The organism is Aquimarina sp. KJ22-3, from assembly GCF_055808215.1.
In genome coordinates this window covers 807400-922742 of the sequence record NZ_CM147859.1, presented here as the reverse complement: position 1 = coordinate 922742, position 115343 = coordinate 807400, and the positions used below count along the sequence as shown (strand labels likewise).

General features: G+C 36.2%; 97 protein-coding genes, 2 tRNA genes and 3 pseudogenes (2 of these 102 only partly in view). 59 read left to right on the top strand and 43 right to left on the bottom strand.

The window, feature by feature from the left end:
* On the bottom strand, positions 1 to 921 hold the 5' portion of the coding sequence (nusA, locus tag AC0L3Q_RS03860) for a transcription termination factor NusA (RefSeq protein WP_473285294.1). The gene continues 312 nt to the left of window position 1, outside the view; the window shows 921 of its 1233 coding nt (coding positions 1-921); the start codon lies at positions 919 to 921; the stop codon falls past the left edge of the window.
* A gap of 13 nt (positions 922 to 934) precedes the next feature.
* On the bottom strand, positions 935 to 1399 hold the full coding sequence (gene rimP, locus AC0L3Q_RS03855; RefSeq protein WP_473285292.1) for a ribosome assembly cofactor RimP: 465 nt from the start codon (positions 1397 to 1399) through the stop codon (positions 935 to 937).
* A gap of 263 nt (positions 1400 to 1662) precedes the next feature.
* Here rimP and AC0L3Q_RS03850 point away from each other — a divergent pair, with 263 nt between their 5' ends.
* Complete coding sequence (locus tag AC0L3Q_RS03850; protein WP_473285290.1) at positions 1663 to 2502, top strand: universal stress protein; 840 nt, start codon at positions 1663 to 1665, stop codon at positions 2500 to 2502.
* A gap of 85 nt (positions 2503 to 2587) precedes the next feature.
* Here the strand turns inward: AC0L3Q_RS03850 and AC0L3Q_RS03845 are convergent, their stop codons facing one another.
* Entirely contained in the window at positions 2588 to 3535 is a 948-nt protein-coding gene (locus AC0L3Q_RS03845; RefSeq protein ID WP_473285288.1) for a hypothetical protein, read from the bottom strand.
* Between the two features lie 196 nt (positions 3536 to 3731).
* On the opposite strand from AC0L3Q_RS03845, the gene AC0L3Q_RS03840 reads away from it, so the two are divergent.
* Positions 3732 to 4721 carry a hypothetical protein gene (locus AC0L3Q_RS03840; protein ID WP_473285286.1) on the top strand — a complete coding sequence of 330 codons (990 nt, stop codon included), beginning with the start codon at positions 3732 to 3734 and terminating at the stop codon, positions 4719 to 4721.
* A 223-nt stretch (positions 4722 to 4944) separates the two neighbouring features.
* On the opposite strand, the gene AC0L3Q_RS03835 is transcribed toward AC0L3Q_RS03840, so the two are convergent.
* Positions 4945 to 5017: transfer RNA gene (locus tag AC0L3Q_RS03835), tRNA-Gln, on the bottom strand.
* Positions 5018 to 5217: 200 nt separating this feature from the next.
* Between AC0L3Q_RS03835 and AC0L3Q_RS03830 the strand changes: the two genes are divergently transcribed.
* Positions 5218 to 8526 carry a glycosyltransferase family 117 protein gene (locus tag AC0L3Q_RS03830; protein ID WP_473285284.1) on the top strand — a complete coding sequence of 1103 codons (3309 nt, stop codon included), beginning with the start codon at positions 5218 to 5220 and terminating at the stop codon, positions 8524 to 8526.
* Positions 8527 to 8594: 68 nt separating this feature from the next.
* Positions 8595 to 9251: a polysaccharide deacetylase family protein gene (locus tag AC0L3Q_RS03825; RefSeq protein WP_473285282.1), complete on the top strand. Its 657-nt coding sequence runs from the start codon at positions 8595 to 8597 to the stop codon at positions 9249 to 9251.
* Here AC0L3Q_RS03825 and AC0L3Q_RS03820 read toward each other — a convergent pair.
* Both AC0L3Q_RS03820 and AC0L3Q_RS03815 read right to left on the bottom strand, forming a co-directional pair.
* The gene (locus tag AC0L3Q_RS03820) at positions 9248 to 9550 is read right to left on the bottom strand and encodes a thioredoxin family protein (RefSeq protein ID WP_342039425.1); all 303 of its coding nucleotides are present in this window, start codon (positions 9548 to 9550) and stop codon (positions 9248 to 9250) included. The genes AC0L3Q_RS03825 and AC0L3Q_RS03820 overlap by 4 nt on opposite strands.
* Positions 9551 to 9620: 70 nt before the next feature.
* On the bottom strand, positions 9621 to 10859 hold the full coding sequence (locus tag AC0L3Q_RS03815) for a metallophosphoesterase (RefSeq protein WP_473285280.1): 1239 nt from the start codon (positions 10857 to 10859) through the stop codon (positions 9621 to 9623).
* A gap of 398 nt (positions 10860 to 11257) precedes the next feature.
* Here AC0L3Q_RS03815 and polA point away from each other — a divergent pair, with 398 nt between their 5' ends.
* Positions 11258 to 14086, top strand: coding sequence for a DNA polymerase I (polA, locus tag AC0L3Q_RS03810; RefSeq protein WP_473287047.1), 2829 nt, complete (start codon positions 11258 to 11260; stop codon positions 14084 to 14086).
* Positions 14087 to 14143: 57 nt separating this feature from the next.
* Here polA and AC0L3Q_RS03805 read toward each other — a convergent pair whose 3' ends face one another.
* The 4 genes from AC0L3Q_RS03805 to AC0L3Q_RS03790 all read right to left on the bottom strand — a co-directional run bounded on the left by AC0L3Q_RS03805 (position 14144) and on the right by AC0L3Q_RS03790 (position 17350).
* Positions 14144 to 15226: a KAP family P-loop NTPase fold protein gene (locus tag AC0L3Q_RS03805; protein ID WP_473285278.1), complete on the bottom strand. Its 1083-nt coding sequence runs from the start codon at positions 15224 to 15226 to the stop codon at positions 14144 to 14146.
* Positions 15227 to 15240: 14 nt separating this feature from the next.
* Positions 15241 to 15573 carry a P-loop NTPase fold protein gene (locus tag AC0L3Q_RS03800; protein ID WP_473285276.1) on the bottom strand — a complete coding sequence of 111 codons (333 nt, stop codon included), beginning with the start codon at positions 15571 to 15573 and terminating at the stop codon, positions 15241 to 15243.
* 190 nt (positions 15574 to 15763) lie between these two features.
* Positions 15764 to 16228: a hypothetical protein gene (locus AC0L3Q_RS03795; RefSeq protein ID WP_473285274.1), complete on the bottom strand. Its 465-nt coding sequence runs from the start codon at positions 16226 to 16228 to the stop codon at positions 15764 to 15766.
* Positions 16229 to 16558: 330 nt separating this feature from the next.
* Positions 16559 to 17350, bottom strand: a complete 792-nt coding sequence (locus tag AC0L3Q_RS03790; protein ID WP_473285272.1) for a hypothetical protein — start codon at positions 17348 to 17350, stop codon at positions 16559 to 16561.
* A 181-nt stretch (positions 17351 to 17531) separates the two neighbouring features.
* On the opposite strand from AC0L3Q_RS03790, the gene AC0L3Q_RS03785 reads away from it, so the two are divergent.
* The 4 genes from AC0L3Q_RS03785 to AC0L3Q_RS03770 all read left to right on the top strand — a co-directional run bounded on the left by AC0L3Q_RS03785 (position 17532) and on the right by AC0L3Q_RS03770 (position 21009).
* Entirely contained in the window at positions 17532 to 18353 is an 822-nt protein-coding gene (locus tag AC0L3Q_RS03785) for a TerC family protein (RefSeq protein WP_473285270.1), read from the top strand.
* A gap of 350 nt (positions 18354 to 18703) precedes the next feature.
* Positions 18704 to 19408 carry a hypothetical protein gene (locus AC0L3Q_RS03780; RefSeq protein WP_473285268.1) on the top strand — a complete coding sequence of 235 codons (705 nt, stop codon included), beginning with the start codon at positions 18704 to 18706 and terminating at the stop codon, positions 19406 to 19408.
* A gap of 24 nt (positions 19409 to 19432) precedes the next feature.
* Positions 19433 to 20155, top strand: a complete 723-nt coding sequence (locus AC0L3Q_RS03775; RefSeq protein WP_473285266.1) for a hypothetical protein — start codon at positions 19433 to 19435, stop codon at positions 20153 to 20155.
* Positions 20156 to 20265: 110 nt separating this feature from the next.
* Positions 20266 to 21009 carry a hypothetical protein gene (locus AC0L3Q_RS03770; RefSeq protein ID WP_473285264.1) on the top strand — a complete coding sequence of 248 codons (744 nt, stop codon included), beginning with the start codon at positions 20266 to 20268 and terminating at the stop codon, positions 21007 to 21009.
* Positions 21010 to 21090: 81 nt separating this feature from the next.
* Here AC0L3Q_RS03770 and AC0L3Q_RS03765 read toward each other — a convergent pair whose 3' ends face one another.
* Both AC0L3Q_RS03765 and AC0L3Q_RS03760 read right to left on the bottom strand, forming a co-directional pair.
* Entirely contained in the window at positions 21091 to 22281 is a 1191-nt protein-coding gene (locus AC0L3Q_RS03765; RefSeq protein ID WP_473285262.1) for a serine hydrolase domain-containing protein, read from the bottom strand.
* Between the two features lie 55 nt (positions 22282 to 22336).
* The gene (locus AC0L3Q_RS03760; protein ID WP_473285260.1) at positions 22337 to 25033 is read right to left on the bottom strand and encodes a DUF5916 domain-containing protein; all 2697 of its coding nucleotides are present in this window, start codon (positions 25031 to 25033) and stop codon (positions 22337 to 22339) included.
* A 281-nt stretch (positions 25034 to 25314) separates the two neighbouring features.
* On the opposite strand from AC0L3Q_RS03760, the gene rplM reads away from it, so the two are divergent.
* From rplM to AC0L3Q_RS03710, 10 genes are all read left to right on the top strand, one after another.
* A complete protein-coding gene (gene rplM, locus AC0L3Q_RS03755; protein ID WP_473285258.1) occupies positions 25315 to 25770 on the top strand; it encodes a 50S ribosomal protein L13 in 456 nt (151 codons plus the stop codon).
* On the top strand, positions 25770 to 26156 hold the full coding sequence (gene rpsI / locus AC0L3Q_RS03750; protein WP_473285256.1) for a 30S ribosomal protein S9: 387 nt from the start codon (positions 25770 to 25772) through the stop codon (positions 26154 to 26156). The genes rplM and rpsI overlap by 1 nt, the downstream gene beginning before the upstream one ends.
* 130 nt (positions 26157 to 26286) lie before the next feature.
* Positions 26287 to 27066 (top strand): 30S ribosomal protein S2, encoded by a 780-nt coding sequence (gene rpsB / locus AC0L3Q_RS03745; RefSeq protein ID WP_473285255.1) that lies wholly within the window; start codon positions 26287 to 26289, stop codon positions 27064 to 27066.
* Between the two features lie 162 nt (positions 27067 to 27228).
* Positions 27229 to 28050: a translation elongation factor Ts gene (gene tsf / locus AC0L3Q_RS03740; RefSeq protein WP_473285253.1), complete on the top strand. Its 822-nt coding sequence runs from the start codon at positions 27229 to 27231 to the stop codon at positions 28048 to 28050.
* Positions 28051 to 28442: 392 nt separating this feature from the next.
* Positions 28443 to 29150, top strand: a complete 708-nt coding sequence (gene pyrH / locus AC0L3Q_RS03735; protein ID WP_073315671.1) for a UMP kinase — start codon at positions 28443 to 28445, stop codon at positions 29148 to 29150.
* A gap of 70 nt (positions 29151 to 29220) precedes the next feature.
* Positions 29221 to 29784, top strand: a complete 564-nt coding sequence (gene frr, locus AC0L3Q_RS03730; protein ID WP_073315672.1) for a ribosome recycling factor — start codon at positions 29221 to 29223, stop codon at positions 29782 to 29784.
* A gap of 90 nt (positions 29785 to 29874) precedes the next feature.
* Complete coding sequence (locus AC0L3Q_RS03725; RefSeq protein WP_473285251.1) at positions 29875 to 32319, top strand: DUF5686 family protein; 2445 nt, start codon at positions 29875 to 29877, stop codon at positions 32317 to 32319.
* 87 nt (positions 32320 to 32406) lie between these two features.
* The gene (locus AC0L3Q_RS03720; RefSeq protein ID WP_473285249.1) at positions 32407 to 34809 is read left to right on the top strand and encodes an efflux RND transporter permease subunit; all 2403 of its coding nucleotides are present in this window, start codon (positions 32407 to 32409) and stop codon (positions 34807 to 34809) included.
* 588 nt (positions 34810 to 35397) lie between these two features.
* Complete coding sequence (gene asnS, locus AC0L3Q_RS03715; RefSeq protein WP_073315674.1) at positions 35398 to 36840, top strand: asparagine--tRNA ligase; 1443 nt, start codon at positions 35398 to 35400, stop codon at positions 36838 to 36840.
* Between the two features lie 173 nt (positions 36841 to 37013).
* Positions 37014 to 38861, top strand: a complete 1848-nt coding sequence (locus tag AC0L3Q_RS03710) for a heparin lyase I family protein (protein WP_473285247.1) — start codon at positions 37014 to 37016, stop codon at positions 38859 to 38861.
* A gap of 131 nt (positions 38862 to 38992) precedes the next feature.
* Here AC0L3Q_RS03710 and AC0L3Q_RS03705 read toward each other — a convergent pair whose 3' ends face one another.
* From AC0L3Q_RS03705 to AC0L3Q_RS03685, 5 genes are all read right to left on the bottom strand, one after another.
* Entirely contained in the window at positions 38993 to 39733 is a 741-nt protein-coding gene (locus AC0L3Q_RS03705; protein ID WP_473285245.1) for a matrixin family metalloprotease, read from the bottom strand.
* 467 nt (positions 39734 to 40200) lie between these two features.
* Positions 40201 to 40782 carry a hypothetical protein gene (locus AC0L3Q_RS03700; RefSeq protein ID WP_473285243.1) on the bottom strand — a complete coding sequence of 194 codons (582 nt, stop codon included), beginning with the start codon at positions 40780 to 40782 and terminating at the stop codon, positions 40201 to 40203.
* A 4-nt stretch (positions 40783 to 40786) separates the two neighbouring features.
* Positions 40787 to 41245, bottom strand: a complete 459-nt coding sequence (locus AC0L3Q_RS03695; RefSeq protein ID WP_473285241.1) for an ankyrin repeat domain-containing protein — start codon at positions 41243 to 41245, stop codon at positions 40787 to 40789.
* 93 nt (positions 41246 to 41338) lie between these two features.
* Entirely contained in the window at positions 41339 to 43585 is a 2247-nt protein-coding gene (katG, locus tag AC0L3Q_RS03690; protein ID WP_473285239.1) for a catalase/peroxidase HPI, read from the bottom strand.
* Between the two features lie 438 nt (positions 43586 to 44023).
* The gene (locus tag AC0L3Q_RS03685) at positions 44024 to 44734 is read right to left on the bottom strand and encodes a helix-turn-helix domain-containing protein (protein WP_473285237.1); all 711 of its coding nucleotides are present in this window, start codon (positions 44732 to 44734) and stop codon (positions 44024 to 44026) included.
* Positions 44735 to 45104: 370 nt separating this feature from the next.
* On the opposite strand from AC0L3Q_RS03685, the gene AC0L3Q_RS03680 reads away from it, so the two are divergent.
* The 11 genes and pseudogenes from AC0L3Q_RS03680 (at position 45105) to AC0L3Q_RS03630 (ending at position 56674) form a co-directional block, all read left to right on the top strand.
* Positions 45105 to 45500, top strand: coding sequence for a molecular chaperone Tir (locus AC0L3Q_RS03680; RefSeq protein ID WP_473285235.1), 396 nt, complete (start codon positions 45105 to 45107; stop codon positions 45498 to 45500).
* Positions 45484 to 46218 carry a PspA/IM30 family protein gene (locus AC0L3Q_RS03675; protein WP_473287045.1) on the top strand — a complete coding sequence of 245 codons (735 nt, stop codon included), beginning with the start codon at positions 45484 to 45486 and terminating at the stop codon, positions 46216 to 46218. Before AC0L3Q_RS03680 ends, AC0L3Q_RS03675 begins: the two co-directional genes overlap by 17 nt.
* Positions 46219 to 46251: 33 nt before the next feature.
* The gene (locus AC0L3Q_RS03670) at positions 46252 to 46566 is read left to right on the top strand and encodes a YbjQ family protein (RefSeq protein WP_473285233.1); all 315 of its coding nucleotides are present in this window, start codon (positions 46252 to 46254) and stop codon (positions 46564 to 46566) included.
* An 8-nt stretch (positions 46567 to 46574) separates the two neighbouring features.
* Positions 46575 to 46697: a hypothetical protein gene (locus AC0L3Q_RS03665; RefSeq protein WP_473285231.1), complete on the top strand. Its 123-nt coding sequence runs from the start codon at positions 46575 to 46577 to the stop codon at positions 46695 to 46697.
* 28 nt (positions 46698 to 46725) lie between these two features.
* Entirely contained in the window at positions 46726 to 47451 is a 726-nt protein-coding gene (locus tag AC0L3Q_RS03660) for a hypothetical protein (RefSeq protein WP_473285229.1), read from the top strand.
* A 7-nt stretch (positions 47452 to 47458) separates the two neighbouring features.
* On the top strand, positions 47459 to 49525 hold the full coding sequence (locus tag AC0L3Q_RS03655; RefSeq protein ID WP_473285227.1) for a flotillin family protein: 2067 nt from the start codon (positions 47459 to 47461) through the stop codon (positions 49523 to 49525).
* Positions 49526 to 49666: 141 nt separating this feature from the next.
* Positions 49667 to 49975, top strand: coding sequence for a hypothetical protein (locus tag AC0L3Q_RS03650; RefSeq protein WP_473285225.1), 309 nt, complete (start codon positions 49667 to 49669; stop codon positions 49973 to 49975).
* Between the two features lie 45 nt (positions 49976 to 50020).
* Positions 50021 to 50332: a GIY-YIG nuclease family protein gene (locus tag AC0L3Q_RS03645; RefSeq protein ID WP_473285223.1), complete on the top strand. Its 312-nt coding sequence runs from the start codon at positions 50021 to 50023 to the stop codon at positions 50330 to 50332.
* A 129-nt stretch (positions 50333 to 50461) separates the two neighbouring features.
* Positions 50462 to 55350 (top strand): annotated as a pseudogene (locus AC0L3Q_RS03640) (DNA repair ATPase).
* Positions 55351 to 55724: 374 nt separating this feature from the next.
* Positions 55725 to 56201 carry a MarR family winged helix-turn-helix transcriptional regulator gene (locus tag AC0L3Q_RS03635; RefSeq protein WP_473285221.1) on the top strand — a complete coding sequence of 159 codons (477 nt, stop codon included), beginning with the start codon at positions 55725 to 55727 and terminating at the stop codon, positions 56199 to 56201.
* A complete protein-coding gene (locus tag AC0L3Q_RS03630; protein ID WP_473285219.1) occupies positions 56198 to 56674 on the top strand; it encodes a GNAT family N-acetyltransferase in 477 nt (158 codons plus the stop codon). The genes AC0L3Q_RS03635 and AC0L3Q_RS03630 overlap by 4 nt, the downstream gene beginning before the upstream one ends.
* A 57-nt stretch (positions 56675 to 56731) precedes the next feature.
* Here the strand turns inward: AC0L3Q_RS03630 and AC0L3Q_RS03625 are convergent, their stop codons facing one another.
* The gene (locus AC0L3Q_RS03625) at positions 56732 to 57565 is read right to left on the bottom strand and encodes a hypothetical protein (RefSeq protein ID WP_473285217.1); all 834 of its coding nucleotides are present in this window, start codon (positions 57563 to 57565) and stop codon (positions 56732 to 56734) included.
* A 96-nt stretch (positions 57566 to 57661) separates the two neighbouring features.
* The gene (locus tag AC0L3Q_RS03620) at positions 57662 to 58477 is read right to left on the bottom strand and encodes a hypothetical protein (RefSeq protein ID WP_473285215.1); all 816 of its coding nucleotides are present in this window, start codon (positions 58475 to 58477) and stop codon (positions 57662 to 57664) included.
* 620 nt (positions 58478 to 59097) lie between these two features.
* Here AC0L3Q_RS03620 and AC0L3Q_RS03615 point away from each other — a divergent pair.
* The 6 genes from AC0L3Q_RS03615 to AC0L3Q_RS03590 all read left to right on the top strand — a co-directional run bounded on the left by AC0L3Q_RS03615 (position 59098) and on the right by AC0L3Q_RS03590 (position 64224).
* Positions 59098 to 59796, top strand: coding sequence for a hypothetical protein (locus tag AC0L3Q_RS03615; RefSeq protein ID WP_473285213.1), 699 nt, complete (start codon positions 59098 to 59100; stop codon positions 59794 to 59796).
* A 775-nt stretch (positions 59797 to 60571) separates the two neighbouring features.
* Positions 60572 to 61258, top strand: a complete 687-nt coding sequence (locus tag AC0L3Q_RS03610; RefSeq protein ID WP_473285211.1) for a sensor histidine kinase — start codon at positions 60572 to 60574, stop codon at positions 61256 to 61258.
* Between the two features lie 47 nt (positions 61259 to 61305).
* Positions 61306 to 61944 carry a response regulator gene (locus AC0L3Q_RS03605; RefSeq protein ID WP_473285209.1) on the top strand — a complete coding sequence of 213 codons (639 nt, stop codon included), beginning with the start codon at positions 61306 to 61308 and terminating at the stop codon, positions 61942 to 61944.
* A gap of 220 nt (positions 61945 to 62164) precedes the next feature.
* Complete coding sequence (rpoN, locus tag AC0L3Q_RS03600) at positions 62165 to 63622, top strand: RNA polymerase factor sigma-54 (protein ID WP_473285207.1); 1458 nt, start codon at positions 62165 to 62167, stop codon at positions 63620 to 63622.
* A gap of 45 nt (positions 63623 to 63667) precedes the next feature.
* Positions 63668 to 63946: a hypothetical protein gene (locus AC0L3Q_RS03595; protein WP_473285205.1), complete on the top strand. Its 279-nt coding sequence runs from the start codon at positions 63668 to 63670 to the stop codon at positions 63944 to 63946.
* Positions 63947 to 64011: 65 nt separating this feature from the next.
* Positions 64012 to 64224, top strand: a complete 213-nt coding sequence (locus AC0L3Q_RS03590) for a hypothetical protein (protein WP_473285203.1) — start codon at positions 64012 to 64014, stop codon at positions 64222 to 64224.
* On the opposite strand, the gene AC0L3Q_RS03585 is transcribed toward AC0L3Q_RS03590, so the two are convergent.
* The 14 genes from AC0L3Q_RS03585 to AC0L3Q_RS03520 form a co-directional block, all read right to left on the bottom strand.
* Entirely contained in the window at positions 64219 to 64884 is a 666-nt protein-coding gene (locus tag AC0L3Q_RS03585; RefSeq protein ID WP_473285201.1) for a porin family protein, read from the bottom strand. The two genes, AC0L3Q_RS03590 and AC0L3Q_RS03585, sit on opposite strands and share 6 nt — an antisense overlap.
* Positions 64885 to 65063: 179 nt before the next feature.
* Positions 65064 to 65543, bottom strand: coding sequence for an ExbD/TolR family protein (locus AC0L3Q_RS03580; RefSeq protein WP_473285199.1), 480 nt, complete (start codon positions 65541 to 65543; stop codon positions 65064 to 65066).
* A gap of 24 nt (positions 65544 to 65567) precedes the next feature.
* Positions 65568 to 66179, bottom strand: coding sequence for an ExbD/TolR family protein (locus tag AC0L3Q_RS03575; protein WP_473285197.1), 612 nt, complete (start codon positions 66177 to 66179; stop codon positions 65568 to 65570).
* Between the two features lie 306 nt (positions 66180 to 66485).
* Positions 66486 to 66968, bottom strand: coding sequence for an ExbD/TolR family protein (locus tag AC0L3Q_RS03570; protein ID WP_473285195.1), 483 nt, complete (start codon positions 66966 to 66968; stop codon positions 66486 to 66488).
* Positions 66969 to 66991: 23 nt separating this feature from the next.
* Positions 66992 to 67600 carry an ExbD/TolR family protein gene (locus AC0L3Q_RS03565; protein ID WP_073315701.1) on the bottom strand — a complete coding sequence of 203 codons (609 nt, stop codon included), beginning with the start codon at positions 67598 to 67600 and terminating at the stop codon, positions 66992 to 66994.
* 5 nt (positions 67601 to 67605) lie between these two features.
* A complete protein-coding gene (locus tag AC0L3Q_RS03560) occupies positions 67606 to 68079 on the bottom strand; it encodes a hypothetical protein (RefSeq protein ID WP_473285192.1) in 474 nt (157 codons plus the stop codon).
* Between the two features lie 122 nt (positions 68080 to 68201).
* Positions 68202 to 69002, bottom strand: coding sequence for a MotA/TolQ/ExbB proton channel family protein (locus AC0L3Q_RS03555; RefSeq protein ID WP_073315703.1), 801 nt, complete (start codon positions 69000 to 69002; stop codon positions 68202 to 68204).
* Between the two features lie 82 nt (positions 69003 to 69084).
* Positions 69085 to 69172: transfer RNA gene (locus AC0L3Q_RS03550), tRNA-Ser, on the bottom strand.
* 63 nt (positions 69173 to 69235) lie between these two features.
* Positions 69236 to 70270, bottom strand: coding sequence for an asparaginase (locus AC0L3Q_RS03545; protein ID WP_473285189.1), 1035 nt, complete (start codon positions 70268 to 70270; stop codon positions 69236 to 69238).
* Between the two features lie 33 nt (positions 70271 to 70303).
* Positions 70304 to 71092 (bottom strand): TatD family hydrolase, encoded by a 789-nt coding sequence (locus AC0L3Q_RS03540; protein WP_473285187.1) that lies wholly within the window; start codon positions 71090 to 71092, stop codon positions 70304 to 70306.
* Positions 71093 to 71161: 69 nt separating this feature from the next.
* On the bottom strand, positions 71162 to 71449 hold the full coding sequence (locus AC0L3Q_RS03535; RefSeq protein WP_473285184.1) for a hypothetical protein: 288 nt from the start codon (positions 71447 to 71449) through the stop codon (positions 71162 to 71164).
* A gap of 130 nt (positions 71450 to 71579) precedes the next feature.
* The gene (locus AC0L3Q_RS03530; protein ID WP_473285182.1) at positions 71580 to 72320 is read right to left on the bottom strand and encodes a tetratricopeptide repeat protein; all 741 of its coding nucleotides are present in this window, start codon (positions 72318 to 72320) and stop codon (positions 71580 to 71582) included.
* A complete protein-coding gene (locus AC0L3Q_RS03525; protein WP_473285179.1) occupies positions 72317 to 72634 on the bottom strand; it encodes a hypothetical protein in 318 nt (105 codons plus the stop codon). The genes AC0L3Q_RS03530 and AC0L3Q_RS03525 overlap by 4 nt, the downstream gene beginning before the upstream one ends.
* Positions 72631 to 72903 carry an RNA polymerase sigma factor gene (locus AC0L3Q_RS03520; RefSeq protein WP_473285177.1) on the bottom strand — a complete coding sequence of 91 codons (273 nt, stop codon included), beginning with the start codon at positions 72901 to 72903 and terminating at the stop codon, positions 72631 to 72633. Before AC0L3Q_RS03520 ends, AC0L3Q_RS03525 begins: the two co-directional genes overlap by 4 nt.
* A gap of 105 nt (positions 72904 to 73008) precedes the next feature.
* Between AC0L3Q_RS03520 and AC0L3Q_RS03515 the strand changes: the two genes are divergently transcribed.
* From AC0L3Q_RS03515 to AC0L3Q_RS03495, 5 genes are all read left to right on the top strand, one after another.
* Positions 73009 to 74046, top strand: a complete 1038-nt coding sequence (locus tag AC0L3Q_RS03515; protein WP_473285174.1) for a hypothetical protein — start codon at positions 73009 to 73011, stop codon at positions 74044 to 74046.
* Positions 74047 to 74237: 191 nt separating this feature from the next.
* On the top strand, positions 74238 to 75458 hold the full coding sequence (locus AC0L3Q_RS03510; protein ID WP_473285172.1) for a serine hydrolase domain-containing protein: 1221 nt from the start codon (positions 74238 to 74240) through the stop codon (positions 75456 to 75458).
* Between the two features lie 98 nt (positions 75459 to 75556).
* Positions 75557 to 77542 (top strand): PKD domain-containing protein, encoded by a 1986-nt coding sequence (locus AC0L3Q_RS03505; protein ID WP_473285169.1) that lies wholly within the window; start codon positions 75557 to 75559, stop codon positions 77540 to 77542.
* Between the two features lie 204 nt (positions 77543 to 77746).
* Entirely contained in the window at positions 77747 to 80131 is a 2385-nt protein-coding gene (locus tag AC0L3Q_RS03500; RefSeq protein ID WP_473285167.1) for a CHAT domain-containing protein, read from the top strand.
* A complete protein-coding gene (locus AC0L3Q_RS03495; protein ID WP_473285164.1) occupies positions 80128 to 80565 on the top strand; it encodes a retropepsin-like aspartic protease family protein in 438 nt (145 codons plus the stop codon). Before AC0L3Q_RS03500 ends, AC0L3Q_RS03495 begins: the two co-directional genes overlap by 4 nt.
* 10 nt (positions 80566 to 80575) lie before the next feature.
* Here AC0L3Q_RS03495 and AC0L3Q_RS03490 read toward each other — a convergent pair whose 3' ends face one another.
* Positions 80576 to 81829, bottom strand: coding sequence for an ABC transporter permease (locus AC0L3Q_RS03490; protein WP_473285162.1), 1254 nt, complete (start codon positions 81827 to 81829; stop codon positions 80576 to 80578).
* Positions 81830 to 81979: 150 nt separating this feature from the next.
* Between AC0L3Q_RS03490 and purH the strand changes: the two genes are divergently transcribed.
* The 6 genes from purH (at position 81980) to rodA (ending at position 89149) form a co-directional block, all read left to right on the top strand.
* Positions 81980 to 83512, top strand: a complete 1533-nt coding sequence (gene purH, locus AC0L3Q_RS03485; protein ID WP_473285160.1) for a bifunctional phosphoribosylaminoimidazolecarboxamide formyltransferase/IMP cyclohydrolase — start codon at positions 81980 to 81982, stop codon at positions 83510 to 83512.
* Positions 83513 to 83555: 43 nt separating this feature from the next.
* Positions 83556 to 84584 carry a rod shape-determining protein gene (locus tag AC0L3Q_RS03480; protein WP_073315716.1) on the top strand — a complete coding sequence of 343 codons (1029 nt, stop codon included), beginning with the start codon at positions 83556 to 83558 and terminating at the stop codon, positions 84582 to 84584.
* A 129-nt stretch (positions 84585 to 84713) separates the two neighbouring features.
* Positions 84714 to 85529: a rod shape-determining protein MreC gene (mreC, locus tag AC0L3Q_RS03475; protein WP_473285158.1), complete on the top strand. Its 816-nt coding sequence runs from the start codon at positions 84714 to 84716 to the stop codon at positions 85527 to 85529.
* The gene (locus tag AC0L3Q_RS03470) at positions 85522 to 86028 is read left to right on the top strand and encodes a rod shape-determining protein MreD (protein ID WP_473285156.1); all 507 of its coding nucleotides are present in this window, start codon (positions 85522 to 85524) and stop codon (positions 86026 to 86028) included. Before mreC ends, AC0L3Q_RS03470 begins: the two co-directional genes overlap by 8 nt.
* On the top strand, positions 86025 to 87896 hold the full coding sequence (gene mrdA / locus AC0L3Q_RS03465) for a penicillin-binding protein 2 (protein WP_473285154.1): 1872 nt from the start codon (positions 86025 to 86027) through the stop codon (positions 87894 to 87896). Before AC0L3Q_RS03470 ends, mrdA begins: the two co-directional genes overlap by 4 nt.
* The gene (rodA, locus tag AC0L3Q_RS03460; RefSeq protein ID WP_473285152.1) at positions 87896 to 89149 is read left to right on the top strand and encodes a rod shape-determining protein RodA; all 1254 of its coding nucleotides are present in this window, start codon (positions 87896 to 87898) and stop codon (positions 89147 to 89149) included. Before mrdA ends, rodA begins: the two co-directional genes overlap by 1 nt.
* A 5-nt stretch (positions 89150 to 89154) precedes the next feature.
* Here the strand turns inward: rodA and AC0L3Q_RS03455 are convergent, their stop codons facing one another.
* Positions 89155 to 89955, bottom strand: a complete 801-nt coding sequence (locus AC0L3Q_RS03455; RefSeq protein WP_473285150.1) for a DNA/RNA non-specific endonuclease — start codon at positions 89953 to 89955, stop codon at positions 89155 to 89157.
* Between the two features lie 241 nt (positions 89956 to 90196).
* Between AC0L3Q_RS03455 and AC0L3Q_RS03450 the strand changes: the two genes are divergently transcribed.
* Positions 90197 to 90547 (top strand): hypothetical protein, encoded by a 351-nt coding sequence (locus AC0L3Q_RS03450; RefSeq protein WP_473285147.1) that lies wholly within the window; start codon positions 90197 to 90199, stop codon positions 90545 to 90547.
* Between the two features lie 50 nt (positions 90548 to 90597).
* Entirely contained in the window at positions 90598 to 91785 is a 1188-nt protein-coding gene (locus tag AC0L3Q_RS03445) for a vitamin K epoxide reductase family protein (RefSeq protein ID WP_473285144.1), read from the top strand.
* 167 nt (positions 91786 to 91952) lie between these two features.
* Here AC0L3Q_RS03445 and AC0L3Q_RS03440 read toward each other — a convergent pair whose 3' ends face one another.
* Positions 91953 to 93065: an ABC transporter permease gene (locus tag AC0L3Q_RS03440; protein WP_473285142.1), complete on the bottom strand. Its 1113-nt coding sequence runs from the start codon at positions 93063 to 93065 to the stop codon at positions 91953 to 91955.
* A 5-nt stretch (positions 93066 to 93070) separates the two neighbouring features.
* Positions 93071 to 95206, bottom strand: a complete 2136-nt coding sequence (locus tag AC0L3Q_RS03435; RefSeq protein ID WP_473285140.1) for a carboxy terminal-processing peptidase — start codon at positions 95204 to 95206, stop codon at positions 93071 to 93073.
* A 175-nt stretch (positions 95207 to 95381) separates the two neighbouring features.
* Here AC0L3Q_RS03435 and surE point away from each other — a divergent pair, with 175 nt between their 5' ends.
* The 6 genes from surE to AC0L3Q_RS03405 all read left to right on the top strand — a co-directional run bounded on the left by surE (position 95382) and on the right by AC0L3Q_RS03405 (position 101691).
* Entirely contained in the window at positions 95382 to 96164 is a 783-nt protein-coding gene (gene surE / locus AC0L3Q_RS03430; protein ID WP_073315730.1) for a 5'/3'-nucleotidase SurE, read from the top strand.
* Positions 96157 to 96453 carry a hypothetical protein gene (locus tag AC0L3Q_RS03425; RefSeq protein ID WP_473285138.1) on the top strand — a complete coding sequence of 99 codons (297 nt, stop codon included), beginning with the start codon at positions 96157 to 96159 and terminating at the stop codon, positions 96451 to 96453. The genes surE and AC0L3Q_RS03425 overlap by 8 nt, the downstream gene beginning before the upstream one ends.
* Positions 96454 to 96585: 132 nt before the next feature.
* Entirely contained in the window at positions 96586 to 97695 is a 1110-nt protein-coding gene (lpxB, locus tag AC0L3Q_RS03420; protein WP_473285136.1) for a lipid-A-disaccharide synthase, read from the top strand.
* Between the two features lie 17 nt (positions 97696 to 97712).
* Positions 97713 to 98237 carry a C40 family peptidase gene (locus AC0L3Q_RS03415; RefSeq protein ID WP_473285134.1) on the top strand — a complete coding sequence of 175 codons (525 nt, stop codon included), beginning with the start codon at positions 97713 to 97715 and terminating at the stop codon, positions 98235 to 98237.
* A 108-nt stretch (positions 98238 to 98345) separates the two neighbouring features.
* The gene (locus tag AC0L3Q_RS03410) at positions 98346 to 100400 is read left to right on the top strand and encodes a ComEC/Rec2 family competence protein (protein ID WP_473285132.1); all 2055 of its coding nucleotides are present in this window, start codon (positions 98346 to 98348) and stop codon (positions 100398 to 100400) included.
* A gap of 451 nt (positions 100401 to 100851) precedes the next feature.
* Positions 100852 to 101691 carry a M57 family metalloprotease gene (locus tag AC0L3Q_RS03405; protein ID WP_473285130.1) on the top strand — a complete coding sequence of 280 codons (840 nt, stop codon included), beginning with the start codon at positions 100852 to 100854 and terminating at the stop codon, positions 101689 to 101691.
* Between the two features lie 76 nt (positions 101692 to 101767).
* On the opposite strand, the gene AC0L3Q_RS03400 is transcribed toward AC0L3Q_RS03405, so the two are convergent.
* The 6 genes and pseudogenes from AC0L3Q_RS03400 to AC0L3Q_RS03375 form a co-directional block, all read right to left on the bottom strand.
* Positions 101768 to 103054, bottom strand: a complete 1287-nt coding sequence (locus tag AC0L3Q_RS03400; protein ID WP_473285128.1) for a serine hydrolase domain-containing protein — start codon at positions 103052 to 103054, stop codon at positions 101768 to 101770.
* A gap of 208 nt (positions 103055 to 103262) precedes the next feature.
* Positions 103263 to 104704, bottom strand: a pseudogene (locus tag AC0L3Q_RS03395) (amidohydrolase).
* Positions 104705 to 104835: 131 nt separating this feature from the next.
* On the bottom strand, positions 104836 to 105375 hold the full coding sequence (locus tag AC0L3Q_RS03390) for a thioredoxin family protein (protein WP_473285127.1): 540 nt from the start codon (positions 105373 to 105375) through the stop codon (positions 104836 to 104838).
* Positions 105376 to 105556: 181 nt separating this feature from the next.
* Positions 105557 to 107218 (bottom strand): peptide MFS transporter, encoded by a 1662-nt coding sequence (locus AC0L3Q_RS03385; protein ID WP_473285126.1) that lies wholly within the window; start codon positions 107216 to 107218, stop codon positions 105557 to 105559.
* Between the two features lie 15 nt (positions 107219 to 107233).
* Positions 107234 to 108628, bottom strand: coding sequence for a peptide MFS transporter (locus tag AC0L3Q_RS03380; RefSeq protein WP_473285124.1), 1395 nt, complete (start codon positions 108626 to 108628; stop codon positions 107234 to 107236).
* 39 nt (positions 108629 to 108667) lie between these two features.
* Positions 108668 to 110838, bottom strand: a pseudogene (locus AC0L3Q_RS03375) (S9 family peptidase).
* 251 nt (positions 110839 to 111089) lie between these two features.
* On the opposite strand from AC0L3Q_RS03375, the gene AC0L3Q_RS03370 reads away from it, so the two are divergent.
* The 4 genes from AC0L3Q_RS03370 to AC0L3Q_RS03355 all read left to right on the top strand — a co-directional run.
* The gene (locus AC0L3Q_RS03370; protein ID WP_473285122.1) at positions 111090 to 112439 is read left to right on the top strand and encodes a hydroxymethylglutaryl-CoA reductase, degradative; all 1350 of its coding nucleotides are present in this window, start codon (positions 111090 to 111092) and stop codon (positions 112437 to 112439) included.
* Positions 112411 to 113334 carry a GYDIA family GHMP kinase gene (locus AC0L3Q_RS03365; RefSeq protein WP_473285120.1) on the top strand — a complete coding sequence of 308 codons (924 nt, stop codon included), beginning with the start codon at positions 112411 to 112413 and terminating at the stop codon, positions 113332 to 113334. Before AC0L3Q_RS03370 ends, AC0L3Q_RS03365 begins: the two co-directional genes overlap by 29 nt.
* A 151-nt stretch (positions 113335 to 113485) precedes the next feature.
* The gene (locus AC0L3Q_RS03360) at positions 113486 to 115339 is read left to right on the top strand and encodes a 2-oxoacid:acceptor oxidoreductase subunit alpha (RefSeq protein ID WP_473285118.1); all 1854 of its coding nucleotides are present in this window, start codon (positions 113486 to 113488) and stop codon (positions 115337 to 115339) included.
* 3 nt (positions 115340 to 115342) lie between these two features.
* Position 115343: a 1-nt sliver of a 2-oxoacid:ferredoxin oxidoreductase subunit beta gene (locus AC0L3Q_RS03355; RefSeq protein WP_473285116.1), read on the top strand. It continues 1013 nt past the right edge of the window; only 1 of the gene's 1014 nt is visible here; the start codon is cut by the window's right edge — 1 of its three bases falls inside, at position 115343; the stop codon falls past the right edge of the window.

Here is a 115343-nt window from a genome sequence, read left to right as displayed (position 1 = left end):
TCTATTCGTTTCTTCATCAATTTTGATCGAAGTAACTCTTGCCGGACTTAATGCTCTTGTAATAAATAGTTGTAAGTTATTTGTATAATTAATTACATCTATATTCTCATTCCCTAGTTCTCTTACAATCCCGTGTATTCTTGATCCTTTCATCCCCACACATGCTCCAACAGGATCAATTCTATCATCATAAGAATCTACAGCAACTTTTGCTTTTTCTCCTGGGATTCTTACCACTTTCTTTACCGTAATCAAACCATCAAATACTTCTGGAATTTCTGATTCGAAAAGTTTTTCAAGAAACAAAGGAGATGTTCTTGACATGATGATCGCAGGCTTATTTCCTTTCAGCTCTACAGATTCTATTACTCCTCTTACATTTTCTCCTTTTCTGAAAAAATCAGAAGGAATCTGTCTGTCTTTTGGTAAAATAATTTCATTTCCTTCGTCGTCCAACATAATAATTGCTCTATGACGAATATGATGAACCTCTGCAGTATAAATCTCTCCTTCTAATTCTTTGAACTGCTTATATACATTTGTATTATCGTGCTCATGGATTTTGGAAATCAAATTTTGACGCAATGCCAAAATAGAACGCCTTCCTAAATCGATTAACTTCACTTCTTCAGACACATCTTCACCCACCTCAAAATCCGGCTCAATCTTTCTCGCCTCAGTTAGAGATATTTCCTGATTACTATCTTCTACTTCTCCATCTCCAACCACGATTCGGTTTCTCCAAATCTCTAAATCCCCTTTATCGGGATTAATAATGATATCGAAATTGTCATCACTACCAAACTTCTTCTTTAAGGCATTTCTAAACACATCTTCTAAGATCGCCATTAGCGTAACACGATCTATAAGTTTATCATCTTTAAATTCTGAAAATGATTCTATTAATGCGATATTTTCCATATCAATATTATAATTAAAATGTTATCATAACTTTTGCTTCTACAATCTCTTGGTAGGCTATATCAGCCTCTTTGGTTACCGTTACTTTACCCTTACCCACAGGTTTAGGCTCCCTGGTTTTCCAGGTAAGCTTTATAGCATTCTCGGTAGCTGAAATCAATTCTCCCTCTACGGTTTGATTTTCGGTTTTAACTTTGAGCTTTCTCCCCACATTCTTTTTGTACTGGCGAATGTGTTTCAAGGATTCTGAAACTCCGGCAGACATTACCTGAAGAGAAAAATCTTCTTCTTCTCTATCCAGATTATGTTCGATTGCACGGCTTATGGCAATACAATCTTCTACCTTCACCCCTTGATCTCCATCAATAATAATTTCAATACTATTATCAGGATGAATTTTGCAATCAATCAAAAACAGAGACGTATGTTCTTTCAACGCCTCTTCTAACAAACTATGAACCTTGTCTTTTAATGACATAAATAGATAAAAAGAGGGGACTTTTCGTCCCCTCAACCTGGTTTTTTAATTTCAACGGTGCAAAGATAACAATAATATCTTAGATACAAAATATGTCAAACAATGAATTTATTCGTAAATTTAAGATATCCAATTACCTATATCGTGCCCCAAGGTTTAATCAATTAAATCCTATCTACCCCACAAAAGGAGTATCAAAAGAATGGTTCATCATTTCTGATGTTTAGAAAGTAACAATAACACATTTCAAAAAACGCTGTATTATGATTAAAAATATACTTGTACCCACGGATTTTTCGAGCCAAGCGGAGAGCGCGCTCAAAGTAGCTGCTCAAATTGCAAAAAAGAACAACGCTTCTATTTACCTACTACATATACTGGAGCTCCCAATGCATCTAACAGACCTTATGTCTACAGGTGCACCGGCCGCTGCTCCTGAGGCAGTTTTTTTCATGAAACAGGCACATAGCAAGTTTGAAGAGCTAATGGAAAAAGAGTACCTAAAAGACATAGAAGTAATCGAAACGGTAAGTTTTGAAGATATCCATACTGGCATTAATGAAGCTAGCGAGAAAAATAATGTAGACATCATCGTTATGGGATCTCACGGATCTACCGGCTTTGAAGAATTGTTTATCGGTTCTAATGCCGAAAAAGTAGTTAGAACTTCAAAAAAACCTGTTTTGGTCATCAAAGAAGAGTGTCAATTATTTGAAATTAATGATTTTGTATACGCCACAAACTTTGACGACGAGGATAGAGATTGCTTGGTTGCGGCCAACGATTTTGCAAAATCCATAGCTGCTAATTTACATTTGGTATGGGTAAATACTGCCAACGGTTTTAAAACCACCTACGAAACCGAAGAGAAAATGAATAAAATGATCGCTGGTCTTGGGATCGAAAATTACACGCTCAATATATACAATGATATCACCGTAGAAAAAGGGATATTCAATTTTGCTGGCTCTGTTAATGCAGGTATGATTGGTATTAGCACGCATGGCCGAAAAGGACTATCTCACTTTATTAATGGTAGTCTAGGTGAAGATGTAGTGAATCATGCCAAAAGACCTGTCATTACCTTTAAAATTCTACCGTAAAACATATCATTTTTCAACAGAAAACGAAAGGGACTATCTAATTAAGATAGTTCTTTTTATTCTTAGATAATTTAAGCTCCTTGATTTAAAGTGAGAAAGGCAAAATAAGAGGGTTTTTTAACCAGTTGAAGTAATCATTCAGAAGCACAGAAGTGTTACTCCTACCTTTTTCCCATTCATATACAAAATGATCCCTGCCAACATGCTCAATGCTTTCGGCTACATTGCCATTTTCGTCATAAGCAAAAGTATATCTAAATAAAGGTAACGCCTTAATTTCTACAAGTTGATTTGCCGAGTTATAAGTATATTTCACTTTAACATCTTTGGCCATATTTGAAGTGTTTCCTGATTTTTGAGACCTTACTTTTTTAATAATAACATCCTCCAGCCTGTTATTATTCCAGTTAAAGGTGTACTCGTATTTTAGGTATACATTCTCAGGGCCAACTATAGGAACTATCATTGTTGCGCTAATTACTCTTTTCCCATCATATTTTATCTCAAATCGCTGCTCACTATTTTTATCTTGAAAGCCAATCCATCTCCCTTCTAAAAACTGCATTTTTATATCGTAGTTCTTAAAGTTCTTTCTAAAGCCAATACTAGACGGTAGTCCTTCTTCGAATAAGATCTTTTTCATGGACGATTTGAGCTCTCCATTTTTTTTGACAAAATGAGAAGTAACCTTATTCTTAGTATTGTCATAGACATAACGAAGAACTGCTGATCCTGATGTATAAGTCTCTAAATACTCCCCTTCATAATCATAAGAATACGTATGCATTGTCCTCCCACTCGAATACAGTTTCTTTTTTTGCTTTAATCGCCAATTCTTGTTGTTAGTGTTAATCGTATTAAAAGCTATACCAAATTCGATTTGTCCATAATTTAAATTCAAACATAGACACATCAAAATAAGTAGCGTGATACTATTTCTTTTGTTCTGCATTTCAGATTTGTAAGTAACTATTACTTTGTCATTTGGAATACTCAAATATAAGTGAATTTCTAATTGAAGGAATATTTTCATTCCACCTTTGACATCAACTTATCGTAGCACACTTTTGTTGTCAACCAGGACTCCCTTCAGCTGACGTTCAGCGTAAATCTCTCTTTCAACTAAGCTTGTTAAGCTATCGTAAAGGTTATATTACCAAGCAATTTTAACAGGTAATTTTTCGTAATTTTTAATACTCTAAAAGTTTAATTCTTAAAACCTTATCTCAATGAAAAAGTCATTTTTTATTACCTGGAACATTCTTGCAATCCTTTTCCTTTTCGCAAGCTGTAACAAAGACTTAGAAAACGAAATTAACCCCAACGAAACTATCTCTATTATTAGCAAGACTTCTAGTTTAACCTGGCAATCCAACGCACCTTCAGGAATAACTAACTCTGGCAGGAATTTATACGGCGTTAATATTGCAGGAAGAGATCCTTTAGCTGTTTTTACTAATAATGAAGTTAATGCTGGAGTTAATGGAGATCCAATATCCTTATCTTTTAATTACGACATTACCCAAAATGTAACTACACCAACAGGCTTCCCTATTTCTGAACTCATTGCATTTAATTTGCATACGCCTGGTAGTGGAGCCGGAGGATATCCAAACAATGTCCCTAGCATATTCGTAAACATTCAAAAAACCTCTACTAATGTTGTAGAAATAACGTGTCAGCTGGTCGCAGCCAATAATTACAGTAATACTGTGCGAATTGAGAGAACTATTCCTGATTCTGGCACTATACAAATCACTCCATCAGACATAACTCTAAACGGAAGCTCTATTGCTCCATCTCCTATACACATTCCCTTGACTAGCTTAAAAGTAACATTAACACAAGATGCTGGCGTTAGCAATATAGATTTGAGAGGTTTCGGATCTAACGACTTAGGAAACTATAATTGTAATGGCACCAATGAAGTCTGTGCCGTTTATGAGAGTGTAGGTTACAACTTTACCGACTTGGTAGAGCGAAATAGATTTAGGGCAGAATGGGATGACACTGCTATTTCTTCTTCTACGGTTACCATTCAATTAAAAAAAGGATCGAGAGTGTATGATTCTGTTACGAACACACCTAATGACGGAGTATTTGATGAATTTGGTCTTAATTTCCCAAGAGTATCTTCAAACTCAAGTGGTTTTTATGTACAAGTCTTCGGAGGTGGTGTCACCTTAACTTCAAGAACTTTTACTGTTGAAAACGATTAAGAATAGATATTGTCAGTATGATGCTTTACTCCTGCTGCAGGAGTAGAACGTCTTTTTGTTGTTACAAAAAAAGAAGGAATTAGATTAAATCTAATGCCTTCAAATTTTAGTTGGTCTACTAGGGCTCACCTCAATTCGTTCCTCATTCGGCATAAACTTCTCGCAGTATATTTTTAGCATAAAATAAAAAAAGAACTACTTGATCAAGTAGTTCTTTTTGTTGTTGGTCTACTAGGGCTCGAACCTAGACTCTTCTGAACCAAAATCAGACGTGTTGCCAGTTACACCATAGACCAATACCGTGATTGCGGGTGCAAATTTAATACATTCTTTTTCCTCTGCAAATATTTTTATCAAAAAAATTAAAGTAATGTCACTTTTTATTTCCATCCACGTCTTTAAAAATATAAACTTCTGTTAAGCGTTTACTAAAAAAAACAAGGGGAAAGTATTTTTATTACTAAATTCGCCACACGTTACATAACCATACAATCATATGAACAAATTCAACTTTAAAAAGTGGAATAAAATAGTGGGATGGGCCATTTTTGCCATTGCTCTATGCGTCTATTCGCTAACTGTAGAGCCAACCGCTAGTTTTTGGGATGCAGGAGAATACATTGCGACCTCTTCAAAATTACAAGTTGGGCACCCGCCAGGAGCACCTTTATTTCAGATGATTGGAGCTTTTGCAAGTATTTTTGCTTCTGATGTAACGCAAATCGCCCTAATGGTAAACCTTACCTCTGCTTTTGCAAGTGCCTTTACCATTTTATTTATGTTTTGGTCAATTACTATCCTTGTTAAAAAGATTATTGTAAAAGACGAAGAATTCACCAAAAGCAAGGCCATTGCTGTATTAGGTAGTGGTATTGTAGGATCTCTAGCATTTACATTTACTGATAGTTTTTGGTTTAATGCTGTTGAGGCCGAGGTATATGCCATGGCCACCTGTATATTAGCTGTTCTTTTTTACCTCGGATTATTATGGGAACGAGATATGCACCAACCTCGAGGCGACAAATGGTTGATTCTTATCTCTTTTATCGTTGGATTATCCTTTGGAGTGCACTTTATGGGACTTTTATCTATTCCAGCCATAGGTTTGTTGTACTATTTCAAAAACTACAAAGAAATTACGATCAAAAACTTTGTGATTGCCAATATAGTGGTAGTTGCTATTCTTTTATTCATATTTAAATTATTACTTCCTTCGACACTAAAATTCTTTGGTGCAGCAGAAGTATTCTTTGTAAACTCAATTGGTTTACCCTTTAACTCTGGAACAATTATAGCTGGACTAGTTATTATTGCAGCATTCTACTACGGCATTCGATATACCCGTAAAAAAGCATATACACAATTAAATACCTTATTACTGTGTGTAGTATTTATTTTGGTTGGATTCTCAAGTTGGATCATGCTACCTATTCGTGCCAATGCAGGAACGGTAATCAACGAAAACAACCCTAATAATGCCAGAGAGCTTCTGGCATACTATAATCTGGAACAATATCCCGAAACGCATCTCTTTTACGGACCACAGTTTTCTGAAATCTATGCGCAACTGGACGAAGATAATCCATACGAAGACGACAAACCAAAGTATGAGAAAGACCTAAAGTCAGGAAAATATATTATCGTAAACGACTGGAAAAATGCCAAGCAAAATCTTGATGACGCCCATAAGTCCATCCTACCGCGAATGTGGAGTACCGAGCATATTGCAAATTATATGGACTTTACCGGACCCTTACGATTTACGATAAAACCCGAATATCAAGACGAAGATGAATTATTAAATCATGTTACTAAATTCAGAAGGGATTATGCCCAGGGGAAATTAGACAACGAAGACTATAATAAGTTTTTACAATCGTTTGGTAACTATATTGATGTAGAAAAACCAGGCTTTTGGGATAATGTATATTATATGTTTGATTACCAAATGGGATATATGTACTGGCGATATTTTATGTGGAATTTTGTTGGAAGGCAAGATGACAATCAAGGTAATCTTACCAATTTGGAAGGAAACTGGCTTAGTGGTATCAAATTTATAGACGAGATGCACCTGGGATCACAGGACAACCTACCAACAGATGCGTTAAAAAACAAAGCCCGTAACACCTATTATTTCTTACCACTACTTTTGGGACTTATAGGATTTGTATTTATGGCGCAACGTGACAAAAAGTATTTCTGGGTATTGCTGATTTTCTTCCTCTTTACAGGATTAGCATTAAAAGTATACCTCAACGAAAGACCTTTTGAACCTAGAGAAAGAGATTATGCCCTTGTTGGATCTTTTTACGTATTTGCGATTTGGATTGGATTTGGAGTATACGCCTTATTTGATCTTTTGAAAAAATATATCACTCCAAAAATTGTAGCTCCAGTAATTACAGCAGTTTGTTTACTTGCTGTTCCTGTAGTTTTGGCATCCCAAAACTGGGATGATCACGATCGTTCTAATCGATACACCGCGCAAGCAATGGCCAAGATGTATTTACAATCTTGCCAGGAAGACGCTATTCTATTTACCATTGGAGATAATGACACTTTTGCCTTGTGGTACGCACAAGATATCGAAGGATATCGTACCGACGTACGAACAGTAAACACTAGCTTATTTGCCACAGACTGGTATATTGATCAGATGAAAAAAGCAGCATATGATAGTAAACCAATCCCTTCTCAATTAGAACATGATTTTTATGCATGGGGAAACAATGATGCCATCTACTACAAACCAGTGACTAATGACACCATGCTTATTAAAAATTGGATGCGTTGGATTGAGACTGATGACCCAAGAACTAAGGGAGATTTACAAAGTGGTAAAAAGGTAAACACTTTCCCTACCAAACATATTAGAATCCCTGTAGACAAAGAAGCTGTGTTGCGTAGCGGTATTGTTGCTCAAAAAGATGCCGATCTTATCGTTCCATATATCGATATTCATTTAAAAGGTGATCTGCTGTTCAAAAACAGATTGTTAATGCTTGACATCATCGCTAATAACAATTGGGAACGTCCTATATATTTTACCGGCGGAAGCTATGGGGACGATGACTTCTTATGGATGAAGGATTATCTTCAGTTGGATGGGGTTACCTTTAAATTGGTACCAATACGCACTAAGGTGGATCGTCGAAACCCATTTGACATGGGTAGAATCGACACTGATCTGATGTATAAAAATGTAATGAGCTGGGATTGGGGGAATAGCAATGACCCTAATATTTATCACGATCCAGAAACCAGAAAAAATGCAATCACGTATAGAAGTAATTTAGCCAGGTTGGTAGAAGCTTTGATTACCGAAGGTAAAAAAGACAAAGCAAAAGAAGTGATGGATCTGGCTATGGATAAAATGCCTATCGAATACTACGAGTATTACACATTACTTGAGGCATATATAACTGGATATTACGAGGTAGGAGAAAAAGAAAAAGCTCGTGAACTTTGGCATAAAGTTGCCAAAAAATACCAGGAACAACTCACTTATTTTGGTAGTTTGACGCTGAAAGAACAATACCAATATGCAGAGGATATTGTCACTAGTGTAGAACGCTACCGCAGTGTGGTAGATTTACTGCTAATTAACCAAGATCGTGAGTTAATCGAAGAAAAGGCTGAAGAATTTAATAACTATTTAAGGTTGTTTACCAGACTATACTCTTCAGATGAAGAATATGATGATCCTGATGAACTACTTAGAAAGCAAGAAGAGGATCTGAGAAAAGAACTTCCAAATCAAGATAGCACAACGATAGATTCGTTGGAGGCTACACAAGAATAACAACATAATGACAGGCTCTCTACGGAGAGCCTTTTTTATTTAGTATGTACCAGAGATTTGAGTAGAATATGTCTTTAACCCCCATCCCTTATAAAACTCCACGAATACTTAAAAAACTATTCCCCTCCTATACCTGGGATTTAAAACATAAAGATAAACACACGCTTTATCTCACTTTTGACGACGGACCCATTCCAGAAGTTACCGAATTTGTTTTGTCCTGTTTAAAAGAGTACCATGCTAAAGCAACATTTTTCTGTATTGGTGATAATGTAAAAAAACATCCCAACATAGCTCGCCAAATCATTTCTGAAGGTCATGTTATTGGCAATCATACCATGAATCACCTAAAAGCATGGAAAACCAATACCAAAGAATATCTCTCAAACACACATGACTGCAAGAACATTATAGAAAAAACCCTGAATCAGTCTATCTCTAAGCAATTATTCAGACCACCATATGGACAGATTAGCCCCATCAAATACAAAGCCTTACAGAAATTGGGATATCAGATTGTAATGTGGGATGTTTTATCCAAAGACTGGGAACAAAAAATAGCTCCTGAAATTTGCTTACAAAACATCATTAAGCATACAGAGGAAGGAAGTATCCTAGTATTTCATGATAGTATAAAAGCTTCAAAAAACTTATATGAAGTATTACCGAAGGTACTCGATCATTTTTCAGAAAAAGGATATTCTTTTAAAAGTATCCAGCCTTAGACGTACTCTTTCATCAGGCCGATTAAAGTGTTTGCATCCTGCTCACCACTTTGTCTCCAAACCATTTCACCTCCTTTATAAATCATCAAGGTAGGTAGTCCTTTAATTCGCAAAGCAGTTGCAAGCTCTTCGTTTTTATCAACATCGATTTTGATTACTTTCCCTTTATCCCCCATTGCTGCAGCTACATCCTTAAGCACAGGGTGCATGGCAATAGAAGGTTCATTCCATTCGGTATAGAAATCCAATAGAACCGGAACATCAATATCAATTATTTCTCCAAACTTTGACATGTTCAATACTTTTATTTGCTATGGCATGGTAAATAACCACTCGCTAAACTATCGTAAATATACTATTTTCTCAGAATTAAGCGGTTTCTTTACCTTTTCTTAATTCTATGATAGTAATCTCTGGCCAAATCCCTACTCTTCCTGGGAATGCATGGAAACCAAAACCTCTGTTTACATTCAAATAACGTCCTGTTTCATTATACATCCCAGCCCATTGCTTATACACATACTGCACCGGACTCCATCTCATAAAACCAGGGATTTCAATCCCAAACTGAAAACCATGAGTATGCCCACTTAAGGTTAAGTGATAATGATCATCGTGTTTTTTGACCTCATGCTCCCAATGTGAAGGATCATGACTCAACAACACCTTAAAATCATCCTTAGACACCTTTTCTGATGCCTTGGTCAAATCTCCAGCTTTTTTAAAATTATGCCCCCAGTTCTCAACACCAATTACCGCTATTCGTTCCCCATCTTTTTCGATAAAGGCACTATCATTAAGTAACAGATTAAAATCGATTTTAGTATGTATATCTTTTATCGCCTGAAAATTAGCAGCTTTTTCAGCCTCACTATCCCAGGTCACATATTCTCCATAATCATGATTTCCCAAAACAGAATACTTTCCATATTTAGGATTCTTGATTCTTTTAAAAGTATCGATCCAATCATCCATCTCTTTGGCCATAGTATTCACAATATCCCCTGTAAAGAGCAAAACATCAGATTCTTGTTCATTAATTAAGTCTACCGCGTATTCTATTTTGGCCGGATCATCAAAGCTCCCCGAGTGAATATCTGAAATTTGCGCAATTCGAAAGCCATCAAAGGCTGAAGGCAAATCGTCAAAATGCAATACATGACGTATTACTTTAAAATTGTACTTTCCCTTAAAAATCCCATGAAGCAGCCCCGCAAAAGGGATTGCAGCAGCACCCAACGCGATTTGACTTATAAATTTTCTTCTATCCGGCATGTATTGAGCTACATTACCATCAAAAAAAGTATTGGTAAGGTAATTATAACCCGCCACGCACACTCTTATGATATCCTCCCCGAACATAAAAAGCACCAATATCATTTTTGGGACCAATGTTAGCAACAACAAGCCACTTGCTCTCAAGGAATATTTAGTAGGACCAACACTACGGTCATAGTTTGCAAAAGTATATATCACATAGGCCAAAATTCCTAAAGAAATGACCACATAGATAATTTGAACAATTTGATTTTTCGAAAGTGTCTTAACTGCCTGAAAAGCATAAGTTTCGACCAAAAGAAATATCGTAATAAGGATTAACCAGCGCATATATTATTCTAAATTCATTAACAAGACAAAACTATCTCTCCTTTTTCATATGTCGTCATTTTTAAGTAAAAATTAACGCAATACAATTTTATTATCGTTTATACGTTATAAATTATGTAAATTCATGAGATAAATCTTAATAAATTGTTTCGGAAGTAAAATATTTATTTGTAAATTCGAACAATATTTCCTTTTGGGGCATAAAAATTTAAAAATCTTAAACATATAGTAAAAAAACTACTATCGTATTTATAGCAGTTGATACATTGTTATCAATTTTATTTTGGGGCGAAATGCCGTCAGCTCTTGACGGCATTTCTTATTTATATTTATTACCTATTTCGTCTCGTTTTGATTAATCTTCTTTTTATATTGCGTAACTAAAATTTCAACTCGTTATCATGTCACAAAAACGTCTTTTCCTGCTCGATGCCTATGCCCTTATCTTTAGAGGATACTATGCTCTTATCAAAAATCCAAGAGTGAACTCCAAGGGTCAGGACACATCGGCCATTATGGGATTTGTGAATTCGTTGTTTGATGTGATCAAAAGAGAAAGACCGGATCATCTGGCTGTTGCTTTTGATAAAGAAGGAAGTAGAGATCGTTTAGAAATATTCCCGGAGTACAAGGCAAATCGGGATGAAACCCCTGAGGCAATTAAAATTGCCGTTCCTTATATCCAAAACATCCTAAAAGCGATGCATATTCCAATTATTGAGCAAGCGGGAGTTGAAGCGGATGATTTGATTGGAACCATTGCCAAGCAAGCCGAAAAAGAAGGTTATCAAACCTATATGGTGACCCCCGATAAAGATTATGCACAATTGGTATCTGAAAATATCTTTATGTATCGTCCGGCTCGAATGGGTAATGGTATTGAAATATGGGGTATCCCAGAGGTGCAGAAGAAATTTGAAGTAGAACGCCCAGAACAGGTGATTGACTATCTAGGAATGATGGGTGATGCTGTAGATAATATCCCAGGTTTACCGGGTGTGGGTGACAAAACAGCCAAAAAGTTTATCGCTGCCTATGGTTCTATGGAAGGTTTATTGGCTAATACCCATGAACTAAAAGGAAAAATGAAAGAAAAAGTAGAAGCCAACGCAGAACTAGGCCTACTTTCTAAAAAATTAGCCACGATTATTATTGATTGCGACGTAACATTCAATGCTGATGACTACGAACTTTCGGAACCAGACAGTTCAAAAGTCCATGAGATCTTTGAAGAGTTAGAATTCCGAAGACTGAAAGATCAGTTTACAAAGATATTTTCAGGAGAAGCAACTGCAACTACCCAAGGCACTTCAACTCCAGCTACAAAAAAATCAAGCAAACAAGCCGGAGCTGGACAATTTTCATTATTTGGAGAAACTGAAGATAGCTCAGAAGCTACTTCGTCGTCTAGCCGTAAAACTATTACCAACACAGAACATTTCTATCAAAGTATTGCTCCTGGGATGGCAATGAAATTATTTTTAAAAAATCTGCTACAACAAGAGCATGTATGTTTTGATACCGAAACCACTGGTTTGGATCCCTTAGTCGCAGAACTGGTAGGAATTGCTTTTTCTTGGGAAGCAACCAAAGGATTCTACATCCCTTTCCCAGAAGATCGTGACGAAGCACAAGTACTAATTGAAGAGTTACGACCATTTTTTGAAGCCGAGCATATTTCAAAAATTGGACAGAACTTAAAATATGACATCAAAGTACTGGCAAAGTACAATATCGAGGTAAAAGGAAAGTTATTCGACACCATGTTGGCGCATTATCTAATCAATCCAGATATGCGACACAATATGGACGTACTTTCTGAAACGTACCTCAACTACACTCCGGTTTCTATAACCGAGTTGATTGGAAAGAAAGGAAAAAATCAGCTTTCCTTTAGACAGGTTCCTGTAGATCAACAAACCGAATATGCTGTTGAAGATGCTGACATCACTTTTCAATTAAAAGAACACTTCGCTCCAGAATTAAGCGAAGCCAAGACTGTTTCTTTGTTTGAAGATATTGAGATTCCTTTACTACGCGTGTTGGCTGATATGGAAATCGAAGGAATCAATCTGGATAAGAAATTCCTGGAATCCCTTTCTAACGAGTTAGACAACGACATCAAAGCTTTGGAAAGTAAAATTTATACAGCTGCTGGTGAAGAGTTTAATATTGCTTCTCCCAAACAGCTAGGGGTGATTCTTTTTGAAAAAATGAAGTTGGTAGATAAACCAAAGAAGACCAAAACAGGGCAATACTCTACTGCAGAAGATGTTTTATCCTATTTAGCCAAGGATCACGAGATCATCCAAAGTGTGTTAGATTATAGAGGGCTTACCAAACTAAAAAGCACTTATGTTGACGCCTTACCTAATCAGGTTAATGAAACTACAGGTCGAGTTCATACTGACTACATGCAAACCGTTGCTGCCACTGGGCGATTAAGTTCTAACAATCCTAACTTGCAAAACATACCTATTCGAACAGAGAGAGGTCGACAAGTACGAAAAGCATTTGTTCCCAGAAATGATGACTACACCTTACTTGCTGCCGATTACTCTCAGATAGAATTGCGAATTATTGCCGCGTTGAGTGAAGAAGAAACGATGATTGAAGCTTTCCGAAATGGAGAAGATATCCACGCCTCTACCGCTGCTCGAGTATTTAACGTACCGATTAGCGAAGTGAGCAGAGAGCAACGTAGCAACGCCAAAACAGTAAATTTCGGGATCATCTATGGGGTTTCAGCTTTTGGGCTGAGTAATCAAACCAGTCTTTCTCGTGGTGAAGCCAAAGAATTGATTGATACGTATTACAAAACCTACCCTAAACTTCGCAATTACATGAGCGAGCAAGTTGATTTTGCTCGAGAAAATGGATATGTACAAACGGTATTGGGTAGACGTCGCTATTTGAAAGATATCAATTCTGCCAATGCAGTTGTGCGTGGAGCAGCAGAACGAAACGCTGTAAATGCGCCTATACAAGGTAGTGCTGCTGATATCATTAAAATTGCGATGATCAACATTCATAAAAAGTTGAAAGAAGGCAATTACAAAACCAAAATGCTATTACAAGTACATGATGAATTGGTTTTTGATGTATTCAAACCAGAGTTAGAAGACATCAAATCACTGATCAAAACCGAAATGGAAAGCGCTTATCAACTTGCAGTACCCTTGGATGTAGATTTGGGATTGGGTAATGACTGGCTGGAAGCGCATTAAAGAAATTTTAATACTGAATTTTTAATTTGCAACAAGGAAAGATCACTTAATAAATCGTCACTGATGATTTTTTTGCGTTGCTAAGAAAGAATCGAAAAAAAGGTAATCAATGGTTTCGGATTTAGTTATTAGAAATCTAATACTTCCTATTTCTAAAGGAAAGTTTTCCATAGCCTCTAATTGACTAGGCGCTAAACAAATGAAAAAATTCCCCATAAATTCATTACGTCTAGATTCACTATTTATTTTCTCTGTTATTTTATTTAGTGGTAATTGAACATAGTTGTTATCAAAATAGTTTTTGACAGATGTTTCCATTGAAGAGTTTTTTAAGTCACTTTTTCTAATATATTCTAAGTATTTACCTCTTTTCACATTCATATTCAATATTTCACTTGACTTTTCAGGATAAAATTCCTCCAACACAATGAAATAAATAACCAAAATTGTTTCAAAAAAACTACTCTTATCATTCTCTATCTTAAAAATGTTTGGCAGCTCTTCCAAGTAACGTCCACTTTCTTTTGAGGTTTTAATATGCCTTAAGAGATGATACTTATTCAGCACTTTCTTAATTCTTCTTGGGTTAAGAAATTTTATTTCAGTAAAAAAGTCCGCAATTAACTTATCCCAATTATCTTCAATTTCTTGCTGTTTTGGCTTAGAACTTGGAAAATAATTTCTAACTAATTTTAAAACTTCATTTTCTTTAGGCATTGAAAAAGAAATATCAAAAATCTTTTCTAAGTACTCATTTGACTTCACCACTTCACCATACTTAGTTTTAACGGCCTCTTCAACTGCTTTTTTATCTATACCACAAAAGAAAATCGTTTTTTTACCATAAGTAAAAAAGAGTTTTAAGGCTGACAATAAGTTCAAAACATTTTCAGGTTCGCAACGATCTAAGTCATCAATAAAAATTATATTGTAATCTGGTTGATCATCTCCTTTTGTCGTAAGGTCTTCCCATCTTACAAATTCTGTTTTAAACTCTTCCTTTAATTCTATAAATGTTTTTTCTCTTTTATTCTCATAACTCTCAACAAGTTCTTTTGCTTTAATGCTAATTCCTGATTCTGGGCTCAGAAAGGGCAATGGAACAGTAACTTTAATAGATTTCGTAAGCCCTTTTAACAATCTACCTCCAATATCTAATATTTCCCTAGCAAATTCCTCAGAAATTGATTCGCTTTTTTTGTCAAAAACTCTAGGAGGGATAAAGAAAGATTGGAATCACTTTCAAACTCCCAAGCTTCAAAGAAAAAAGGGTTGAAAGTATTTTTCAATTCTTTTTTAAGATACTTCATCAAAGTACTTTTCCCACTACCCCATTCACCGTATAATACAAACATTTTAATTTCAGCAAATTCGTCCATATTAGACTCTAAAAGAGTCCGGATAAGATTTCCTTTATCAATAATATTTAAATAATCTTTTTCAGTAGTAAGATCTTCAATAGGTAGGTTTGGTAAGAGTTTTGACATTAAAAAGAGTTTGTTCTTAAAATTAAAGAAAAACCTATGTTTAATGAGGGTTCAAATCCAAGATTTTGTATTAAAGTTATTAACCTTAAAATCATATCGATACTCTAAAATAAAAATCAAAAGACCGTCTTAACAAAATTAAGACGGTCTTGATCTATATCAATAGTATCTCAGGATAGTATTCGCCCCACTATTGTCTCTGATATACCAATTCTACTTTTTTAGTTAAATCTCCATCAAAAAGGGTCCATTCATCTGAAACCAGTAATTTATCCCCATCTACCTGAAAAGTTTGGCTGCTCCCATCTTCATAAATTATCACCAAAGTGGTATCAGATAATTGGTAAGAACCATTTTCAGTTTCACCCCCACAGGTAGTTCTCAACTCAGATGCAGTATCCAAATACCCAAATTCGCTAGTGAAATTGTATCCACCTGTAAGACTTTCTAATACAATACGAGAGTTACCATAACAATCGGTTTGTAGCAGTTCGTTTCTGTTGGCAACATTGTCTCCGTTAACGTCGATCGGGTTATCTGTATTTACTTCGACTAACTGATAAGTAACCGCTGCAAAACCACCAGAATCATCGTCATTAGAACATGATGCTAATAGCGCCCCTAAACACATAATGTAAAAAAATAAGTTTTTCATAGTTTATAAAATTGATTTGTTTGTTTACCCCCGAACATTACCAACTACCATGCCAACACACCTAAGAAACCGGCATTTTGAATTTTGTTATAAGCTACAATGGGAATATTTCTTATAAGCAATCACCATGGGCATAGATGCTAATAACTTTAATTGTAAAAACCTTTAAATCCAGAAACTAAACACACCTTAAACAGATTGCAAAAGCCCTATCTATTTTTTTAGACAGGGCTTGTATATTGAATTTAGATCTGGCTCTAAACAATAACTAAGAAAGCTTACTAAACCAAAAAACTTCGTTATAAAAATCAAAAATAGGATTTTACCTCCCTATTTCGCATACAAAACATACTCATCGGCATAGTCATGAAACTCCAATAGTCTACCATTAGTTTCAGGCCTTACTGTTATACGTGGCTCAATATTTAAAGCAATGGTGCTTTCAGCAACTTGAATGTAAGGGTATCCTTCTTCAGATGGTAATGTTTCACTATACACCAAAGAACACTGACCCCCATCATTAACAGTAGATGAACCAAAAAGACGAATAACATCATAATTAACGGTAAAAGTTCTATCCCCAAAAGTCTCGGTAGAAACCGCTGTAAAATCTCTACGAATAACAAGAGATGTCCTCTCGGTTCTATCATGAGGTCCGTAACTATTAAACTGTTCATCATAGCCCACAAACTGCCATTCTCCCAGAAATATTTTCGTATTCACACTCAAATAAACTTCTGCAGGGATTGCAGATAATTCATTACTTAAATATCGCACATCACTAAATCGATCATTAACCGAATTACCAAAATCCCAATTACTCAATACATTATCTTCTGTATATATATCTACAAAATAAGGCACTTCTCTTTCAAGCCCTTGAGTAATTTCTATTACACCAGCATTGTCAAATCTCCCGACAAATACAGGATTTGCTTCATTAACAAAATCCTCTTGTGTACGATATAACTTGATGTTAATATCTGTAAAACTATAGTTACCCGCCACATCCAAAGGGATTTCAGGAATCTGAATCCACAATCTGGGATCTTCATTAAGGGCATCAGAATCGCACCCATATACCAAGGCCGCAAGCAAAAATAATCCAATAATTTTTCTCATACTTTTATCAATTTTGGGCGAAATTAACAAAAATTTAAGATTTTCCAAAAATAGGAAGTTTGTACTTCTTCGATAAAACAAAACACCTAAACCAAAATCAAACAAATAATTAAATGCATCTTAACCAGATACAATTTTTATATTTATAATTGCGTGAGCAAAATAACCAATACATACTTTTATGGAACAACTTTTCACACTTGATAGCCTTTTTACACTTTTGATGCTTGTATTATTGCAGGCGGTTCTCGGTTTTGATAATTTATTGTACATCTCTTTAGAATCAAAAAAGGCACCTGCAGAAAAACAAAGCTTTGTTCGAAGAATAGGTGTAGGATTAGCCATTGTACTTCGTATTGTATTACTTTTTGCTTTAATGTCTTTGATCCAATACTTCCAGAATCCTTTTGCCAGTTTGCGGGATAATGGCATTTTTGAGTTCGAGCTTAATGTTCATGGACTTATTGTACTTGGTGGTGGTATTTTTATCATCTACACAGCGGTTAAAGAGATTTGGCATATGATGTTACTGAATGAACATGAAGTTGCACAAAAAGATGTACGTAAAGGTTCTATCAATACGGTAATCTTTTGGATTGTAATCATGAATTTGGTTTTTTCATTCGATTCTATCCTAAGTGCTATGGCGTTAACCAGCCATATGGAATATGTACCCCAATTGATACTAATGTCGATTGCCATCATATTAGGAGGTATCCTAATGATCGTATTGGCTGATAAAGTTTCGAATTTCCTTCAGAAAAACAGAATGTATGAAGTACTAGGGCTTTTTATTCTTTTGATTGTAGGAATCATGCTATTGTCCGAAGGTGGCCACCTGGCGCATCTATATTTGTTTGGCAATCCTATTACACCAATGAGTAAAACAACCTTCTACTTTGTAATTGTTGTCCTTGTACTAATCGATATTGTACAAGGGAGATATCAGAAAAAGCTACTAGCGCAAAAAGATGCTGGATCCAAAATAGAAGACCCAAAATAAAGAAGCTTATTGTTTCACGAACACACACTCTTTAAAAAATAGCAACTGGAAGTTCTTATCGGTTGCTATTTTTTTGTTCTTACTAACATGGTTTAAACGAGTAACTGAAAGTTGAAAACAACTGAGTACCTCAAATTAGGAGTAATAATACTTCTTTTTTCAAGCTCAATGTAACACTCAAATTTGTTTCATGTTGCTGTTATTTTTTCTATCCAGATTTACTCTCATCTTTATCCCTTTTTTTCCCTTTCAATCCTATTTTTTCCTCTTTACAAATCTTTATAGCTATTAAAACCTCTGGTAGTCTGTTATTTGAAGCCATCAAAAACAAACATTTTAAAAACAAAAAAATGAAAAATTTATTTTTTAGAATAGCACTACTATTCGTATTGGGGCTAGTATTAGTAAACTGTGAAGATGGTGAGATCGGTCCTCCAGGGGCAGATGGTATCGACGGTATTGATGGGCAAAATGGCATTGATGGCCAGGACGGCCAGAATGGTCAAGATGGCGAAGACGGTGAAAACGGCGTAGGCTTTGATGAGCTCGCAAGATTTGGAAGCCTTACACTTACTATAGAAGGAATCCTACCTAATGACACCCCTTTTACAGACACTGAAGTTTTCAAATTTATTGACCCTGAAGAAATCCCTGTCGCAAATTCGGTAATACCTCTAGCGACTGGTTTACGTTTTAACACAAAACGATTCTTAAGCACAACAGATGAATTTGCACAAAAGTCTTCTGTGAGAATCATAATGGATGTTATAGATCCCGATGCAACGATTCCAAACTTCGAGAATTTTCAGATCAAAGTAGATGATATTGCCATCTTTTTTGACGATGCTACTTTTTTGGGGATCGTGTTTGACAGCAATGAATCTGAAATATTCAACCTAAACATTTCTGACTTTAATTTTAATTCTGAAACCAATCATTTGATTTTCTCATTCTCATTCACTGTCAACGAAGAGGACAATTTTACTAACAATCCTCTTGTAGTTTCTGGAACTGCAGATGTATTTGTTTTGGAAGAAATAAGACCTATTAGATAAAATAATTATTAAAGAAAAATAACAATGAAAAAAATTAAATATATATTCAAAGGCTTTTTAATCTGCTCTTTTGGACTATTAATTACCAGTTGCGAAGTTGAAGATGGAGCACAAGGGCCTGCAGGGCAAAATGGCATTGACGGGGTCGATGGTATTGACGGAGTTGACGGAGTTGATGGAATTGATGGAGTTGATGGAACCGATGGTCAAGGGTTTGAAGAGTTGACCCAATTTGGGGCTATCAGTCTTTTTCTAGAAGGCACTCGACCCGACAATATTCCTTTTACCGATAACAATCTGTTTAAATTCACTCCTATATCTCCAAATATTTTACCCAATGCCAGTTCGGTTTTTGAGACAGATACAGGTTTTCGATTTGTATTGGGACGATCACTAAGTGCTCCTAATATCGATCAGCCAATAATAAGTATGATACTAGATGTAAACGCTCCAGGAACACCAAATCAGGAATTTGAATTAAAAATACTAATTCAAAATTATGCAGTAATTTCTGCAGATCTAACCATTTTTGAAGTAGAAAATTTTAACATTTTTACTGAAACTGCATTTTCCAATATTAGTGTCACAAATTTTGACTTTAATCTCGAAACAAAAAACCTGAAATTTTCTTACAATTTAGATATATCAGGAGAATTTAACACCACTCAAAATGATCTTTCTATTTCGGGAGAAGTGGATGTAAATGTACTACAAGTTACCGAAGACCCGCTTAATGATCTAAGATAAACTAATTATTAAAAAAAAGAACAGCATCCCAAGTGTACAACAACGTTTCAAACTTAATAGATAGGATGCTCCAACAAAATGAACGTTCTTTAAAAATCACAATAAACATAATGAAAAATACAAATCATATTTTCAAGCTATTTTTAATACTAAGTGTAGGATTCTTCTTTACCAACTGCGAAGGGGAAGATGGACTACCCGGACCTGATGGAATTGATGGAATCGACGGTATTGATGGAATCGACGGACAAAATGGACAAGATGGACAAAATGGACAGGATGGACAGAATGGACAGGATGGACAGAATGGTGTTGGTTTCGATGAATTATTAGCATTTGGAGACATTACTATCAATTATACCGGGATAAGGCCAGATAATAATGCTGCATTTACAGACACTAACATTTTCAAATTTACAGCAGTCGACGCTAATTCATTAAGAGAATTTAATTCATTTACGACAAATCCAAGTGAACCTAGCATAGCCTTTTCCATAATTAGATTTTTGGGACCTCCAGAAAGTAATCTCCAAGGTTCTTCTGTTAGTTTTAAACTAAAAGCTATCAATTCTGGAAGCCAAAATGAATCCTTTGATTTTTTACTAAATTTTGATAATTACAATATCATCTTTGATGACAACAGAATACTACAGCTAAATGATAATTTTGAAGGAGGGGCAATAGAAAATTTAAGTATCGAGAACTTTAATTTTAATGATGAAACAAATCAACTTACATTCTCCTTCTCATTTGATGTGTCGGGAGAAAACAATGAAACCGGCAATGATATCAAAATTTCTGGAGAAGTAGATATTATCGTTTTAGAAAACATTGGAAATGCAGATCCCAATTAATACTATTTTAAATTGTAAAATCTTTGTCTAAAGCAATATCATTATGAAATCCTTATGAGGGTAATTGGCTCTCATAAGGATTTACTTATTTCTCAGATCAAGATAGAACTCATAGTAATTTAGAAAAGTAGGAATCACCGGACCGTTAAATGGATTTGGTCCATTAAACAACACACAGATTCCTATGTTGTTTTCGGGATCTACCATTATTTGGGTTTTGTACTGATTCACATTACCCCCATGATAGATGACTCTCCTGTTGTGATAATCCAGAATCCTCCAACCCATAGCATAATACGAATCGGTAACTCCTTCCCATAGGTTTACATAGGTGTCTTTATCGCTAGTACAGATCACAGGATTAAAAATCTCTGTAAGCTTGTCTTTTGAAATCACATCCGGACGATACCCCAACAAGACCTTTAGATACTCCCCCATATCAGATATCGAGGCATTTATCCCTCCTGCCGCGGCTACGTTGTAGTAGTTCTTATGTAGATTATCTAATCGATATTTTTTTGAATAATGATTGTAACTATGCGGTAAAGCTACATCGGGATTGTTTTTGATAGCCGCAAAACTGCTTGATGCCGTATTCATTCCCGCTGGATTAAAAATACGATCTTTCATCAGTGTCTCAAATTGCACCCCTGTGTTTTGCTCCATTACCTTCTCGATAACAGAAAACATCGCATTTTGATATTCATATTCTACACCTTCGCGAGCAACCACTCCTTTTCTCTTGAAATTTTTAATGATTTGATCCAGATTCATTCCTTGCTGAATCAACCTGGTATAGGTATATGGATACAAACCTGTAGTATGTGACAACACATGGTTTACATTTAATCTTTTGGCCTGTTCCCGATCTCTAAGATCAAATGACACAACTGTTTCTTTGATGTTTTGATCCCAGGAAATTTCATTACGATCTGCTAGGTTACCGGCAAGAACTGCAGTTACTCCTTTGGAAAGACTTGCTATTCTAAAAACAGTATTGACCCCAACGGAATCTTGCGTATGAATCTCTTTTACACCAAATCCTTTCTTATAGATTACTGTAGAGTCTTTAACTATAACAACCGCTGCCCCTGGACATTCTGAAACATTAAAGTTGGTAGCAAAGAACTTTTCATAATGCTCCAAAAAAAATGATAATGATTCCTTTTCTGAAATTTGAGGTTTGGGATCGGGTATTATTTTTTCTTCTGTTGGCTTTGAAGTATTACAAGACATGATACCAACCAACAGAAGAATGTAAAAGTATTTCATATTGCAACAATCTAGAGTGCCGCAATATATGTTTTAAAAATGCTTTTTAAAAAACTTAAAGCACAAACCTATACGTCGCTTTAATCAAAAATGTATTTTCAGGTTGTTTATCTAGAATTTGATTGTTTAAATTACGAAAAAGATGCTCCCCCGGGTCTCCACTTCCTGTTACTCCCTGAGACCAAACCAAAAATATTTCAGACCCCGGTATATACTCCCATCTTAGCACCAAGTTAGAACGAAACTGTACAAAAGCAAAATCAGGATTACCAAAAGTATAATCCACATCACCATCTCTGTTTTCGTCTATCGAATATTCATCATCGGCAAAAGAGATCTGATCCTGATCATACAATGTAACTCGTTCAGCAAGGTCTTTGGCAACAGGATTATTAACAAAGTTAAAGTCTGTATACTTTCCTCTCGAAATAAAAGGCTCACCATAATATTGTATCGTTAAATTTGGATTGATGTTATAATTTACCCGAATACTGGCGCTTAAGGTTTGTTGATCAATATTTGCCGTGATATATCTAGGAGTTCCACCAAAATCGACCTCGGTCACATACTGCGTTTTATTAGGGTTTTGCCTGAACTGTGGATTAAGAGATAAGCTCAACGCATTAAACGGTTGATAATTGAGTCGCACAACATATCGATTAAAAGAGAAGTTGTTCTGTTTAGCTCTCGACCCATCATACCCCAACGTGAAGCTAAACTTTTTCCTTCTATCCGAGCCAAAAAACAGAAAAGCGAAGTTTTCTTCAGAGAAGCGCCATCTTGGCCCTCCTTGTAAAATAGTATTTGAAAAAATCCTTGGTTTATGTCCAAATCCAGCTTCGGTCCACCAGTTATTAATGTAATTTATTTCACCTCGAATAAAATATTGGATACGATTGTAGTTTCCATCAAAATCAAAAGTTGAAAACTGTTCGGCAAAAATATTTGCCCTTCGATACAACTTTGTAGGTTTCAAAAACAAATATCGAACATTCGCAAACTGACGAATTTCGTCTGCCTGTCTCAAAAATCCAATATCATTAAGTTCTAATTCTGGTGATCTCCAAAAAATCCCCGCATTATATCTCCAACGTCCACCACCAGATTTCCCTCCTACTAGTTTACCTCCAGTACCTGTTAACGAAGTTCTATTTGGATCAACCTCTACATGCCCCGCATCTGGTCGTTGAAAGTTATGCGTAAGCTCTTGCTGTGTTGCTTCAATTGCCTCTTTAGATCCTTCAACATGACTAAGCACCATATTTCCTTCTATATAATATTTTCTATCTTTCCAGTTATGCCTAAAATCTACACCCCCGGAGTAAGCAGATTTTCGAAGGGCGTTCAGATTATTTTCTCTTGTACCCACCAACTCAGAAGTCTCATCTGTATTAGGATCATCACTATCTATTTCGAAAGGATCTCCCAAATCCCGATTCGTAGCCGTAAAAATTCCACCGATAAATGTATTGCGTTCATTGAAATCTTTTTGAACCCGTCCTACAAAATAATTGGTAAGAGGTTCCACTACAGCTTCTCTTCTATTTCCATCCTCATCTTGGATGGTGGCAATCTCTCTTTCGGTGATACTTTCTAATACCCCAATAGACCATCCATTTTTAGTTTTCCCACTAAACTTAGCTGCACCAAGAATAGTGGTATTAGTAGGCCTATCTATAAATTCACCATCCAGTTGGTTTATAGATCCCTGAGGATTTCTTCCGATTCTTCGGGAATAAAAGACGTTATCAAATCCATTGGCAAAACGATAGTCAAATATATTTTTGTTCTCCACAAAAAAGGGGCGTTGTTCTCTGAAGAAGATCTGAAATCCATCGAGCGCAATAGCTGCAGGATCCGCTTCTACTTGTCCGAAATCAGGATTTACAGTCAAGTCCAAGGTAAGATCATTGGTGATTCCAATTTTGGCATCAAGCCCGCCATTTAATTTAAATTCTTCTCCATCCCTAAACGGATTTCCCTCTTCTGCCGGAAAGGTATCAAACTGTGTTACGGCAAAAGGCTGAATTTCTAATTGTTTTTGCGGTTCGATATCGATCAGCCCATGTAGTTCTCCAAACTCACTTACCCAACCCGGAGCATCTTGCGGAATTCGTTGCCAAACCGAACGCTCCTCGTTTCTAAAAAAACGACGATTAACTTGAAGTCCCCAGATTTGCTCTTTACTCTTACCAAACTTTACCTGACTTAGTGGGATTTTTACTTCGGCAGTCCATCCTTCGTCATCGATTTGCGTAGCCGTATACCAAATGGGATTCCAACTGCCATCCCAATTATTCCCGTTTTGAGAAATAAACTCATCTCCTTTTACACCTGATGCCGTAATGGTGAATGAAAAACCAGTTCGTTTATCATGGTAGGTATCCAAATTGATTTCTACCCAATCTCCTGCAAAACCATCTCGTCGAGATAGTCGTTTTTCAATTTTATCAGGCTCGGTATCAAAACACCGATATGCTACATAAAGGTATTTTTGATCATACACTATTTTAAATTTGGTCTGTTGAGAAGGCGGCGTATTTTCATCGGGTTGATTTTCGATAAAATCTCCTGTCCATTCTACAATGTCCCAACTGGCGTCATCTATTTGACCGTCTATTGTAGGAGGCTCACGGTCCTTGAGTGGTTTAGTAATGTAAATTCTTTTCTTAACTGTACTTGTCGAATCTTGTGAATAAGAGGTAAAATGTACCAATACGAAAAGTACTAAAATATGGGTCACATATTTCATGATGATTAGATGTTTATTGATTGATGTACTTAAAAATGACAGAAATAATTGAGCTTTGTCACACCTGCTGTTGTTTTTTAGTAAAAAATTAACACCAAAACAGTAGTATTCCCTCCCGAAACAACTCCATTAATAGCATTCTTACTCACATCTCTGATTACCAATGTATCATCTAATAAAAATAATCTGAATCTGAGGTTTGCTATATAAATATATAATCGTACATTTGCACCCCTATTTTATATAGGAAAAGGAATGTTTAATAAGTAAAATTAATTAGTGTGGACACATTAAGTTACAAAACAGTATCTGCTAATCAAGGCACCGTTAATAAAGAATGGTTGCACATAGATGCTGAAGGACAGACTTTAGGACGTCTATCTTCTGTAGTTGCAATATTACTAAGAGGAAAGCACAAGCCTAGCTTTACCCCACACGTTGATTGCGGTGATAATGTTATCATTACCAATGCCGAGAAAATCAACTTAACAGGAAAAAAGTGGACTGATAAATCTTATATCCGTCACACAGGATATCCTGGAGGGCAAAGAAGTCTTACTGCTCAGGAGTTATACGAAAAGAACCCAGAGCGTTTAATCGAAAAAGCGGTAAAAGGAATGCTACCTAAAAACAAATTAGGAGCTGCTTTATTCCGTAATTTAAAGGTATATGCTGGAGCAGAACACAACCAGGAAGCTCAGCAGCCTAAAACTGTTAACTTAAACGAATTTAAGTAATGGAAGTTATTCACAAAATTGGTCGTAGAAAAACGGCTGTAGCTAGAGTATATCTTAAAGATGGCTCTGGAAAAATTACGGTTAACAAAAAAGATCTTAACGACTACTTTACTACCGCTCCTTTACAGTACAAAGTAAACCAACCTCTTACGCTAACTAGCAACGAGGACAAGTACGATGTAAATGTAAATGTTTACGGTGGTGGAATTACAGGTCAAGCTGAAGCAGTTCGTTTAGCTATCTCTAGAGCGGTATGCGAACTAGACGAAGAAAACAGATCAATCCTTAAACCAGAAGGATTGTTAACCAGAGATCCTAGAATGGTAGAGCGTAAGAAATTCGGTCAGAAGAAAGCGCGTAAGAAATTCCAGTTCTCTAAACGTTAATTTAATAAAACTGTATTTGTTGTTACCTCGTTTTTGTCGAGGGTTAGTTTAGCATCTAAATGCACGAGGCCATATCAAAAGATAGCCACTTGAGCATTGCTAATTCAACAGAACGTAAACTATTACAAAAATGGCAAACAATATCGAAGTAAAAGAGTTACTTGATGCAGGTGTACACTTTGGACACCTAACAAGAAGATGGGATCCTAACATGGCACCATATATCTATATGGAGCGTAACGGGATTCACATCATTAATCTATATAAAACTGCTGCAAAAATCGAAGAAGCTTCTGAAGCTTTAAAGAAAATCGCAGCGTCCGGCAGAAAAATTCTTTTTGTTGCGACAAAGAAACAAGCTAAAGAAATCGTTGCGGAAAAAGCAAGTAAAGCAAACCAGCCATACATTACTGAAAGATGGCCAGGTGGAATGCTTACCAACTTTGTAACTATCCGTAAAGCTGTTAAGAAAATGGCTGCAATCGATAGAATGAAGAAAGATGGTACTTTCAACACACTATCCAAAAAAGAGCGTTTACAGGTAGATCGTTTAAGAGCAAAATTAGAAAAGAACCTTGGTTCTATCTCTGATATGACTCGTTTACCTGGAGCCTTATTTGTTGTAGATATTACTCGCGAGCACATCGCAGTAAAAGAAGCTCAGAAATTAAACATTCCTATTTTTGCAATGGTGGATACAAATTCTGACCCACGTCAGGTAGATTTTGTAATCCCTGCAAATGATGATGCTTCTAAGTCTATCAACAAAGTAATGGACTACGTTACGGATGCTATTGTTGAAGGTTTGAGCGAAAGAAAAGCTTCAAAAGACGCGCCTAAAAAAGAAGCTCCTGCTAAAAAAGAAGAAGCTGCAGTAGTAGCTGAAGCTGCAAAACAAGAAGAAGAATAAACGAAAATATCGTTTAGCAATCTTTACAGTTACAGGTTAAGCATATATTATTCTTAACCATAACATAAAATTGACGAGTCGTTTGGTTCTTTACTTTTGCAGTAATAACTAAACGACTTGTTGTTTATTTAAAAAACACATTACACATTAAATTTTAAAGGTATGGCAAAGATTACAGCCGCAGAAGTAAATAAATTAAGAAAAGCGACAGGTGCTGGAATGATGGATTGCAAAAAAGCACTTGTAGAAGCTGATGGTGATTTTGACAAAGCAATTGAAATCCTTAGAAAAAAAGGACAAAAAGTTGCTGCAAACAGAGCTGACAGAGAATCTACTGAAGGTGCTGTTATTGCAAAAGTAAACGACTCTAAGAATAAAGGAGTAATCGTTTCTCTAAACTGCGAAACTGACTTCGTAGGGAAAAACGAAACTTTCGTTTCTTTGGCTCACGAACTTGCAGAATTAGCATTAACTGCTTCTTCAAAAGAAGATTTACTTGCAAAAGACTTTAATGGTATCACTGTTCAGGACAAATTAACTGAGCAAACAGGTGTGATTGGAGAGAAAATAGAAATCGGTGATTTCAGAATATTAGAAGCTCCATTTGTAGGATCATATATCCATGCAGGTAACAAAATTGGTGTATTAACTGGTTTATCTCAAAGTGCTGATGGTGCTGATGCCGTTGCAAAAGACGTTGCTATGCAAGCTGCTGCAATGAACCCCGTAGCATTAAACGAGGACGGTGTTGATCAAACTGTAATCGACAAAGAAATCGAGATTGCAAAAGATCAATTACGTCAGGAAGGAAAGCCAGAAGAAATGCTTGACAACATTGCAAAGGGTAAAATCAAACGTTTCTTTAAAGATAACACACTAGTAAACCAAGCGTTTATCAAAGACGGTAAGCAAAGCGTTGCAGACTATGTAAAAACATTAGGAGATGTAAGCGTTGTTGGTTTTGAAAGAGTAGCTTTAGGATAGTCATTAGTTTTTGACTTCATAAAAATAAAAACCGCTTCAAATCTGAAGCGGTTTTTTTCTTCTTCATTATTGAAATATCTTTTCCGTCTTTTAACTCATAAGATCCTGAGATCTTATCCCCCATTATTAAGACTAACCCCCATTAGCCTAAAAAAGCTTAAAGACTACATCAAAATATTTCTCATCCCTACACTTTTTTGTTTTCCTTACCGCAAACCTATAACATAAATCAGCACAGATCAATACCCATTGCAGGGGAAAAACACCCTTTTTTTATAGAAACCAGCAAACTTTAACATTTCAGAATTATTTTAGAAAGCTTTACCTTTATTAATCAAAGTATTTTCTAAATTGATAATATCATTATATTTGCAGCACAGTTCAAAACAGCAATGAAATACAAAAGAATATTACTTAAGTTATCTGGCGAGGCCCTTATGGGTGAACGCCAATATGGTATTGATCCCAAACGATTGGCAGAATACGCTGATGAAATCAAAAAAATTATAGACAGAGGAGTTCAGGTAGCCATCGTAATTGGTGGAGGTAATATTTTTAGAGGTGTAGCAGGAGCCAGTAAAGGAATGGACAGAGTGCAGGCAGATCATATGGGAATGTTAGCCACTGTTATTAACGGTTTAGCTTTACAAAGTGCCTTAGAAGATGCCGAAATCCCGACAAGACTACAATCTGCAGTAAAGATCAATGAAGTAGCAGAACCTTTTATTAGACGAAGAGCATTACGTCACCTAGAAAAAGGAAGAGTTGTTATTTTTGGTGGAGGAACCGGTAACCCTTATTTTACAACAGACTCTGCTGCGGTATTAAGAGCAATAGAAATCAATGCAGATGTGATCCTAAAAGGAACACGTGTAGATGGAATATACACCTCGGATCCTGAGAAAAATGCAGACGCCACAAAATTCGATTTTATCACTTTTGATGACGTATTAAGCAAAGGGCTAAAAGTAATGGACACCACTGCATTTACACTAAGTCAAGAAAACGAATTACCAATTATTGTTTTTGATATGAACAAATCCGGAAATTTATTAAAGGTTGTTTCTGGAGAAGCAGTTGGTACTCAAGTAAATCTTTAAAATCACAAACCATCTTATCAAAGTTGTTTTTGGTAAGACTTTTGATTGGTTAATAGAAAAGCATCGAACTATGAACGAAGAAATAGATTTTATTCTGGATTCAACAAAAGAATCTATGCAAGCAGCAATAGCGCATCTAGAAAAAAAACTACTTAATATTAGAGCTGGAAAAGCTTCTCCTGCAATGCTGGGTGGAGTTTTGGTAGAATATTACGGTTCTCCTACTCCTCTTAATCAGGTAGGAAATGTTACCACTCCGGATGCACGAACTATTACTATCCAACCTTTTGAAAAATCTTTGATACCAGAGATAGAAAAAGGGATTATGATGGCCAATCTTGGGTTTAACCCAATGAATAACGGGGAAAGTGTGATTATCAATGTTCCGCCGCTTACTGAGGAGCGTCGTAGAGAACTAGTAAAGCAAGCCAAATCTGAAGCTGAAGATTCTAAAGTTGGTGTTCGTAATGATCGAAAAAACGCCAATAACGAAATCAAAAAGCTCGAAAAAGAAGGGCTTTCAGAAGATATGGCCAAGAACACCGAAGTGGATGTTCAGGAACTTACTGACGCCTATATCAAGAAGATAGACGAGATGCTATCTCACAAAGAGAAAGAAATCATGACCGTATAACTCTTATGATATACGATAATAATATCTTAATGCGTTTTCTATATGGAAACGCTTTTTTGTATATTCGTTTTTTTGAACCTCGTCCTTATAATGCGAAGTAAATTATTTTGTTTTTTATTTTTTACGCACTTTGTCGTCATATCCCAAGTTAGCATTAGAGGAATTGTAATTGACGAAGTATCTAAGCAACCCCTTCCTTTTGCCACTGTAAAAACTGAAAGAGCCTCTTACGCCCTGACCTCGGTGAATGGTGAGTTTGTGATACGTTGTAAAACTACCCCGGTTAAGCTAACCGTAAGCTATTTGGGATATCAACCCAAAACCATACAAGTTACTGCAGAAGACAAAGAAAATGTAAGGGTAAGCCTGGTAGCTGCAGAAGAAGATCTGGGTACGGTAAATGTCAAAGATCAAGAAAATGTAGCCGCCAAAATCATCAAAGAAGCAATCCAAAGAAAAAAGCAAAACGATCCCAAAAAATCACTTCAAAATTACTCCTACAAAAGCTACAATAAGTTTAAGATTACCGAAGACAATCAAGCCTTATTGAAAACCCAGGATACCGCCCGAAGTGATATAGAACGTATTTTTAATGAAGCCCATTCCTTTTTATCCGAAAAAGTAAGTAACCATCATTTCAGAAAAGGGTTAGAAGAAAAAGAAACCGTTCTAGCTACACGAATGACCGGCTTTGAAGAACCAGTTTATAATGTTCTTGGAATCAAAGTACAATCCAATTCGTTATACAACGAAGATTACACTATTTTCAACAATAAATTTATTGGTCCTTTATCCAATAGAGCGCTGCGTAATTATTACTACAAAGTGCTCGACACCACCCAGGATGAACATCCTGCCTTCGTGATTTTGTTTCAGCCTAGAAAATCAAAAAACTATGCCAGCCTGGAAGGAGTATTATACCTGGATGTAAAAACCTTAGCCGTTCAAAAAGCAATTATTGAACTTCGCGGAGAGCTTAATGTAATGGCCAGGCATGATTTCAATTATTTTAAGGAACAGGAAAGCTGGTTTCCTACTAGCAAAGAAATTACAATTCGACCAGGCAACGGAAGGCAAAAAGTAACGCTTTTTGGAGGAAGAATTTCGGTGGGACGCCTTGGTATCGACAAAAAGAGTTTTACCGGAAATAATGATTTCTTAGTCTCAAAGACAGACATTTTTAATATCAAGCTAAATACCAGTGATAACGACGTTACTTCAAATTTACCAGCAATAAAAATTGACCCAGAGGCTAATCATCGATCTGAAGAATTTTGGAATCAATATAGAACCAGTGCTATAACTGACAAAGACCTTAATTCTTTCCCCGTAGTAGACAGTATCGTCAAGGCTCAGAATATTAAACGTAGGATCAACGTTATTCAGAGTTTTAATGTAGGGTATTATCCTGTAGGTTTTTTTGATTTTGATCTTACCTACCCTATCAAATACAACAATTTTGAAGGATTGCGTCTAGGAGTAGGTGGATTAACAAATAATAAATTGTCTGATCGATTCAGACTAGAAGGCTATCTGGTATATGGATTTAGAGATTCAAAATCCAAATTTGGAGTTGGTGGTGGAGTATTGGTAAACAAAAAAACCACTTCCTGGTTGAATGTCAATTACACAGACGACATCAGAGAGGTAGGAAGTTTTATGTACCTTACCGATCGCAGGGTATATTCGCTATTCGAACCTCGATTGGTCAATATCGATTTCTACTACAAACACCGAACCTGGAGCACCAGTTTGCAACATCAAATATCCCCCAAACTGCTTTCTGAAACTCAACTCTCGGTAAGCAACATTAATCAAACAGGAGGTTATCAATTTATAAACGATGGAACGGCTTTTTCTGGGTATAAAACCGCAGAAGCTACTCTTGCATTGCGATGGAGCCCTTTCAGTCGTTTTTTGAAAACCCCAACGGGCCTTAAAGAAATTCAGGATGGGTATCCCAAGATTACTGCTCAATATACCCAAGGGTTTAAAGGCATATTTGATAGTAATTTCAGCTATAGCAAAATAGGAATCAAGGCAGAATACATTATCAACCGTATCAACCAATCCAGCACCAGTATTTTACTGGAAGGAGATTTAGCCACTGGCGATGTCCCGTTAACACATCTGTATCATGCGTATCCCAATGCGCCAACAAAAGAAACAGTTTTACAACGTTTTTCGGTGGCAGGAAGAAGAACATTTGAGACCATGTTTTTTGGTGAATTTTTTAGCGACAGACTTGCCACTTTGCAGATCAAACACAGAATTGAACCTGTTAAAATTACAAGTTGGTTTAAACCAGAGGTTGTTTTTATTACCCGATATGCCTTGGGTGATGTGAGCAATATTCAAAACCATCAGGGAGTTGAGTTTACTTCTTTAAAGGATCTATATCAGGAATCCGGTTTTGAAATCAATAAATTATTCGCCGGTTTTGGTTTGAGTTTTGCCTATCGATATGGAGCCTACCACTTACCGGATGTTGCAGATAATATTTCGTTTAAGTTCACATTCTATTTGAAACTATAATTATTTTCGAAATTAACCATTTTCTTTACACGAATTCGTAAACAATAACTATCCAAATCATTACATTTGCATCTGGAAAATAAAGGAATGGCAAAATTATTCAGTTTTGGTTTTTGGAATGCGCTAGCTGGAATCATCCTCCGTAACAGAGCCGCAATTTTTATTGTAATAATAGGGATCACCGTTTTTCTTGGATTTCAATGGAAAAACATGAGATTTTCTTATACCGAAGCCAATCTCTTACCCGATGATCACGAAGTAAACATACAATACAAACAATTTCTTGATAAGTTTGGTGAAGAAGGGAATCTGATCGTTTTAGCCGTAAAAGACAGTACACTTTTTACTCCAGAAAAATTAAAAGCCTGGAATGCATTTAATGAATCCTTTAAGACTTTCCCGGAAATTGATTTGGTAGTTTCTATTGGGGATCTCAAAAAATTAAAGAAAGAAGACAATCCTCCAAGATTCGAGCTAATTCCTTTTATAAAAGATTCTACTTACTCTGAAGAGCAAGTTTCTAAATACGAATATGAGCTTTTTAATAAGCTACCTTTTTATGAAGGCTTAGTGTTTAGCAAAAATTCACATACGATCCAAAGTGCTTTATATCTCGATAAAGAAATAGTAAACACTCCGGTAAGAAAGGATTTCATTATGAATACCCTGCAACCCATGGTTCAGGATTTTGAAGCAAAATACGACCTGGATATTAAGGTCTCTGGTATGCCTTACATACGCACCTTGAATTCGCAAAACATTATGGATGAAATTTTAATTTTCATCATTGCGGCCTTGCTGGTAACTTCTCTTATCTTTTTCTTTTTCTTTAGATCATTTAGAGCAACGTTCATATCGATGACAGCAGTAATCATTGGAGTGATGTGGGCATTTGGTCTTTTGGGTCTTTTGGAGTATGAAATTACAGTGCTTACTGCTATTATTCCACCCTTGGTGATTGTAATCGGTATCCCCAATTGTATTTTCTTAATCAACAAGTATCAACAAGAGATAAAAAAACACGGGAATAAGGCCAAATCGCTACAACGTGTCATTACCAAAGTAGGAAATGCTACTCTAATGACCAATGTAACTACAGCAGCTGGTTTTGCCACTTTTGCATTGACAGAAAGTAAACTTTTAAAGGAGTTCGGAATCGTTGCATCACTCAACATTGTAGCCCTATTTATTCTTTGTCTTTTGGTTATTACTATAATTTACAGCTACATGCCTCAACCCAAAGAACGACACCTAAAGCACTTAGGTAAGCGGTGGATAGAAAGGCTTGTAGACTGGATGGAGAATATGGTAAAAAACAGAAGAGTTACCATTTATTTTTCTTCGGTTATTATTTTGATCGCTAGTATTATCGGGATTTATACGATCAAAGTATCGGGTAGTTTGCTCGAAGACATGCCAAAGGGTGCAGGTTTTTTTCAGGATATTCTGTTTTTTGAACAAGAGTTTGATGGCATCATGCCTTTGGAAATATTGGTAGACACCAAAAGAAAACAAGGAGTTTTAAAACTTCCTACACTCAAGCGAATGGAGAAGCTACAGGTACTATTGGAAGAGACTCCAGAGTTATCCAAACCGATCTCTATTGTTAGCTTAGTAAAATACTCCAAACAGGCTTTTTACAACGGTAATCCAAAGTACTATCAATTACCTACCAGCCAAGAACGAAATTTTATCCTTCCCTATGCAAAAAGCTTCGAATCTGAAGCCGGAGTCATGCAAAGCTATGTAGATTCTACAGGGCAGTATGCGAGAATCACTACTTTTATGAAGGATGTGGGTACCGAAGAAATGGAACGGATCGAAGCCGCTCTTTTACCCCAAATAGCAAAAATATTTCCTGAAGATCGATATACCATCACATTCACAGGAAAGGCCTTAGTTTTCCAGAAAGGAACAAAATACCTGGTGTATAATCTGATATTCTCTCTAGGTCTTGCTATATTTTTGATTGCGCTATTTATGGCGTGGATGTTTAGATCTTTTAAAATGATTATCATCTCATTAATCCCCAACTTGCTTCCGTTGTTGATGACTGCTGGACTTATGGGATTTATAGGGGTACCGATAAAACCTTCTACTATTCTTGTATTTAGTATAGCATTTGGAATATCTGTAGATGACACCATACATTTTCTTGCCAAATATCGTCAAGAATTAAAATCCAATCATTGGAGAATACGAAAATCCGTTTTAGCATCCTTAAGAGAAACCGGGGTAAGTATGTTTTATACCTCAACGGTTCTGTTTTTTGGATTTTCGGTGTTCTTGATCTCCAGTTTTGGAGGCACTAAAGCTTTGGGAGGTTTGGTATCTACCACCTTGCTTTTTGCGATGCTTGCCAATTTGTTGCTACTTCCATCATTACTCCTTTCGTTAGAGCGAAGTATTGCCAACAAGAAAACGCTAAAAGAGCCTAAACTAAAAATTATCCCCAACGAGGAAGAAATTGCCAATTCTGAAGAAGAATAAAAAATAAAATGACTTCATAAAAAAAGCCCCGTTAGTAAACTAACGGGACTTCTGTAAGATAGATTACCCCAAAACCTATCGAACTAAACTTAACGTAAACACAATCGTCATAATTGCATATGCAAGATACTGCCCCTTTTCGTATTTTAAAATAGCCTCTAGGGGGAAAAATCCCCTTTTTTGTCAATATGCATAAATTTTAACATTATTTAAACAAGTAAAAACTATCAAAATCTCAAAAAATCGCTGATTTTCAATAGTTTGAAATCTCACTCAAGAATACCAAAACTCCTCTTCTATCATTTAAAAGACCGGATTATTTCTTTTTTTCACCTCAAATCATGGCTTTTTATGATTTTTAGGTATCATCACAGTATCAAAAAAACGACAATATCTATCGTATGTGACAACATCTTTGATAGCTTCAAAAAGAACACCCAAAGAATTTACGCCCAAAAATGATTTTTTGAATTCATTTGATGATGCTTCAATCCGATTAAAAATTTATCTTTGCTACCTTAATTTTCTAAAGAATACTTTTTTAAAAGAGTATTCAAAGAGCATTTAATTACAAGAAATTAGATTACAATGAAACATACTAAAGTAATAGAGGTACTACAAAGTGATAAACTATTACAGCCGGTAATGGTAAAAGGCTGGGTTCGTTCTTTTCGTAACGATCGTTTTATAGCGATCAATGATGGATCAACTATTAATAATATTCAGTGTGTTTTAGAAGACAATACGGTTGAAGCTGCAATCCAAAACAGAATAACTATTGGTGCTGCAGTATCGATCACAGGAACTTTGGTAGAAAGTCAGGGTAAAGGACAGCGTGTAGAGATTCAGGTTTCAGAATTGGAAATTGAAGGTGATGCAGATCCAGAAGAATTAAAACTTACGATTCTTTCACCAAAACGTCACTCTCTGGAAAAACTAAGAGAACAAGCACACTTAAGAGTACGTACCAATACTTTTGGTGCAATTATGCGTATGCGCTCTAAGTTATCTTTTGCAGTGCACGAGTATTTTCAGAAAAATGATTTTTATTATGTACATACTCCGGTAATTACAGGAAGTGATGCTGAAGGAGCTGGTGAAGCTTTTAAGGTAACCAACTTTGATCTTAAAAACGTTCCGCAAACAGAAGATGGCGAAATAGATTACAAACAAGACTTTTTTGGACGCGAAACCAACCTTACCGTTTCTGGTCAGCTAGAGGCAGAAACCTATGCCATGGGATTGGGACAAGTGTATACTTTTGGCCCAACTTTTAGAGCAGAAAACTCGAATACATCAAGACACCTTGCTGAGTTTTGGATGATCGAGCCAGAAGTAGCTTTTTGTGATCTAGACGGAAACATGGATTTGGCGGAAGATTTTATCAAATATATCATTCAATATGTATTGGATAACTGTCAGGATGATTTGGCGTTCTTAGAGAATCGATTGGTTCAGGAAGACAAACAAAAGCCTCAGGCAGAACGTGCAGAAATGTTACTTAGAGATAAACTAAAGTTTGTTTTGGAGAACAACTTCAAAAGAGTGAGTTATACCGAAGCAATCGAAATACTTCAAAACTCTAAACCCAACAAAAAGAAGAAATTCAAATTTCCGATTGATGGATGGGGAGCAGATTTGCAGAGTGAACATGAGAGATACTTGGTTGAAAAGCATTTTAAATGTCCCGTGATTTTGTTTGATTATCCAGCTGACATCAAAGCATTTTACATGCGTTTGAACGAAGATGGAAAGACAGTACGAGCCATGGACATTTTATTCCCGGGTATCGGTGAGATGGTTGGAGGATCTCAACGAGAAGAACGTTTGGATGTCTTAAAAGAAAAAATGGCTGCTCTGGATATTCCTGAAGAAGAATTATGGTGGTATCTAGATACTCGTCGATTTGGCACCTGTGTACATAGCGGATTTGGACTTGGTTTTGAACGTATGGTTCAGTTTGTTACAGGTATGGGTAATATTAGAGACGTTATCCCTTACCCAAGAACTCCACTTAACGCGGAGTTTTAATATCCAGATCACATTCTTTAAGAAAGTTCTTATAGAGAAATCCTTTCCCTATGAGCAATACCCTTATTTGCTCATATCAAACCGTTAACAGCAAGTTAAAAACTACAAAACTTGAATTTATAAGGTAACACTAGATCATGTAATAACATATACTAGTAATAAATCAATAAATCATGAAAGCCCTTAAAAAAATTACTCTTTTTTCAGTAGCATTATTTTGCATAAATGTATGTGCTCAAGTAGAAGTACCATTTTTTGAAGAATTCCAAGATGAGAATTTCTTCATGAAGTATTATGAAGAGTCTAGTATGCAAATCTCAACACTAACTGACTCATTAGGAACTGGAAACATCACTTCACCCCCTGGAGGAGGGTACAGAGAAGGGTATCGAAATAAGGTCAATGAGGCTAGAGGCTATAGCTGGGACCTTACAGACAAACACCAGCAAACAGGAAAGTCGTCTCTAAAACTTACTGTTCATTTAAATGACCACTCTTTAGGAGCTAATACACCATTATCAAGATCAGAATTTGGATACCATGTACCCACCGACAAAACCTACTACTACACCTGGAAGGTTTTTATACCAAATGACGAAGAGTTTGAAGAACCAGGAAATGATAAATACTTTCATACTTTGTTTCAATTAAAACCAGGAGGTGATAATGAACAAAATATCACTGCCGGAACTATTGGCGCCATGAATTATCTATATCCTGATATAACGACTCCCAAATATGCAACCAAAGGTAGAAGACTTTATTTTTGGATCGATTCCCCAAAGGACACTAAATTACAGCTAACCGGACAGATAACGAATGACGAAAAACTCCGTAGAAGAAAAAGACTTTTTATAGATACTTTTAACAAAGGGCAGTGGAATGAATTCATTATGAAAATAAAACACTCAAGTAATGAAGACGGTTTTATACAATTTTGGCTTAACAGAAAACCTGTGGTAATTGACAATAATGGTTCTTTAGCTACCTTACATCCTATTGGAGAAGAACCTTCAAAAGTAATTTCTTCCAATGTAATTTTAACCGATGATACAAACGAACCCATCCAAACATTACTAAAATTTGGACACTACAGATCATCAGACATTTCTTCTAGTATTGCTGCCACACAATCTATGTATATTGATAATTTTAGAATCACAGAAGAGTTTCCTCCTTTGGAAAATAAAACAAAATTAATTTTAAAACATTGTGGCGCTACTTTGACCGCAGATGATACTAAAATCAGTTGTTATGAAATTCCAAATACTACCACTTATAAATTCAGATTCACTGATGAAAATGGTACACATAACTGGATTAATAGTAACTCTTCAACCATCGATATTTCAGATTATTATTCGTCAAGCTATTTTCTCCCAAACAAGAGGTACAATGTAGAAGTAAGAGGAAATGATTCTTATAGTGAAGTTTGCTCTATTAGAACCCCTTACAAAACCCAATTAGTTCTTGAATCATGTGTGACTAACTTAACAAGTGAAAACATGAAAATCAGTTGTTATCCTCTACCAAACGCTACGAATTACAAATTTAGATTTACAGATGAAAGCGGGGTTCAGAAATGGATCAATAGCCCAACTCCAACCCTAGATCTCACAAGTCATTTTTCTTCCAACTATCTACTTCCTAATACAAGATATGATGTTGTCGTTAGAACTGATGGCCCTTATAGTGAAAAATGTTCGATTATTATGTATGCTACATCAATTCCAAATCCAAATCCAAATAAGTCAAATGACCTAAAACAAATAGAAAATAACTCCTTAATTCACCCTAATCCTTTTACCGATTTAATAAAATTCTCAAATCCTGAAAAGATAAATAATGTTCAGGTTTATGGTATTAACGGGAAACTGGTATATGAGAATAATGATCTTTTATCAAAAGATCGTTTGGATACCATTAACCTTGATTTTTTAAAGAATGGAATTTACTTTTTAAGAGTAAGACTTAATAATGGGTCTCAGAAAACAATCAAAATTATTAAAAAGAATAAGTAGAGAGCTCAATTGAACATATCTTCTAATTGTTAACTAAATAGTTAATCATAAATATTAAAAAAACAAAGAACTCCGCATTAAGTGGAGTTCTTTGCTAGGGAAAGCTACAACATTAACATAAACACCAGTAATTATAGCGCATTATTGGTGTTTATCATATCTATTCTCTTTTTCATTTTCTCCTCTTGTACGTGGTTGAAGTGTTTTCTTGATTGTTTATCCAAAGTTGTGCTCATAATGTTTATCGTTTCATCATCATGAAACAATCCAAGAGCATGACCAATTTCGTGTGGGCTTGTAGAAGTAAATAGGTTCTCATAGGTTAACAATACTCTCTGGCTTCTTCCCATTCCAGCTATTCCAATAATATTTGATCTTTTGATGATGTAAATATTCAATTTGTCTTTTTCATAAGAATCTGCACATTGCATAAAAAATGTACTTGGTTCACCACCTCTATTATCTCTTAAATCATATAACTCATCATTTACCAAGGATTGTGATTGTGCCAATTCTAAACCAATACCATATTTGTGAAAGTAATATCCATTTAGATATTCAAAAAACTCTGCTTCATCCAGGTGATAATCTGATTGATGAATGGAAGTCTCTGATTCTACGTAGAACAAATTAACTTTGATTACTTTTTCAGGATTTTCTATCAACATAAAGTTAGAAATATCCTCTGGGTGTGTATCTTCTTCATTAGCTTCGCAGGAAGACATTATAAGTATATAAAAAGAAAGTAACATCCATTTAAAAAATAAAGGCAATATTTTTTCTGAAATGATGTACTTATTTAATTCTAAAAAACTTAATCTAATTGTTGTAAAAAAATTCTTAGGGTAACCGATTTTTCTTGTAGCTTTCATTCGTAATGTATTTGGGACGCTTCAATCTTTGAAGCTTTTTGTTAAACTATTCTTCCAGGGGCGCAGAAGATTTTTTTAACATTTTGACGAAAAGCTTATCTACTTGAGTACGATGATTTTATGTGTGTTAAATCGATTTATTTAAAATTAGAAATTCCCTTTCAAAAACGGATACGGAAAAACCGTAATATATTTATGCTATTGTTTCAAAACCTTTCCATTCACCGATAGATATTGGTATTTCGGCGAAATGTTAATTTTTTTAAAGAAAGAAAATACGTACGAAAATTGAGGATTTCCATACTATTTTGTAAGAAATTATTGCAAAACAAGGGGAAAATCCCCCCTTATTGATAGATTACAGTCATCACGAAAATCGATGAATAGTAGGCACTTAAACGCTAAAAACGTCAATTCTAAAGAATTAGCTCAAAAAAATTGATCAAAAACAACACTTAATCGAAGTTTTAATTGTAATGTTTTTTCATCAAAATTTCTGAGATCAGATCTTTTATAATAAGATCATCGGGATCTGGTTTCTTGATTTGATTTTTTGCTCTCCTTATCTTTTCGTAGTGAGGCATTTTTCCGGTTTCTGTCAAAAACTTAAGAACTTCTTCAAAAAAACCGTTCAAAATAGGAAAGACGTATTTACTAGTTTCATTCCTCTCTTTGAGATGAATAAACTTTTTGGTGTATGCCAAAAAAACCTGAGGATACTGTGCAAAAGTCATCAATGCTTCACAAAAGCTTTGATATACTTCTTCGCGAGTAAGGTGATTTTTAAATTTTAATTTCGACTGATCAATATATTTAATGGTATATAGTAGAATACTTTCTCGTATAAAGGTGCTATAATCATTTTTGGAGTAATAATATACCTCCATACCGATATTGGTGTTTACTACCAATACTTCTTCTCCTATACTTTCTTTGAGAAAAGCTTCAAAAATGGCTACCGCAGAAGAAGACATTAGCAATCTTCTACGCAAATCTGTAGTGCGAATATTTACAGATTTAATGCTATATGTACTATTAGTAGTATTCAAAAAACTAAGTATTTAGCTCGGCAATTTCTAAGCCTTGATCTTTTGCATGCATAGCGGCAGTATATCCTTTATTATCTTTTGCATTGATATCGGCACCATTATCTATCAATAATTTTACGATATCCTTGTGACCAAAGGTAGCCGCATAAATAAGTGCTGTAGCTTCGTTATAATTTTTGGCATTTACATCTCCTCCAGCTTCAATTAACAACTTGGCTATTGCATAATACCCTTTAAAACACACCCCCATTAGAGCAGTATTTCCTGAGGCATCCTGAGTATTGATATTTGGTTGATGACTCAACACAATTTTGGTAACATCCTCATTACCGTAATATGTAGCAAGTAGTAAAGGTGTAGATCCTCTTTGATCCTTTGTATTTACCAAATTTGGATCTTGATCTAAAATTGATTGTACAGTATTTGTATTTCCTGAACGGATTGCGTTAAAAATATCTTCCATGTAGTATCGCTATAATTTAGTACTCATTTCTAAAAGCAGGTGGTAACTCAAAAAGTCCCACCTGCTAAATTTACTACTTTATATCATTAAAACTTATGCTAAATCAAAACGATCTAATTCCATCACTTTGTGCCAAGCCGCTACAAAATGATTTATAAACTTCTGTTCGGCATCAGAAGAACCATACACTTCTGCAATGGCACGAAGTTCTGTGTTTGAACCAAAAATGAGATCCACACGTGTCCCAGTCCATTTTACCTCACCAGTTCTGCGATCTTTTCCTTCAAATACTTCTTGTTCGTCTGAAGTTGCACTCCAAGTTGTACTTAAATCTAATAAATTCGTAAAGAAATCATTGGTAAGTGCATCCGTTCTTTTGGTAAACACACCGTGAGTAGAACCGTCAAAATTGGTATTCAACACTCGTAGCCCTCCTACTAATACTGTCATTTCTGGAGAGGTAAGCGTTAATAACTGTGCTTTGTCTACCAGCATTTCTTCTGCAGAGACTTGATATTTTCCTTTGATATAATTACGGAAACCATCTGCTCTAGGTTCTAAAACAGCAAAGGATTCTACATCTGTTTGTATTTGTGTAGCATCTCCTCTTCCTGGAGTAAACGGCACAGTAACATCATGACCTGCATTTTTTGCTGCTTGCTCTACCCCTGCATTTCCTGCAATAACTATCAAATCTGCCAAAGAAACTTGTTTGTCTGATTGTCCACTATTAAATTCATCTTTAATACGTCCAAGTATATCCAATACTTTTGCAAGTCGAGTTGGGTTATTTACTTCCCAATCTTTCTGAGGAGCTAACTGTATACGAGCTCCATTGGCTCCACCACGCTTATCAGAACCTCTAAAGGTCGAAGCGGATGCCCAAGCTGTTCCCACTAATTCTGAAATAGATAATCCTGAAGCTAAGATATTTGCTTTCAAACTTGCTACATCTTGATCATTTATCAAAGTAGTAGTCCCAGCAGGAATTGGATCTTGCCAAATTAATTCTTCTTGTGGTACTTCTGGTCCTAGATAACGAGATACTGGCCCCATATCTCTATGTGTAAGCTTATACCATGCACGCGCAAAAGCATCTGCAAACTCTTCTGGATTATTCTGAAAATGTTTTGAGATTTTGATGTATTCCGGATCTATTCTCAACGCCATATCTGCGGTTGTCATCATCAGATCCTGAGATTTTGAAGCATCATGAGCCATTGGTGCTTTTCGAGCAGCAGAAGCTTCTGTAGGCTTCCATTGATGCGCACCGGCAGGACTTTTTGTTAATTCCCATTCGTATCCAAAAAGAACATCAAAATAATCATGATCCCATTTGGTTGGATTTGGTGTCCATGCTCCTTCTATACCGCTTGTAATCGTATCATCACCATGACCACTACCAAAGGTGTTTTTCCATCCTAAACTCTGCTCTTCGATACTTGCTCCAGCTGGTTCTCTTCCTACATACTTATCTGGATCTGCAGCTCCATGAGCTTTTCCAAAGGTATGTCCACCTGCTACAAGAGCTACCGTTTCGTAATCATTCATTGCCATACGGCCAAAAGTTTCGCGAATATCTCTCCCTGATGCCATTGGATCAGGGTTTCCATTTGGACCTTCTGGATTCACATAGATTAATCCCATTTGAACTGCTCCTAAAGGATTTTCAAGCTCTCTATCTCCCTCATATCTTTTATCTCCTAGCCACTCAGTCTCTGATCCCCAATAGATATCTTCTTCAGGCTCCCATATATCCTCTCTACCTCCTGCAAAACCAAAAGTTTTGAACCCCATAGATTCTAATGCACAATTCCCTGCCAAAATCATAAGATCTGCCCAAGAAATTTTCTTACCGTATTTTTGTTTGATTGGCCAAAGTAGTAATCTAGCTTTGTCTAGGTTTCCATTATCAGGCCAGCTATTCAAAGGAGCGAAACGCTGTGTTCCTGAACCTCCTCCACCTCTACCATCTGAGATTCTATAGGTACCCGCACTATGCCAGGCCATACGTATAAAAAGAGGACCATAGTGCCCGTAATCTGCAGGCCACCAATCTTGAGAATCAGTCATCAATGCATAAAGATCCTTCTTAACTGCTTCCAAATCCAACGACTTAAATTCGTCAGCATAGTTAAATGCTTCCTCCATAGGATTAGATAATGAAGAATGTTGACGGAGGATATTCAACTTCAATTGATTTGGCCACCAATCTCTGTTCGATGTTCCACCACCGGCACCTTCTTTATGGGCACCATTTAGAAAAGGACACATGCTGGCATCCAATCCATTAGAACTCGATCCATGAGGATTCGTGGTTTTAAGACTGTTATTTTCCATTGCAGATAAATTAAGATTAAATGATTATTGTTGTAATTCTTTTCAAATTTATAATAATTGATTCTTATAGTATTTTAAATTTTAATATAAAAAATCTATAATAGTATTCAATAACATTATAAATCCAATCGACAGCTTACTCTTTTTCCTATTTGGATTGTACTCCCAAATGCCCATTTCTGTCATGATCAGAATAGGTTAGACTATTCCTTATAAAGGATTATAAAAAGTACCAAAAACACTTTGGATCATAAAATTCAAGGATAAACGCGCTGCAATAGAATTGCTACAGGCAAACCCAAGAGAAGAACAACCAATCTATATAGAATTGGTGTAGTTTTGTGTGAATTAAGTACACTTAAAGATACTCGATATTTCACACAAAATCAACTATCTAAATTGATTGTGATAATTTTAAAATAATGAAAATCTATATGGTTATGAGAGTCGTTCTCTCATTTTCTGAAGTTGTTGTTCGATGATCATTAACTTATCCTCTACATCATCACCAAAATCAGGAATCCTTCTATAAAAAACATATCGAACTCTCCACATTTCCTTAATTTCTGACAACGGGTACTCTTCGTCCTCTATATTTTTATGATCAGCTCTTAGTACAGCATTGCCCTTGGTAATGTATAGTCTTCTGAAAATAATCTTATCATCTACTAATGCAAACACTAACGTTCCATTATTCAATTTCTTGATTACAGTAGCAGGCACTTTTTCTCCTATAACGATATCTTTGGGGTAGAACCCTTTATCATGTGAGGTCATCTCAAGATTACTTACCGTATATCCTCTAAATTCTTTGGTGGGGTTAACCGGTAATTGTATTGTAGGTAACTCTTTAATAAAAGTTTCCTTATCGAATAGAGTAATATATTCGTTTACATTATTTTCGGTAATGCAAGGGATGTAGGCGAACTGTTCTCGTTTTGCATCTGCGGCATATGTAGTAAGATCCCCTTTAAACTTTAGTAATTGATTAACGGTTAATTCGCTAGTGAGTAAATCGTCTATTTGAATGCTAAAATAGTTAGCAATCTTGATAATAGTCTCTATCTTAGGTTCACTTCTACCCTCTTCATAAGCACCCAAAGTCCCTCTTTTAAGGTCAAAAAGCTCTGCAAACGCCTGTTGACTCAATCCTTTTACTCCGCGAATTTTTTTATGTTTTTTCCAAAAAAAGACATTTTTGCTAATTTTATTTGCAATTATCGAAAATTGTTGTACATTTACACTAACAATATTAGCTAATATACTTGAAAAAAGCTAATTTTAGTAGAAATACTTTTGTATTTCTTTTCATTTACGGAAAACTCGGGGGAGTATACTAAAATTTTTAGCAGGACAACTAATTTATTAACTTTAAAAACATCATACCCATGGTATCTCTAGTAATTTATCTAGCTGAATTAGCTAGTAATATTGCCGAAAATTTATGTGACTTTTTGTAATATTGGTACTCATCTTACTATCAAACTATTTCATTAATAAGTCCATAAACAAACATCAAATGCAAGATCATTTTCAAACTATAAAAGATTACTTACTCAAACTCAATTATAATATTACTCACGAGAATAGATCTGAGGGAATTATTATGGTTAGTAAGGAGAATGAAGGAATCAAAAATATGATTCTGGGGGTAGCTCCGCCTATACTAATTATGGAGCAGCATATTTTTAACATCAAAAATAATAACGAAATCGTTTATAAGAATCTGCTTCAAAAAAATCGAGATATTGTTCACGGAGCTTTCGTCCTAGATGAAACTGGCGACAAAGTAATCTTCAGAGATACTTTGCAGGTAGAAAATCTTGATCTTAACGAACTCGAAGGCTCACTCAATTCTTTGGGGTTATTATTAAGCGAATATTCAGAACAGATTATAAATTTTTCAAAATACTAAGAACAATGAATTTTTTAAAAGATTATTTAAGATAGGTGAAGCTGAAGCAAACTCTGCTATAGACAAAATGGAAGATCCTATTAAGATGACTGAACAAGGGATAAGAGATATGAAAGTAGATTTGGATAAAAGTCTGGAAGCACTTGCTCAGGTAAAAGCTTTGGCAATAAGAGCTAAAAACGAAACTGAAGAATTTGCGGCAAAAGCTGAAGACTATCAACAAAAAGCAATGCTAATTCTAAAGAAAGCACAAGGTGGAGATCTGGATACCGCTGAAGCTGATCGTTTGGCAAAAGAAGCACTTATTAAAAAAGAAGAATCCCTACAACAAGTAAGTCGTACCAAATCAGAGTCTGAAAAATTTGATAAATCAGTTTCTCAATTAGAAAAAAACGTAGACGACATTAAAAAGAACATTAGTAAATGGGAGAATGAGCTTAAAACTCTTAAAGCCAGAGTAAAAGTATCTAAAGCCACAAAAAATGTAAACAAACAAATGGCCGAGATCGATAGTTCAAGCACTGTTTCGATGTTAGAACGAATGAAGGATAAAGTGAATCAGGAAGAAGCACTAGCAGAAGCGTATGGTGATATTGCAAACACGGCAAAGACCATCGACGAAGAAATTGACAAGGCCATAGATCTCACAAAATCCAATGCCGAAGATGATTTGGCAAAACTAAAAGAGCAATTGGGTTTAAAAGACGATGACGCCTAATTGTATGTAGTATAAACCTAAAACAACATACCCATGATTATATCCACTACAGAAACTGTACCCAACGAAGAGATATCTCAAATTGTAGGTATCGCCAGAGGGAGTACAGTAAGAGCAAGAAACATCGGGAGAGATGTTTTTGCAGGACTTAAGAATATAGTGGGTGGAGAAATTGAAGAGTATACAAAGCTTCAAGCCCACTCTCGTGAGCAAGCAATGCAACGTATGATACAAGATGCTGAAAAAATTGGTGCCGATGGGGTAATAAATATTCGATTTACGACATCAATGGTTATGCAAGGGGCTTCAGAAATACTGGCATATGGTACCGCAGTGAAATTCAAATAATTAAAGCAATGGAAACTTTTTTATCTGTGTACACCATATTTTGGGCAGGAATTTTGGCCGCACTGATCTATCTCGTTATTCGAAGAATTCGATTGCATAAAAAAGAAGATTTTGAAAAAAGAGAACATTAACTAATAACTAACTACTAACACTAACCTTTTGAAAGAATTATTTGACATAGCAATTTCAATAGTCAATTTGCCTTTGACTATCCTATTTGGGTTGTTAATCCTGTATTGGATACTTACTACCCTTACAGGCTTAGATCTTGATTTTTTTGACGCAGATATCGACCTGGATATAGATGCCGAAGCAGATGTAGATGTTGATGTCGAGACCGATTTTGACGCAAGAACGAATCTGGATATTCCAGAGATCTCAAATACAGAAGTAAAAAAAGAAGATGTAATACGAAGAAGAGGAAAGCTGAATTTCTTTCAGATTTTTTTGATCTATTTCAATTTCGTTGGGTTACCTTTCATGTTTACTTTTTCATTCTTTGTGTTATTCTGGTGGGCAATAACAATGGCTGGAACTTCTATAACACATAGCTATGACAATGACTTTGGTTTTATTTTCTTTTTTGGAGGGATACTCCCAGCCCTATTTTTGACCAAAATTTTCACAACACCCTTCAAAAGGTTCTTTACCAATTTTAATAATAAAGGAGAAAGCGCATTGGATCTTTTAGGTAGAGAAGGGATTTTGCACAGCACTATTTCAGGAGATAAAATCGCTACGCTCGAAATTAAAATACAATCTGATCCTATCAAAGTGATGGTGCAATCAAAAGATGGAATTGAAATACCGGCTAACTCAAGAGTAGCCATCGTAAATCAAGTAAAAAACAAACAACTTTATATTATTCAACAACTAAATTATTAAAGCAATTATGAGCAATTTAGCAAGCATAGCTATTATCGTGGTGGTAGCACTGGTACTCTTAATAGTACTGTATTTTATAATTATTGCCATTTTCTATAGAAAAATTCCTCAAGGAGAAGCATTAGTACGTACTGGATTTGGAGGAACTGCAGTTGCCTTCGACAAAGGTTTATATGTAATTCCTGTACTACATAAAGTAGAAATCATGGATATTTCTATCAAAAAAATTGAAATAGAACGCACAGGAGTAAACGGGTTGATCTGTAAGGATAACATTAGGGCTGATATTAAAGTTGCTTTTTTTGTTAGAGTTAATAAATCTGTTGAAGATATCATCAATGTAGCACAGACTATTGGTTGTAATCGTGCTTCTGAAATAGATACTTTGCGTAGTCTTTTTGACGCAAAGTTTTCTGAAGCCTTGAAAACCGTGGGTAAAAAGTTTGAGTTTGTAGAATTATATGAAGCTCGTAGGGAGTTTAGAGACGAAATCATAAATATTATTGGTACTGATCTAAATGGATACATTCTAGATGACTGTGCTATTGATGATTTGGAGCAAACCTCACTAAGTGTGATGAAAGCCGATAACATCCTGGATGCTGAAGGAATCAAAAAAATCACAGAATTAACTGCTGCTCAAAATATAAAATCAAACCTCATTAAGCGAGATGAAGAAAAAATTATTCGTAAGCAGGATGTAGAAGCTCGCGAAGCTATCCTTGAATTGGATAAACAGTTAGCAGAAAAAGAAGAACAACAAAAACGTGAAATTGCCAATATTAAGGCTCGCGAAGAAGCCGAAACTTTAAAAGTATCTGAAGAAGAGAGATTAAAATCCGAAACTGCACGTATCAATACTGAAGAAAAAGTAAAAGTAGCCGAGGAGAACATGCAGCGCCAGATTATTGTTGCTGCCAAAAATAAACAGCGAACAGATGCTGTTGAGACTGAAAGAGTAGAAAAAGATAGAATGCTAGAGGCGACAGAACGCGAACGAATTGTTACGCTGGCTCAGATCGAAAAAGAAAAGGTAGTAGAAGTAGAAAAGAAGAATATTCAAGATGTGATTCGTGATCGAGTAATGCTGGAAAAAGGTGTGGTAGAAGAGCAGGAGAATATGAAAGATATTGAGGCTTTTAAAACTGCAGATCGTGATAAACAAGTAAAAATTACCATTGCCGAAGCTGCTGCTCAAGAAGATTTAATCAAAACGATAAAGGCTGCTGAAGCACAGAAAGAAGCTGCTAAGCAAAAAGCCGAAGAAATCAACATCGAAGCACAAGCCAAAAAAGAAGCTAGTGAGAAAGAAGCTGAGGCTCGTAAAACACTTGCAGAAGCTCAGGCCAAAGAAGAAGCTACTTTGGGTATGTCTGAAGCACAAGTGATGCATGCCAAAGCAGATGCAAGAGAGCGTGAAGGATTGGTAGAAGCCAACGTTATTGAAAAAACTGCAAAAGCAGAAGCCGCAGGTATCCAGGCAAAAGCAGAAGCGATACGTGAAGAAGGATTAGCAGAAGCCGAAGTGATCAAAGAAAAAGCACTTGCAGATGCTGCTGGTATTGAAGAAAAAGCAGAAGCCATGAAGAAACTTGATGGTGTTGGCAAAGAACATGAAGAGTTCAAACTACGCTTAGATAAAGAATTACAAGTAGACTTGGCGCATATCAATATCCAGAAAGAAATTGCAGATGCACAAGCCGAAGTGATCGGAGAAGCATTAAAAGCAGCTAATATCGATATCGTAGGTGGTGAAACCATGTTCTTTGAGCAAATTATGGGACAAATCACCAAGGCTAAAGGATTTGACAGATTAGTACAACATTCTGATAACATACAAGATGTAAAAGATGCGATCCTAGGGAGCGAAGATGTAAAAGGAAATTTGTTAGAAAAGGTAAAAGAATTCGCAACAAAATACGGAATCTCATCAGAGGATATTAAGAATCTTACAATCGCGAATTTATTGTTAGAACTAAAACAGAAAACAACCGATCCAGACGAAAACAATTTGTTCACTAACCTGTTTAACCTAGCAAGCGGATTAGGGCTTTCTGATAAAAAACTGAAGTAATCGCAATGATCAGAACAATAGTTAGCAACGGTTTCTAGTCATACTATGAAAAAGATCACAATCATTGTATTAAACCCATAAAAGTCTTCCCATTCTGGGGAGACCGGGATGGGAATTGTTTAACTTTTAAAAGGTTTATTTATGGGATTTGGAGGATCTACAGCAGCAATGCTGGCATCGTTAAAAAACAACAACAGACGATCAAAAAGAGAAGCTTTCGACGGATGGACAACTTCGAACGGAGAAAGTCAGGGCATTAAAAAAGAGCCTGTTTCAGAAGAAGTTTTACAGCAAATAAGAAATAGAGCAAAAAAACAACAGCAGAAAGAGAATATTAAAAACGGTATCATTTTAACCATGAGCATTATCGCTACTATTCTCTTTATCAAATTCTTGTTTTATTACTTTGAAAATCCAACCGGAATCTCTGATACGTTTTTATATAAATAAATCCAATGTCAGACTGAGCTTGTCGAAGTCCTAATAGAATAAAAGATGAAACAATATTATGTTTATATAGTTGAATGTAAAGATGGTTCTTTTTACATAGGTATTACCAATGACCTAGAACGCAGAGTATATGAACACAACATTGGAACAAAAGAAGATGCTTATACTTTTAAGAGAAGGCCAGTAAGTTTAAAATGGTTTCAAGCTTTTACAGATCCAAACGAAGCTATTAAAATTGAAAAACAATTAAAAGGATGGAGCAGAAAAAAGAAAACAGCACTAATAGAAGAAGATTGGGATAAATTAATTGAATATTCAAAAAATCACACTCAGTTCGGAAACAAAATAGAGAAATAGAATTGAGGTCCGCCTTAGTTGGCGCTTCGACAAGCTCAGCGTGACCTATAGACTTAAAATCAAACTTAAATTGTCTGACTGAGTCTGTCGAAGTCCTTTGTAACAGCGAATGTAAATTCGATTTAAAACATGCAAGAAGAAAACAACAATCAACATACTCAATTGGATGGCGGAACTTACGAGATCATTCAAAATCGTCTACAAAAGCATAAGAGCGATCTCCAAACCCGTCTTACCCAATTAAATGATGCAAGAAAAGAAGTCTTTGGTAGCGTAGAGACAAAACTAATCGCTAACAATCGAATCAATACCGAAAATAACTGTATTGCTAGAGATATAGTAACTATCGGGGAATATTGCTTATTTGGTTATAATGTGCATTTTGGTCTTCGGACCGAAATCACCTTAGCAGACGTTTTTAGTATTTATACCTATACTAATGAACATTTCTCAGCAAAGACCTTAGATCTGATCAACGATCCTGTGTTTATTGATGATTTTACAAATCTCTATAAATACTATCGCAATACCATCTTTTCTAAATTCGCTATCGTTGGCAACTACCTGCATATGGTGTTTCAGTTAAGTGAAAGTGTTTCAGATATTAAAACCTTCAAGTGGTTGATTAATGAAGGAACTCTTACCTATGTTGATAACAGAAGTGAACACGAATTTAAGTTCCCGAAACAACACGAGTTCAATTGGACCGAAGTTACTCGTGATATGCATCGATATGGAGCACATTCCCATATCTCTATTCTGGATAAGGTTTTTGTAGAAACTATTGGTGGAGATCTTACTATTAAAATTGAAGATAATACTGATGAAGGTAAAGGTATTTTGGATGAAGCTGTAGAACATGCAGATCAAACCTTGGATGATGGACAATACCGCTTTGCTGATTTGGGTAATTTGATCACATTAGAGATAAAACCTTTTCAGGAAGCACCACGCTATTTTGTCTACAATCATAAAATGCAAGAGGTAAAAAAAATAGAGGCTATCAAAGATGCCTGCTTACTTTTGCCTGATGATCAAGGAATCATTTATCCTAACGGATATTACCTGCAGTCTGGAGATTTCAAACTCTTTACCAATGAGGTTTCTGAGGTTAAGTTTCAGGAAAAAATCATATCGCCCAATGGAGAAGACTTTTTGTATGTGTTTTACCAAAGCGAAAAGGGGCTCTACACCCTAATGTCTTATAATGTCATCGAGCAAGAGGTAAAGACTCCTATCGTATGTAATGGTTTTACGATTCTCCAAAATGGTGAGCTTTGTTATTTCAAAACCGAAGATGAGCAGACCAAACATCATGTCATTCAGATTTGGCAGACTCCTTTTATGAAAGGAGATACCATTCCTTCAGAACACACAGATACTTTACTATACAAAATAGGAAACAAGGATATTGTAAAAGCTATGGCCGAGTGCTATGCGCTGATCACCTTATTAAACAAAGAGGATAGTTATGATGGGTTATATGATGACATTTCCAAATTCTCCAATGATGTCATTGATAGTTATTATTGGATCCGAGAAGAAGACACATTTCGATTAGACATTCCTCTTGAAGAAATTAGTGGTGCTGCCAATGCTGCAATAGACGAATTTGAAAAGGTTGTTCAACTTAGAAAAACTGCCGCCAAGGTAACCAAAGAAACGCAAGATCAGGCAGAACTAATTTTCGGCAAAATAAAAAGTAGTTCTTTTCGATCTATCGATGATTTTGTGCAGGTGTTATCACAACTGCGAACACTACGTGGTGAAACCATCAGTTTAAATGATGTCCGATATGTGGATAATGAGTTCATCAAATCTCTGGAAACCCAGATTGCCGAACAAACCGAGAAAATTTCTCAACGTTGTGTTCAATTTCTTCTGGACGACAAAGCACTACTACCCTATCACAAAAGAGTAGAAGAAAAACAAACGGTTCTAGGAGATATCAAAAAAGTAATCGATGCCAAAAAGTTGGAAGAAGAGGTCAATCAAATTGCAACAGATCTTGAAATGCTGATTGACATCGTTTCCAATCTTCAGATCGAAGACACTTCTCATTCTACCAAAATCATAGATAATATCTCCTTGATTTTTGCTACCATTAACCAGTTAAAAGCAGGAATCAAGAATGCGATAAAATCTTTGGGAAGTAAAGAAGCTACAGCAGAATTTACGGCTCAATTAAAGTTAGTAGACCAAAGTATCATCAACTATTTGGATATTGCTAACACCCCTGAAAAAACTGATGAGCTTTTAAATAAAGTTTCTGTTCAGTTAGAGGATCTGGAAGGAAGATTTGCAGACTTCGAAGAATTTATTGCGCAGATTATAGAAAAAAGAGAAGAAGTTTATAATGCCTTTGAAGCGAGAAAGAACGGATTAATAGAAGCCCGTAACAAAAAGGCTGTTGCTTTAGAAAATGCGGCAAATCGAATTCTGAAAGGAGTTACCAAAAAAGCATTGAGTTTTGATGCAGTAGCAGATATCAATGGGTATTTTGCCTCAGATTTGATGATCAACAAACTAAGAGACATTATTGATCAGCTTACGGATTTGGATGATGCAGGAAAAGCGGAAGCTATAGAAACGGCCTTAAAAGTAGCCAAAGAAGATGCCACCCGTAAATTAAAAGACAAACAAGATTTATATGAGGATGGGGAGAATATTATCAAGCTAGGTAAACACAAATTTGGTGTAAATAAACAACCTCTGGATCTCACCATTGTATACAAAGACGCAGCACTTGCTTATCATCTTACAGGAACCGATTTTTATCAGGGGATTGAGAATGAAGTATTACTCCAATCTAAAAAATATTGGAATCAGGAATTAATTTCCGAAAACTCTGAAATATATCGATCAGCATATCTTGCTTATAAAATTTTTAAAACCATAACCAAAGAAAAATTACAGCACCAAACAGAAGAACAACTTCTGGAAATTGTAAAATCTGAAAGTAGCAAAAACTACGCAGAAGGGTATGTAAAAGGGGTTCATGATATAGACGCGGCCAAAATATTAAAAGTTCTTGTCGAACAAGATCATGGTCTGGGTTTATTGCGTTTCACCCCAAATACCAGAGCTTTTGCCCAGTATTTCTGGTTTAGCTTAGAAAAAGAAAAGCAAGAGTATTGGAATACCACAATAAAAGCATCAGGTGAGGTTTTACAGGTTTTTCCAGATAGTCAAGAGCATCATAGTGTAATTACAAAACTAGATAAAGAGATTAATGCTTTTATCGAAGAAAGACAATGGTCTGAAACCAATAGAAGCAACGATATTGCACATTATTTATTTACAGAATTACAAAGCGACAATAGTTTTTGCATTAGCCAAACGGCCAATAAAATATATGACGCATTCATTTCTGAACTAAAAAAGAAAAAGTATTTGCCAAACTTAAAAAAGCGCTCGACTTAGATACAAAACCAAAGTCAAATGGTCATGTTGATTGGAATTCAAAAATCAATCTAGCCTTACAATGGGTAAGTTCTTACATCAAAGCAAATATCCCAGAACATATAGATTATGCCCACGAGGTCGTTTGTACTTTATTGTTCAAAGAAGAAGCAATTTCTGAAGTAATTCATGTAAACCCTTCGCAAGTCATAAAAGATTTGAAAGGAAGTCATGGCTCGATCAATGAAGGTAAATATGCGTTCAATTATCACACTTTTGTTGCCGCATTACACCAATTTGCAACGGTAGAGGCACCCGCCTTTGAAGCATACAGGGAAGCTAAACATCAAGTTACAGACCAATTAAAAGAAGATTTGAAGCTAAATGAATTCAAACCTAAAGTACTATCTTCTTTTGTACGAAATAAATTGATAGATCAAGTATATCTCCCTTTGTTTGGGGATAACCTATCTAAACAATTAGGTAGTGTTGGTGAAAATAAGCGTACCGATCGAATGGGAATGCTATTACTTATTTCTCCTCCAGGATACGGAAAAACGACTTTGATGGAGTACATGGCTAACCGATTAGGGTTGGTTTTCATGAAAATTAACGGCCCGGCCATTGGACACGAAGTTACTTCTGTAGATCCCATGGCTGCAAATAATGCCGCTTCAAGAGAAGAACTAAAAAAGTTAAATCTAGCTTTTGAGATGGGGAACAATGTGATGTTATATCTCGACGATATACAACATTGTAATCCTGAGTTTTTACAAAAATTCATATCTCTAGCCGATGGGACCAGAAAAATAGAAGGGGTATACAATGGCAATCCAAAAACCTACGATTTACGAAGCAAACGTTTTTGTGTAATCATGGCAGGTAACCCATATACTGAAAGTGGAGAAAAATTTCAGATTCCAGACATGCTGGCCAATCGTGCTGATATTTATAATCTTGGAGATATTATCGGGGATACAGCGGATTTGTTTAAATTGAGTTTGATTGAAAATGCAATGACTTCAAACCCCGTCCTGCACCAATTGAGCAGCAAACACTTTGACGATATTTACAAATTAATCGAGATCGTAGAAACCGGAACGCAAGAAGGTGTCGAATTAGAAGGCAATCATACTAAACAGGAGATCCAGGATTATGTATCTGTTCTGGAAAAAGTAGTACTGATACGAGACACGGTATTAAAAGTAAATGAAACCTATATCCAATCTGCCGCCATGGAAGATGCTTATCGCACAGAACCTTCATTCAAACTACAAGGTTCCTACCGAGATATGAGCAAATTAGTAGCCAAGGTTGTGCCGATTATGAATGATACTGAGTTAAGGACATTATTGCTTTCCCATTACGAGAATGAATCCCAAACATTAACCAGCGCAGCCGAAGCGAATTTGTTAAAATATAAAGAAATGACAGGAACTATTTCGGAAGAAGAAATGACCCGTTGGGAAACCATTAAAGAAACCTTTACCAAAAACAATAAATTGAAGGGATTTGGAGATAAAAACGAAATGGCGCAGGTATTAGCTCAAATGATGCAGTTTAGTGATCATTTAGCTGGAATCCAGGAAGTGCTAAAAAATAGATTAGGGAAATAAGTCTAAAAAACGGGTTTAAAGTTTTATATCCAAGTCAAAATTCTTGAAATAAGACGTAACTTTTGGTTGAGCTTTGATACCAATAATACAATCTTGATCATTATTAGATAGTATATGAAATATTTAAAATTTTTGGGCTTTTTGGGACTGATAGGGTTTCTGCCCTACTTTATAGAATGTCCGAATTACATCAAATTATTTAAACTCTTTTTCTTTTTCTTTTGGATCGATAGCTTTTCTCAATCCACAAAATCAAAAACTCAAAATCAATAGTAAAAGGCATTTACAAGCAACACGAGAGGTCTTTCCTGTAGCAAAATTTTCATTTTTTAAAAATTATTCATATTTTTACATAAGCACTTATATAAATACTTATGAAAGATAAGCTTCAGGAATATGCAGAACTGGGGCTTGGCTCTAGGTTAAAGAGACTAAGTGAGTATCTCATGAGAGAAACACAATTGATCTATAACGCTTGTAATATAGACTTTGACCCCTATCTCTTTCCTGTATTCAAGTTCATAGTGGACCACACAACAACCACAACAACCACTATTCAAGAAGGGCTGCAATTCACACAACCGGCTATTACACAATCCTTAAAAAAACTAACCGAAAAAAAACTAGTCACTTATAAAATTGACACCTCTGATAAACGAAAAAAACTCTTTACACTAACTACTAAAGGGAAAGACCTACATCAACAAATGATTCCTATTTGGGCTATAATCGATGAACAGGTAAAATGGCTTACCGAAGGAAGCGCCATTGGCTTAACACATCATTTAACTCATCTAGAAAATCAATTTGCAGAAAAATCATTAAGCAACCGAATACTTGAAAAACTATGACACCTATATCCGATCAACTAACGATTATTCCTTTTGATCCAAAATATTCCAAAGACTTTGCCCGCCTTAATGTAGAATGGCTGGAAAAGTATTTTGTCGTAGAGCCATTGGATCAACAATTATTAGAAAAATGTGAAGAAACTATTGTGCAAAAAGGAGGGTATATCTTCTTTGCCAAAGTGGAAGAAGAAATCGCAGGAACCTTTTCTTTAATCCCCGTAGAGTCAAACATTTATGAGTTGGGCAAAATGGCCGTTTCTCCAAAGTTTCAGGGACACAAAATTGGTCAGCAGTTACTACAGCATGGGATCGATTTTGCAAAAAACCAAGGTTGGGTAAAAGTCATACTCTATTCTAATACCCTTCTGGAAAATGCCATTTATATCTACAAAAAATTTGGCTTTGTCGAGATACCCATAGAGAAAAACCCTTTGTACAAGCGTAGTAACATAAAAATGGAGCTAGTTCTATAATAAAAAACCACTTTTGGGAATCCCAAAAGTGGTTTTTACATATTATCCCTGTACCATCTACCCATTCACTCTTCGAATGACTACATGATTTTTTCCATAGTTATTATCCCAATACTCTTGACCATTTACTCTATACAACACAGCATATTCTACCGTGTTAATAGTGCTATCAAAGCGAACAAACCCAGACCAACGTTCTATCCCGAATTGGTTAGGACTTGTTACAGAGATAAAAGGTCCGCTATTCCAAAATGGACGATACGATAGCGAAAACTCATTTTGTGTCTGCCATCCATCGGTAGTATAAACAACGACCACCTCTTTGGTAGGTGATAAGTTTCTTACATCAACAGTAACATTCAATTGATTTTGATCATAAAAAGAAGAGTAGAAAATACTGTCAAAATCAGTATCCACACTGATATTGGAGTCTGGATTAGCCAAAAAATAACCATCTCTTACCGACATCTTGTAATTGGCTCCATTATTATTATCCCAATAGACCTGACCATCTACTTCATATTTCACTACAAATTCATCTGCATAAATTTGTGATGATGTTGTTTGATTTCCTATCCAGATTTCTTGATCTTCATCGATATCAAAACTATACGATAGTGGGATTTCCTCCCAAGATCCATCTAGTTTCTCATGAAAAATACTAACGGATTTATCAAATGCTAAATCAGCTACTTGTACCGTAAATTTTCTTGTGTAGCTAGAAAATCCTCTATACGTCCCAAAAGTCGTCCAGGATTTTACCAAACTCACTGGATTTAAATTCTTCTTGTTGATATCGGTCACATCAACAGCTTCTTGATTTTCTATTAAATCTTCTGTAGTACACGAAAAGATTAGTAATGCTATTGCCAAATAAAACAGCTTTTTCATTCTTAATTGGTTTTAAAAGTTTATTAATTGTTTTGCGTTTAGCGAGTCCCTCCCTTAGGTATGGAAACGCAGTTATAAAGTTGTATTGATTTTGATTTAGTAAGTCACTTTTTGAATGACATAGTTGTTCCCATAATTGTTGTCCCAATATTCCTGGTCCCCTACTCTGTACAATACGGCATACTCGATCGTACTTACTTCTTGATCTACTCGAACCGTGGTTTCCCATTTGTCAATATCAAATTGATTAGGACTTTGGATATAATGCGCATACCCTACTCTAAAATACCTTTGGTAACTCAAAGCTGCTGTCTGGGCAGTTACCCATCCATCGGTAGTATATACCACTTCTACAGATCCTGCAGTACCATAATTTCTTCTGGCATCTACATTTATATTAAAGGATCCTCCAAAAAACCTGGTGTAATACTGGTCTACAGAAACTTCGACTTCTGGCGCCAAATAAGTACCCATATTAACAAGCATACTGTAGTTAGAACCGCTGTTATTATCCCAATAGGTTTCCCCATTTACAACGTACTTCACTACAAATTCATCGTTATAGATCTCTGTATCAGGTTCTACTTCTCCTGCCCAGATTTCTTCACCATTTTCGATACTTTGCTGAAAGGTTAAGGGAATATCTACCCAACCTCCATTATAAGTGGCATGATGAATCGAAACTTGTTTCTGAAATGCCAGGTTTTTAACTTTTACAACAAATCGTCTTACATATCGACGTAGTACGGGGCTACTGCTATTTGATGTCCAAGCTCTAAGCAACTTAACATTGTCTGAACTGTTTTTTGCTGCTAGTTCTATAGATTCATTATCTGCTTCTAATTGATCTGTGTCTGTATTACAAGAGTACAGCCCTAGTACTATTGCAAATACGAAATACATTTTTCTCATAATAAATACGTGATTAGATGGTTGTGGTTTTTGTTTTTAACTTTTCGAAAAGTTTAGTGGTCGACCTATTGTTATCTTCAAGGTAGATCGCCAGAGAATACAACGGCAACCTGCATAGACGTATTTAACATTTTTTTCACCAAGAACGTTTTCGAAATACCAGGCTTTTAACTTAAAATTAAACCCTCAAAATTGGATTTAAAATATTTCTATTCTTAGGCTATAATTTTTACTGAAAGTGTTTTTTAAAGCGAAAATTTTAGGAATTAACTTGACGAAAATTTTAGTACACATATAGTAGACAATTCCTTACGAAAAGGTTTGCAAAGATCTTTTAAGAAAATCTCCCCAGTTTTTTCGCAAATCAAACGATGACAAATAGGGTGTAAACGGTAAGGGGGTATCTATTTTTTAAAAGAGTGGAACCCCTTTTTTCTATAGGGGTTTTTACCCCTTTATTTGACAGACTTTTCTTCTAGAAAACCATTTCAAAAACCTATCAAAACACTTAATTTACAATAGATTACAACCATCTCCTATTAACAAAATTTTATATCTTTTTTTGAATCCTATAGAATAATAGTACTTTTAGAATTCACAAACATCTAATAACCCATAAAATGAAAAACAGAACTAATTTTATTGGATACCCCATTGTAGCCATCATTGTGGCTTTAATTACGTATTACTGCACTAGAGAACCAGGACCAGTGATAACACCGGATCCAACTCAACCGGAAGAAATTATATCATTCAAGGACGCTGTTCAATTATACGGAAGCTATTCCAAAAATCGCGCTTGTGTGATAAAAACTTTTGAAGGCAAACGAGATAGTTTATTGACTAAATTATGTCCTAGTGATAGAGAAGCCGATCCAAGATTTATCCCTTCGCGATCATTCCATCTTACAGATACGTTTCTGGATCAGTACATAGCCTACATTCGAGCTATTACTCCTGATTCTGTAAAAATTTCTGGATATAGATTGTATCTGGGAAATTATCCAGATGCTGAAAAATTTGTAGACGGTAAACCGATTCCTGATCCTCGAAGAAACACCGTTTTTATAGCCCCTACTACTTTTAGAGGTGATAGTGATATTCATAGAGGCTATACATTCTTAGATCGTGATGGTGACGGAAAAAATGAATTGGTATTTCTTGAAGATATCTTTGATGACTTAGAAAGCGGGAAATACGGATTATTAAACAAACAAGTACATCCTAATATAAATACAGCAAGTTTCTTTTCGTTTGCGTCATCTGCTCAGGATGGTGAGAATAGCACAATTGCTAATGATTTGGGAAGTTATCCGTAAAGACCATATTTTAATGAAATACGATAGTGAAAAAGGAACATTTATTACTTATATTATATGCTGCAATACTAATTGAGCTGATTACTGCAATAGTAGCCTCATTATATTATAAAAAGTATAAAGGCACTAAACTAAAACATTTTGGTTTTTACCTATGGTATACAGCTTTAAATGAAATTGTAGTTGGAATATATCTGAAAAGACTCATAGATGTAAAAATTGAATGGGGAGATTTATTATATAACATCTATTATATAGTAAGTTTCTTATACTTATTTAACCTATATAAACAATGTTTGAATAACAAGAAAAACAAAAACATAGTCTCGATATTTTCTGTTATTTACTTAGCAATTTTAGTTATTAATGGTTTTTTTCAAAATTACATATATGAATTACAGATACTTCCATACATAGTAGCATCAGGTTTATTGGTAGTCATCATTTTTTTATATTTCATAGAAATTCTAAACTCGCAAAAAGTTTTGAATATCAAGAAAAACCTTCTATTTTGGATAAGTATTGGATTGTTATTATATCACATTGGTAATATTCCTTTTAGAATACTTCGAAATTATTATACAGACTGGACTGACGTTACGGTTTCATTTATGCTAGGCGTATTTTTAACTGTTATTATGAACATCTGCTTTATCTTTGGCTTTGTATGGAGCGACAAGAAACAGCTATACTAATAGCAAGTATTGTACTGATTGTAATTATTACAATCATGATTTTCCTTTTCATTATTTTCCAAAAAAGGAAGAACATCTTATTGCTACAACAGAAAGAAGCTGAAAAAAAGTTTGAAACTGCGATTGCCGAAACTCAGATTGAGATACGCGAAGAAACCTTACGTAATATCAGCTGGGAATTGCATGATAATATTGGCCAGCTACTCACGCTGGCCAAAATACAGGTAAATATTGCACAAGACGACCCCAACAAACTGCAAGAAGTTACCGATACTATCACCAAGAGCTTAACTGAACTCAGATCGTTGTCAAAACTGATCAATCCAGATGCGATAAAAAGCTTAAGCCTAACCGAAGCTATCAACCTGGAGATCGAACGTTTTAATCGATTGCAATTTATAAAGGCCACCCTTAGCAGTAATGCTGAAGTACATAGTCTTGATGGCAAGGCAGAAATTATCATCTTCAGGATATTGCAGGAGTTTTTTACCAACACTATAAAACACTCTAAAGCCTCTACACTAGATGTAAACGTAAACTATGATGAAGAGAAACTGGTTATCCATGCCAAGGATAACGGAGTTGGTTTTAACATCAATGATTCCAACACCCGTCAAGGGATTGGGTTATGTAACATTCAAAACAGAGGAAAACTAATTGACGCCGAAGTAACGCTGGATTCTGAAGAAGGAGTAGGAACATCCATTACTTTAACCTATCATTATGATAAAAAAAGCTTACCTTCAGCCGTCAATGAAAATGACTAATCACATTAAGTAAAGAAATTCACACAAATTAAAAAGAACAGGGAGTTATGAAGTATTCGGTAGTTATTGTAGAGGATCACATCTTGTTGTCCCAAGCCTTATCGGGTTTGGTAAATGGATTTGACAAATTCAAAATCTTATATATCTGTAAGAACGGAAAAGAACTGCTTACCCGATTTAAAGACCCAAAAAATATTCCGGATGTAGTACTCATGGACATCAACATGCCCATCATGAACGGTATTGAAACTACAGCTGCACTAAAAGAAGAATACCCACAAGTAAAGGTGCTAGCACTATCTGTAGAAGAAGATGAAAATACAATCCTAAAAATGCTACGAGCAGGTGCCAAAGGATACCTGTTAAAAGACACAGAAAAAAGCATTCTTGAAAACGCTTTGATACAGGTACAAGAAACAGGTTTTTATCACACCAAAGATGTGACCAATCTATTATTGGGTTCGCTTAATCCAAAGGAAGACAACAAAGTATCTTTAAAAGATCGTGAACTAGAGTTCATCAAACATGCTTGTACAGAAAAGACCTACAAAGAAATAGCAAGTGATATGTGTTTGAGCCCAAAGACTATCGAAGGGTACCGGGATTCTATTTTCGAAAAATTGAACCTAAAAAATCGTACAGGTTTGGTGATCTATGCCATTAAAAACAAACTATTTGTGCCATAAAGTGTAATTCTACACTATAGATGTTAGTGTCAAAAAACGCATTCTTATATATTAAAATCGTTTTTGGCCCGTTTATTGATCAAGGCAAAGAAAGAAAATCTTAATTATAGGTATATAATTAAGATTTTTTGGCATTTTTTAAATAAACTAACCATCTTATACTTCCATAAAAACAGTGTTTTTTGTTTATTTTTGTGAGTAGAAGAACATTGATCATTTTATGCTAAAACAACAATTAAACTTTAAGCTTTCTCAAAAACTTTCGCCTCAACAAATTCAGTTGATGAAGTTGATTCAGCTTCCTACTCAAGCCTTTGAACAACGCCTGAAACAAGAGATGGAAGAGAATCCCGCTTTGGATAGTGGAAAAGAAAAATCGGATGAATATGAGGATACGTTTAGCAATGAAAATGATGCAGATGACTTTGGAAATGACAAAATCGAGACCGAAATTAATGTAGATGAATACCTGAGTGATGATGAGATCCCAAGTTATCGATTAAGTTCTAACAATTACAGCTCTGACGATGAAGAAAAAAGTGTTCCTTATGCTTCGGGAACTACGTTTCATCAACACCTGGTTAATCAATTAAACACCTATCGACTAGATGAAGAAGAACGTCAGATCGCCGAATTTTTGGTAGGTAGCGTTGATGAGAGCGGATATATCCGCAGATCGATTTCTGATATTCTAGATGATTTAGCTTTTACCCAAAATGTATATACCAGCGAAGAAAAAATAGAAAAGGTTCTTGATGTGGTTCATCAACTAGATCCTGCAGGAGTAGGTGCTCGTAATTTACAAGAATGTTTATGGCTGCAATTGGATAGAAAAGAAACCACTATACCTATTAAATTAGCTTCGCAAATACTTAAAAAAGCCTTCGATCATTTCAGTAAAAAACATTACGATAAACTCATCGCAAAGTTTGATGTTACCGAAGAGCAATTAAAAGAAGCCATCGAAGAGATAGAACATCTTAATCCAAAACCAGGTGGCGCCTATGCAGGCAATAATCGGATTATTGAGCATGTTGTACCTGATTTTACCATTAGAATCATTGATGGAGAGTTAGAACTCACCCTTAATGGACGAAATGCTCCTGAATTACACGTATCCAGAGAATACAATAATATGCTTCAAGGATACAAAGCAAGTAAGGAAAAGTCAAAGTCTCAGAAAGATGCAGTACTCTTTATCAAACAAAAATTAGATGCAGCAAAATGGTTTATCGAGGCGGTTAAACAGAGACAACAAACACTTTTTATTACTATGAGTGCAATAATGCACTATCAAAAAAGTTATTTCCTTAGTGGAGACGAACGAAATCTAAAGCCTATGATCTTAAAAGATATAGCTGATGAGATCGGAATGGACGTCAGCACAGTATCTCGAGTAGCAAATAGCAAATATGTGGATACTCCTTACGGAACTAAATTAATTAAGGAGTTCTTCTCTGAATCTATGACCAACGATCAAGGTGAAGAAGTTTCTACACGAGAGATTAAGAAAATTTTGGAAATAACTATTGGCGATGAGGACAAGAAAAAGCCGTTAACCGATGAGAAACTGGCCCAAATCCTTAAAGAAAAAGGATATCCTATCGCTAGGAGAACCGTTGCTAAATACAGGGAGCAATTAGAGATTCCTGTGGCAAGGTTAAGAAAGAAGATTTAATGAATTTTTTTAAGAATTGCTTCTTACATACTACACCCATTACTGATGCCCCTTATAGGTGCACTTATTTATTTTGCAGCAGCTCCAAGATTTATTCCAGAAGAAATTATACAGACCAAAATTTTTGGATTAACAGTACTTACAATTCTTATTCCGATTGTTTTATTCTTCTTTTTAAAAAGTCTAGGCACTATCAGCTCTATTCATCTGGAGAATGTAAAACAACGAAAAATACCTCTACTATTACAATCCATTTTGCTCATTGTAGTGCTCAAAATGGTTATTGATGTATACCGATACCCTGAGTTATACTTTTTTTCTTAGGCATACTATTATCCACCCTAAGTGCAATTTTTATGGCTCTTTTTAATATAAAGGCAAGTCTGCACATGATCGGGATCAGTGGAATTACTATGTTTACCATTGCACTAAGCATTCATTTTGAAATGAATCTCACCCTTCTTATTGCTGGTTTAATGATTGCCAATGGCCTTGTTGCAAGTTCTAGATTGCACCATAAAGCACACACAGGCTTAGAACTTGTTTTGGGCTTGTTAATGGGAGTAATCCCCCAGCTTACCTTAATTAATTTCTGGTTATAAAATATAAAACATCAATCCTACCCTAGCAGTATTGATATTTACTTTTTCCCCATCGATTTGAGCGCTGTCCTCAAAGAGAGGATTAAGGCTATAATAGAAATGAAAGTTAAAGGTATTCCACCCAAAGGTAAATGTAGCTCCTATTCTCCAAGGGTTTACCTCCTCAATATTAGTAAGTTTTACTTCTCGTGTTCCATTATCGAATCTGGATCCGAAATAATACATATATCCTACTCTTAGTCCTGTATAAATTCTATAAAACTTATGGCTTTCAGGAACAGAGGTTCTCCATCTGAATTCGATGGGTGCTTCAAACAAGTGAGTAGCAAATCTATTGGTATTAAAATCAATCCCTTTCAAACTGCTAAAAACGGATGCTCCGGTAGCTTCATCTTCATCAATCAGCAAATTGTGATTAAAGACATTCAAAGAATATCCCAAGCCTACTCCAAAAGCCACATTACGCCTTTTATTAATCGGCATGTCCCGTATAAACCCAAGCTGAAGCCCTCCAGAAAAACCAGATTGACTAACATCAGTGGGACGATTAAGGATTAAATTATAGGTAAACCCAACATAAAACTGATCTTCACGATAAAGGGAATCCACAACTATTGCCTCCTCAGCCTCTGTATCCAGTTCTGGAACTGTTTGACACACTAACGGATTGATAAAAAAACAACAACTAATAAATAACAGTAGTCTCTTCATATAGAACACTAAAATAAATCTATTTCTATTAGAAACGGCATAAACATAACAAAAAACTAAAAAGGTTTACATAAGGCCTCATCAAACGATAAGGCCTTACACAAACCCATAACTACCAAAAAACGTCTTTATTGACTATTATTAGACACATCTCCATTTCGAGTGGTATAATTAATCTTTAAGGCATTAACAGCTCTTAATTCCTTTTTAATATCACCTACTAACCCCATTTTGGTGTCTTTGTCAACCTTGAGAGCAGTAATCAAAAAAGGAATCTCTGCATCACGCTTCCCTGCACGTTCGGATAATATAAATGATTTAATATCCTCCAAATTCGCAAACTTGTCATTTAACTGAATTCTTGCTTCAGACCCAACATTAAGATATCTAGAACTAGGTTTTCCTGCATATATAGACATTACCAGATTTTTGTTTTCTAGTCGCTCAACTTGATCCGCATACGGTAACCGATTTTCTATCATCAATGTATCCTCTCGCATCACAGTGGCTACCATAAAGAAAAATAGCAGCATAAATACAATGTCCGGCAATGATGCCGTAGAAATTTCAGGTAATTTTGGATTCTTCTTATTTTTAAACGTATTCATTGTTACTTGAGTTTTGAGTGATTACTAATGTCTTGGTTCAGCTTCAGATAACTTTTCTGGATATAAAGATTGAATATTTCGAATCCTCTCCTTTAGCTCTTCTCTGTTCCCCGCATAATTTGGGTCTTTCAAACTTTCTTCCATAGCCAAAAAAGAAACTCCATACAACTTGGTTGACACCCTATTACGCAACTCATTGTAAGCTGCCATGAGTTCATTCTGTACGGTGATATAGGTTTGATAATTAGTCTCTCTGCTATTTACCAAGGACACAATTGCTTTCTGAGGGTTTTCTGAAGACAAAGGATCTTTACTTCCCTGACAATAATCACAGCTATGATCGGTCAAACCAGCGCCATTATCCAAAAAAGCAATAGCTGCTGATTTAAGCTGATCAATCTTCATCAACTCCCCCTCTACCAAAAGTTCATTCTGCTGATTGATCTCAACCCCGAATAAATTCCGCTCTTTGATATCCGCTGTTACAGGTTCATCTAGTAAAGGAGGTAGTTTCCGATTGACCCCCTTATCCGTGTCGATAGTCGTCGAAACCAAAAAAAGATGAGTAATAAAAATGCAATATCCGCCATAGATCCTGCATTTACCATTGGTGCGGTTCTGTTTACCATAATACATATATTTAATTAATAATTACTTACAACAGTAACAGACCATGATCCGATAAGACATGAATGATATAGAAGAAATGAAGAAGTGTTTCTACGCACTACAACCTTTTACCAGATATTCAATATCTATTTTTTGGAAGGTTAGATATTGGTTAGTGATTACATATTTAGATCATAGTAATACAAATTATGGCACAATTCTCATGCCATTTTTAGGCAACAAACTCAAGAATGGAAATAATAGCGCATAAAAAAATCCCGTCTAATTGACGGGATTTTTTATATGTATAAGATTATCTTCTTTTATATCACTTTACTGAAGGTTATCCATTGCACTTCCAGTTCTTGTGGTATAATTGATTTTCAACGCTTGTACGTCTCTTAATTCCTTTTTGATATCTCCTACAAGACCCATATTGGTCGCACCATCAACTTTTAAAGCTGTGGTAAGGAAAGGAACTAATTCTTCTCTTTTGGATGCTCTTTCAGCCAAAATAAATGCTTTGATATCGCTTACATCTGCAAACTTATCGTTAAGCTGAATTCTAGCCGTGCTACCAGCGCTAGCTTGATACCTAGAACTCGGCTTCCCTGCGTAGATATACATTACCAAATCTTTCTTATCCAATTTCTCAATTTGATCCGCAACAGGTAATCTATTCTCGATCATCAATGTATTTTGACGCATTACGGTCGCAACCATAAAGAAAAATAATAACATAAATACAATATCAGGTAACGAGGCCGTTGATATAGCCGGTAAGTCACCACTCTTTTTCTTCTTAAACTTAGACATAAGAATTCTTTTTTTGTTATTACTTATTTCTTTGGTTCTGCCTCAGAAAGTTTTTCTGGGAACAAGAACTGTATTTTCTTGATATCTTCCTTTAGAGATTCCTTATTACCTGTGTAATTTACGTCTTTGAGCTCTTTTTCCATCTGCACGAATGTTTTTCCAAACAAACGCTGTGCTTCACGATTACGTAACGTAGTGTATGCTGCTACCAATTCATTTTGTACAGCAATATACGTTTCATAATTTGTTTCCCTGTTATTACGCAGAGAGATTACCGCTTTTGTTGGGTTATCCGACGAAGATGGATCTTTCGACCCTTGACAGTAATTACAGGCATCTTCTCCTGCTCCACCACCATTATCCAAAAATTTAATGGCAGCTTCACGAAGGTCCTTCAACTCCATTGGAGTTTCCTCTACAAGAAGGTCATTATTTTTGTTTAATTCAACCACAAAAATATTTTTTTCCTTCAAGATTGGAGGTGGTACTTCTTCGTCCTGTGGAGGAGGAAGCTTACGGCTAATACCACTATCGGTTTCGATAGTCGTTGTAACCAGGAAGAATATAAGAAGTAAGAAAGCAATATCTGCCATAGATCCTGCATTTACTTCTGGTGCTGCTCTTCTTGCCATACTATTTATTTACCTATTAATTTTTTAATACCAGAGAAAAACATTAATCCTACTGCCACTGCAGCCAGAACATAAAATGCATATAATCCAGTTCCTACCCATTTAGATCCACTAGCAGAAAGTACGTCACCGTCTTTAAGTGGGGTCTCTACTCCTTTTGCCATAGCAAAACCGATACCCACTACTACAAGAAAGGCTACAACACCTATTGCTGTATTCTTAAGACCTGAAGGGTTCTTTAGTAATGTTGAAATTACAGCGAATAATGTCGCCACGATAGTTACAATGAAGATAATCAAAGTAAGGCTATACAATGGACTTACTGAAGACTCGGCAACATCTAATGGAAGTTCTCTTGCTTCAGAAACACCATTCTGATCCATCAAATCACTGATTGAGCTACTCATAACATACCAAAGGATCGCTCCTAAGATACCCACTCCTAGCACAACATATGATAATATTTTAGAAAGTTTCATGTGTCTATATTTTATTTGGAATGCAATTGCACTCTGATTAACTAATGAATGTCATTTTTGAAATCGTCTTCAAAAAGACTTTACTAGCAGGGAAAACCCCTACTTTACCGTATGCTTAGTAATTACTTTTTGTTCTTGTAAGCTACTAACATATCGATTAAAGTAATCGATGCATCTTCCATATCGTTAACGATTCTATCGATTTTTGCTACGATGTAGTTGTAGAAAATCTGAAGGATAATCGCTACGATAAGACCAAATACTGTAGTCAAAAGTGCTACTTTAATACCACCCGCTACAAGAGAAGGTTGCATGTCTCCAGCCGCTTCAATTTTATCGAATGCCTGAATCATACCAATTACCGTACCCATGAACCCAAGCATCGGAGCAAGAGCGATAAATAAAGATATCCAAGATACGTTCTTCTCTAATTGTCCCATTTGAACACCACCGTAAGCTACAACAGCTTTCTCAGCAGCGTCTATGCTTTCATCAGCTCTATCAAGCCCTTGATAATAGATAGAAGCAACAGGTCCTTTAGTGTTTCTACACTCTTCCTTAGCTGCTTCAACACCACCACTATTTAAAGCGTCTTCGACTCTTTGTTGTAATTTCTTAGTGTTAGTTGTAGAAAGATTTAAAAAGATAATTCTTTCGATTGCAATCGCAAGACCTAGGATCAAACATAAAAGTACGATACCCATAAATTCAGGTCCACCCTCTATAAAACGTTTTTTAAGGTTTTGGTGAAATGTTAACTCTTCAGTAGTAGCAGAAGCATCTTCTTGTACTGTTGTCGATGTTATAGGAGCAATTAATAATTGCACATTAGTCGTTAATAACTGGGCAGGTGCAGTTGACGCCTGTAAATTTCCAAAAGCCATTACTGCTGTGATTGCCAGAATAGAAAATAATCTTTTCATTGCGCTGATTCTTAATTTTAATTAGTTAAAGGGTTAAAGATATAAAAATATTATAAAAACTGTCAAATATTTAAATATATTGCAGAGAGGAAGGGATTCGAACCCTCGATACGCTTTTGACGTATACACACTTTCCAGGCGTGCGCCTTCGACCACTCGGCCACCTCTCTTCATTTCCCAAAAATGGGATGGGCAAATAACAAAAAAAATGTTAACCAATAAAATTTGAGGCGTTAATTTTCTGACATTTCGCCACGTAGCGAGGTTTCATAGATGGTTTTAAGGACTTTAAGTGGTAAATTTTCGCCCAACAAATACATCAATTTGGCCACCGCTGCCTCGGTTGTAATGTCTTTTCCCGAGATTACGCCTACTTTTTTTAAGGCAACACTGGTATCGTATTTCCCCATTTCGACGCTTCCTCCTACGCATTGAGTCACATTAATAATAGGTATTCCCTTTTTGATCGTTTGTGATAGCATTTGGATAAACCACTCTTTGGTAGTTGTATTTCCAGAACCGTAGGTTTCCAACACAATGCCTTTTATACTAGGTAATTCAAAAATTCCCTTCAGTATGGCTTCGTTAATCCCCGGAAACATTTTAATCACCACAACATTATTATCAAAATGTGTGTGATATACCATTTTCTTTCTTCGATTTACAGCTCTCAAAAAAGGCGTATGTACTTTAAGATGTACTCCCGACTCTACCAAAGCCGGATAATTTAGGGATTGAAAAGCCTCAAAATGCTCGGCATTGAGTTTTGTGGTCCTATTCGCTCTAAGCAGTTTGTATTCAAAATACAATCCTACTTCGGTAATTACAGGTCTACCTTTTTCTTGTAATGCCGCTATCTGAACCGCGGTAATCAAATTCTCCTTGGCATCGGTTCGCAAATCTCCAATAGGTAATTGGGACCCTGTAAAAATAATAGGCTTTGCCAGGTTTTCGAACATAAAACTCACTGCAGAAGCTGTATATGACATGGTATCGCTCCCATGAAGCACTACAAAACCATCGTACTTATAGTAGTGATCATTAATAATATCCCCAAGCTCTTTCCAACGCTCTACATTCATATCGGAAGAATCAATGGGCTCATCAAAACTTATGGTATCGATATTACAATCCAATTGTTTCAACTCTGGAATATTTGACAATAGTTTATTGAAATCAAATGCCACCAAGGCACCAGTTTCAAAATTTTTGATCATACCAATAGTACCACCGGTATAGATAAGAAGTATGTTTGATTTACTGCTCATAACACAAATGAACAAAATTTAATGCATTATAAATTATATCCCGAAGACATCTTTAGAGTTTTGGGTAGTAATAGCCGCAATCTCGTCTACAGGTTTTTGATAAATATCTACCAACTTATCCAGTACATTGGTAATATAAGAACTTTCGTTTCGCTTTCCTCTATAAGGAGTCGGCGCCAAATAAGGTGCGTCGGTCTCGAGCACAATATGCTCCAAAGGTATTTGATCTAAGAATTTATCGATTTTCCCATTCTTGAAGGTAACTACTCCTCCAATACCTAATTTCATATTATATCCTATAGCTCTATGCGCATCCTCTATGGTACCCGTAAAACAATGAAAGATCCCATATAGCTCCTCCCCTTTTTCCAGCTCCAGAACTTCAAAAACCTCTTCAAAAGATTCTCTACAATGAATTACAATCGGCATTTTATACTTTTTTGCCAATTGAATTTGATATCTAAATGCTTCTTGTTGTTGTTTGAGAAAACTTTTATCCCAATACAAATCGATGCCTATTTCTCCCACCGCATAAAATCTCTTTTCCGCATTAGGAGCAGTTCGTTTTGCCAACTCTAGCTCAACATGTTTTAATTCTTCTTCATAATTTTCTTTCACATGAGTAGGATGTAACCCCATCATCAAGAATACATTTTCGGGATATTGAGCTTCGATATCGTACATGGATGTAGTGTAGGTAGAATCTATAGCAGGTACAAAAAACCGTGTGATTCCTTTTTCTATAGCGCGCTGCATCATCTCCTTTTGATCTTCTTCAAAAGATTCGCTATATATATGTGCATGGGTGTCTGTAATTATCATGCGGCAAAAGTAAATAAATTCACTTTTGGTCGCTATATGTAATACCAATATAATTGGCGTAACATCAATTTAAGAAATACTGATGATTCTTTCTAAAGGAAGTACCATGGATTTTTTGAGAATAACGTACTTTGAGGTAACTCCCCATATGGTAGTCTCTACTTCTTTTGTCCCCTCATTGTCTGCAAAACGAATCTTGACCTTTACATGCTCTAAATTACCTAATCGAAGTGCCCTAAGTAATTTTTGACATCTGTCTTTCACCTCTTTCTTTTTATCTAAAACTTCTTCTTTGGGAAAATTTAAAAATGCGATTTGCTCTTTTTCGATGTGTTGTATTTGATCTAAAGTCTTCATATGCCCTTTCTTTTTAATGATATATTCATCAATTTAGTGGAGACAAAAGCATATACATTACATTATTTTAGATTTTTTAATACAATCTATAAATAAATTAACAGCATAAAGAAGCATACCGTTCCCTATTCTAATCCAACTTTTTCAATAGTTTCTGCGCTTGTTGATAGTCCTCCGCATCTTCCGGAATTTTCTTTAGTAATGCTGCGCATGATTCATACTTCTCTTGTTTTAATTGATTGAGTGCCTCAAACCATAATGCTCGATAGCGGTACACCGAGTTTCCTTTGTATAAACTTTCAAAAACAGTAGTAGCGTTTGCATATTTGTTCTGTTCTAGTAATGCAATTCCATAATAAAACTGATATTGGGTATTATCAGGATCTTCTACTAATAGTGAAGAAAAGTAGTTTTCAGCCGCTTTATAGTCTCCAGCATTGAATGCTTTTTCTACATTTTTGGCATCCTCACTTGAGGTTGAACGTTCACCCATAGATAGTTCGGGGATAGTTGCAAAATCATCATAGGTTGGATTCCCCTGATTAAAAAAGTAGACTCCAAAAACCAAGGCCACACTAGCCGCAACGGCATAGGCCCACCTAGGCATTTGTATTACTTTTGATTTCTTTGATGTAGTGGTTGTATTGAAATAAGAGTCCCCGATTTGCTTAAGGTTATCTTTAAGTTCTTGTTGTTGTTTTTCAGTGGTAAAATTACTATCCAAATGGGACCATAATTCCTGATACACTTTCAATTCTTGATTCGCCGATTCATCTTCGGTCAATATTTGATCCAAAGTCGCCTTATCCTCTACAGAAAGGCCCTGACTGCAGTACTTCTCGAACAACTCGTATTTTTCTTCTGGGGTCATAACAAATTCTTTAAATGATTAAACCTCGGAGCACTTTGAACCAGTTGTGTTAATTGACCAATACACAAAGATTTCTTTTTTCGAACATATCCATAGGACTGTCCTAATTTTTGCGCTACTTCTTCTAAAGATTTTATGGTAAAAGTAGTTTTTAGCAATTCTTTGCACGCTTTTCCTAATTGGTCAAACATTTCTTCAAACAGTTCGTGTTTTGCTGCGTACAATTCGGTTTCTTCAGCAAAACGAGCACTCTCATCATCAATAGATACAACACCTTCATTAATTGTTACCTCTTTGTTCGAAGATTTATTCAATTCATTGATCCATTTGCGCTTACACAGTAAAAAGAAATAGGCATCAAACGGACAGGTAAGTTGCAATTTTTTTCGGTGGCTTGTTTGTAAATCGTAATCAGCGTTTCCTGAATAATATCCTGAGCCCGAGACTCGTCGCCACTGTTTTTCTTTATGTAGCCTACCACCTTGGGTGCAAATCGTTCATAAATCTCGGCCAATACCTTACTATCATTTTGTAAAAGCGCCTCGATATATTTTTGATCAGCATGTGGTTTAGAATTCCCCATAGACAATTAGTTAGCGCTTCTAATTTAAAAAAAGTTTCAAGATAATGGGTAACAAAACTTTAAAGCTATTGATATGAGGTCGTAAACAATAAAACTTTAAAAATTATGAAAGCAATGAATACGACAATGGTATCCTCAAAAAACAATAGAGGAACCAAAAAAGTAATTCCGTTTTTACTACCACTTCTACTTACATCACTTTTGTTTTTGAGCTGCAAAAATGATGACAACGAAATTTTGATTCAGGAAATCTTGGATGGAGAAGAGTTAGTACAATCCATAAAGGATCAACGCGAACAAGCAAAACAAACCACAGTTTTGAATGCCGACACCGGTGGAGAAGTATATGGTGCCGAAGGGACCATTCTTTACTTTGCCCCCAATAGCTTTTTGGATCAAAACGGAGATCCAGTTACTGGTAGCGTATCGGTAGAGTTGATTGAAATCTATAACAAAGCTAAAATGCTGCTCACCAAAATGCCCACCAACGGAAAACGACCCAACGGCGATGTAGAAACCTTGGTTTCAGGAGGAGAGTTTTATATAAATGCCACCCAGGATGGATCACCGTTAGAACTTGCCAATGGATTTCAACTATTTGCTCCAACGGATCAGGTTGACAACGAAATGGTGCTTTTTAGCGCTCAGGAAAATGATTGTGATGACACCGACTTAGATTGTGATGTGGTTTGGGAAGAAGACGACCAAGGAGACCTGGAAATCGTTCAACGAGAAGGACCTAATGGGATGGGCGTAACCTTTTACCTGGGTATTGCCGATCATTTTGGATGGACCAATATTGATCGTTGGTTTAGTGATCCCAGACCAAAAACGGTACTTAGTGTAGATCCACCAGAAGGATATAACAACACCAATTCTAATGTATACATCTCTTATGACGGAGAACCCGGTACCTTAGCGCTACTAGATATTTACGATCCAGATACTGGTCTATTTTCTGAGCATTATGGATTGATCCCAATAGGATTGGAGATCCATATCATTTTTGTATCTGTTCAAGACGGTCAGTATGTGTACGCAATCCAATCTGCTACCGTAGAAGAAGATCATGTAGAGGTGATTGGGACTACTTCGACAGCAACAGAAGCCGAATTGGTAGCCATCATCAATGCGCTTCCTTAACACATAAAAAATTACTGGAATATGCTTACAGGTTAACGGGGGCTTACGGCATATTCGAGTTAGTATTCCGGGGGTCTAGCTCCCGGAATTTCTATATCCAGACAGAAATTTTGAAAAAAATTCCAAAAAAAGGGTAACAAAAAATCAAAGCACTTGATCTGAAGGTGTAAAACAAAAAAATAAAGAAAGACATGATAACGAATCACACAACACTTGCATTACCAAAAAATAGTAGGAATGTAAAACAAATATGTTTTAGCTTATTACTTTCAGCCTTTTCTCTTTTCTTTTTCGGAAGTTGTGAAACTGATGACGGAATTACAGATATACAAACAAACAGTCCTGTATTTGACATCGACTTATTTGAGCAAAACCTTATCGATTATGTCGAAGCTGGTGGCAATACACCAGTAGGATGGGCATATACAATTAGCGCAAACGGAAACCTATCCAAATCCAATGCCTACGGCCAGGCAAGAACAGCTGCAGACGGAGCTCTTGATTTTTCTTTGAACAAGGAAATTAACATAGCCAGTGTTTCCAAATTCTACACCGCTATCGGCGCGATGCAATTACTAGAAGCCAACAACCTAACCATAGAAGACAATATTGAAGATTGGTTACCTGAATCATGGGCAAAAGGATCTGGGGTAAGTGAACTGACTTTCAAAGACCTATTAAAACATGAATCTGGACTACAAAGCACCAATAATAACTTTGATACTACCTTAGGTTACGAAGGACTTAAAGATTGTATCGAAACCGGAGTAGTCAACTCTAAATCTCGTAATTATCTGAATGTGAATTTTGCATTATTTAGAGTGTTAATCCCTTCGCTTTGGAGTGCCGTAAGCAACAATGCGATCGATATTGAAAACGATGCCAACACTCAATTTATGTATCTTTTATACATGCAGGAAAATATCTTCGATAGACTTTCATTGCCTCTAGTAGGTTGTACGCCAGAAAACAGAGAAATATCGACACTATATTATAACGTAAATGATCCAGACACAAACAACAATGGTCAGTACTACGGTGGCTGGAACAACAAATCCGGAGGAGGAGGATACTTTATGAGTCCGCTAGAAATGGCAAAAGTGAATGCGTTCTTCGAACATACTGAAACACTAGTATCCAAAGACCAAAGAGATCTTATGAAACTGCATCGATTGGGTATGGATGTTGAGGATGCTAACGACGAGATCCACGGAAGCTATTATGGGAAAGCTGGTTCAATTGGAACCAGCAGTGATCCATCCGTATCACAAGGAGTACGCACACAAATAGTGATGTTCCCTGCAAATGGGATCGACTGTGTGATTGTAATGAACACACAAGGAGTCACCTTGCAAAGTACTACGAGTTTGCGCCAAATGATCTACAACGCCTATAATGATGCATGGCAGTAAACTGCAATAAATTCTATTGCTAAAATTCCGGGAAGTCATCTTCCCGGAATTTAAACATTTAACTTTTTACTATCTTTAGTAACGTCAAACAAAAAAACATGAGGGGGTTTTTATTTTCAATTATTTATATGGGGATATTGTGTTTCCCAATGTTGAGCACATCTCAGATCAATACCAACGACACCATTCCTAGAATCGCTCCAATTTCTTATGATATAGATGGCAACCAGGTAACATTTGGAGCCGAAATGCCCCCACTCAATCAAATTGCAGGAGCGCCGAAGGCATTTTATACCTACTACTGGGAGTTTGGGGATGGCAACTACAGCTTTGAAAAAAATCCTACTCATACCTATCCTAAATCCGGGAGCTATCAAGCTAAACTTTGGGCAACAAACAATTATGACAATGGGAAACCACCCGCTAGCCGACCCAAATCTGTTGCGATAAGCAATACTCTTGATGAAGCGTCATTAGATTCGAATTCCACATTTAAAGAAGAAGAGGACTTGCTTATCAAACGAAATCGAGAGCCCATCCCTAATCAGGAAATGGTGATCATCACCAGCTACAAAAACACCAACAACTACGTTTCTAGCGGGAAATTGTATTTGTTCTACAATGATTACAAATTCAAGAATGATAATTTCACCATTGAAGACACAAGGATGCATCATGGAGAACAAATCATCCCTTTGAATGCCATTACAGAAACCTTGCCCGAAAATGATGATCAAACCCTGTTAGCATCATCTTCTCATTCTATTTTGCAAAACAAAACGCTTTTTGTACAAGACACTACTAAACGCAGAAATCTACCATTAACCTTGGAAGAGTCTAAAGCTTTGTATAGAGACTACCAGGTCATTGCTTTTAACGATATGCAACCTGGTGAAGAACGTAATATCTTCAGAACACTCAGGACTACCCCCGAAATGATTAAAGACACCAGCGCTATTGTGACGCTACGTAGTGTCTATGTTCCCGATGACAGCTACGACAATCATACGGTAAAGGACACAGAGATGGAAATCGTTACCTCGCATGATCCTAACAAGATGTCCTCCAATGGATGGTTGATGAACTATCGACTGGTACGGTTTAAACGTCTCAAGTTCAAAGTTCGTTTTCAAAATAATGGCGAAGGACCTGCCAACACCATCAGACTAGAATCGGATACTCCAGAAATGTTTGACAAATCCACCTTACGGATCGATGGCATGTATCCAGAATGCCCAATATGCCCAAAAGATCGGGAAGTAAATTACAGCTGCTTGGATACTATATTAAAAAAGGATAAGATCATTTTTCAGTTCAATAGGATTTATCTCCCGGGTAGCCAACAAAAGAATGTTGCCGAAATTGATTCTACCAAAGGTTTTGTAAAATACTCGATGAAATTTGGGAAGGATTTTCACAAGAAAAAAACCAAAAGTAAAACTGCCATCTATTTTGACAAAAATGAACCCATAATTACCAATTATGCAACCACAAGATTTATCCCGGGCATTTCTATTGGTGCCAAGGCAGGATATATTTTTGTTCCCGACTTAGACAACCAACGTGAATATTTTGTGGGGGCCACCTTATCCCCTTTCAAATCCTATAGAGCTTATTATCAGACGGAGCTGTTTTTCTCCACTTCAACTCATGACGAAGTACGAAATTTTGAAACCAGAACGGTCAATGCCGATGGGTCTACTTCACTTATTCAATTTTCTGAATTGAATCAATTCAACAACATCACCGTATATGCAGTGCCGGGATCCATTCGGTATAATTTCAATAACTTTTTTGCCATGGGTGCTGGGGTACAGTTGAAATTAGACATGAATAGTATTAATGATCAGGAAACTACTGGGGAAGCTTTTACATTAGTAAATGGCATTCCTACACCCAATCCGGACCTCAACTCCTTTACTGCAGAAGAAATTACAGACAGTTTCTTAAATGCACAAGCTGGAGTATTTGTAGGCATGAATCTGGGTACAGTACGAATTGGACCTAGTCTTGGAGTACGATATGTGTATAATTTTGACGCTCCCAACTCACAAATTCAAGTATATGGGATTTGGAAATTTTAGAGTATTCCTTTGCTTTATTGCAATGCTTAGCATTGGCTATTGTAATATCCATGCACAATCCCAAGAAAGCACTGCTACTTTTTTATACAAACAGTTGGATTACTTTTTGCAAAACCCTACCTCATCTGGCTCTTTACGACTTAGCAAACTCATCTACCCAAAAAAGAAAAACTGATCACCAAAGAAGATCAACTGGCATGGGTGGTGGTGCATTGCAATTTGGGATATTACCAACAACAATTTGGGAGTCTAACTTCAGCCATATTGTACTACGAAAAAGCCTGGAGCACCTATTATGAATATCAATTATCAGATTATGACATTATCGAAAATTGCTTACAGCCTTTGGGTAATTTATACCTTAAAATAGGCGACCTTCCTAAAGCAGAAAACACCATAAAAAGCTATTTGTATTTGGCAGAGCAATCTCAAAATCAACCTAAAATTATTGCTGCCATTACCAATCTCTCGATTGCCTATCACAATCAAGGCCAGTATGCAAAGGCCATTGCAGTTTTAAATCAGGGCCTCTCTGTAGCTCCAAAAAACCTGAATATCTTAAACAACATTGCTACCAATCATTTGGATGCTGACAATTATATGGAAGCCAAGACTCTGGCAAAGCAGATCCTAGCTATAGATCCCAAGCAGATCAATGCCTATCAGATTCTGGCTGCCATTGCTTTACAAGAAGGAGAACTACAAGCGGGGCAACGCTTTATGGAGCAGGCTAGATTTCAATTACTAAACAATGATAGCGCCACTCCACGATCTCTGGCCAAATTACAATTGGGGTATATTGATCTATTATTATCTGCCTCAAAATTTGAGGAAGCACAAAAGAGTATTGTTTCGCTCTACTCTTTGATACTCCCACAACACAAAGATGATAAACAACTACCTCAAGAAGACCATTTAATCATGGACCCGATTCTTTTAAAAATATTAGACCTGCATGCCCATCTTTATATACAACTCCAAAACCCTGAAGGAGCTTTAAAAGCATATGAACTTGCTTTTGAAGTCAACAAGAAGCTGAATAACCTATATCCTTTACAAGACACCAAAATCATACAGCACAGTCAAAACAGAAATCGAACCGAACTTTACATTGACCTTCTTTTTGAACTGTATCAATCTACCAAAGATCAACGATATCTCGAAAAAGCCTTTCAAGCTGCAGAACACTCAAAAGCTCCATTGGTAAGCGAAGCCTTACTTTCTAAAAAGGTACTCTCCCAATATCAAAATGATGCGTTAGTACAACAAAAAGAGCAAATCACTTCGGCATTAGCATCTTTGGAGGTTTTGATCGTGCAAGAGAAGCTAAAACAGGATACGGCCAATATATCCAACATTCAAAAATGGACAGTAGCCTATGATGCAAAATCACTAGAGCTTAAAACCGTAACACAAGCCCTTCAAAACAAATATCCAAAACTCCTTCAGCTTCAACAACCCATTTCGATAAATGATTTACAAAAAAAGTTGCAGCAAGATCAAACGGTAATGATCGCTTACTTTTATGGTCAACAAAACATCTATCAATTTGAAATTGGTTTTGATTCCTTTCTGGTCAGAAAAATAAAAAACAATGCTTCCTTTCAGGAAAGCATTAAAAATTATATTGGATATTATAATGATTCGGCTGCTATATTGAATCAGGTAACGGATTTTACCAAGGATGCCGCACAACTCTTTACCTTGTTACAGGTTCCCAAGAATGCCAATCGACTTCTTGTAGTAGCAGATGGATTGCTAAACTTTATTCCTTTTGAAACCTTACTCACGGAAAGCTCAACCGCGATTAGTTTTCAGAACATGCCCTTTTTATTGCATACTACAGAAGTGCACTATGAGATTTCGGCAGGCAAGTACGTACATTCCACCTCCAAAAATGATGCAGATCACACCCTACTGGGAGTCTTTCCCGTTTTTGAGGATACACCATTAGCCCTACCTTATTCTTTGACAGAAAGCAAATACATTCAAGACTATTTTGAAGGTACTTATATCCAAAACGAACAGGCCACGTATCAAAATTTTATCCAAACCGCCAACAATCATAGTATTATACATCTATCCACACATGCAGAGGCTGGCAGTTTCTCGAGACCGGCATCTATAAAATTTATAGACAAAGATATTTTGGTGAATCAATTATACGGCACAAGCCTAAGTGCGGATTTGATTGTGCTCAGTGCTTGTGAAACTGGAATCGGGAAACTCGCTAAAGGAGAAGGGCCGATTAGTATAGGGAGAGGGTTTCAATATGCCGGGGTTGAAAATGTTCTTTTTTCTCTTTGGAGAGTGAATGACAAAACCACCTCCAAACTGATGCAGCTTTTTTACAAACATCTACATACCTCTCATTCTAAATCCAATGCTTTATATCAATCAAAACGAGAGTACCTGGCTGCAGAAGATATTTCTAACGCCGAAAAATCCCCTTATTTTTGGGCAGCATTTGTATACTATGGAGAAATTGATCAACCCAATACCTTTTCTTATTATTGGTATGTTGTTGGTTTTGTGTTATTGCTGTTAATTGTGCTACTTTTGCGAAAGTTTGTTCAAAATAAAACATGAGTACATTACGACAATTTCTGAAACAAAAAGAGTATCACAGGATCAAAATGACTACTACCAAAACCATGCATTTTGAGGTCACCGCAATTTTGAATGGTATCGAAGGTACTTTTATTGTAGATACTGGAGCTTCTAACTCTTGCGTTGGTTTTGAGGCAGTACATAAGTTCAACCTTTTTGCCGAGGATAGTGATGTAAAAGCGGCAGGTGCTGGTGCTACGGATATGACCACACAACTCTCCAAAAAGAACAGCATACAATTAGGAAGCTGGCATAAAAAAAGAATATCACTGGTGCTATTTGATCTTACTCATGTCAATTCTGCTTTAGTAGCACATGATGCTGCTCCCGTAGATGGCATTATTGGCGCAGATATCCTAAAACGCGGCAAAGCGATTATCGATTATGAGAGAAAGTGTTTGTATTTGAAGTAGTATCCAAAATCTACATCCCCGTTCGTATCGCCTCTACTGGATCTAATCTAGAAGCCGATATTGCCGGTAGAATCCCAGAAACCAATCCTATAAAAGAGGAGACTATAGTACCGATCAGGATATTCCAAGGAGATAAGATAAACTCAAAGTCGCCTGTAAATTGAGAAGCTAATAGCGATATCAACCAAACCAAAAGTAAACCAATCAATCCACCGATCAAAGACAAGATCACGGCTTCGAACAAAAATTGAAATAAGATAAATTTATTTTTGGCTCCCAAAGACTTTTGAATCCCAATCAAATTGGTTCGCTCTTTTACACTTACAAACATAATATTAGCAATACCAAATCCACCAACCAGTAGCGAGAATCCACTAATGATCAGACCGATAAAACTCATCTGACTTGTAATATTATCTATAAAATCAGTAAAGCCTTGTAGTTGATTTACAAAAAAGTTATCAATCTCATCCGGTTTCATCCCACGATAGGCTCTTAGCTTTTGAGTCAACACTGCTACAAATTCGGGCACATCGATCCCTGATTCAGGTTTGATGATAATAGCAGGAAAAGCGGCTTTATTATTATCTCCATAAATTTTCCTCACCAAATTTACAGGAAGAAATACTGCCGTATCTTTCGAATTTCCGAAAAGCCCCATCCCTTCTTTCTTCAGCACACCAATCACCGTAAACTTACGCCCGTATAACCGAATCTTTTTCCCGATCGGTTCAAAAGACCCAAATAAACTGTTGGCAATTTCATCTCCCAAAACAATCACCGGTGCTCCGGCTACAGATTCTTGTTCGTTATAAAATCTACCTTTTTCAATTTGTAAGGCTTCAATTTCGTAATAATCATTGGTTACCGGTGCAATTTCTACATTGCTCACACTCTTATCCTGATACTTAACGGTTTCGGGAGCTACATTCAAAATAAAACTGGCCGCCTTCAGGTTTGGCATCGATCTATTGATATACTGATACTCTTCGAAAGTAACATCAGGAAATTGCTCTCTTTTCCATTGAGGGATATCTGTAGGTCCAAAAGAAAATCGCATCAGATAAATAGTGCTATTATCCAATGAGCTAATACTCCCTTTGATTTCTTGTTTCAGAGAATCTACTGCAGCTAGCACCCCGATAATAGAAAAAATTCCAATCGTAACCCCAAGTAACGACAAAAATGTTCGTAACTTATTATTAATCAGTGCATTTACCGCAAAATAAAAACTCTCTTTAAGTACTCTTAGATAGATTAGCATGCTCCGTTTTTTGAACCCATTTTACAATAATCTAAAGATAGGACGTTTTCCTTTAATTTTTGTTACAACTTAACGCAAACAATTACACATAATCGTTGTCTAATTGATTGGTAAATTGCTACTTTTGCGTTTTACTAACTAAATTTTCTCATGAACAACACAAAGACTGCGAAATCAGCACTAATTTCTGTATTTAGCAAAGAAGGATTAGCTCCAATCGTAAAAAAGTTAGACGAGCTAGATGTTACTATTTATTCTACCGGAGGTACTGAAAAATTTATACGAGATTTAGGTATTAATGTAATCCCGGTTGAAGATATCACTTCGTATCCTTCTATTCTTGGAGGAAGAGTAAAAACATTACACCCAAAAGTATTTGGTGGTATTTTGAATCGTCAGAATAATGATAGTGATGTTGCAGAAATCGAACAATACGAAATCCCACAAATCGATATCGTAATCGTTGATTTGTATCCTTTTGAAAAAACAGTAGCTTCTGGAGCCACCGAGCAAGAAATCATCGAAAAGATTGATATTGGTGGAATCTCACTAATACGAGCTGCAGCCAAAAACTTTGCTGATGTTACTTGTGTAGCTTCTGTAGAAGATTATGACGAATTTTTTGATATTCTTTCTGAAGGAAACGGAAGCATTACCCTAGCAGACAGAAAACGTTTTGCTGCAAAAGCTTTTAATGTTTCTTCACATTACGATACGGCTATTTTTAATTATTTCAATAGTGACCTTGAAGTACCTGCACTTAAAGTTAGCGAAACCAAAGGACAAGTGCTACGCTACGGAGAGAATCCACATCAAAAAGGGTTCTTCTTCGGAGATTTTGATGCGATGTTCAACAAATTACACGGAAAAGAGCTTTCATACAACAACCTTTTGGATGTTGATGCAGCAGTAAATCTGATGAGTGAGTTTAAAGGTGAAGCTCCAACTTTTGCCATCTTAAAACACAACAATGCTTGTGGTTTGGCACAAAGAGATACTGTGCTTCAATCGTATGTAGATGCATTGGCAGGAGATCCTGTTTCGGCTTTTGGAGGAATCTTGATTAGTAATTCTGAAATCGATGTGGCTACCGCCGAAGAAATTCATAAATTGTTCTGTGAAGTAGTAATTGCACCTTCTTTTACCACCGAAGCACTTGAAATACTAAAAGGAAAGAAAAACAGAATTATTCTGGTTCAAAAAGACATTGACCTACCTGAAACTCAAGTAAGATCATGTCTTAATGGAGCATTGGTACAGGATAAAGATTTGAAGACAGATGCTTTAGAAGATCTAAAAACAGTAACCAAAGTTGCACCTACCGACGCACAGATAGAAGACCTGCTATTTGCTTCAAAAATTTGTAAGCATACCAAGTCAAATACGATTGTGTTTGCCAAAAACAAGCAATTATTTGCCAGTGGTACGGGACAAACTTCGAGAGTGGATGCTCTTAAGCAATCTGTAGAAAAAGCAAATGCTTTCAATTTTGATTTGAACGGAGCTGTTATGGCCAGTGATGCATTTTTTCCATTTCCAGATTGTGTAGAACTAGCAGACAAAGCTGGAATAAAAGCAGTTATCCAACCAGGTGGTTCGATCAAAGATCAATTGAGTATTGATTATTGTGACAATAACGGAATTGCAATGGTTATGACCGGAACACGTCATTTTAAACATTAATTTTATTACATTTACGAAATTTTAACCCCTTTTTTGAATTTTTATGGGATTTTTTGACTTCTTTACCGAAGAGATCGCTATAGACTTAGGTACCGCCAACACCTTAGTTATTCACAATGACAAAGTAGTAGTAGACAGCCCTTCCATAGTGGCCAGAGATATTATGTCTGGTAAAATTATCGCCGCCGGAAAGGAAGCTGCCATGATGCAGGGAAAAACCCATGAGAATATAAAAACCATCAGACCGCTGAAGGATGGTGTTATTGCTGATTTTGATGCTAGTGAGAAAATGATAAGCATGTTTATCAAAGACATTCCAGCATTAAAGAAGAAAATTTTTGCTCCAGCTTTGCGCATGGTTATCTGTATCCCTTCGGGAATTACCGAAGTAGAGATGCGTGCGGTAAAAGAAAGTGCGGAGCGCGTAAATGGAAAAGAAGTATATCTAATCCATGAACCAATGGCTGCGGCCATTGGTATTGGTGTAGATATCATGCAGCCAAAAGGAAATATGATTGTAGATATAGGTGGTGGTACTACCGAAATTGCAGTCATTGCTCTGGGTGGTATTGTTTGTGACAAATCTGTAAAAATTGCAGGAGACGTTTTCACCAACGATATTATTTATTATATGCGCACACAACATAACCTTTATGTTGGAGAGCGTACTGCAGAAAAAATTAAAATTCAAATAGGAGCAGCTACCGAGGATCTGGAATTACCACCAGAGGACATGAATGTTCAAGGTCGTGACCTTCTTACCGGAAAACCAAAACAGGTACAAATCTCATTTCGTGAAATGGCAAAAGCACTTGATAAGTCTATTTTACGTATTGAAGATGCTGTTATGGAAACTTTATCCCAAACTCCTCCAGAACTTGCCGCAGATATCTACAATACCGGAATCTACCTTGCAGGCGGAGGATCTATGCTTAGAGGTTTAGACAAAAGATTATCGCAAAAAACTGATTTACCCGTTTATATAGCCGAAGACCCACTACGTGCTGTAGTAAGAGGAACAGGGATTACACTCAAAAATCTGAACAGATATAAAAGTGTATTGATTAAGTAGTGTTATAAAAAACACTTTTGGAATATACCTAAATCTCAGAATTTACGTTATCCTGCTTTATATTTACTATGTAAGTGGATTGGTTACATATATAAATGAATAGCAAACAAAGTAATTACACCCTAAATCATGCAACAGATTATTAATTTTTTAATACGAAATAAACATTCTTTGTTGTTTCTGTTGCTGTTTTTGCTATCACTGATCTTTACCATTCAATCACACTCTTACCACAAAAGTAAATTTGTGAGTTCCACCAACTTTTTGAGTGGGGGAATTTATGAATGGCAGCGATCGGTTAAAGACTATTTCAAACTGAGAAATGAAAACAAAAGGTTGCTGACCGAAAACGAAATGCTTCGCAATCAGCTAAGTGCTTTGGGAGTAGACTCAGTTGCCACCCAATATCTCGATACTACAAATTTTGATAAGCCTTATACGTTTATTAAAGCAAGAGTAATCAAAAACGATTATAGCAAAACTGATAATTACCTACTCATCGACCGTGGAGCAAAAGACAGTATCATTCCTGATATGGGGGTAATAACCGACAAAGGAATTATCGGAATTATAGAAAACACCTCAAAAAATTACAGTAGGGTTATCTCGATACTCAATAGCAATTCCAGAATCAACGCAGGTTTAAAAAACTCTGATCAATACGGTTCGTTGGTATGGAATGGAAAAGATCCTAATATTTTACAACTAGAAACTGTACCCAGGCAAGCTGTACTCAAAGAAGGTGATACGATTATCACACATGGTCGATCTACCATTTTCCCTAGAGGAATAGGGATAGGAACCATTGCCAACTACAAACTGGACGAAAACAAAAGCTATTACTTGATCGATGTGAAGCTATTCAATGATATGACCAATATTGGTTTTGTATACACCATAAAAAATAGAGATACCGAAGAAATTAAGAGCTTAGAGAATGAATAAAGACACCTTATCACATATTGGCAGGTTTGTTATTCTGATTTTGGTTCAGACTTTTATTCTGAATCACATTAATTTCTTGGGATGGTTAAATCCATACATTTATATCATCTTCATCTTATTGGCTCCTATAAACATCAACAAAAGCTTGTTTCTTCTGCTTAGTTTCTTGCTGGGTCTTACGATTGATATGTTTGGAGATTCTGGTGGGGTACATGCCGCAGCTTGTTTGATCATCGCATTTTTTAGACCAGTAGCACTGCGTACTGTTTTTGGGTTGAGCTACGAGTTTCAAACTGTGAAACTTGGTAATACCGGTTTTGGCGAAAAATTAGCTTACGTTACCCTTATGGTTTTAACACATCATATTGTGCTTTTTTCACTTGAAATTTTTAACTTCTCTCACATACTATTAATACTCAAAAAAACGTTATTTTCCAGTTTATTCACCATTATGATTACCATGTTGGTGCTGGTTTTGTTTAGAAGAAATGATTCATGAGAAAGTTACTGCTGTATTTAATTATTGTTACTACAGGTTTTGTGTTTGTCGCAAGGCTATTTTATCTACAAATATATAACACTTCTTTTGCCTCATTATCCGAAGACAATGCAATCAAAGTAATTTACGACTACCCGCAACGGGGAGCAATATACGACAGAAATGCCCGACTCTTGGTGACCAACCAACCTTCGTATGATGTAATGGTTATCCCAAGAGAATTAAAACTTTTTGACACCTTAGAATTCTGTTCTATTTTGAACATCACTAAGGATAAGCTTATCAAAAGATTGGATAAAGCAAGAATATATTCGCCAAGGGTACCCTCTATTATCATTCCTCAGCTGACCAAAGATGAATATGCCTATTTACAGGAAAAAATGAGGAAATTCGAAGGTTTTTACATACAGAAACGATCACTAAGAGATTATCAAACCGAAAATGCTGCTAATGTTTTAGGATATATTGGTGAGGTAAATGAGGGGATTATCAAAAGAGACCCTTATTATCTATCCGGAGATCTTATTGGTATCGATGGGGTAGAAAAACAATATGAAAAAGAACTTCGAGGCATTAAAGGAGTAAAGCGAATCCAAAAAGATCGATTCAATAGAGATATTGGCCCCTATAAAAATGGAAAGTTTGACACCTTACCAGTAAACGGAAAAGATCTTACTATTACTATTGATTCCAAACTCCAGGCGTACGGCCAGAGGTTGATGCAAAATAAACGAGGAGGTATTGTTGCTCTCGAACCTTCTACAGGAGAAATCCTGGCACTGGTTACGGCACCAACCTACAAACCAGAATTATTAGTAGGACGAAAAAGATCTCCAAATTTCACCAAACTCTATTACGACACTATTGCAAAACCATTATTTGATAGAGGGCTACAAGGAGAATATCCTCCTGGTTCTCCTTTTAAAACTATTAATGCACTTATCGGTTTGCAAGAAGGTGTTATCGATACCAAAGAAAGTGTTTCTTGTAGAATGGGCTATTATTATGGGAAAAACGGAAGAAAATTAGGTTGTCACTCGCATAGAAGTCCACTTAATATGATCCCAGGAATTGCGCATTCTTGTAATGCCTATTTTGCTACAGTTTATCGTAGGATTATCGAAAAGTATAGCACCCCACAAGAAGGCATCGATAATTGGAGAAAACATGTACAGAGTTTTGGGCTAGGGAATTACTTAGGTAATGATCTCTCAGCAGGTCGACCTGGTAAGGTTCCCAACTCAGAATATTACAATAAGGTATACCAGTATCCTACCTACAAATGGTACGCTACTGGAACTATTTCTAACTCCATTGGGCAAGGAGAAGTATTAGCAACGCCAATTCAGTTAGCCAATATGACCGCTGCAATTGCAAATCGAGGGTATTACTATACTCCGCACATCATAAAGGCCATAGATGGCAAACCTATTGATAATGAAAATTATGTAAAGCCCAAGTATACCACAATAAACAAAGAGCATTTTGAACCTGTTGTAGAGGGAATGCATGAAGTGTACACCCAAGGAACTGCTAATTTCTTGCAGGTAGAGGGTATAGAAATTTGTGGAAAAACGGGTACTGCAGAAAATTACACAAAAATCGACGGCGTGAAAACTCAGCTTACAGATCATTCAGTTTTTGTTGCCTTTGCCCCAAAAGATAATCCCAAAATTGTTTTAGCAGTTTTTGTTGAAAATGGATATTGGGGAGCTCGATACGCTGGTAGAATTGCATCCCTGATGATCGAAAGCTATATGAAAGGCACTATTTCCAGAACTGACTTAGAACAATGGGTCCTTACCCACAGTTTGGAGGAAGAATATGCCAAACCCTACAGTGGTGAACCTTTTAAAATTAACCAGTAATGGCAAAATCCAGTGTAGCAGCAATAGATTGGATCACAGTCTTATTATTTTTACTACTTGTTGGATTTGGATGGGGAAACATCTACTCTGCTTCCTACGAAAACGAAGCCATCTCCTTAACAGATCTTTCTATAGTATATGTTAAACAAGGGTATTGGATTCTATTCAGCATCATCATCATTATTATAATTCAAGCCATTGAAGCTAAGTTTTATGAACGCTTTGCCGGTTTGATATATGTGATCGCATTACTCTCTTTATTAGGACTATTTGTCTTCGGAAAAACCATTTCTGGTGCTACTTCCTGGTATGCATTTGGTCCGGTTGGATTACAACCTTCAGAATTTGCAAAGGCAGCTACTGCTCTCGCTTTAGCAAAGTTTTTGAGTGATATGCAAACCAATATCAAATTGATAGGTCATCAATTAAGAGCGTTTCTTATTATCGCTTTACCTGCCCTGTTAATCATACCACAACCAGATCCTGGTAGTGCATTGGTATATGCTGCATTCTTCTTCCCACTTTATAGAGAAGGTCTGGCTGCCATATATTTGATTATAGGAGCTTCTGCAGCTGTACTTTTTATATTGACTTTGCTGTTTGGTCCTTTGTGGGTGGTTTTGGGGATAGCAACAGTCATGATTGCTATATTAGTTAGAAATAGAAAACAAAAACCGAAGTATTCTAGATACTTGATTACTTTACTATTTATAACCGGGTTTTGTTTTTCGGTAAATTACATCTTCAATAACGTATTTGAACAACGACATAGAGATCGTTTTAATATTGTATTAGGAAAAGAAGTAGACGCCAAAGGAATAGGATATAACACTAACCAAAGTCAAATTGCCATAGGTAGTGGTAGTTGGACCGGAAAAGGTTGGAAAGAAGGAACACAGACCAAAGGAGGTTTTGTCCCAGAACAGCATACCGATTATATTTTTAGTACTGTTGGAGAAGAATGGGGCTTTTTAGGTGCTACCCTTATTATTATTTTATTTGTACTCCTACTTATTCGGTTACTCCATTTGGCAGAACGACAAAAAAATCAATTTAGTAGGGTTTATGGATATAGTGTAATAGGGATTTTATTCATTCACTTTGCCATCAATATCGGAATGGTAACTGGCTTGATCCCAACCATCGGTATTCCCCTTCCCTTTTTCAGCTATGGAGGTTCTGGTTTATGGGGCTTCACTATCCTTCTTTTTATTTTTATTAAACTAGATGCCAATCGGGTAAACGAGTGGTAATCCCTCTAAAACTTCCAACCTTTTGTAGTTGCAGATCGCTCTATTTGTTCTTCTATTTGATCATCAAGTTTAGCGAAGAAGTCAATCCCGGTCAGTTCTTCTATTTTATCAACGGACACTACAAAATCCTGTAAAGATTTTTGAGTATCCTGATGTGGTAACAAAAAAGCAATGATTTTGGGATTGGTCTCTGAGTGATCGTATATGATTTTATAAAAGTATTTGGGTACAGAGACAGCTTCATACCCTATAGACTTTAGGTTATCAGACAAAACTCCTCCAGTTACTACATATACCCCATCGTAACTTTTTGCCCAATATCGCACCTTTTGCTCCAATTGATTCCATATCCCGCTATTAAATTCATGATTTTGGGGTGAAACATTTGATGTCTTGAAAGTCTCCTCAAAAGCATCATAACTAAATCTTCGATCTCCAGCTGGACATAAATGTCCCCGATCGTACCCCGATTTTTTATAATTACGCCAATCGGCAGATGTGGATCTTACTTTTCTGTCGATTTCAAAATACGGACGTTTAAACTCATTTTTGGATAGATGTTCCGACTTTAATTCATAAGCCACCCATTCTGCTTGTTCATGTTTTTCAGAATAAGACAAACTATAATGATTATGTATAATAACAGAACCTGTTGTAGAAGTTGGCAAATAATAAAAACTGGAAGTGTCCTTTTCGTCACCTGGGGTTACAGAATTGTCTTCTTTAGTCTCCAAATAGCCTTCAAAATAATAAAAGCCAATGGACACTATAATAATGAGTATTGGGTAAATGTATTTTCTATTCAAAGCAATAGTATGATATTAATTCGCGACAAAAGTAATGAAATAATACCTGTCATTTTACTCCAATATACTACGTGAATTTCAAAAAAATGGGAACCAAAAAATTTGATTTATGGCAAAAAGCTCTTTATTTTTAAAAGATATTTACCGAGGGGGTTACTCATTTTACGGAATTAAGATGTTCCTACTCCTTCTAAAAGGCTTACTTTATAACTCTTAAAAACAACTCATCTCACACAATATCATGGAGCACAATATTGAAAAAATAGTAGATAGTGTTCTAGTTCAGAACCGAATTAGGAACTACAACAAAAAAGATTTGGAGTTACAGTTACAAATTCATCCAAACTATCCAAGTTTTCAATCTATTACCGATACCTTAGATTACTTTGACATCGATAATATTGCTGTAGAGGTTCCGATAGAAGCGTTGGATCAACTTCCTAAAAGTTTTGTTTCCTTGGTAAAGAATGATAATGGTGATGAAATCGTTACCGTAATTCGGAAAGACAATGAGGTAGAACTCAAACACACCAATCTTAAGCAAAAAAATATACTAATGAGGCCTTCAAAAATATTTGGGTCCCGAAAGTAATAGCGGTAGAATATCAAGCGGCACAAAACTTAATATCCAACCAATCTTTGTTGCAAAACATCTTGATTGGTTTATTCATGATCAGTGTTCTCTATACTTTTTTCAACAGAGCATGGTCACTAAACCAAGCTCTTTTCCTGGGAACATCAGTACTAGGAATGGTTTTTAGCATTTTTGCAATTCGAGAAAGTTTAGGATACAAATCACAAACAGTACATCAGTTTTGTACCTCAGTTGGGAAATCTAGTTGTGAGGATGTGATAAACAATAATAGTGGTACACTGCTGAAGAACTTTTCGTTAGCCGATGCTGGAGTTTTGTTTTTTGGTAGTATTCTGCTTTACCAAATCTTTTATGGTTACACCTCTGCTTTACTTATACCTGTGCTTATAGGAGTTCCCTTTGTAGTCTATTCATTATATTCTCAAGCATTTGTTATAAAAAAATGGTGTGTCATTTGTCTGGCAATGGGTGCGGTATCGCTTGGCTTGGCAGCTATAGCTTTAATAAGTCTTCCTATCGGTTTTGATCTTCAAGCTATCGCTGGATTAGGACTTATTGCTTCTATTTTTACGGTTGGGTTTATTTTTGTAAGAGACAAGCTCAAAGAAAACAAGGAGTATCGTTCTGACAATTTAAAACTAAATCGATTTAAAAGAGACGGACAAATATTTGAACATTTATACAACATCAGTGAAAAGATATCGGATACCTCGGTTTTTGAAAATGAGATTGTTTTAGGAAACCCTAATGCCAATTTTAAGATCATCAGTCTAACCAACCCCATGTGTGGTTTTTGTAAAGATGCTTTTGAGGCCTATGCACGTCTTTTGAAAGGAATGGGAGATCAGTTACAAGTGGTTATTCGCTTAAACATTAACCCTGAAGAAACTGACAATCAGGCTACCAAAATTGGTTTTCGACTGTTTGAAATATATGAAGATCAAGGACCTCAAGCTTTTATTAATGCGTATAGCGTATGGTTTGCAGATAGAACTTTCTCTAAGTGGATCAAGAAATTTGGTACCCCAAAGAATAATATGAAACATGTAGAGATCTTTAAAAAACAATCGGATTGGGCCAAAAAACATGAGTTGCACTATACACCTGCTTCTATAATTAACGGCACTATATATCCTAAAAAATATTCTTATGATGAGTTCTTCTATTTTGTAAGTCTTTTGATTGAAAATTATAAAAATCAACCAACGCAAGAAGAACAATCTATGGAAGTTTAAACGAATAAAAAGGAGCTATTTAATAAAATTAGTCTATATAAAAAATTCAAGTCTAGAGAAATTCAGATCTTTTGAAATGCCCAAGAGATTAGATTATTTTTATTTTTTTAATCTAAATTAAACGCCTACCAAGCAATTGTTTAGGCCTTTTTAATTTGCCTTAGCACCTACGCTTTCACATCCAACGCATCTCTAAGCGCATTACCAATAAGCATAAATGCCATAACTAAGCTCATGATTCCTAATCCAGGGATAATAGCAAGATAGGCTTTTCCTAATATGATATAGGAGTAATGATCTTTGATCATCGCACCCCAACTCGGCATAGGGGGTTGTGCTCCGATTCCCAAAAAGCTAAGACCGCTCTCGATCAAAATGGCGGCTGCAAAATTTGCCGCTGCAATGACAATTACAGGTGCTAAACTATTGGGTAATATATGTCTTGTAATAATCCTAAAATCGGTAAAGCCTAAAGCTCTTGCAGCAGTAACATATTGCATTTGTTTTACGCTCATCACCTGACCACGTACTACCCTGGCTACTTCTACCCACATGGTTAATCCCACAGCGATAAAAACCTGCCAAAAACCTTTACCTAAAGCAAGAGTTATTGCAATCACTAATAGTAAAGTAGGTATCGACCAGGTAACATTAATCAACCACATGATAGCGGCGTCAACTTTGCCTCCGAAATAGCCCGAGGCAGCTCCTAGAGTAATTCCTAGAATCAAGGAAATAAAAACCGCTACAAAACCAATAGAAAACGAAATACGAATCCCCACCAACATTCTGCTTAACAAATCCCTTCCGTACTTATCGGTACCAAGAATAAATGTTTTGGAGGCTATATACTTCTCTTCAATTTCATTGACAGTATGTTCAGACGAAAAACTGGTTAGCGGTATCACCTTTGAAATCCCAGTAATTTCTCCTTCACTATAAGGAACTATTTTTAGTCCATTATCCTCAAAACTATAACTATCTATTGGGATTTCATTGTCCATATTTTTTTCTCCAAAAAAAGCTTTGCTCAAAAAGGATTGATTAGACTTTTCTAGGGAAGGAACCGTTAACATGGTTACCTCAAACCCTGGGGGTTTGGAATGAATAGACAAGTGCATCTGATTAGCATTCTTGGAGTTATCGGGAGCTAACAGATAAGCAAAAACGGCTATAAAAGCACAAAAAACAATGAAACTAAAACTCAAAACGCCCCAAAAATTCTTTTTAAATTTTTGGAGCGCTAGTGTACCTAAAGAGTTTGATTTTTGCTCTGGCATTAATTTTAGTTCTTCAATGTGAGCGGGTTTTTAGATCTTCTGATATTATTAATCTTTAAATCCTCTAATACGCTAATTGCCTCTTCTACATATACGTCCTTGCTTAGACTTTCATGCCATCTTTTACGTTTTTCTGCTAATACTGTATCTTCTTTGATTAACTGCTTTTCGTATGGCAAAGACTCAAAAGTAAGATTGGTCTTATAGTCATCGATCGCTCCAAAGCGCTCAGCTTGCTTTTCATTCAGCTCTATATTGGCTTTGTAGTTATCGTATTTCAAAGAATACACATTAACATCTCTTTTTTGACGAACCCATTTTGCGTTTTCTTCGATCAATTTTAACTGATCGTTTTTAGCCATTCGGTCTTTACTATTATTAATAGTTTGGTTAAAATCAATGTATCCGTCCCAAATGTTATAATCTGCCGCAGCAATCTTATCCCAAGGCAGAGGATTCTCTTGATCTTTCTCTCCTATATCAATATAACTATATCGGTCCGGAACAACTACATCACTTTTTACTCCTTCTAATTGAGTAGATCCTCCGTTAACTCTATAAAATTTCTGAGTAGTCAACTTTAACGCTCCTAAATCTCCAAAGTCATTGCTTCTCATCCAACGATTTAGATCCATCACATTTTGAACAGTTCCTTTTCCGTAGGTTTGCTTACTACCAATAATGATCGCTCTTTTATAATCCTGCATTGCAGCAGCAAGAATTTCTGAAGCCGAAGCCGATAATTCATTTACCAAAATCACTAGAGGGCCATCCCATAATATATTTCGGTCTTTATCACTTAACACCTCTGGAGATTCTCCTTTAGTTCTTACTTGCACGATAGGTCCTTTTTCGATAAATAATCCAGCAATATCTACAACCGTTTGAAGGGATCCTCCTCCATTATCTCTAAGATCTACTACAAGACCATCCATATCCTGTTCTTTCAAACGGATAATTTCTTGTTTTACGTCTTTTGCTGCGTTACGCTGATTGTAATCTTGCATATTGAAATAAAACTTAGGAAGATTAATCACCCCAAAAGTTTTATCGTTTTTCTTTACTACCGAAGATTTTGCATAGGTTTCTTCCAACTCTACAACATCTCTTACGATCTCAACAATCTCTGTAGTTCCATCTACTTTCTTTACCGTAAGCGTTACTTTGGTTCCTTTTGGTCCTTTGATCAAGCTTACAGCATCATCTAAGCGCATCCCTACAATACTTACAGGCTCTTGCTCTTCTTCTTGCTTTACTTTCATGATCAGGTCTCCTACTTCAACCTTATTTCCTCTCCATGCAGGACCTCCAGAAATGATTTCGATAATTTTTACATTATCATTTTTCTTTTGTAGTCTCGCTCCAATTCCTTCTAATTTTCCAGACATAGCTATATCAAATCTGTCCTTATCCTGAGGAGCAAAGTAATAGGTATGAGGATCAAACTCCTCTACAATAGAATTGATGTAAATGGAAAACCAATCTTTTCGCTCAAGATCATCAGCGAATTCGAAATATTCTTCTAAAGAAGATCTTGTAAGATCTCTAGACTCTTCTTCAAGAGCTACACCTGTTTTTCTTTTGAAATCTTTGTTTTTGGTCACAGAATCTATCTGCTCTTCTACTTTGTCGTAGTAACTTGATAATGCATTGAATTTAAGTTGCAACCTCCAACGCTCTCGCATCTCTTTCTTATTCGTTGCATATTTTAAATTCTCGTAGTCGGTATCGATCGCCTCTTCCACTTCAAAATTAAAAGGGCTCTCCAGAATATCTTTGTACAAGACTCTCGCCTCATCCATACGTTGTTGCAAACGTTGATACGTACGGTTAAAGAAAGTAATCTCTTTGTTTCTGATTTCGTCGTCGATCAGTTTCTCATACTTCTTAAACTCATTAATATCACTCTCATAAAAATAACGCTTCAAAGGATCTAAAGCATCAATATAATCTGCAAATACCTCTTTTGAGAAGTCATCATTAATATCCTTTGCATCATAATGACCTTTTCCCAACACATAACTAATCAAATCAATCAACAGCTTATCCTTGTCCGGGTCATTCTCCACCTTGGTAGTAAAACTGCATGACGCAGCTGAAACAATCATGGTAAGCATCAAAATCAAAAAACTCTTTTTCATACGCTTAAAATATAAATTTAGGGGTTTTTCCTGGCAAAATACATTAAAAATCGTGCCAAGAACACGTAATAATACTAAATTTTTCTTAAAACAACTAATATTATTTGTTACTCTTTTCAGAACCGATTTTTCGTACAAAAAAAGTGTATTTTTACCATCGTAAAAATTCGACGACATGACCCAAAAAAAGCCGCTTATCTTAGTGACCAATGACGATGGCATAACTGCTCCCGGAATTAGGGCACTCATTAGTGTTATGAATGAAATTGGTGATGTTTTTGTAGTAGCTCCTGATAGTCCTCAAAGTGGGATGGGCCATGCTATTACGGTAAACAACACTTTGTATTGTGATCCCATTGTGATTGACAAAGATGCTCCGCAAAAGGAATACAGCTGCTCTGGGACACCTGCAGATTGTGTCAAAATGGCATCGCGACAAATTATGGATCGTATTCCTGATTTGTGCGTAAGTGGTATCAATCATGGTTCTAACTCGGCGATTAATGTGATTTATTCCGGAACGATGAGTGCAGCGGTAGAAGCGGGAATAGAAGGAATCCCTGCAATAGGTTTTTCTCTTTGTGATTACGGGATGGACGCCAATTTTGAACCTTCTAAAAAGTATGTGCGATCAATCGTAAAAAATGTACTCGAAAATGGTTTACCCAAAGGAGTGGTGCTTAATGTAAACATCCCTAGGCTACCCGCAGAAGAAATCAAAGGAGTAAAGATTTGCAGACAGGCAAATGCACATTGGGTAGAAGAGTTTGACAAAAGAACAAATCCGATGGGAAGGAGATACTATTGGCTTTCTGGCAAATTTATCAACGAAGATAAAGGTGAGGACACCGACGAATGGGCACTAAAAAACGGATATGTATCTGTAGTACCTACACAATTTGACCTTACCGCTCATCATTTTATTCAAGAATTAAACAACTGGTCTTTGCATGATTAAAAAAGAAATTGGAATTGGCTTTCTTATTGGTTTGATTGCCAACAGCATTGGTTTTGCATTTTGCGTATTTATTTTTTCGGTACTCAGCCCTCAGAATTTCAACTTTATAGAAACCATCAAAGCTTCATTAGAAAATGATTCGTTTGGGAGTTTAATCGTTCTTGGAGCGATCCCTAATCTTGTTGCTTTCTTCCTATTTATCAAAAAAAATAATATGTATCGTGCTCGTGGCGTGCTTCTTGCTACGCTAATAGCAGCCATTTGTATTGCAATTAGTAAATTTGGATAAATTCAAAGCCCATTCTTTGTAATATATATATTGAAATAAACACATCAAACGAGTCATAATTACAAGGTTAACATTAACAAAACGTAAGTGGCCAATGATATCTGACAATTAAAAGCAACAAAAAAAGAACAGATGAAATATTACCTAATTGCAGGAGAAGCTTCCGGGGATTTACACGGTTCTAACTTAATGAAATCCTTGCTTATCGAAGACCCTAAAGCAGAATTTAGATTTTGGGGAGGGGATCTTATGCAAGCCGTTGGCGGCACATTGGTAAAACATTACAAGGAGCGTTCTTTTATGGGGTTTATAGAAATACTCCTTAACCTACGCAAGATTCTAGGGTTTATTAAATATTGCAAAAAGGATATCGAAGCATATCAACCAGATGTGCTCATTTTGATCGACAACTCAGGGTTTAATCTTCCGATAGCAAAGTGGGCAAAACAGCATGGTTTTACTACTCATTACTACATAAGTCCCCAGATCTGGGCATCTAGAGAAGGCCGTATCAAAACGATAAAGGCGTATGTGGATTATATGTATGTGGTATTGCCATTTGTGAAAGATTTTTACGACAAATACGATTATCCGGTTCATTTTGTGGGACATCCACTTATCGATGCCATCAACAATCACGAACAAATTACTCCAGAAGAGTTCAAGACAAAACATCAACTGGATGATAGACCCATAATCGCAATATTACCCGGAAGTCGTAAGCAGGAAATCAAAAAAATGCTAGAGACTATGCTGACTATAGTGGATGATTTCCCAGCGTATCAATTTGTTATTGGTGGTGCCCCCAGTCAGGAGGCATCTTTTTATGCTCCGTTTATCAAAAAGAAAGGAGTTCATCTTGTAATGAACGAAACATATGATCTACTAAGCCTCAGTAATGGCGCTTTGGTCACTTCGGGAACCGCTACGCTAGAGACTGCTTTGTTTAAAGTCCCACAGGTGGTTTGTTACAAAGGAAGTTATATTTCCTATCAAATTGCAAAACGTATCATTAATCTTGATTATATATCATTGGTAAATCTGATTATGGATAAACCCGTAGTTACCGAGCTTATTCAAAATGATTTTAATGCTGAACGATTAAAAGAAGAGCTTACCAAAATAGTAGACGATTATCAAAGAGCCGTGATGTTTTTGGACTATTACGACCTTGAAAAACGACTTGGCGGACGTGGTGCAAACGATAAAGCAGCTCAATTAATTGTTGACGCTCATAGATAACTAAAACACTCCCCTAAATGAAAAGAACAATTACCTACTTTTTAATATTAACCTTGGGTTTATTTTTGACCTCTTGCGGTAGTTCTTCCAAAAAGAAGGCCGTAATATCTCAAAATACCAAGAAAACCAACAAGACTACCTCAAATAAGAATCCCAACGACAAAAAGATCAAAAGTATTATTAGTCACGCCAAATCCTTCAGCGGAACCAAATACAAATATGGCGGTACTACCAAAAAAGGTATGGATTGTTCTGGATTGGTATATACTTCTTTCAAAAAAGAAAATGTGATTCTCCCCAGGACTTCAAAAACAATGGCCACTCAAGGAAAAGCGATTGCTCTAAAAAAAGTAGCTGTTGGAGATTTGCTATTCTTTAAAACCAATAAAAGAAAGAATGTCATCTCACACGTAGGACTTGTGGTAGAAACAAGGGGTACTATCAAATTTATTCATGCATCCACCTCTAGAGGTGTTATCATTTCGAGTCTTGACGAAACCTATTGGAACAAGGCTTTTGCATGGGCTCGAAGGGTGTTATAAATCTTGTTTTTCAGAAAAATAATATAGATTAATCCGAACTACGGGTTCTGAAATATGAAACTGGCAGCTTGTATTATTGCATAATACATTTTGCAAATCATATTTCTGGTGCAGCAACCAAAGTCAATTAATACACCTTTTCTTATTATCACTATATCCTTGATTGTTGGAATAGTGATAGGTCACTATTTCTGCGTAGCTGTTATTCCAGCCTTAATAGCTCTTTGTATTTCGATAGCGATGCTCACTCTGTTTTGGTGGAAATCCAAAAAACCATTTAAGCAAGGTTGGGAATTTGTAGCCAGTGCCATCGTAATGTTCGTAGTATTTGGAATAACACTGGTCAACTTACACAATCCATTACATCGATCAAACCACTATTCAAGACTACTGCCAAAAAAACAACTACAGCAATCTGTAGGTGTAAAATTTAGCGTTAAAGAACGATTAAAATCTACTTCTTATTATCAAAAATACGTCGTTGATATTGTTATTATCCACGGTAAGTCAACCCAAGGAAAGTTGCTATTGCTCCTTCCAAAGGATAGCCTTCGTAATCATTTGGATATGGGTAATCGTTATACCACATTTACTCAGATAAAATCGATTCCGAAAGCATTAAATCCAGATCAATTTGATTATGCTGCATATTTAAAAAAACAGTATATCACCCATCAAATCAAATTACACCCATCACAATTAGTTCAAGACTCAACCTCTACTTTATCTATTTTCCGATTATCAGATCAAGTTAGAAAACATATAATTCTAAAATTAAAAACCTACTCATTTTCCACAAAACAATTGGCCGTAATCCAAGCTTTATTATTAGGTCAAAGACAAGATATCGATCAACAAACCATACAATCGTATCGCGATGCCGGAGCCATGCATATCTTAGCCGTTTCGGGGTTGCATGTAGGGATCTTATTATTACTTCTGAATACTGTATTGCGACCTTTAGAAAGGTTTCATCAAAAAGGAAAGGTTCTCAAAACAGTTTTGTTATTGGTATTTCTTTGGTTTTTTGCCATCATTGCGGGGTTATCCCCTTCGGTGTTGAGAGCAGTAACCATGTTCTCTTTTCTTGCTGTAGGAATGCAAATAAGTTCTACAACCAGCACGTATAACACATTGATCTTATCAGCATTTGTTTTACTTTGCTTTCATCCTTTATTACTTTTCTCTATTGGTTTTCAATTTAGCTATATGGCTGTCTTTTCAATAGTTTACCTACAACCCATATTTTCAAAATGGTATATTCCTCCCAATTTCTTATTTAAAAAAATTTGGGAAACGCTTACCGTAACTATTTCTGCTCAATTAGGATTGGCACCACTCACTATATTCTACTTTCATCAATTCCCATTGTTATTTTTTGTTTCCAATTTGATCATCATTCCATTTCTGGGCAGTATTCTGGGATTGGGAGTGGTCGTTATCGTTCTAGCTTCAATAGGAATATTACCAGAGCCGCTTGTTACAGTATTTGGGTATGGTATCGATTTTATGAATGAAAGTGTCTCCTGGGTTGCTTCAAAAAGCAATTTTGTGCTTACCAATATTTCTTTTTCATGGAGATTACTAATTCTTTCTTATACCTTAATTATTGCTACCAGTCTGGTACTTCAAAAAGTACTTTTCAAGAGGCGTTTTATTCTAGGAACCGTAACAATAATCATAGTGTTGGTCATCGTATTTGAAAAACATCAAGCTGCCCAACAAAATGAATTGGTTATTTTTCATCAATTTGGGAATACTGTAATCGGACGATTAGAACATCAACAACTAATATTGAATACCAAATCTCCTATTACCGATAACACCAAAAACTTCCTCTTTTCTAATTATTTGATCAAAAAAAGAGCTGTTCTGAAGCAAAGTGATGCTTTTCAACATCAATATCAACATAAGAAGCGAACCCTAATGGTTATCGATAGTACATTTATGTATTCTCAACATCACCTAGATTCAGACATCTTACTCTTATCGGGTTCGCCAAGAATTCACTTAGAACGTATAATAGACAGCCTGAATCCTAAACAACTCGTTGCAGATGGTAGCAATTATGGAAATTTTATAGAACGTTGGGAGAAAACTTGTGCAGACAGAAATATTCCTTTTCATCGTACAGATCGAGATGGTGCATTTGTATTAAAATGATGCGCTATCGTTAATCCAAAATTATCATCTTACGATTATTTACGGTTTTAACAGCAAATCAGATATCCTAAACCCCGAACAACCGCCAGGACATTCAACTAATTAATAATCAGTTAATTACCCTATTTTTCTGGGTTAATAAACTACAAATTAAACCACAAATTATTGATTACCAATGTATTACAAAAACACAAGCTCCGAATCTTCTTCAAACTGTTTTGTTATTCATAAACGAGAAATATCTTTGAACCCGAAAAATCAAACCAAGCTTATTTGATACTACCCCGCAAATTTAGAATCCGATAATTAGCATAGTGTCATTAGGATACAACCATCTTGATAGGTAAGAAACATAGTGTAGATAAAATTGTTTCTATTTAAGAATGCACACTTCATCTCTTTTATGGGGTTTCTAACTAATTAAATACACATTCTTAAAACCATTACAACAATGAGAAAATTCAGGTTATTAATGGCATGTATACTTGTTGCCGGGGGCATCACTTCATGTCAAAAAGAAGAGACCAAAAATGAGCTACCAGAAGAAGTAGCTGTACAACCCACCAAGACAGAGCTAGAGAAGCTCTTTAATATGGGAATTAATATCGATAATGTAACTATTGAAGATATTCCATCTTTTGATGGTACAACCACCAAACATTTCGTTTCGGGTGATATTACTATTCCTTATGATGGACTAGATGATTATGCCGAATTAGGCGCTCTGGAAGATGGAAACAAGCAGTATCGTACACCAAATATTGTTGCTCCGGCTTTTAGAAATATTCGAATCCTTGGGTACACCGGTGGTGGGGCAGCACTAAGTTCAAAGATGCAAACCGCTTTATCCTGGGCTGTTGCTAACTACAATGCACTACCAAATACACTTAATTTTAATTTGACCTTTGGCACCAATACTGCTGCTGCAGATATCATTGTCTACAAGGTCAATAATTCTAGTGGTGGTGCGTCTGCAGGGTTTCCTAGCAGCAATGGACGACCGTACCGTTATGTACGGATTAATTCTGGGATGGATAGTTTTACTACCAACGTAAACGAACATGTAATGGGTCATGAAATTGGTCATTGCGTTGGATTTAGGCATCAGGACTGGTTCAATCGCCAAAGTTGTAACTATACAGGACCTCTTCCTGCAGAATCTCCAGCGATATGGATTCCTGGAACCCCATTATCCTTCTATGAAGATTCTATTATGCTTGCTTGCTTTGGTCCAAATGAAGATGGTGAATTTTCTTCATCAGATATTCAATCACTCAATATATTATATTAAACACAGGAGGTAGTATCTAAAAAAGGCTATCCATTAAATGGATAGCCTTTATTATATATAAAATGGTTTAGGTTAATTACAACATCACCAATGATTCTTTTAAATTTTCATCTTCCTCAATAACCTCTTTTGAATTAAGGATATCCTTTATGATTTGACGGATTTTAGGGATACAATCTTTTGCCATTTTATTTGGGCTATTGAATAGTACACAAATCCCTAAATCTTCGTTTGGATAAATCGCTATTTCGCTTCGGAAATTATTAACACTTCCTCCGTGATGAATTACCTTTTGTAATTGCTCTGTTTCTTGATCTTTAAAAGTGTGGATTCTCCAACCATGTGCGTAATGTGAACTTACGTATCCTGGCCATCGCTGGTAGTAACTTCTTCTTCCTCCTACTTGTATTACCGGACTAAATACTTTTTCCATAGTTTTAGGCATAAGCACCTCGGGGTTATTCCCCAACAAAAACTTCATCCATTGCCCCATATCCATTGCACTAGCATTAATACCACCTGCAGCAACCGCTCCATAATACTTTTTGTTTAGACGCATGGGTCTCCATCCATATCGTAACCGTTGATGTGGTAATGCAATATTAGTATCTCCCTGTAAAGCTTCGTAAGTAGCAGAAGCTCTATCCATCCCAAGAGGGTCAAATATTTTTTCCTGAATAACTTCAAAAAGAGGCTTTTGTGTAACCCGTTCAATAATTTCACCACTTAACGCAAAAATGGCATTTTGGTAATTATAGAAATAACCTGGTTCCTGAAGTGGACGCACTTCATTAAATCTACTGGCGATATTATCTAAAGAAACTCCAGCTTCTACAAGGTTCGTAAAACTATGATAAGGTAATCCTGAAGTGTGCGAAAGCACATGAGACAGGGTTACTTTTTTGGTTTGTGCAGCACTGGCTAACCTGAAATTAGGAATATGATTGATAATCTTATCCTCCCAATTGATCAGTCCTTCCTGTACATGAATTCCTGTCAAGATTCCAGCAAATCCTTTGGATACAGATCCAATTCTAAAGATCGTCTCTTTATCCACATTATTCATTAGTCTGCTGTTTCTACTACCAAAACCATCTGCATAGATAATAGAATCGCATTTTACAACAGCAACTGAAGCACCGACAATTTGCTTTTTTTGTACCGCCTCATCAAAATACGCTTGAATAGAATCTGCTATTCTTTTCTTAAATGAATCAGACACTAAAACTGGTTCTGGAAGTGGTTGCGGTAAAAGCACCGCCTGTTCTTGTTTTGGTAACTGCGGTTGTTTGGTAGGCATAAACGAAAAGAGTAAGCCTATGAACAACATAGTTGGGGTAGCTAGGGTGAAGATTTTTTTCATTAAGTAGGTTTATTGGTGTCAAAAAAAGAAAAAACATCGACAAAAACAACAAAATCATCTTTGAAATACACATTTTTTCTATTTTTCTTCCAATTCGGGTATTTTTGGGTTTACGTTGTAGGTAACGAAAAACTTACTAATTAATTGTATAAAAGGTTAATAAATCCGAAAACTGATCTTCCTAATGCTTCTTTTAGCTATGTAAAGTTTAATTTGAAGCCGTAGGAATAGGAGGAGGACCATCAGGAAGGATGGCTTTATAGACATAATCCCCTTTTCTTTCTTTAAATTCTTTTTTGACCTCTTCGACTAATTTCTCATCATCATACATATCTACCATTGTCATAGCAAGTGCCTTTGACGCCTGAATCATTCCTTTATGACCAATAGACATTCCTCCGCAGGCAACAACAGCCCAAGAGTGCCAAGGAGTATCAATTGGAGCAGTAGTAACTCCTAATCGTACAACCGGAACCAACCAACTCACATCTCCCACATCTGTAGAACCACCTCCGGGATGCTCTTTTGTCTCTTCCAAAGGGTTTATTTTGGCGTCTATTCCCTTTTGAGGTTTTCCGGTTCCTTCTTGTATTTTGTAGGCAAATGCCAATTCTTCTTCAGTATATTGGATTTCTCCCAGGTACTCCAGGTTTTTTTGCATGGCTTTCCCTCCTGCTCTATTTACCAAAATCTCATGTAATCCAGAAACCAAACTAACCTTATAATCTACATTTGCCATAATTGCTGCTCCTTCAGCCATTTTCTCTACACGTTTCCATACTTCCTCCATACCTTCGCGTTTTGTATCTCTTACACGTATCCATATTCTGGAGTAGTCTGGAACCACATTCACCACATCTCCTGCTTTTTGAATATCATAATGTATACGTACGGTAGGTTTGATATGCTCCCTCAAATAGTTAATCCCAGTAGTATACAACTCCAAAGCATCCGAAGCACTTCTTCCATTCCAGGGATCTGCAGATGCATGAGCTGCCTGACCATTAAATTCTACGATAAAATCCACCAAGGCCAACGAACTTTGTACATCAGCTTTGGTCTTTGCTGAAGGATGCCAATCCAAACAAACATCAAGACCTTCAAACAATCCGGCTCTTGCCATAAACAATTTTCCAAAAACTTCTCTTCAGCAGGAGTACCAAAAAACTTTACGGTCCCTTTTATCTTTCCTTGTTTGATCAAATCCTTGATAGCTACTGCGGCAGATAAGCTAGCCACTCCAAACAGATTATGGCCACATCCATGACCCCCAGCATCTTTTTGCAAAGATTCTTTGGTAGGCTGTGCTTTTTGTGATATCCCCGGCAACGCGTCAAACTCTCCCAAAATCCCAATAACCGGAGAACCACTACCATAGGAAGCCACGAAAGCTGTAGGTATATCTGCTACTCCACGTTCTACAGTAAATCCCTGAGACTCGGCATAATCAGCTAATACCTTGGCCGATTGTTTCTCTTGAAAGGCAGTTTCGGCAAATCCCCATATTTGATCACTCATGGTGATCATCTTTTTTTCTTGTTTTTCAACTGCTTCTATTACCGAAGTTTTGTTGGAACTGATTTTGGATTGTTGTGCATAAAAAAGTATACTATATAGTAGAGCACCAACAAATAGTTTGAACCGAATCATAATTAAGATGTTTGTGAGTTGTGTGCTTTGAAGATACTAAATAATTCTTTTTCTTTGGTTCTCACTTTCCAAATAAAAAACTCCTTTCCGTAAAAACGAAAAGGAGCTTATTTATCTCTTATTATGTAATTCTAATTCGTAAACGTACCTACGAAAGCTTTCTCATACTTTTTCCAAGCATCAGCACTGGTTAACTGCTTATAATCATCACTATGAATCATCTTGAGGTACAGCTCTAATTGCTGTGGTGTTTTATATCCCACCACGGGAGCAATTAATCCTCCATTCTCATCAAAGAAAACAATACTTGGATATCCAGAAATTTTTAACGCATTGGCAAAAAAGTGTTGACTATTTCTTCCCTTTCTACCGGGTTTATAGTTAGGATTGGTATACGTAAAATTATTATACTCGATCTTTTCTGTACCTTCGGCATTAAACTTTACCGCGTAGAAGTTTTCATTTACATAAGAAACAACGTCCTTATTATGAAACGTTTTTTTATCCAGAAGTTTACAAGGACCGCACCAATCGGTATACACATCCATAAAAATCTTTCTCGGTTCCTTTTTTTGTGCCTCTAGTGCTTCATTAAAAGACATCCATTTGATCTCTTGTGCCTGGGTAGTAACACACAAAAGCATCACGCATATTAAAAGTAGGTTCTTCATTAGTATCCTTTTTTCTAGTTTGTCGGAAACAAAAACTGTTCCTTATTTAAAACTTCACCCGTCTTTGGGAAACGAGTGAAGACGTATATTATTATTTATCGCACTCCGTGCATGAGTTTTTTCATGACCGGGTTAAGCAACATAATTAAAACCGCCGCCGCTATAGGGACTACTGTAAATATCAGAAAAAAGTAGACAAATTATAATTTGCGGTTACTTCATCGATCATTCCTCCTAAGGTACCTGCCGCTTTTTGACCGATGGCAATGGCCAAATACCAGATACCAAACATGAATGCAATCATCCTTCCGGGTACGAGTTTACTAAGATAAGATAATCCTACTGGTGATAAACACAATTCTCCTAAAGTGTGGAATAAATAGGCCAAGATTAACCAAATCATACTTACTGAAGCGGTTTGCGCCCCTTGTGGAATTCCTGAAGATCCATAAGCCAGTAATGCAAAACCAAATCCTAATAATCCTAAACCAAATCCATATTTGAAGGCTGCACTTGGATTATATTTACTTTCCCACCATTTTGAGAATAATGGAGCTAAAGCAATGATAAAAAACGAATTCAAAATTCCGAACCAAGTAGCTCCTACTTCTGTAGCATCTTTACTAAACTCATTATTTAATTTCCAGATTACAATCCCCCAGATAATCAAAAATGAGATAGATAATACAATATTCGAAAGGCCTATCTTAGAAAACGTCTTCTTGAATACAAGATACAACACCCAGGTAATGATCGCAAGAGGTACTACCGTTAAAATGGTATCAATCACTTTAAAAATTAATGCCGAAGATCCTGAAAGGTCTCTTGCTGTGTAGTCTCTTGCAAAGATATTTAATGACCCTGCCGCCTGTTCGAAAGCTGCCCAAAAGAAAATCGTAAAAAACGCGAATATAGCAACTGCAAACATTCTATCTCTTACAGTATGGCTATAACGAAGAATTCTTGAAATGATCAGATAAACAAACAGAATAACGGCAAATACTATCATCACTGTTGGCCCTTCATAACTCCCTAAAGAAAAGTCAAATAAATTAACGTTTCCAATCTTTGACATTGGATCGTTAATCAACCAGGTAAAACCAATAATAGCGGTAATCGCTATCAATACTTTATCCAGAACCGTGAAAGGATTCAATTTGTCCCCATCTTCCAGTACTACTTCTTTTTTAGCTTCTTTGTTGGGCTTTGCTCCGATATCACCAAATAGGTTTCTAGCCAACCAGAACATAATCATCCCCAAAAACATGAAGATACCCGCTAATCCAAAACCTAGCGCCCAACTATAGTTCTCGCCAAGATAACCGCAAAGCATGATCCCAAAAAATGCTCCTGCATTTACTCCCATATAAAATATGGTATAAGCTCCATCCTTTTTGGCATCATTACCTTTGTACATTTCCGAAATAATAGAAGTAATATTCGGTTTAAAGAGACCTGTTCCTATTACCAATAAAGCTAAACCAAGGTATAGGGTCATTTCAGTTTCGAAAGCCATAGATAAATGCCCCAGTGTCATGATTAAACAGCCAATGACCACTGCCCAACGATATCCTGTGATCTTGTCAGCTATATACCCTCCTAATATTGGAGTTAGATAAAGTAAGGAAGCATATGTACCAAACAACGCCAAAGCGTGTTCTCTCGGCCAATTAGCCCACCCTGGATTTTCTCCAAACAAAGGTGCTGTAAGAAATATGACTAAGAGGATTCTCATTCCATAAAACGAAAATCGCTCCCACATTTCAGTAAAAAATATGATGAATAAACCAGCTGGGTGACCCAGGACCTTGTCCTTAAACAGGTTTTCTATATCTGTACTCATAAAGTGGTATTATAATTATTCTGAAGCATCAGCCAATTCGAATCCTTCGGCCTCTTCGTGAACAGTACCTTCTTTATCCTCTACTCCATGAGTAAGTAATTCTAATTTCTTTCTAAAAATCATTACAAGGAAACCAAATACAACACAGAAAACTGCTATCCCTGTAAATATTTTAAATTCTCCTTGACTTTCAGCCCACTCTCCTAGTAATCCAGCCAGTTTGTTACCAAATCCTGTCATTGCAAAGTAAACTCCCATCATCAAAGCAGCGTATTTTACCGGAGCTAATTTTGTAATAAATGAAAGTGCAACCGGAGAAATACAAAGCTCTCCTATGGTATGGAACAAATAAGCTAATACCAACCAATACATTGCTGATGATCCACTAGACTCAAACTCCATGGAGGCTGCTGTCATAAAAAAGAATCCTGTACCCATGATAATCAATCCAACGATCATCTTAAATAATGAACTAGATACTTTTCCTTTTAGTTTTCTATTCGCCCAATACAACGCTACAGATGTACCTAAAAATATGATAAACATCGCATTAAGAGATTGGAACCAAGAAGCTGGAACTTCCCATCCCATTAACATTCTATTGGTTTTTTCTTTTGCGTAAATATTCATCAATCCTCCTGCTTGTTCAAAAGCTCCCCAAAAAACAATCACTAACAAAAATGAAATCAATAAAACAACGATTCTGTCTTTTTCAATCTTGGTTAACGGTTTTTTCATTGCTTCTTTATCCTCTGCTTTTTCTGAAGTACCTAAGAAATTACCTACCTCTTTTAAGTATTTCTGCCCAAGAAGATATTGTAACAATCCTAAAGCCATTCCTATTCCAGCTAATCCAAATCCATAGTGCCATCCATGAACTTCTCCTACATAACCAACTATTAAACTTGACAGGAATGCTCCCAAATTTATCCCTATATAAAAAATAGTAAATCCTTTATCTCTTCGTATATCACCTTGTTTATACAAACCTCCTACCATAGTAGAGATATTAGGTTTTAGCATACCAACTCCGGCAATGATCAGACCCAAACCAGAATACCATGCCCACATTTCTTCAACCGCCAAAATACTATGCCCGGCAACTAATAAAAGACCTCCTACAAGAACAGATTTCTTTTGACCAAGAAACTTATCTGCAATCCATCCTCCTGGAATAGATGCTACGTATACCAACATGGTATACCAACCATATAATGCCAAAGCCTCACCCGAAGACCAACCTAACCCAGGGTTCTCATCTACAGTTTTTGTTGTAAGATATAACACAAAAAGAGCTCTCATTCCATAGTAGGAGAAACGCTCCCACATTTCTGTAAAAAATAATATGTATAACCCTACTGGGTGTCCAAAAAGCTCCTTTTGATGAGCTGCTTTAACTGTATTTGCCATTATATGTTAGTTTAATTTTAGTTTATTAGCTTAAATGATTTATAAGTTGTTTTTAATGAAGTGAGTCATCTTGTTATACAGATGCAATCTTGTATTACCTCCATAAATCCCATGATTCTTGTCTGGATAAATCGCCCAATCAAAATCTTTATTTGCCTGCACAAGGGCTTCTACCAATTGCATCGTATTTTGCACATGTACATTATCATCTGCACTACCATGCACCAACAAGAATTTCCCTTTTAAACCATCCACAAAATTAATTGGTGAATTATCATCATACCCTTTAGGATTCTCCTGAGGAGTCATCAAATATCGTTCCGTATATATGGTATCATAAAATCTCCAACTTGTTACCGGAGCAACAGCAATTGCCATTTTAAAAGTCTCCGGCGCTTTAAACAAACAATTACTAGACATAAATCCACCGTAGCTCCATCCCCAAATTCCGATTCGTGAAGCATCGATATAATCCAATGCTCCTAACTGCTTGGCTGCGGCTATTTGATCTTGTACTTCTAGATTTCCTAAATCATTTTGCGTTGCTTTTTTAAACTTTGCTCCTTTCAGTCCGGTACCTCTACCGTCTACACAAGCTACGATATACCCTTGCTGCGCCAACATCATATACCAATAATCATTAGCTCTGTTCCAGGAATTTCTCACCATTTGTGATCCAGGACCTGAGTATTGATACATAAACAATGGGTACTTTTTGCTAGGATCAAAATCTTTGGCTTGATCATCCACATATTCAGAGTTTCTCCATTGATCTCGATCGTTGAGAATTCTTTTGGACGAACATCGTATTGCTTCAATTTTTCTGTAAGTGCGTTGTTGTTCTTTAGTTCTCGAATTACTTTTCCTGTTTTTCCATTATTCAAAGAATATTCATATGGCGTTGTTGCATTCGAAAAATAGCTGATATATACACTAAAATCTGCACTAAACTCGGCATCATTGGACCCTTCTTTGGCGCTCAATCTTTTCTTATCAGCTCCATCCAATCCAATAGAATATACATCTCTATTGATATTTCCATTTTCTACACTTTGATAGAATACTTTTTTGTTTTTAGTATCATACCCATAATATTGTGTTACTTCCCAAGGTCCTTTAGTCACTTGATTGATCAACTCCCCGGTAGCAGCATAGTGATAGATATGGTTAAATCCATCTTTTTCGCTAGTCCAGATAAAACTATTATCATCTAGAAAAGTAAGGTTATCAGTAACGTCGATATAGGCTTCATCTTTTTCGTTTAGTACTACTTTTGGCGCCTTGGTTTTGGCATCTACAAAAATTAAATCCAGATTATTTTGGTGTCTGTTCATTACCTGAACACTCAAAATATCTGGATTAGCACTCCATTTTATTCTTGGGATATAAAAATCTTTATAATCTCCCAGTTTGACCTCATCCAATGCCATTGCACCTATATCGGCCACAAACAACGAGACTTTAGAATTCTTTTCTCCTGCTTTTGGATACTTAAAAACGTCTTGTTTTTGGTATAAGTCTTTCCCATATACATCCATAGAAAATTCTGGAACTTCTCTCTCGTCAAATCGTAAAAATGCAATTTTGTTGCTGTCTGCGCTCCAATCAAAGGCTCTTACAAACGAGAATTCTTCTTCGTATACCCAGTCGGTAATCCCGTTAATGATTTCATTTTTCTTTCCGTCGTCGGTAAGTTGTATCTCCTGCCCTGTTGCGAAGTTCAATACGTAAATATTATTATCCAGCACATAGGCTATTTTATTTCCATCAGGAGATAGCAATGGAGATTGAATTTTTTTGTCATGTACCTTAAAAACTCCATTGGACGGCAAATCATAGATATGATAAATCCCTCTTGAAGAACGGCGATAGATTTGCTCTAACTCGCTTGCCAACAAAATTCTATTTTCGTCTTTACTAAAGGTGTATCCCTGAAATGATGCCAGACCATCTATAGAAGAAGAAGTAACCAAAGTTTTAGCCTTCTCTCCTGTTTCATAATCATACACTTGAATATTGGTAGCTCCCGAGATGGGATCGTTTTCTAAAACTGAATATTGAGTTCCGTTTTTCATAGAGTGCAAAGACTGAAAACCTTCAGTTCTAAAAGCTCCTCCCCAGATCTCATTAAGAGTGAATGCCTTTTGTTGTGCAATGCTGACAACACTTACAAATAGTAAAACACTACAAAACAATTTTGTAAATTTCATATCATAGAGGTATAAATTGTTAACGCCAAGAATACTAAAAAATCCGTGAAAAATACAACAATTGATGTTAAATACAATAAAATCAGGGGTGCTAAAGTGTTTTTTTTTAACAGATCATTAAACAAATAGCTTTTTAAACAATAATTACACAATGAAACTCAGTAAGTTTCTGTAATTGCTACGTTCAAAGAATAGTGAATATCACAAAACAGAATAGTATCTTTGATCCCATTACTAAATTACATTACACGATGGCACCAGTAGTTTCTGGATTTTCTAAACTTTCTAAAGCGGATAAAATAAAGTGGTTGGCAGAATATCATTTCAATAATGATCAAAACACCATAAACACCCTTACTACCTATTGGAATTCTGACCAAAAGCTGCAACAGCTGCATGACGAATTTACAGAAAACACAATCTCTAACTACTATCTCCCGTTTTCGGTAGCCCCGAATTTTTTGATCAATGGTACGCGTTACACACTACCCATGACTATCGAAGAAAGTTCTGTGGTAGCAGCAGCCAGTAAAGCAGCAAAGTTCTGGCAAAATCGAGGTGGATTTAAAGCCGAGGTGATTGCAACTACCAAAGTAGGTCAGGTACACTTTATGTATGCAGGAGACTCAGAAAAACTGCAGCGTTTCTTTACAGCAGTGAAACCTCTCTTATTAGAAGCTGTTTCTTCTATCACCAAAAATATGGAGAAAAGAGGGGGTGGAGTAAAAGAAATCGTACTAAAAGATAAGACTACTAAAATTGAAAATTATTATCAGTTGCATTGCACCTTCGAGACCGTAGATGCAATGGGAGCCAACTTTATCAATTCGTGCCTGGAGCAGTTTGCTAAAACTTTTGTAGCTGAAGTCAAAACTTATGATGACTTCACAGATCATGAAAAGAATATCGAAATCATCATGAGTATTCTGTCTAATTATGTTCCTGAATGTATTGTACAAGCTACTGTCTCTTGCCCGATAAATGAACTTCCTGATAGTGTGGATTTATCTTCGGAACAATATGCGAAGAAGTTTGTACAAGCGGTTCGAATTGCAGAAGTAGAACCCTATCGTGCTGTAACCCACAACAAAGGTATTATGAATGGTATTGATGCCGTTGTCTTGGCCACTGGAAATGACTTTAGAGCGATCGAAGCCGGTGCACATGCTTATGCTGCAAAAGACGGAAAGTACAAAAGCTTAACACATGCAGAAATCCAAGACGATCAATTTATTTTTTCAATAAAAATACCTCTGGCTTTGGGGACAGTTGGTGGATTGACTTCATTACACCCATTGGTTAAATTATCCTTACAGCTGTTGGGACAACCTAATGCCAAGAAACTTATGGAAATTACGGCAGTCGCCGGTCTTGCCCAAAATTTTGCAGCAATAAACTCTTTAATAACCACAGGGATTCAAAAAGGGCACATGAAAATGCACTTAATGAATATCCTTAACCAATTTGAAGCGACTAACACAGAAAAGGAGCAGTTGATCGCATATTTTAAAACAAATGCCGTTAGTCATAGTGAAGTAGCCAATCAAATTGAAAAAACTAAGGTCCTAGCCAATGAAAAAGTCCTTTTACAGCCATGGTAAATTATTACTAACCGGAGAATATCTCGTATTGGATGGTGCTCAGGCATTGGCTATTCCTACTCAAAAAGGACAATGGCTATTTATTGCGGAGACCGATACCGAAGGTATTCACTGGCAAAGTTTTGATGAAAACGGAAATTGTTGGTTTGAAACCAATTTCCTGATTACCGAAAAAGGGCTCACCCTTGCCGACAACACCCATAATGATCCTATTGCAGATACCTTGCTCACTATTTTAAACAGTGCCAAAGATCTCAATCCAATTTTTTTGACCACTAGCAATGGCTACACTATTGAAAGTCGTTTGGAATTTGACCGTGAGTGGGGACTAGGTTCTTCTTCTACCTTGATTAATAATATTGCGCAATGGGCAAAGGTGAATGCTTTTGAGCTTTTAGAAAATAGCTTTGGAGGCAGTGGTTATGATATTGCATGTGCGCAAAATGATACACCTATTATCTACAAAAGAACCGAAGGAAAACCGGTAGTAACCGAAGTTCCTTTTGATCCTATATTCAAAAACAACCTCTTTTTTGTTTATCTCAATCAAAAACAAGATAGCAAAGACTCTATTAAGCGTTATCAATCTTTACCATTAAAAGAATTCGATAAAGCTGAAGCCGAAGTTAATGCGATCACTCAACAAATGCTCGAGTGTACAGATCTTGCGACTTTTGAAGAATTGATTTCGGCTCACGAAGCAATTGTTTCAAAAATCATCAAAACAGAAACTGTGAAGTCCAGACTTTTCTCAGATTATCCTGGTAGTATCAAGAGTCTTGGAGGATGGGGTGGTGACTTTGTACTGGCAACCGGTTCTTCTGAAGACATGGACTATTTCAAGAAAAAGGGATACACCACTGTAGTGCCCTATGAAGAAATGCTACTGTCTTAGACTCTCTAAGGTTTCGACACGGTAAATGAGCTAATCCATTCCCGTTAAATTCATTACAACATTTTAAAAAGTAAGGTTAAATATGACACTTGCTTCGTAATCATTTGCCTAAATTTTGATAAATTTAAGTGAATTTAAGAAGCATATCCCTATGACTACAGACAAAACCGATGGTAAACAAAATGTTTTAGAAGCTGTAGTAGTAAGGTTTGCCGGAGATTCTGGAGATGGAATGCAATTAACAGGCACCCAATTTTCGGATACTTCTGCCATGTTTGGAAATGATGTGGCTACTTTTCCTAACTATCCTGCCGAAATTAGAGCACCTCAAGGAAGTTTATATGGAGTATCCGGATTTCAGGTGCATATCGGGAGCATAGAAATTAGCACTCCTGGAGACGATGTAGACTTACTAGTTGCTATGAATCCTGCGGGCCTCAAAACCAACTTACATGCAGTAAAACCTGGTCATACCATTATCGTTGATACGGATGCTTTTACCAGAAAAAACCTGGAAAAAGCGCAATATGAATCCAACCCCTTGGAAGATAGAAGTTTGGAAAATTATAGGGTAATCGAAGCAAAAATGACTTCTTTAACCAAAGAAGCGCTGAAAGATCTGGAAGGATTGGATAATAAAAGCATGGTGCGAAGCAAAAACATGTTTGCATTAGGGATGGTGTATTGGATGTATAATCGATCTACAGCTTACACTATAGATTTCTTCAATAAAAAGTTTAAATCCAAACCTCAAATTATTGAAGCCAACACCAAAGTGCTAAATGCGGGATATTACTTTGCAGAAACCTTAGAACTAATCCCTAACGCCTATACGATTGCTCCTGCAAAGATGAATCCGGGAACCTATAGAATCATCATGGGCAATACTGCTACTGCTTGGGGTTTTTTGGCAGCTGCAGAAAAAACGGGATTGGACCTCTTCTTGGGATCCTACCCCATTACCCCAGCTTCAAACATTCTTCATGAGTTAGCCAAACACGAGCATTTTGGAGTCAAAACATTACAAGCCGAAGACGAAATCGCAGGCATCACCTCTGCTATCGGAGCCTCGTTTGCTGGTAATTTGGCGATTACTACCACTTCGGGACCAGGATTAGCATTAAAAGCCGAAGCTATTGGCCTAGCCATGATGATCGAGTTACCTCTAGTCATAGTAAACGTGCAAAGAGGAGGACCTTCTACAGGTTTGCCTACCAAAACCGAGCAATCGGATTTATTGCAAGCCATGTATGGCAGAAACGGGGAAAGCCCTGTAATTGTTATTGCCGCCAGTACACCAGGAAATTGCTTTCGATTTGCGTATGAAGCGGCAAAACTCACTTTAGAACATATGACGCCAGTCATTCTATTAAGTGATGGATATATTGCCAACGGATCCGAACCCTGGAAGATACAAACCACCAAAGATATGCCGGATATCAAAACCAATATCATCGAAGCTTCTGATCAAGAATGGCATCCTTACCACAGAGACGATGATACTCTGGCCAGAAACTGGGCGATACCAGGAACTCCTGGTCTAGAACATCGAGTTGGAGGATTAGAAAAAGATAAGATTACCGGAAATGTCTCTTACGTACCGGATAATCATGAATATATGACCAAAATAAGAGCAGAAAAAATCCAACGTGTACAAAATTATATTCCAGAATTAACTACGGAATTTGCCAGCTCTGGAGATCTTTTGGTTGTGGGATGGGGTGGCACTTACGGCTCTTTGTACTCTTCGGTAAAACAAATTGCTGAAGAAGGCTGTAACACTATTGGGTTAGCACATTTCAATTACATCAATCCCATGCCCAAAAACACCGGAGAGATATTATCAAAATTCAAAAAGATAGTAGTATGCGAATTGAATAATGGGCAATTCGTAACGATTCTTAGAGCCCATTTTGATCAACTAGACATCGTACAGTACAACAAAATACAAGGACTTCCTTTTGGAAACCTGGAACTTGTACAAAAATTCAAATCCCTATTATAAGCCA

Bases quoted from the DNA above. Each gene is read 5' to 3' on its own strand.
- AC0L3Q_RS03385 (WP_473285126.1), bottom strand. From the start codon at position 107,218: ATGAGTACAGATATAGAAAACCTGTTTAAGGACAAGGTCCTGGGTCAC.
- AC0L3Q_RS03845 (WP_473285288.1), bottom strand. From the start codon at position 3,535: ATGAAAATATTCCTTCAATTAGAAATTCACTTATATTTGAGTATTCCA.
- frr (WP_073315672.1), top strand. From the start codon at position 29,221: ATGAACGAAGAAATAGATTTTATTCTGGATTCAACAAAAGAATCTATG.
- rimP (WP_473285292.1), bottom strand. From the start codon at position 1,399: ATGTCATTAAAAGACAAGGTTCATAGTTTGTTAGAAGAGGCGTTGAAA.
- AC0L3Q_RS03840 (WP_473285286.1), top strand. From the start codon at position 3,732: ATGAAAAAGTCATTTTTTATTACCTGGAACATTCTTGCAATCCTTTTC.
- rpoN (WP_473285207.1), top strand. From the start codon at position 62,165: ATGCTAAAACAACAATTAAACTTTAAGCTTTCTCAAAAACTTTCGCCT.
- AC0L3Q_RS03650 (WP_473285225.1), top strand. From the start codon at position 49,667: ATGGGATTTGGAGGATCTACAGCAGCAATGCTGGCATCGTTAAAAAAC.
- AC0L3Q_RS03655 (WP_473285227.1), top strand. From the start codon at position 47,459: ATGAGCAATTTAGCAAGCATAGCTATTATCGTGGTGGTAGCACTGGTA.
- pyrH (WP_073315671.1), top strand. From the start codon at position 28,443: ATGAAATACAAAAGAATATTACTTAAGTTATCTGGCGAGGCCCTTATG.
- AC0L3Q_RS03770 (WP_473285264.1), top strand. From the start codon at position 20,266: ATGAAAAATACAAATCATATTTTCAAGCTATTTTTAATACTAAGTGTA.
- AC0L3Q_RS03785 (WP_473285270.1), top strand. From the start codon at position 17,532: ATGGAACAACTTTTCACACTTGATAGCCTTTTTACACTTTTGATGCTT.
- AC0L3Q_RS03505 (WP_473285169.1), top strand. From the start codon at position 75,557: ATGAGGGGGTTTTTATTTTCAATTATTTATATGGGGATATTGTGTTTC.
- AC0L3Q_RS03545 (WP_473285189.1), bottom strand. From the start codon at position 70,270: ATGAGCAGTAAATCAAACATACTTCTTATCTATACCGGTGGTACTATT.
- AC0L3Q_RS03405 (WP_473285130.1), top strand. From the start codon at position 100,852: ATGAGAAAATTCAGGTTATTAATGGCATGTATACTTGTTGCCGGGGGC.
- AC0L3Q_RS03720 (WP_473285249.1), top strand. From the start codon at position 32,407: ATGGCAAAATTATTCAGTTTTGGTTTTTGGAATGCGCTAGCTGGAATC.
- AC0L3Q_RS03695 (WP_473285241.1), bottom strand. From the start codon at position 41,245: ATGGAAGATATTTTTAACGCAATCCGTTCAGGAAATACAAATACTGTA.
- AC0L3Q_RS03670 (WP_473285233.1), top strand. From the start codon at position 46,252: ATGATTATATCCACTACAGAAACTGTACCCAACGAAGAGATATCTCAA.
- AC0L3Q_RS03625 (WP_473285217.1), bottom strand. From the start codon at position 57,565: ATGAAAAAGCTGTTTTATTTGGCAATAGCATTACTAATCTTTTCGTGT.
- AC0L3Q_RS03560 (WP_473285192.1), bottom strand. From the start codon at position 68,079: ATGAAACTTTCTAAAATATTATCATATGTTGTGCTAGGAGTGGGTATC.
- AC0L3Q_RS03400 (WP_473285128.1), bottom strand. From the start codon at position 103,054: ATGAAAAAAATCTTCACCCTAGCTACCCCAACTATGTTGTTCATAGGC.
- AC0L3Q_RS03495 (WP_473285164.1), top strand. From the start codon at position 80,128: ATGAGTACATTACGACAATTTCTGAAACAAAAAGAGTATCACAGGATC.
- AC0L3Q_RS03565 (WP_073315701.1), bottom strand. From the start codon at position 67,600: ATGGCAAGAAGAGCAGCACCAGAAGTAAATGCAGGATCTATGGCAGAT.
- katG (WP_473285239.1), bottom strand. From the start codon at position 43,585: ATGGAAAATAACAGTCTTAAAACCACGAATCCTCATGGATCGAGTTCT.
- AC0L3Q_RS03595 (WP_473285205.1), top strand. From the start codon at position 63,668: ATGCCCCTTATAGGTGCACTTATTTATTTTGCAGCAGCTCCAAGATTT.
- AC0L3Q_RS03825 (WP_473285282.1), top strand. From the start codon at position 8,595: ATGTCTTTAACCCCCATCCCTTATAAAACTCCACGAATACTTAAAAAA.
- AC0L3Q_RS03415 (WP_473285134.1), top strand. From the start codon at position 97,713: ATGAAAAGAACAATTACCTACTTTTTAATATTAACCTTGGGTTTATTT.
- AC0L3Q_RS03510 (WP_473285172.1), top strand. From the start codon at position 74,238: ATGATAACGAATCACACAACACTTGCATTACCAAAAAATAGTAGGAAT.
- AC0L3Q_RS03830 (WP_473285284.1), top strand. From the start codon at position 5,218: ATGAACAAATTCAACTTTAAAAAGTGGAATAAAATAGTGGGATGGGCC.
- AC0L3Q_RS03765 (WP_473285262.1), bottom strand. From the start codon at position 22,281: ATGAAATACTTTTACATTCTTCTGTTGGTTGGTATCATGTCTTGTAAT.
- AC0L3Q_RS03580 (WP_473285199.1), bottom strand. From the start codon at position 65,543: ATGAATACGTTTAAAAATAAGAAGAATCCAAAATTACCTGAAATTTCT.
- AC0L3Q_RS03520 (WP_473285177.1), bottom strand. From the start codon at position 72,903: ATGGGGAATTCTAAACCACATGCTGATCAAAAATATATCGAGGCGCTT.
- AC0L3Q_RS03590 (WP_473285203.1), top strand. From the start codon at position 64,012: ATGATCGGGATCAGTGGAATTACTATGTTTACCATTGCACTAAGCATT.
- AC0L3Q_RS03515 (WP_473285174.1), top strand. From the start codon at position 73,009: ATGAAAGCAATGAATACGACAATGGTATCCTCAAAAAACAATAGAGGA.
- AC0L3Q_RS03710 (WP_473285247.1), top strand. From the start codon at position 37,014: ATGAAAGCCCTTAAAAAAATTACTCTTTTTTCAGTAGCATTATTTTGC.
- AC0L3Q_RS03790 (WP_473285272.1), bottom strand. From the start codon at position 17,350: ATGAGAAAAATTATTGGATTATTTTTGCTTGCGGCCTTGGTATATGGG.
- asnS (WP_073315674.1), top strand. From the start codon at position 35,398: ATGAAACATACTAAAGTAATAGAGGTACTACAAAGTGATAAACTATTA.
- AC0L3Q_RS03615 (WP_473285213.1), top strand. From the start codon at position 59,098: ATGAAAAACAGAACTAATTTTATTGGATACCCCATTGTAGCCATCATT.
- AC0L3Q_RS03570 (WP_473285195.1), bottom strand. From the start codon at position 66,968: ATGTCTAAGTTTAAGAAGAAAAAGAGTGGTGACTTACCGGCTATATCA.
- AC0L3Q_RS03800 (WP_473285276.1), bottom strand. From the start codon at position 15,573: ATGTCAAAACTCTTACCAAACCTACCTATTGAAGATCTTACTACTGAA.
- AC0L3Q_RS03635 (WP_473285221.1), top strand. From the start codon at position 55,725: ATGAAAGATAAGCTTCAGGAATATGCAGAACTGGGGCTTGGCTCTAGG.
- surE (WP_073315730.1), top strand. From the start codon at position 95,382: ATGACCCAAAAAAAGCCGCTTATCTTAGTGACCAATGACGATGGCATA.
- mreC (WP_473285158.1), top strand. From the start codon at position 84,714: ATGCAACAGATTATTAATTTTTTAATACGAAATAAACATTCTTTGTTG.
- AC0L3Q_RS03530 (WP_473285182.1), bottom strand. From the start codon at position 72,320: ATGACCCCAGAAGAAAAATACGAGTTGTTCGAGAAGTACTGCAGTCAG.
- AC0L3Q_RS03360 (WP_473285118.1), top strand. From the start codon at position 113,486: ATGACTACAGACAAAACCGATGGTAAACAAAATGTTTTAGAAGCTGTA.
- AC0L3Q_RS03775 (WP_473285266.1), top strand. From the start codon at position 19,433: ATGAAAAAAATTAAATATATATTCAAAGGCTTTTTAATCTGCTCTTTT.
- AC0L3Q_RS03795 (WP_473285274.1), bottom strand. From the start codon at position 16,228: ATGAAAAACTTATTTTTTTACATTATGTGTTTAGGGGCGCTATTAGCA.
- AC0L3Q_RS03605 (WP_473285209.1), top strand. From the start codon at position 61,306: ATGAAGTATTCGGTAGTTATTGTAGAGGATCACATCTTGTTGTCCCAA.
- AC0L3Q_RS03665 (WP_473285231.1), top strand. From the start codon at position 46,575: ATGGAAACTTTTTTATCTGTGTACACCATATTTTGGGCAGGAATTTTG.
- AC0L3Q_RS03725 (WP_473285251.1), top strand. From the start codon at position 29,875: ATGCGAAGTAAATTATTTTGTTTTTTATTTTTTACGCACTTTGTCGTC.
- AC0L3Q_RS03575 (WP_473285197.1), bottom strand. From the start codon at position 66,179: ATGTATTATGGTAAACAGAACCGCACCAATGGTAAATGCAGGATCTAT.
- tsf (WP_473285253.1), top strand. From the start codon at position 27,229: ATGGCAAAGATTACAGCCGCAGAAGTAAATAAATTAAGAAAAGCGACA.
- AC0L3Q_RS03780 (WP_473285268.1), top strand. From the start codon at position 18,704: ATGAAAAATTTATTTTTTAGAATAGCACTACTATTCGTATTGGGGCTA.
- AC0L3Q_RS03540 (WP_473285187.1), bottom strand. From the start codon at position 71,092: ATGATAATTACAGACACCCATGCACATATATATAGCGAATCTTTTGAA.
- AC0L3Q_RS03535 (WP_473285184.1), bottom strand. From the start codon at position 71,449: ATGAAGACTTTAGATCAAATACAACACATCGAAAAAGAGCAAATCGCA.
- AC0L3Q_RS03555 (WP_073315703.1), bottom strand. From the start codon at position 69,002: ATGAAAAGATTATTTTCTATTCTGGCAATCACAGCAGTAATGGCTTTT.
- rodA (WP_473285152.1), top strand. From the start codon at position 87,896: ATGGCAAAATCCAGTGTAGCAGCAATAGATTGGATCACAGTCTTATTA.
- AC0L3Q_RS03425 (WP_473285138.1), top strand. From the start codon at position 96,157: ATGATTAAAAAAGAAATTGGAATTGGCTTTCTTATTGGTTTGATTGCC.
- AC0L3Q_RS03370 (WP_473285122.1), top strand. From the start codon at position 111,090: ATGGCACCAGTAGTTTCTGGATTTTCTAAACTTTCTAAAGCGGATAAA.
- purH (WP_473285160.1), top strand. From the start codon at position 81,980: ATGAACAACACAAAGACTGCGAAATCAGCACTAATTTCTGTATTTAGC.
- AC0L3Q_RS03760 (WP_473285260.1), bottom strand. From the start codon at position 25,033: ATGAAATATGTGACCCATATTTTAGTACTTTTCGTATTGGTACATTTT.
- AC0L3Q_RS03630 (WP_473285219.1), top strand. From the start codon at position 56,198: ATGACACCTATATCCGATCAACTAACGATTATTCCTTTTGATCCAAAA.
- AC0L3Q_RS03620 (WP_473285215.1), bottom strand. From the start codon at position 58,477: ATGAGAAAAATGTATTTCGTATTTGCAATAGTACTAGGGCTGTACTCT.
- rpsB (WP_473285255.1), top strand. From the start codon at position 26,287: ATGGCAAACAATATCGAAGTAAAAGAGTTACTTGATGCAGGTGTACAC.
- AC0L3Q_RS03645 (WP_473285223.1), top strand. From the start codon at position 50,021: ATGAAACAATATTATGTTTATATAGTTGAATGTAAAGATGGTTCTTTT.
- mrdA (WP_473285154.1), top strand. From the start codon at position 86,025: ATGAGAAAGTTACTGCTGTATTTAATTATTGTTACTACAGGTTTTGTG.
- AC0L3Q_RS03815 (WP_473285280.1), bottom strand. From the start codon at position 10,859: ATGCGCTGGTTAATCCTTATTACGATATTTCTTTTGGTCGAAACTTAT.
- AC0L3Q_RS03440 (WP_473285142.1), bottom strand. From the start codon at position 93,065: ATGCCAGAGCAAAAATCAAACTCTTTAGGTACACTAGCGCTCCAAAAA.
- lpxB (WP_473285136.1), top strand. From the start codon at position 96,586: ATGAAATATTACCTAATTGCAGGAGAAGCTTCCGGGGATTTACACGGT.
- AC0L3Q_RS03435 (WP_473285140.1), bottom strand. From the start codon at position 95,206: ATGAAAAAGAGTTTTTTGATTTTGATGCTTACCATGATTGTTTCAGCT.
- AC0L3Q_RS03705 (WP_473285245.1), bottom strand. From the start codon at position 39,733: ATGAAAGCTACAAGAAAAATCGGTTACCCTAAGAATTTTTTTACAACA.
- AC0L3Q_RS03365 (WP_473285120.1), top strand. From the start codon at position 112,411: ATGAAAAAGTCCTTTTACAGCCATGGTAAATTATTACTAACCGGAGAA.
- AC0L3Q_RS03470 (WP_473285156.1), top strand. From the start codon at position 85,522: ATGAATAAAGACACCTTATCACATATTGGCAGGTTTGTTATTCTGATT.
- rpsI (WP_473285256.1), top strand. From the start codon at position 25,770: ATGGAAGTTATTCACAAAATTGGTCGTAGAAAAACGGCTGTAGCTAGA.
- AC0L3Q_RS03390 (WP_473285127.1), bottom strand. From the start codon at position 105,375: ATGAAGAACCTACTTTTAATATGCGTGATGCTTTTGTGTGTTACTACC.
- AC0L3Q_RS03450 (WP_473285147.1), top strand. From the start codon at position 90,197: ATGGAGCACAATATTGAAAAAATAGTAGATAGTGTTCTAGTTCAGAAC.
- AC0L3Q_RS03490 (WP_473285162.1), bottom strand. From the start codon at position 81,829: ATGCTAATCTATCTAAGAGTACTTAAAGAGAGTTTTTATTTTGCGGTA.
- AC0L3Q_RS03380 (WP_473285124.1), bottom strand. From the start codon at position 108,628: ATGGCAAATACAGTTAAAGCAGCTCATCAAAAGGAGCTTTTTGGACAC.
- AC0L3Q_RS03850 (WP_473285290.1), top strand. From the start codon at position 1,663: ATGATTAAAAATATACTTGTACCCACGGATTTTTCGAGCCAAGCGGAG.
- AC0L3Q_RS03480 (WP_073315716.1), top strand. From the start codon at position 83,556: ATGGGATTTTTTGACTTCTTTACCGAAGAGATCGCTATAGACTTAGGT.
- AC0L3Q_RS03680 (WP_473285235.1), top strand. From the start codon at position 45,105: ATGCAAGATCATTTTCAAACTATAAAAGATTACTTACTCAAACTCAAT.